Source organism: Arthrobacter sp. SD76 (assembly GCF_049726125.1).
Classification (GTDB): Bacteria; Actinomycetota; Actinomycetes; order Actinomycetales; family Micrococcaceae; genus Arthrobacter; species Arthrobacter nitrophenolicus.
The window spans coordinates 1-115343 of record NZ_JBNBLR010000001.1 but is presented as its reverse complement, the minus strand read 5'-3'; the positions used below and the strand labels follow the sequence as shown (position 1 = coordinate 115343).

The 115343-nt window shown below is 65.2% G+C and carries 77 protein-coding genes, 1 tRNA gene, 6 rRNA genes, 21 pseudogenes and 2 riboswitches; of the genes and pseudogenes, 53 read left to right on the top strand and 52 right to left on the bottom strand.

Going from position 1 to position 115343, the window contains the following annotated elements:
- Positions 1–96 precede the first annotated feature (96 nt).
- The 3 genes and pseudogenes from ACPEE0_RS00525 to ACPEE0_RS00515 all read left to right on the top strand — a co-directional run.
- Positions 97–1602, top strand: coding sequence for an NAD-dependent succinate-semialdehyde dehydrogenase (locus ACPEE0_RS00525; RefSeq protein WP_407710203.1), 1506 nt, complete (start codon positions 97–99; stop codon positions 1600–1602).
- Between the two features lie 61 nt (positions 1603–1663).
- Positions 1664–1993, top strand: coding sequence for an endonuclease/exonuclease/phosphatase family protein (locus ACPEE0_RS00520; protein WP_424573743.1), 330 nt, complete (start codon positions 1664–1666; stop codon positions 1991–1993).
- Positions 1882–2265 (top strand): annotated as a pseudogene (locus ACPEE0_RS00515) (endonuclease/exonuclease/phosphatase family protein); the annotation flags it as partial. The gene ACPEE0_RS00520 and the pseudogene ACPEE0_RS00515, both read left to right, overlap by 112 nt.
- On the opposite strand, the gene ACPEE0_RS00510 reads toward ACPEE0_RS00515, so the two are convergent.
- Positions 2259–2462, bottom strand: a complete 204-nt coding sequence (locus ACPEE0_RS00510; protein ID WP_424575324.1) for a hypothetical protein — start codon at positions 2460–2462, stop codon at positions 2259–2261. The pseudogene ACPEE0_RS00515 and the gene ACPEE0_RS00510 overlap by 7 nt on opposite strands.
- A gap of 73 nt (positions 2463–2535) precedes the next feature.
- On the opposite strand from ACPEE0_RS00510, the pseudogene ACPEE0_RS00505 reads away from it, so the two are divergent.
- The 7 genes and pseudogenes from ACPEE0_RS00505 to ACPEE0_RS00475 all read left to right on the top strand — a co-directional run bounded on the left by ACPEE0_RS00505 (position 2536) and on the right by ACPEE0_RS00475 (position 9601).
- Positions 2536–3587: pseudogene (locus ACPEE0_RS00505) on the top strand (D-2-hydroxyacid dehydrogenase).
- A gap of 31 nt (positions 3588–3618) precedes the next feature.
- Positions 3619–4356 (top strand): fumarylacetoacetate hydrolase family protein, encoded by a 738-nt coding sequence (locus tag ACPEE0_RS00500; protein WP_407710204.1) that lies wholly within the window; start codon positions 3619–3621, stop codon positions 4354–4356.
- 120 nt (positions 4357–4476) lie between these two features.
- Positions 4477–5274 carry an IclR family transcriptional regulator gene (locus tag ACPEE0_RS00495; protein WP_407710205.1) on the top strand — a complete coding sequence of 266 codons (798 nt, stop codon included), beginning with the start codon at positions 4477–4479 and terminating at the stop codon, positions 5272–5274.
- Between the two features lie 160 nt (positions 5275–5434).
- Positions 5435–6783, top strand: a pseudogene (locus ACPEE0_RS00490) (MFS transporter).
- Positions 6784–7764 carry an NAD(P)-dependent oxidoreductase gene (locus tag ACPEE0_RS00485; RefSeq protein ID WP_407710206.1) on the top strand — a complete coding sequence of 327 codons (981 nt, stop codon included), beginning with the start codon at positions 6784–6786 and terminating at the stop codon, positions 7762–7764.
- A complete protein-coding gene (locus ACPEE0_RS00480) occupies positions 7761–8531 on the top strand; it encodes an SDR family oxidoreductase (RefSeq protein ID WP_009357374.1) in 771 nt (256 codons plus the stop codon). Before ACPEE0_RS00485 ends, ACPEE0_RS00480 begins: the two co-directional genes overlap by 4 nt.
- Positions 8531–9601 (top strand): L-idonate 5-dehydrogenase, encoded by a 1071-nt coding sequence (locus ACPEE0_RS00475; protein WP_407710207.1) that lies wholly within the window; start codon positions 8531–8533, stop codon positions 9599–9601. The genes ACPEE0_RS00480 and ACPEE0_RS00475 overlap by 1 nt, the downstream gene beginning before the upstream one ends.
- Before the next feature lie 28 nt (positions 9602–9629).
- Here ACPEE0_RS00475 and ACPEE0_RS00470 read toward each other — a convergent pair whose 3' ends face one another.
- The 7 genes from ACPEE0_RS00470 to ACPEE0_RS00440 form a co-directional block, all read right to left on the bottom strand.
- On the bottom strand, positions 9630–9914 hold the full coding sequence (locus ACPEE0_RS00470) for an NAD-binding protein (RefSeq protein ID WP_424575212.1): 285 nt from the start codon (positions 9912–9914) through the stop codon (positions 9630–9632).
- On the bottom strand, positions 9914–10540 hold the full coding sequence (locus ACPEE0_RS00465) for an NAD(P)-dependent oxidoreductase (RefSeq protein WP_424573742.1): 627 nt from the start codon (positions 10538–10540) through the stop codon (positions 9914–9916). Before ACPEE0_RS00465 ends, ACPEE0_RS00470 begins: the two co-directional genes overlap by 1 nt.
- 43 nt (positions 10541–10583) lie before the next feature.
- Positions 10584–11861, bottom strand: a complete 1278-nt coding sequence (locus ACPEE0_RS00460) for a TRAP transporter large permease (RefSeq protein ID WP_009357377.1) — start codon at positions 11859–11861, stop codon at positions 10584–10586.
- The gene (locus ACPEE0_RS00455; RefSeq protein ID WP_424573741.1) at positions 11858–12100 is read right to left on the bottom strand and encodes a hypothetical protein; all 243 of its coding nucleotides are present in this window, start codon (positions 12098–12100) and stop codon (positions 11858–11860) included. The genes ACPEE0_RS00460 and ACPEE0_RS00455 overlap by 4 nt, the downstream gene beginning before the upstream one ends.
- Positions 12055–12441, bottom strand: coding sequence for a TRAP transporter small permease (locus tag ACPEE0_RS00450; protein WP_424573740.1), 387 nt, complete (start codon positions 12439–12441; stop codon positions 12055–12057). Before ACPEE0_RS00450 ends, ACPEE0_RS00455 begins: the two co-directional genes overlap by 46 nt.
- 31 nt (positions 12442–12472) lie before the next feature.
- Entirely contained in the window at positions 12473–13495 is a 1023-nt protein-coding gene (locus ACPEE0_RS00445; protein WP_009357379.1) for a DctP family TRAP transporter solute-binding subunit, read from the bottom strand.
- A gap of 281 nt (positions 13496–13776) precedes the next feature.
- A complete protein-coding gene (locus ACPEE0_RS00440; protein WP_009357380.1) occupies positions 13777–14805 on the bottom strand; it encodes a LacI family DNA-binding transcriptional regulator in 1029 nt (342 codons plus the stop codon).
- A gap of 255 nt (positions 14806–15060) precedes the next feature.
- Here ACPEE0_RS00440 and ACPEE0_RS00435 point away from each other — a divergent pair, with 255 nt between their 5' ends.
- From ACPEE0_RS00435 to ACPEE0_RS00420, 4 genes and pseudogenes are all read left to right on the top strand, one after another.
- A complete protein-coding gene (locus ACPEE0_RS00435; protein ID WP_009357381.1) occupies positions 15061–16416 on the top strand; it encodes an NAD(P)H-dependent oxidoreductase in 1356 nt (451 codons plus the stop codon).
- A 114-nt stretch (positions 16417–16530) separates the two neighbouring features.
- Entirely contained in the window at positions 16531–16842 is a 312-nt protein-coding gene (locus ACPEE0_RS00430) for a putative quinol monooxygenase (protein ID WP_009357382.1), read from the top strand.
- Complete coding sequence (locus tag ACPEE0_RS00425; RefSeq protein WP_009357383.1) at positions 16842–17378, top strand: gluconokinase; 537 nt, start codon at positions 16842–16844, stop codon at positions 17376–17378. Before ACPEE0_RS00430 ends, ACPEE0_RS00425 begins: the two co-directional genes overlap by 1 nt.
- A gap of 129 nt (positions 17379–17507) precedes the next feature.
- A pseudogene (locus tag ACPEE0_RS00420) lies at positions 17508–18916 on the top strand (aldehyde dehydrogenase family protein).
- Between the two features lie 71 nt (positions 18917–18987).
- Here the strand turns inward: ACPEE0_RS00420 and ACPEE0_RS00415 are convergent.
- From ACPEE0_RS00415 to ACPEE0_RS00385, 7 genes and pseudogenes are all read right to left on the bottom strand, one after another.
- A complete protein-coding gene (locus ACPEE0_RS00415) occupies positions 18988–19374 on the bottom strand; it encodes a hypothetical protein (protein ID WP_407710475.1) in 387 nt (128 codons plus the stop codon).
- 164 nt (positions 19375–19538) lie between these two features.
- On the bottom strand, positions 19539–19964 hold the full coding sequence (locus tag ACPEE0_RS00410) for a heat shock protein transcriptional repressor HspR (protein WP_407710210.1): 426 nt from the start codon (positions 19962–19964) through the stop codon (positions 19539–19541).
- Positions 19965–19979: 15 nt separating this feature from the next.
- Positions 19980–20951 carry a DnaJ C-terminal domain-containing protein gene (locus tag ACPEE0_RS00405; RefSeq protein ID WP_205753931.1) on the bottom strand — a complete coding sequence of 324 codons (972 nt, stop codon included), beginning with the start codon at positions 20949–20951 and terminating at the stop codon, positions 19980–19982.
- Positions 20952–21041: 90 nt separating this feature from the next.
- Positions 21042–21725 carry a nucleotide exchange factor GrpE gene (locus ACPEE0_RS00400; protein WP_407710211.1) on the bottom strand — a complete coding sequence of 228 codons (684 nt, stop codon included), beginning with the start codon at positions 21723–21725 and terminating at the stop codon, positions 21042–21044.
- Positions 21726–21728: 3 nt separating this feature from the next.
- Positions 21729–23600, bottom strand: coding sequence for a molecular chaperone DnaK (gene dnaK, locus ACPEE0_RS00395; RefSeq protein ID WP_354175746.1), 1872 nt, complete (start codon positions 23598–23600; stop codon positions 21729–21731).
- Positions 23601–23852: 252 nt separating this feature from the next.
- On the bottom strand, positions 23853–24077 hold the full coding sequence (locus tag ACPEE0_RS00390; RefSeq protein ID WP_407710212.1) for a hypothetical protein: 225 nt from the start codon (positions 24075–24077) through the stop codon (positions 23853–23855).
- A gap of 48 nt (positions 24078–24125) precedes the next feature.
- Positions 24126–26322 (bottom strand): annotated as a pseudogene (locus ACPEE0_RS00385) (MMPL family transporter).
- A 192-nt stretch (positions 26323–26514) separates the two neighbouring features.
- Here ACPEE0_RS00385 and ACPEE0_RS00380 point away from each other — a divergent pair.
- The 8 genes from ACPEE0_RS00380 (at position 26515) to pabB (ending at position 33162) form a co-directional block, all read left to right on the top strand.
- The gene (locus ACPEE0_RS00380) at positions 26515–27027 is read left to right on the top strand and encodes a MarR family winged helix-turn-helix transcriptional regulator (protein WP_009357390.1); all 513 of its coding nucleotides are present in this window, start codon (positions 26515–26517) and stop codon (positions 27025–27027) included.
- A gap of 47 nt (positions 27028–27074) precedes the next feature.
- Positions 27075–27893 (top strand): methyltransferase domain-containing protein, encoded by an 819-nt coding sequence (locus ACPEE0_RS00375; protein WP_009357391.1) that lies wholly within the window; start codon positions 27075–27077, stop codon positions 27891–27893.
- A 200-nt stretch (positions 27894–28093) separates the two neighbouring features.
- On the top strand, positions 28094–28486 hold the full coding sequence (locus ACPEE0_RS00370) for a type II toxin-antitoxin system VapC family toxin (protein WP_354175750.1): 393 nt from the start codon (positions 28094–28096) through the stop codon (positions 28484–28486).
- A gap of 37 nt (positions 28487–28523) precedes the next feature.
- Positions 28524–29147 (top strand): LysE family transporter, encoded by a 624-nt coding sequence (locus tag ACPEE0_RS00365; RefSeq protein WP_009357393.1) that lies wholly within the window; start codon positions 28524–28526, stop codon positions 29145–29147.
- A 145-nt stretch (positions 29148–29292) separates the two neighbouring features.
- Positions 29293–29832, top strand: coding sequence for a low molecular weight protein-tyrosine-phosphatase (locus tag ACPEE0_RS00360; RefSeq protein ID WP_035752316.1), 540 nt, complete (start codon positions 29293–29295; stop codon positions 29830–29832).
- A 56-nt stretch (positions 29833–29888) separates the two neighbouring features.
- A complete protein-coding gene (locus ACPEE0_RS00355; protein ID WP_009357395.1) occupies positions 29889–30908 on the top strand; it encodes a GTP-binding protein in 1020 nt (339 codons plus the stop codon).
- A gap of 42 nt (positions 30909–30950) precedes the next feature.
- Positions 30951–31073 carry a type B 50S ribosomal protein L36 gene (ykgO, locus tag ACPEE0_RS00350; RefSeq protein WP_009357396.1) on the top strand — a complete coding sequence of 41 codons (123 nt, stop codon included), beginning with the start codon at positions 30951–30953 and terminating at the stop codon, positions 31071–31073.
- 16 nt (positions 31074–31089) lie between these two features.
- The gene (pabB, locus tag ACPEE0_RS00345; RefSeq protein ID WP_009357397.1) at positions 31090–33162 is read left to right on the top strand and encodes an aminodeoxychorismate synthase component I; all 2073 of its coding nucleotides are present in this window, start codon (positions 31090–31092) and stop codon (positions 33160–33162) included.
- A gap of 3 nt (positions 33163–33165) precedes the next feature.
- On the opposite strand, the pseudogene cls reads toward pabB, so the two are convergent.
- Positions 33166–34604, bottom strand: a pseudogene (gene cls / locus ACPEE0_RS00340) (cardiolipin synthase).
- 131 nt (positions 34605–34735) lie between these two features.
- Between cls and ACPEE0_RS00335 the strand changes: the two are divergent.
- Complete coding sequence (locus tag ACPEE0_RS00335) at positions 34736–35665, top strand: aminodeoxychorismate lyase (RefSeq protein ID WP_009357398.1); 930 nt, start codon at positions 34736–34738, stop codon at positions 35663–35665.
- 41 nt (positions 35666–35706) lie between these two features.
- Positions 35707–36174 carry a pyridoxamine 5'-phosphate oxidase family protein gene (locus tag ACPEE0_RS00330; RefSeq protein WP_009357399.1) on the top strand — a complete coding sequence of 156 codons (468 nt, stop codon included), beginning with the start codon at positions 35707–35709 and terminating at the stop codon, positions 36172–36174.
- A gap of 31 nt (positions 36175–36205) precedes the next feature.
- On the opposite strand, the gene ACPEE0_RS00325 is transcribed toward ACPEE0_RS00330, so the two are convergent.
- Positions 36206–36901: a TetR/AcrR family transcriptional regulator C-terminal domain-containing protein gene (locus tag ACPEE0_RS00325; protein WP_009357400.1), complete on the bottom strand. Its 696-nt coding sequence runs from the start codon at positions 36899–36901 to the stop codon at positions 36206–36208.
- A 227-nt stretch (positions 36902–37128) separates the two neighbouring features.
- Between ACPEE0_RS00325 and ACPEE0_RS00320 the strand changes: the two genes are divergently transcribed.
- Positions 37129–37383 (top strand): hypothetical protein, encoded by a 255-nt coding sequence (locus tag ACPEE0_RS00320; protein ID WP_133347579.1) that lies wholly within the window; start codon positions 37129–37131, stop codon positions 37381–37383.
- A 107-nt stretch (positions 37384–37490) separates the two neighbouring features.
- Here ACPEE0_RS00320 and opgC read toward each other — a convergent pair.
- A pseudogene (opgC, locus tag ACPEE0_RS00315) lies at positions 37491–39937 on the bottom strand (OpgC domain-containing protein).
- Between the two features lie 237 nt (positions 39938–40174).
- A riboswitch (SAM riboswitch) is annotated at positions 40175–40290 on the top strand.
- A 13-nt stretch (positions 40291–40303) separates the two neighbouring features.
- On the opposite strand from opgC, the gene ACPEE0_RS00310 reads away from it, so the two are divergent.
- From ACPEE0_RS00310 to ACPEE0_RS00300, 3 genes are read left to right on the top strand one after another with little or no spacing between them, the layout of a single operon-like run.
- Positions 40304–40576 (top strand): DUF1737 domain-containing protein, encoded by a 273-nt coding sequence (locus ACPEE0_RS00310; protein WP_009357403.1) that lies wholly within the window; start codon positions 40304–40306, stop codon positions 40574–40576.
- Positions 40573–40983: a rhodanese-like domain-containing protein gene (locus ACPEE0_RS00305; protein ID WP_009357404.1), complete on the top strand. Its 411-nt coding sequence runs from the start codon at positions 40573–40575 to the stop codon at positions 40981–40983. The genes ACPEE0_RS00310 and ACPEE0_RS00305 overlap by 4 nt, the downstream gene beginning before the upstream one ends.
- Complete coding sequence (locus ACPEE0_RS00300) at positions 40984–42192, top strand: O-succinylhomoserine sulfhydrylase (protein WP_424573739.1); 1209 nt, start codon at positions 40984–40986, stop codon at positions 42190–42192.
- On the opposite strand, the gene ACPEE0_RS00295 is transcribed toward ACPEE0_RS00300, so the two are convergent.
- From ACPEE0_RS00295 to ACPEE0_RS00285, 3 genes and pseudogenes are all read right to left on the bottom strand, one after another.
- Positions 42189–42512, bottom strand: a complete 324-nt coding sequence (locus ACPEE0_RS00295; RefSeq protein ID WP_354175756.1) for a DUF1905 domain-containing protein — start codon at positions 42510–42512, stop codon at positions 42189–42191. The genes ACPEE0_RS00300 and ACPEE0_RS00295 overlap by 4 nt on opposite strands.
- A gap of 49 nt (positions 42513–42561) precedes the next feature.
- On the bottom strand, positions 42562–43791 hold the full coding sequence (locus ACPEE0_RS00290; protein ID WP_009357405.1) for a glutamate--cysteine ligase 2: 1230 nt from the start codon (positions 43789–43791) through the stop codon (positions 42562–42564).
- A gap of 67 nt (positions 43792–43858) precedes the next feature.
- A pseudogene (locus tag ACPEE0_RS00285) lies at positions 43859–45380 on the bottom strand (UDP-N-acetylglucosamine 1-carboxyvinyltransferase).
- Between the two features lie 200 nt (positions 45381–45580).
- Here ACPEE0_RS00285 and ACPEE0_RS00280 point away from each other — a divergent pair.
- Positions 45581–46414, top strand: coding sequence for a hypothetical protein (locus ACPEE0_RS00280; protein ID WP_009357407.1), 834 nt, complete (start codon positions 45581–45583; stop codon positions 46412–46414).
- On the opposite strand, the gene ACPEE0_RS00275 is transcribed toward ACPEE0_RS00280, so the two are convergent.
- From ACPEE0_RS00275 to ACPEE0_RS00265, 3 genes and pseudogenes are all read right to left on the bottom strand, one after another.
- Positions 46411–47211, bottom strand: coding sequence for an energy-coupling factor transporter transmembrane component T family protein (locus ACPEE0_RS00275; RefSeq protein WP_407710214.1), 801 nt, complete (start codon positions 47209–47211; stop codon positions 46411–46413). The two genes, ACPEE0_RS00280 and ACPEE0_RS00275, sit on opposite strands and share 4 nt — an antisense overlap.
- A gap of 31 nt (positions 47212–47242) precedes the next feature.
- Positions 47243–48796 (bottom strand): ABC transporter ATP-binding protein, encoded by a 1554-nt coding sequence (locus ACPEE0_RS00270; RefSeq protein WP_407710215.1) that lies wholly within the window; start codon positions 48794–48796, stop codon positions 47243–47245.
- Positions 48796–49418: pseudogene (locus ACPEE0_RS00265) on the bottom strand (ECF transporter S component). The gene ACPEE0_RS00270 and the pseudogene ACPEE0_RS00265 overlap by 1 nt, the downstream one beginning before the upstream one ends.
- Positions 49419–49476: 58 nt before the next feature.
- A riboswitch (TPP riboswitch) is annotated at positions 49477–49613 on the bottom strand.
- Between the two features lie 80 nt (positions 49614–49693).
- Between ACPEE0_RS00265 and ACPEE0_RS00260 the strand changes: the two are divergent.
- From ACPEE0_RS00260 to ACPEE0_RS00230, 7 genes and pseudogenes are all read left to right on the top strand, one after another.
- Positions 49694–50245 (top strand): heme-degrading domain-containing protein, encoded by a 552-nt coding sequence (locus tag ACPEE0_RS00260; RefSeq protein ID WP_407710216.1) that lies wholly within the window; start codon positions 49694–49696, stop codon positions 50243–50245.
- Complete coding sequence (locus tag ACPEE0_RS00255; protein WP_407710217.1) at positions 50242–50448, top strand: hypothetical protein; 207 nt, start codon at positions 50242–50244, stop codon at positions 50446–50448. The genes ACPEE0_RS00260 and ACPEE0_RS00255 overlap by 4 nt, the downstream gene beginning before the upstream one ends.
- A gap of 111 nt (positions 50449–50559) precedes the next feature.
- Positions 50560–51018: a DUF4383 domain-containing protein gene (locus ACPEE0_RS00250; RefSeq protein WP_407710218.1), complete on the top strand. Its 459-nt coding sequence runs from the start codon at positions 50560–50562 to the stop codon at positions 51016–51018.
- 61 nt (positions 51019–51079) lie between these two features.
- Entirely contained in the window at positions 51080–52135 is a 1056-nt protein-coding gene (locus ACPEE0_RS00245; RefSeq protein WP_407710219.1) for an iron-containing redox enzyme family protein, read from the top strand.
- 26 nt (positions 52136–52161) lie between these two features.
- Entirely contained in the window at positions 52162–52374 is a 213-nt protein-coding gene (locus ACPEE0_RS00240; protein WP_407710220.1) for a CDGSH iron-sulfur domain-containing protein, read from the top strand.
- A 67-nt stretch (positions 52375–52441) separates the two neighbouring features.
- A pseudogene (locus tag ACPEE0_RS00235) lies at positions 52442–54628 on the top strand (hypothetical protein).
- Between the two features lie 66 nt (positions 54629–54694).
- The gene (locus ACPEE0_RS00230; RefSeq protein WP_009358215.1) at positions 54695–54958 is read left to right on the top strand and encodes a DUF4235 domain-containing protein; all 264 of its coding nucleotides are present in this window, start codon (positions 54695–54697) and stop codon (positions 54956–54958) included.
- Between the two features lie 16 nt (positions 54959–54974).
- Here ACPEE0_RS00230 and mnhG read toward each other — a convergent pair whose 3' ends face one another.
- The 6 genes and pseudogenes from mnhG to ACPEE0_RS00200 form a co-directional block, all read right to left on the bottom strand.
- Positions 54975–55394: a monovalent cation/H(+) antiporter subunit G gene (gene mnhG, locus ACPEE0_RS00225; RefSeq protein WP_424573738.1), complete on the bottom strand. Its 420-nt coding sequence runs from the start codon at positions 55392–55394 to the stop codon at positions 54975–54977.
- Positions 55384–55662 carry a monovalent cation/H+ antiporter complex subunit F gene (locus ACPEE0_RS00220; RefSeq protein ID WP_407710221.1) on the bottom strand — a complete coding sequence of 93 codons (279 nt, stop codon included), beginning with the start codon at positions 55660–55662 and terminating at the stop codon, positions 55384–55386. Before ACPEE0_RS00220 ends, mnhG begins: the two co-directional genes overlap by 11 nt.
- Positions 55659–56204 (bottom strand): Na+/H+ antiporter subunit E, encoded by a 546-nt coding sequence (locus tag ACPEE0_RS00215; RefSeq protein WP_009358218.1) that lies wholly within the window; start codon positions 56202–56204, stop codon positions 55659–55661. The genes ACPEE0_RS00220 and ACPEE0_RS00215 overlap by 4 nt, the downstream gene beginning before the upstream one ends.
- Positions 56201–57874 (bottom strand): Na+/H+ antiporter subunit D, encoded by a 1674-nt coding sequence (locus ACPEE0_RS00210; protein ID WP_407710222.1) that lies wholly within the window; start codon positions 57872–57874, stop codon positions 56201–56203. The genes ACPEE0_RS00215 and ACPEE0_RS00210 overlap by 4 nt, the downstream gene beginning before the upstream one ends.
- A pseudogene (locus ACPEE0_RS00205) lies at positions 57871–58466 on the bottom strand (Na(+)/H(+) antiporter subunit C). The gene ACPEE0_RS00210 and the pseudogene ACPEE0_RS00205 overlap by 4 nt, the downstream one beginning before the upstream one ends.
- Positions 58463–61474, bottom strand: a pseudogene (locus tag ACPEE0_RS00200) (Na+/H+ antiporter subunit A). Before ACPEE0_RS00200 ends, ACPEE0_RS00205 begins: the two co-directional pseudogenes overlap by 4 nt.
- Before the next feature lie 191 nt (positions 61475–61665).
- On the opposite strand from ACPEE0_RS00200, the pseudogene ACPEE0_RS00195 reads away from it, so the two are divergent.
- The 3 genes and pseudogenes from ACPEE0_RS00195 to ACPEE0_RS00185 all read left to right on the top strand — a co-directional run bounded on the left by ACPEE0_RS00195 (position 61666) and on the right by ACPEE0_RS00185 (position 64812).
- Positions 61666–63070 (top strand): annotated as a pseudogene (locus tag ACPEE0_RS00195) (MFS transporter).
- 69 nt (positions 63071–63139) lie between these two features.
- Positions 63140–63622 (top strand): cation:proton antiporter regulatory subunit, encoded by a 483-nt coding sequence (locus tag ACPEE0_RS00190; RefSeq protein WP_009358222.1) that lies wholly within the window; start codon positions 63140–63142, stop codon positions 63620–63622.
- Between the two features lie 5 nt (positions 63623–63627).
- Positions 63628–64812, top strand: a complete 1185-nt coding sequence (locus ACPEE0_RS00185) for a cation:proton antiporter (RefSeq protein WP_009358223.1) — start codon at positions 63628–63630, stop codon at positions 64810–64812.
- Positions 64813–64856: 44 nt separating this feature from the next.
- On the opposite strand, the gene dcd is transcribed toward ACPEE0_RS00185, so the two are convergent.
- On the bottom strand, positions 64857–65432 hold the full coding sequence (dcd, locus tag ACPEE0_RS00180) for a dCTP deaminase (protein WP_009358224.1): 576 nt from the start codon (positions 65430–65432) through the stop codon (positions 64857–64859).
- 133 nt (positions 65433–65565) lie between these two features.
- Here dcd and ACPEE0_RS00175 point away from each other — a divergent pair, with 133 nt between their 5' ends.
- Positions 65566–67287, top strand: coding sequence for a CAP domain-containing protein (locus ACPEE0_RS00175; RefSeq protein ID WP_152419574.1), 1722 nt, complete (start codon positions 65566–65568; stop codon positions 67285–67287).
- Positions 67288–67330: 43 nt separating this feature from the next.
- Here ACPEE0_RS00175 and ACPEE0_RS00170 read toward each other — a convergent pair whose 3' ends face one another.
- Positions 67331–67792 carry an SRPBCC family protein gene (locus ACPEE0_RS00170; RefSeq protein ID WP_009358226.1) on the bottom strand — a complete coding sequence of 154 codons (462 nt, stop codon included), beginning with the start codon at positions 67790–67792 and terminating at the stop codon, positions 67331–67333.
- Between the two features lie 240 nt (positions 67793–68032).
- On the opposite strand from ACPEE0_RS00170, the gene ACPEE0_RS00165 reads away from it, so the two are divergent.
- Together ACPEE0_RS00165 and ACPEE0_RS00160 are read left to right on the top strand one after the other, a co-directional pair.
- Positions 68033–68106 (top strand) — tRNA-Gly (locus ACPEE0_RS00165).
- Between the two features lie 98 nt (positions 68107–68204).
- Entirely contained in the window at positions 68205–68348 is a 144-nt protein-coding gene (locus ACPEE0_RS00160; RefSeq protein ID WP_009358227.1) for a hypothetical protein, read from the top strand.
- Between the two features lie 68 nt (positions 68349–68416).
- Here ACPEE0_RS00160 and ACPEE0_RS00155 read toward each other — a convergent pair whose 3' ends face one another.
- The gene (locus ACPEE0_RS00155; RefSeq protein ID WP_354175766.1) at positions 68417–69811 is read right to left on the bottom strand and encodes an MFS transporter; all 1395 of its coding nucleotides are present in this window, start codon (positions 69809–69811) and stop codon (positions 68417–68419) included.
- Between the two features lie 132 nt (positions 69812–69943).
- On the opposite strand from ACPEE0_RS00155, the pseudogene ACPEE0_RS00150 reads away from it, so the two are divergent.
- A pseudogene (locus tag ACPEE0_RS00150) lies at positions 69944–70797 on the top strand (LysR substrate-binding domain-containing protein).
- Between the two features lie 179 nt (positions 70798–70976).
- Positions 70977–71291: a hypothetical protein gene (locus ACPEE0_RS00145; RefSeq protein WP_009358229.1), complete on the top strand. Its 315-nt coding sequence runs from the start codon at positions 70977–70979 to the stop codon at positions 71289–71291.
- 127 nt (positions 71292–71418) lie between these two features.
- Here ACPEE0_RS00145 and ACPEE0_RS00140 read toward each other — a convergent pair.
- Positions 71419–74948: pseudogene (locus tag ACPEE0_RS00140) on the bottom strand (bifunctional proline dehydrogenase/L-glutamate gamma-semialdehyde dehydrogenase).
- A gap of 254 nt (positions 74949–75202) precedes the next feature.
- Positions 75203–76667, bottom strand: a pseudogene (locus ACPEE0_RS00135) (amino acid permease).
- Positions 76668–76820: 153 nt separating this feature from the next.
- Between ACPEE0_RS00135 and ACPEE0_RS00130 the strand changes: the two are divergent.
- The 4 genes from ACPEE0_RS00130 to ACPEE0_RS00115 are packed head-to-tail and all read left to right on the top strand — an operon-like array spanning position 76821 to position 80332.
- Positions 76821–77729 (top strand): LysR substrate-binding domain-containing protein, encoded by a 909-nt coding sequence (locus tag ACPEE0_RS00130; RefSeq protein ID WP_009358231.1) that lies wholly within the window; start codon positions 76821–76823, stop codon positions 77727–77729.
- A gap of 55 nt (positions 77730–77784) precedes the next feature.
- A complete protein-coding gene (panD, locus tag ACPEE0_RS00125; protein WP_009358232.1) occupies positions 77785–78210 on the top strand; it encodes an aspartate 1-decarboxylase in 426 nt (141 codons plus the stop codon).
- Between the two features lie 51 nt (positions 78211–78261).
- Entirely contained in the window at positions 78262–79188 is a 927-nt protein-coding gene (locus ACPEE0_RS00120) for an AEC family transporter (RefSeq protein WP_035752904.1), read from the top strand.
- 13 nt (positions 79189–79201) lie between these two features.
- Positions 79202–80332: an FAD-dependent oxidoreductase gene (locus ACPEE0_RS00115; RefSeq protein ID WP_354175771.1), complete on the top strand. Its 1131-nt coding sequence runs from the start codon at positions 79202–79204 to the stop codon at positions 80330–80332.
- A 15-nt stretch (positions 80333–80347) separates the two neighbouring features.
- Here ACPEE0_RS00115 and ACPEE0_RS00110 read toward each other — a convergent pair whose 3' ends face one another.
- The gene (locus ACPEE0_RS00110) at positions 80348–82978 is read right to left on the bottom strand and encodes a trehalase-like domain-containing protein (protein WP_354175773.1); all 2631 of its coding nucleotides are present in this window, start codon (positions 82976–82978) and stop codon (positions 80348–80350) included.
- Between the two features lie 196 nt (positions 82979–83174).
- Positions 83175–84162, bottom strand: a pseudogene (locus tag ACPEE0_RS00105) (LLM class flavin-dependent oxidoreductase).
- A 171-nt stretch (positions 84163–84333) separates the two neighbouring features.
- Between ACPEE0_RS00105 and ACPEE0_RS00100 the strand changes: the two are divergent.
- On the top strand, positions 84334–85032 hold the full coding sequence (locus ACPEE0_RS00100; protein WP_009358235.1) for a type 1 glutamine amidotransferase domain-containing protein: 699 nt from the start codon (positions 84334–84336) through the stop codon (positions 85030–85032).
- Positions 85033–85116: 84 nt separating this feature from the next.
- Here the strand turns inward: ACPEE0_RS00100 and ACPEE0_RS00095 are convergent, their stop codons facing one another.
- Complete coding sequence (locus ACPEE0_RS00095; RefSeq protein ID WP_009358236.1) at positions 85117–87453, bottom strand: hypothetical protein; 2337 nt, start codon at positions 87451–87453, stop codon at positions 85117–85119.
- Positions 87454–87874: 421 nt separating this feature from the next.
- Between ACPEE0_RS00095 and ACPEE0_RS00090 the strand changes: the two are divergent.
- Positions 87875–88108 (top strand): annotated as a pseudogene (locus ACPEE0_RS00090) (ABC transporter substrate-binding protein); the annotation flags it as partial.
- A gap of 89 nt (positions 88109–88197) precedes the next feature.
- Positions 88198–88593: a hypothetical protein gene (locus ACPEE0_RS00085; RefSeq protein ID WP_354175776.1), complete on the top strand. Its 396-nt coding sequence runs from the start codon at positions 88198–88200 to the stop codon at positions 88591–88593.
- Here the strand turns inward: ACPEE0_RS00085 and ACPEE0_RS00080 are convergent, their stop codons facing one another.
- On the bottom strand, positions 88594–90111 hold the full coding sequence (locus ACPEE0_RS00080) for a DUF222 domain-containing protein (protein WP_424573737.1): 1518 nt from the start codon (positions 90109–90111) through the stop codon (positions 88594–88596). It lies immediately after the preceding gene.
- Positions 90112–90360: 249 nt separating this feature from the next.
- Here ACPEE0_RS00080 and ACPEE0_RS00075 point away from each other — a divergent pair, with 249 nt between their 5' ends.
- Complete coding sequence (locus tag ACPEE0_RS00075; RefSeq protein WP_009358239.1) at positions 90361–92040, top strand: helicase HerA-like domain-containing protein; 1680 nt, start codon at positions 90361–90363, stop codon at positions 92038–92040.
- Between the two features lie 137 nt (positions 92041–92177).
- Complete coding sequence (locus tag ACPEE0_RS00070; RefSeq protein ID WP_200859161.1) at positions 92178–93170, top strand: hypothetical protein; 993 nt, start codon at positions 92178–92180, stop codon at positions 93168–93170.
- Here the strand turns inward: ACPEE0_RS00070 and ACPEE0_RS00065 are convergent.
- From ACPEE0_RS00065 to ACPEE0_RS00005, 13 genes and pseudogenes are all read right to left on the bottom strand, one after another.
- Entirely contained in the window at positions 93148–93798 is a 651-nt protein-coding gene (locus ACPEE0_RS00065; protein ID WP_009358241.1) for an endonuclease domain-containing protein, read from the bottom strand. The two genes, ACPEE0_RS00070 and ACPEE0_RS00065, sit on opposite strands and share 23 nt — an antisense overlap.
- Positions 93799–94102: 304 nt before the next feature.
- Positions 94103–96123: pseudogene (locus ACPEE0_RS00060) on the bottom strand (NHL domain-containing thioredoxin family protein).
- A pseudogene (locus ACPEE0_RS00055) lies at positions 96123–98277 on the bottom strand (cytochrome c oxidase assembly protein). Before ACPEE0_RS00055 ends, ACPEE0_RS00060 begins: the two co-directional pseudogenes overlap by 1 nt.
- 138 nt (positions 98278–98415) lie before the next feature.
- Entirely contained in the window at positions 98416–98703 is a 288-nt protein-coding gene (locus tag ACPEE0_RS00050; RefSeq protein WP_009358243.1) for an HU family DNA-binding protein, read from the bottom strand.
- A 348-nt stretch (positions 98704–99051) separates the two neighbouring features.
- A 5S ribosomal RNA gene (rrf, locus tag ACPEE0_RS00045) occupies positions 99052–99168 on the bottom strand.
- Positions 99169–99348: 180 nt separating this feature from the next.
- A 23S ribosomal RNA gene (locus ACPEE0_RS00040) occupies positions 99349–102488 on the bottom strand.
- Between the two features lie 561 nt (positions 102489–103049).
- Positions 103050–104573 (bottom strand): 16S ribosomal RNA (locus ACPEE0_RS00035).
- Together the 16S, 23S and 5S rRNA genes form the textbook arrangement of a ribosomal RNA operon.
- A 572-nt stretch (positions 104574–105145) precedes the next feature.
- Positions 105146–105943 carry a beta-galactosidase small subunit gene (locus tag ACPEE0_RS00030; protein WP_424575211.1) on the bottom strand — a complete coding sequence of 266 codons (798 nt, stop codon included), beginning with the start codon at positions 105941–105943 and terminating at the stop codon, positions 105146–105148.
- 159 nt (positions 105944–106102) lie between these two features.
- Positions 106103–108171: pseudogene (locus ACPEE0_RS00025) on the bottom strand (glycoside hydrolase family 2 TIM barrel-domain containing protein); the annotation flags it as partial.
- Between the two features lie 90 nt (positions 108172–108261).
- On the bottom strand, positions 108262–109266 hold the full coding sequence (locus tag ACPEE0_RS00020) for a LacI family DNA-binding transcriptional regulator (RefSeq protein WP_009359651.1): 1005 nt from the start codon (positions 109264–109266) through the stop codon (positions 108262–108264).
- 124 nt (positions 109267–109390) lie between these two features.
- Positions 109391–109507 (bottom strand): 5S ribosomal RNA (rrf, locus tag ACPEE0_RS00015).
- 179 nt (positions 109508–109686) lie between these two features.
- Positions 109687–112825, bottom strand: a 23S ribosomal RNA gene (locus ACPEE0_RS00010).
- A gap of 561 nt (positions 112826–113386) precedes the next feature.
- Positions 113387–114909 (bottom strand): 16S ribosomal RNA (locus ACPEE0_RS00005).
- Positions 114910–115343: the final 434 nt, after the last annotated feature.

Sequence of the window (115343 nt, the reverse complement as noted above, 5' to 3'; positions counted from 1 at the left end):
CACTCCGGTGGTTGAGCCTGTCGAAACCCCCGCTTGTCGAAACCGGGTTTCGACAAGCTCAACCACCGCTCTTTTCCTCTTCCTTTTAGGAGCACCATGACGATTGCCCCTGCACACACCCCTGCCGTCTCGCCGGAGCGCGAGGCCGCGCTGCTCGCGTCGGTCCCGACCGGTCTGCTGATCAATGGGGAGTGGGTGGACGCGTCCGACGGCGGCACGTTCGACGTGCACGACCCCGCCACCGGGGAAGTGATTGCCTCCCTCGCCTCCGCCACCAGCGACGACGCCATCGCCGCGCTCGACGCTGCCGACGCCGTCCAGGCGTCCTGGGCGCGCACCGCACCCCGGGTGCGGGCGGAGATCCTGCGCCGCGCCTTCGACCTGGTGACCGAACGCGCCGAAGACTTTGCCCTGCTCATGACCCTGGAAATGGGCAAACCCCTGGCCGAGGCCCGCGGCGAAGTCACCTACGGGGCGGAGTTCCTGCGCTGGTTCTCCGAAGAGACCGTCCGCGACTACGGCCGCTACCTCACTTCCCCCGAGGGCAAGAATAAGATCCTGGTCCAGCACAAACCCGTCGGCCCGTGCCTGCTCATCACCCCTTGGAACTTCCCACTCGCGATGGCCACCCGCAAAGTCGCCCCCGCCGTCGCCGCCGGATGCACCATGGTCCTCAAGCCCGCCAAACTCACACCCCTCACCGCCCAGTACTTCGCGCAGACCATGCTCGACGCCGGCCTCCCGCCCGGAGTCCTCAACGTCGTTGCGTCGTCTTCTGCGTCGGGGATTTCCGGGCCGCTGCTCAAAGACTCGCGGCTGCGGAAGGTCTCCTTCACCGGGTCCACCCCGGTCGGCAAACGCCTGATGGCAGACGCCGCCCAGAACGTCCTGCGCACCTCGATGGAGCTCGGCGGCAACGCACCGTTCATCGTCTTCGAGGACGCCGACCTCGACAAAGCCGTCGAAGGGGCCATGGCGGCCAAGATGCGGAACATGGGCGAAGCCTGTACCGCCGCCAACCGCTTCCTCGTCCACGAAACCGTGGCCCAGGAATTCACCCGGAAGTTCGCCGCGGCGATGGCCGCCCTGGCAACCGGCCGCGGCACCGACCCCGCCACCCAGGTCGGCCCGCTCATCGACGCCGGCGCCCGCGACGACGTCCACGCCCTGGTGAGTGCCGCCGTCGACGCCGGAGCTGTTGCCGTGACCGGCGGGGCCCCCGTGGACGGGCCCGGCTACTTCTACCAGCCCACCGTCCTCGCCAACGTCCCCAACAACGCCGCCATCCTCGGCCAGGAAATCTTCGGGCCCGTCGCCCCCGTCACCACCTTCACCACGGAACAGGAAGCCATTCGCCTGGCCAACGCCAGTGAGTACGGGCTCGCGTCCTACCTTTACAGCAAGGACTTCAACCGGCTGTTGCGGGTCGCGGAGCAGATCGAATTCGGAATGGTCGGCTTCAACGCCGGCGTCATCTCCAACGCCGCCGCACCCTTCGGCGGCGTCAAACAATCCGGCCTCGGCCGCGAAGGCGGCACCGAAGGCATCACCGAATACACCACCACCCAATACATCGGCATCAACGACCCCTACGCCGGCTGAGTCCCCGTGGCGCGCGCCCGGGGCTCTGGCGATCCCCGGGGTGTGCGGGCAGGATGGACGGATGGCGCAGCACCTGGACATTCCGCCGTACTTTTACGGCGAGCTGATCAGGACCACGGCCCGTGTGGTCACCTGGAACGTGTGGGGGCTGTACGGCCCCTGGCAGGAACGGGAAGCGGCGATAACTTCCACGCTGCTGGAGGCAAGGCCTGATCTTCTTGTGCTGGCGGAGTCCTGGTCAAAGGGTGACGACAGCCAGTCCGCGAGGCTGGCCGGCCCCTGGGGCTGCCGTACCACGCCTTCAGCGGGGTTCCGGCGCAGGAGGACGAGTCAGCACTCTCAGGGGTTGCGGTCCTGTCCCGGTGGCCGGTTGCCGATGCTGCGAGCTTAAGCTTTGGCGCGTTGCGGGTGCAGTACGTCCGTGTGGACGGCCCGCGTGGACCCCTCCAGGTGTACGGAGTGGTGATGGATGCCTGGTGGCTGGACGAAAGCCAGGCACGGCAGGATGCGGTCCGCGGACTGATCGCCCACCTGCACGCGGCACAGGATGAGCGGACTCCCCTGGTCGTCTGCGGGGACTTTAACGCCGATCCCGACAGCGATGAAATGCGCCTCATGACGGGCCGTGCGGCAGCACCGGTTCCCGGATTGTCCTTCTACGACGCATGGGACGTGGCGGCACCGGGCATGACCGGCAGCACGTGGTCCAATGCCAATCCCTGGGCAGCCCAGCTCTTGTGGCCGGACCGGCGGATCGCCACATCTTCACCGCCGCCCCACGGCGAGGCGGAGCCGGACATCCGCGGGCAGCAGCCCTGCTCGGCACCACCCCGGTGGCCGGCAGCTATCCGTCGGACCACTACGGGCTCCAGGCTGACATACGGTATTAGAAATCCGTTCAGCATATTAGCCATCAGCCAGTATAGTGAACGAATGACTTCCTCTCTTACAGTCGCGATCGCTGTACCCCTCGAAGCCGAGCTGGTGGAGCAGATCCGCGCCGTCGACCCTTCCGTTACTGTCCGGTACGAGCCGGACCTCCTGCCCCCGGAGCGGTTCCCCGCCGACCACTCCGGCGACCCCGCGTTCAAGCGAACCCCCGGCCAGGAAGAAAGCTACTGGGCCATGCTCAACAGCGCGCAGGTGCTCTACGGCTTCCCCAACGAAAGCCCTGCCGGCCTTGCCCGCATCGCCCGCGAAAATCCCCACCTGCAGTGGATCCACGCGATGGCAGCAGGGGCGGGCGGGGCCGTCAAGGCATCAGGCCTGGACAGGAGACCCTGCAGAAGTTCAGGATCACCACATCGGCAGGCGTCCATGCCCTGCCGCTCGCCGAATTCGCAGCGCTGGGGATCCTCAATGGCTTCAAGCGGAGCGCGGAACTGGCCCAGGACCAGGCCGCCAAGACTTGGCCGGAACTCCGGATTCCCACCCGCCTCGTCAACGGCTCCACCCTGGTGGTCACGGGACTGGGCGAGATCGGACTGGAGACGGCACGGATTGCCAGGGCGCTGGGAATGAAGGTCAGCGGGACTAAACGCTCAGTGGAACCCATCGACGGAATCGACCACGTGGTGGACAACGCCGGCCTGCCGGGCCTCCTGGCCACGGCCGATGCGGTGGTCAATACGCTGCCCGGCACGGCATTCACCGAGAAGCTCTTCAACCGGGAAGTCTTCGCCGCCATGAAGCCCGGGACGGTCTTCGTCAACGTGGGCCGCGGCACCGTCGTTGACGAGGAGGCACTGCTGGAAGCCCTGGACAACGGCCAGGTCAGTTACGCCTGCCTGGACGTTTTCGCCGTCGAACCCCTCCCCCAGGACAGCCCCCTGTGGGAGCACCCCAGGGTGATGGTTTCCCCGCATACCTCCGCCCTCAGCGCCGCGGAGAACCGCCTCATTACCGAACGCTTCTGCAGCAACCTGCGGACCTTCCTCGACGGCGGCGACCTCCCCCACCTCGTGGACACGGTCCACTTCTACTAAACCCGCCGGCCGAAGCACGATCAGGAGATCCATGCGCATCGCACGCATCAAGACAGCAGAAGGCGCCCGGCATGCAGTGGAGCGGGACGGGACATGGCACCACATTGTTGACCCGTTCGCGGAGCCCCTCAGCTACACGGGGCGCACCACCCCGCACGCCGACGCCGTATTCCTCGCCCCGGTCCGGCCCGCGGTGGTGCTTGGAATCGGGCACAACCGGACACTGAACGACCATCCGCTGCCCATCCAGGCCTGGCATAAGTCCGTGCACACCCTCGCGGATCCCAACGATCCGGTCGTCGCGGCCCGGGACCGCGGCACGGTCAATGTGGAAGGCGAACTCGCGATGGTCATCGGGAAACAGGCGAAGGACCTGACGCCCGGCAACGCGCTGGAGCACGTCCTCGGCTATACCTGCGTCAATGACGTGACCAACGTGGACCAGGGCCTGGTGGATGAACGGAATTTCCAGGGCAAGGCCGGCGTGAACTACACGCCCCTTGGCCCGTGGATAGAAACAGACATCCCGGATCCGGACAGCGTGGGCATCAATGTGATTGTCAACGGGACGGCACGGGCCAACTCCGGGACGCACAACCTGCCCTCCTCAGTGGTGGAGTGCCTTGTGTACGTCACGTCCTGGCTGACCCTGGAACCCGGCGACGTGCTCATGACAGGTGCTCCCGGGACGGCAGTGGCCGTTCAACCGGGCGACCACGTGGAGATTATGGTGGAGCGGATCGGGATCCTGTCCAACAGGATCTCCTGACCCCGCCTGTCCTTCGGGGTTAATGCCGGGCTTCGGCGCGACGAGAAGCGCCCTCTATGATGGATGGTGTTCAGTCACATGAACACCGCTCGTCCTGCCGCGGCAACCCTAAGGAGAATCATGGCCGATTCCCGCAACTCCGGTCCATCAGACAACCAGGGCACCGCTTCCCCCGCCCCCGCCGTGACACGGGCGGCTGCCGTGCTGGATGCGCTGGCCTCCTCCGCCACCGGGCGCCTCACGCTCAGCGACCTTTCGCGTGAAGTAGGCATTCCCAAGTCGTCGACCTCCAACCTGCTGCTGGCGCTGGAGGAAGCCAGGCTCATCAGCCGCCAGGGCAGCGAGTTCACCCTGGGCCGCAAGCTGGTTGAGCTTGGCGCGGCCTACCTTGGCCGCCTGGATGAGGTGCAGGAGTTCTACCGCTACTGCGAGCAGGCCCCGGTCCTCTCCGGCGAAACCGTTCGCATCGCCATGCTCGATGGCTTGAACGTCATCTACCTCGCCCGCTACGAGGGGCACCCCGCGGTGCGCCTGACGTCGAATATCGGCGACAAAATGCCCGTCTCGCTCTGCGCGGTGGGCAAGGCGCTGATCGCACGGCTGCACGACCATGACATCGAGGAGCTCTTCCCCGACGACGCCGAACTGCCCGTGCTGACGCCAAAGTCGCTGCGCACGGGAGCCGAATTCAAGGCACAGCTGAGGACCATCCGCGAACAGGGCTACGCCTTCGAGGACGAGGAGTCCACCACGGGCGTGGTCTGCCTTGCCGTTGCCGTCCCCACCCGGGGAGCCCACGGCCCCAGCCTTGGCCTGTCCGTGACGGCCCTCAAGGCCACCTACACCCCGGAGCAGGGCGCCCAGATGGTCAAGGAACTCCAGGAACTGGCCCACTCGCTGGGCAATCCCATGGGCTGACCCCGCCCGCCACGGGGATTTTCCCGTCACAAAGTCCACACCCTTGCCGTTCGTTCAACTTGCTGTATTGTGTTCAGCATAGTGATCGACGCAACAGGGTGTCGTTGCTATCCCCACCACCAGGCCAACGTGGGCCTGGAGTGCGTTTAAGGGAGTTACTGTGACAACTCGTACTAAATCACCGCAGATTGAGGCGGGCGGCGCCGTCGTCGAACCGGAACAGCTGCGAAGGGCAACTCTTGCCAGCTCCGTGGGGTCAGCCCTCGAATACTACGATTTCTACATCTACGGCCTGGCGTCAGCGCTGATCTTCGGCCCCCTGTTCTTCTCCCCCTGGGTGAGAGCGGCGCCGTCATCGCCTCCTTCGCCACCTACGGCGTCGGCTTTGCCGCAAGGCCGTTCGGCGGCGTGGTTTTTGGCTACATCGGGGACCGTTTCGGCCGCAAGATGGTGCTGATCCTCACCATCGGCCTGATGGGCATGGCGAGCTTCGCCATTGGCCTCCTGCCCACGTTTGAACAGGCGGGAATGCTCGGTGCCGTCCTGCTGGTGGCCCTGCGCATCCTCCAGGGCCTGGGAGCCGGCGCCGAGCAGGCGGGCGCCACCACGCTGATCTCCGAGGTGGCCCCGCCCCGCCGTCGTGGTTTCTTCGCTTCGCTGCCTTTCGTGGGCATCCAGCTCGGCACCCTGCTCGGTGCCGGCACGTTCGCCCTGATGGCCCTCGCGGACAAGGAGGTCCTGCAGGGCTGGCTCTGGCGGGTGCCGTTCCTGGCCAGCGTTATCCTGATCGTCATCGCCGTCTTCATCCGGCTCCGGCTCAAGGAAACCCCGGTGTTCCAGGAGCTTGAAAAGCACAAGGCCGTGGTCAAGAACCCCGTGGGCCAGATCTGGAAGCACTCCAAGAAGAACGTGCTTGTCGGCATCGGCCTGCGGATGGGCGAGAACGGCAACTCATCGGTCTACTCGGCGCTGCTGGTCTCGTTCATCAGCCTTCCGGCAGGTGTCTTCCCGGGAGACAAGTTCATTGGTCCCACCGGCCTGCTGATCGCCGCCGGCTGCGCGGCCGTCATGGTGGTCGCTTTCGGTGCCCTGTCCGACCGGTTCGGCCGGGTGCCCGTCTACCGCTACGGCGCCCTCTTCCAGGCCCTCATTGCACTGCCGGCCTTCTACCTGGTCACGCTGGGCAACCCCGCCCTGGTATGGGCAGTCATGGTGGTGGGCATCGCCCTGGGCGTGCAGTCCATGCTCGGCCCGCAGTGCGCCATGCTGCCTGAGCTTTTCGGTTCCCAGCACCGGTTCACCGGCGTGGCCCTGAGCCGTGAACTTTCGGCGGTCCTGGCCGGCGGCTTCGCCCCGATGATCGGCGTTGCGCTGCTCGCCGCCACCAACCACTCCTGGCTGGTTCCCGCGCTGTACTCGCTGGTTCTGGCAACAATCTCCTTCATCACCACGTTCTTCACACCCGAAACGAACGGGCGCGACCTGGTGGTCGTGGAGGACGCCAGGTAGATGAACAACGCCAGCACCTCCCCCGCTCCCCCTGCCCCAGCCGATCCACTGCACCGGCGCGCAGGCTTCGTCGGGCTGGGGCTGATGGGCGCCCCGATGGCTGCGAACCTGCTCACAGCGGGATGGGCCGTCACCGGATGGAACCGCTCGCCGTCGGCAGTTGAGGACCTCGTCCGCCTGGGCGGGTCCGCCGCCGCAACAGTGGAAGACCTTCGAAACGACCCGGTGATCATCTTCATGCTCCCGGATCTTCCCTATATCGAAGAGGCTGCGGGCGGGCTCCTCGACGCGTGGCGGGCTTCGCCGCCCGCGCCGGGAACCCTGGTGGTGGTGATGAGCAGCGTTTCGCCGGTGGGCGTCCAGGCCTTCGGCCGCGCCGTGAGCGAAGCAAGCGCCGGCAACGCCGCAGTGCTTGATGCCCCCGTCAGCGGCGGCACGCAGGGCGCGCAGCAGGGGACGCTGGCGATCATGGCCGGCGGCTCCGAGGAGGACTTTGCGCGGGCACTGCCCGCGCTGCAGGCCATGGGCACAACAGTGCGCCGGCTCGGCGGGCTGGGCGCCGGGTCCCTGGCGAAGGCATGCAACCAGCTGATCGTGGGCACCACGACGGCGGCCCTCGCCGAAGCTGCCGGGCTTGCGGAACGCTCCGGGCTCGACGTCGAAGCACTCTTCGACGTCTTGTCCGGCGGGCTCGCAGCCAGCCGGGTGCTGGAGGTGGTGGGCCCGCGGCTGGCAGCGGAGGATTACACGCCAACCGGACCGGCCAAGTTCATGCACAAGGACCTGTCCTTCGTGCTGGAAAGTGCCCGCAGCGTTGGTGCCGCGGTACCGATGGCATCTGCCGGCGTCGAACTCTATGCCCACCTCATCAGGCAGGGCCTGGGAGACTTCGACCTGGCCGTAGTGCGGCAGGCCATTGCCAACCTCGGCACCGCTTCCCCGGGGAACGCTCCGGCGACTATCAAGGAGACTTTGTCATGACCGCCCTTTTCGACCTGACCGGACGTACAGCCCTGGTCACGGGATCAAGCCGTGGAATCGGCAATGCCCTTGCCCGGGCCCTGGCGGACGCCGGCGCCACGGTGGTGCTGAACGGCGTCAACCCGGAACGGCTCAAGGCCGCCGAAGCCGCAATGGCCGCCGATTTCGCGCCGGGCCGGATCCACAGCTGCGCCTTCGACGTCACCAATGACACTGAAGTTGCTGACGCTATGGCGTGGGTGGAAGAAAATGTGGGTCCGCTGGAGATCCTGGTCAACAACGCCGGCATCCAGCACCGTGTGGCCATGCTTGACCTGGACGTCAAGGACTGGGAGCGGGTCATCAGCACCGACCTCACCAGCGCGTTCCTGGTGGGCAGGGCGGCGGCCCGTTTCATGATCCCCCGGGGCCGCGGCAAGATCATCAACATCTGTTCGGTCCAGACGGACCTGGCCCGGCCCACCATCGCACCGTACATCGCCGCCAAGGGCGGGTTGCGGAACCTCACCCGCGCCATGACGGCGGAATGGGCGGCCGCCGGTTTGCAGATCAACGCGCTGGCACCCGGCTACATCCACACCGAGATGACCCAGAACCTGGTGGATGACGAGCAGTTCAACTCCTGGATCCTCGGGCGGACCCCTGCGCACCGCTGGGGCACGCCGGAGGACCTGGCCGGCCCGGCAGTCTGGCTGGCTTCCAGCGGTTCGGACTTCGTGAACGGCCAAACCATCTTCATCGACGGCGGAATGACGGTGGTGGTCTGATGCGTACCGTGGCCGAACTTCCGGCGGCGGGTCCCGCCGTCGTCGCCCATGCTGCAGGCGACCTGCGCATTGAAAGCATCCCGCTGCCGGCGGCCCGTCCCGACCAGGCAGTGGTGGAGATCGCCTACGGCGGCATCTGCGGCTCCGATCTGCACTACTGGCTGCACGGCGCGGCCGGGGAATCGGTCCTGAAGGCCCCGATGGTGCTGGGGCACGAGATCGTGGGGACGGTCATCCGTGCGGCAGCGGACGGATCCGGACCGGCGGAGGGCGCACCGGTCGCCGTGCATCCGGCCACGCCCGGGCCGGGAGAGGGGCCGGACTTCGCCAGGTATCCGGAAGACCGGCCCAACTTGTCCCCCGGCTGCACCTATCTTGGGAGTGCCGCGCGGTTCCCGCATACGGACGGGGCCTTCAGCAGGTACGTCAACCTGCCGTCGCGGATGCTGCGGGTCCTGCCGGCGGGACTGGACCTGAAGACGGCGGCGCTGGTCGAGCCGGCCAGCGTGGCCTGGCATGCCGTGGCGCGCGCCGGTGACGTCAGGGGCAAGACTGCTCTGGTGGTTGGCTGCGGCCCGATCGGTACACTGACCGTCGCCGTCCTCAAGCGCGCGGGCGCGGCCCGGATCGTGGCGACGGACCTGCACCGGAAACCCCTCGAAATCGCCCGGGCAGTGGGTGCGGACGAGGTGCTGGAAGCAAGCGACGCTGAAGCGCTGGCTGCGGTTGAGGCCGACGTCGTCATCGAGTCCTCCGGCTCCCACCACGGACTGGCGACGGCCATCAAGGCAGCGGTCCGCGGCGGAAAGGTGGTGATGGTCGGCCTGCTGCCGTCCGGACCGCAGCCTGTCCTGATTTCACTGGCCATCACGCGGGAACTGGAACTGCTGGGCTCGTTCAGGTTCAATGACGAGATCGACCAGGTCATCACTGCGCTGGCCGACGGGTCCCTGTTCGTGGATCCGGTGGTCACCCACGTCTTCCCGCTGGAACGCGGCCTCGAAGCTTTCGAAACGGCCAGGAACTCGGCCGAGTCCGGGAAGGTCCTGCTCGACTTTGCCGGCGCGTAGGGGTATCCCCTCGCTTGCGTGGAGGTTCTCAGGTCTCAGTGAAAGCGCCGTTGCGCTGAGCAAGGGTCCGGAAGATTCCTGTGTGGTCAAGGGCGCCGTCGCCCCGCTCGACCATATCCTCGAAAAGATCCTGGATTACCGAGCTCAGCGGTAGCTCCAGGTGTGCTGTTCTGGCCGCTCCGAGCACGAAGTTGAGGTCCTTCAGCTGGTTTCGGGCGCTGCCGCCACCTGTGAAGTCGCCGTCAATCCATCTGTGCCCTTTTTGGCGCAGTACTTCGGAGTCGGCCAGCCCACCCCGAAGCAGTTCAAGCATCACCGATGGATCCAGTCCCCGCCGCGCGCGAGAAGCATAGCTTCGGAAACTGCCGTGACCGTGCCGGCGACCACGACCTGGTTGCAGGCCTTGGCCAGTGCGCCCGAACCCCCGGAACCCATGTGCCGGATGGTGCTGCCCACCAACTCGAACACCGGGACGACCGAGCTGAACGTGTCCGCGTCCCCGCCCACCATGATGCTCAGGGTGCCGTTTTCGGCGCCCACGGTGCCGCCACTGACGGGGGCGTCAAGGACTCGGACCCCATGTTCGCGAAGCATCCGTTCGCCAAATGCCGCCACTGCCCCCGGCGAGACTGTCCCGTGCACGACGAGTATGGGCCGGGAAATGCCCCTTGCTGTCCATCCGGCTATCAGGCCCTCTTCTCCCGGAAGCAGCGATTCGACGTGGTTTAGGTCCGGCAGCACGGTGAGAACTATGTCGGCAGCCGCCTCACGAGGTGAGGCCGCAACGCGGACGCCCAGGCCAACCAAGGCCTCCGCCTTTGAAGCTGTCCGGTTCCAGACTGTCAACTCGCCGTAGCCCTTCAGCAGCCGCCGCGCCATGGGTTCGCCCATCGGCCCTAGTCCCATCAGGGCAAGTGCTGGGCGGTCAGGTTCAGGCATTGGGATCCTTTAGTGAATGGGGTTAGCGAACTGAGGGAAGGCGTTACTGGTTGGCCAGGAGATTGGATGGCCACAGGATAAGTTGCGGGAAGATGGCCAGCATGACGACGGCAACCACCATGACCACGTAGAGCGGCACCGCGGCCTTCACAATCTTTTCCATCGGCAGCCCGCTGACATAGGACGCCGCGAACAGGCAGACGCCGACAGGCGGCACGACCAGTCCGACGGCAAGGGCGGCAACGAGGAAGACGACGAAGTGGATGGGATCCACACCGGAAGACACAGCCGCGGGCATGAGCACCGGTGTGCACAGCAGGATGGCTGCGACTTTGTCCATCACAGTTCCGATGATGATCAGGATCATGCCGATCAGCAGCATGACGATGGTGGGGTCAGTACTGACGCTCAACAGCCAGCTGCTGACCTTCGCCGGCAGCCCGTCAATGGTGAAGATGTAAGAGGCGACGCCGGCGATCATGGCGATGAGCAGGATAGTGCCGGTGGTGAGGCCGGCGTCCACGATCATCTTGGGCATCTGGCGCCACTTCATGTCCCGGTAGACGTAGATGCCGACCAACAGGCTGTAGAAGACGGCGACGGCGGCCGCCTCCGTGGGGGTGACGAGCCCGCTGAACATGCCTACCAGGATGATCACTGGGCCGCCCATGGCAGGGATTCCCTCGAGGACGATCCTAAGGCCCTTCTTGAAAGGCGTCCTTGAGACCTCGCCGTAACCGTGACGTGCTGACAGGAAGAAGTTCACAAGCATCAGGACGATGATCAGGACAACGGACGGGCCAAATCCTCCTGCCAGGGCGGCGCCTACCGAGACGTTCGCTGTGGAAGCGGCGATGATCATAAGGATGCTCGGCGGTATCAGTGAGGACAGGGTGGCCGTGACCATGGTCATCGCTGCCGCGTAAGGCCTCGGGTATTTATGGTCAGTCATGGCTTTGATCTCGATCTTGCCAAGGCTGACGATGTCGGCGACTGAGGAACCGGAGATGCCGCCGAAGACCGCGCTCGATGCGATGTTCACCTGGCCAAGGCCGCCACGGAAGCGGCCGAAGATGACTTCGGCGCCACGGAAGATGCGATCCGAAATACCCCCTCCGGACATGAGGTTGCCGGCCAGGACGAACAAGGGGACAGCAACCAGCAGGAAGCTGTTCATGGAGCTCATCATGGACTGCGGCAACAGTTCGAGGGGAATATCGAAGATCAGCAGCGTGGCGATGACGCCGATGCCGAGTGAGACTGAGAGCGGAACGCCCAGCAGCAGCAGGAGGAGGAAAATCCCCAGCAGGGTCAGGCTCATGATGCGATCATCTCTCCTTTGAGGATCCTCTTACGCATATACGGGGAGAAGTAGACGGTCGTGATGTGGGCGACGATGGCGAGTGCCGCGCTGATCACAAGGGGCAGGGTTACCAGGAACATCTTGAGTCCCAGGGCAGGACTGGACTCTCCAGCGGAGTATTGCTGCAGCATCAGTTCCCACGTCTTGTAGATCAGGACACTGAAGAAGACGGTCCCGCAGACGGCGTAGAGATGCATGCTGACCTTTTAAGCCAGGCTGGTCCCCACGCCACAACGAAGTTCACCCGCGGGTGCACGGCAGCCCGGAAGCCTGCTGCCATCCCCAGGAAGGTGGTGTCCATGAACAGGAAACGGGTCAGTTCCTCGGTCCACGACAGCGAGGCTCCCATCTGCCGGCTGACCATTTGGGCAGCAAGGCTGAGCAGCATCGCGCAGATGCCGACGAAGAGGAGAGCATCCACGGCCTTCCAGATCAGACCATGAGGTTCCGAGACGTCGCTGACCGGAACCACCTGGATGCTATCTTCGGCCGCCTGGTGTTCGGCCCCCCGGACTGGGGTGGTCCCATCATCATGCACTGAACTTGTCTCCTGCACTGGACCCGTCATCTTAACGTCCGAGGAATTCGAGGCTTGACTGGACGAATTCCTTGCCAACCTTGCCCTCAAGCTCGGGGTAAACCTTCTGTGCCGCCGCCTGGAACTCTTCCCGTGCTTCGGGCGTCAGCTCGTTGATCTTCACGCCTTCGCCCTTCAGCTTGTCGAGGGTCTTGGTGGCTTCGTCGTTGTCGTACTTTGTCTTGAAATCAGCGGTCTCGTCTGCAGCTTCCTGCAGGACCTTCCGGGTGTCCTCATCGAAGGAGTCCCACTTTTTCTTGCTGAACCCGAGGACGAGCCCGTCGGAGATGTGGCCCGTCAAGGAGAGGTAGTCCTGGACTTCGAAGAACTTGTTGTTGACTGGTACTTCCAGAGGGTTTTCCTGGCCGTCGATAGTGCCGAGCTGCAGGGCGGTGTAAACCTCTTTGAAGTCCATCGGCGTCGGGTTGGCGCCCAGTGAGCCAAAGAACTTAACCCAGAGGTCATTCTGCGGTACGCGGAGCTTCAGGTCCTTGAAGTCCTCGGGCTGGGTGATGGGGCGCATCGAGTTGGTGGTGTGCCGGGGGGTACGGGTCAGCATGGACACGCCCTTGATGCCCAGCTTGTCCAGTGAGCCCAGCAGTTCCTTGCCCGGCTCGCCTTCAAAGTACTTGGTGACCTCCTCCGAGTCCTTGAAGAGATAGGGAAGGCTGACGGCGTTCATCTTCGGCTCGAAGGACGCGTACACCGAGGTCGACATGATGGTGGAGTCCAGCGTGCCGTTTCCAAGCAGGTTGACGGCGGCGTTCTGGTCTCCGCCGAAGAGGGTGCCGTCGGGGAACGTCTCGACCTTGACCTTGCCGTCGCTCAGCTCGGCAACCTTGTCGGCGAAGTGCTTTGCGCTCACGCCCATGGAAGAGGTTGCTGGGTCGCCGATGCCGAGGCGGATCGTGGTGCTGGCCGCGCCGGCACCCGGGGCCCCGCCGCAACCGGTGAGGGCAGTAGTAACGGTGAGTGCAACGGCCGCAGCTGCGGCGGCCAGGATGCGCTTTGGCATCTGATTCTCCTTTGAATACTTGCTGGTTCCTGACCTATGGGGACAGGGTACTGATGCTTTGACGGCGGTAATTGCGGCGTACTGGGCTGTGCAGATATGGCCGAGAACTGCTCTTGCTGCTCTCTCGTCCCGCGTGCCCAGCGCCTTCCAGATAGAAGTCAGGCGTGCAGGTGCACGCTTGCAGACCAGGATGGAAGATCGTGGTACCAGTGGAACCGGTACACTTTTTTACCATAGGCCCGGCGCTGCTGTAAACCATTCAGGAGCGGATGCCCGTTTGGTTACTTCGATAACTGCAGCCGGGCAACGCTGGACCGCTCAACCAGTTCGGCGGCTACGCGGATGACGTTGCGTTTTTCCGACGTCTTGCCCTGCGTGTTGGACAACGCGAGCTGCACGGAATGACGGGCGAGCAGATCTATGGGCTGTTTGACGATCGTCAGGGCCGGGGTCATGAGTTCGGTCCAGGGTGAATCTTCGAAGACGATGACGGACAGCCTCCCGGGAATGTCGATCCCGGCATGGGAAAGGCGCCGCAGAACTTCGGTTACCTGGGCAGTGTTTGCCACCACCAAAGCGGTGGGCGGCTCTTCGATATTGAGCAGCGCCGACGCGGCGTCTCCCCCGGCAGGGCCGCGGAACGCGGCATGCCGTATCAGGAGCTCATCCGGCTCCAAGCCGGCCGTCTCCAGGGCTTGCCGATAGCCGGCAATCCGGTCCCTTCCGGTAGTGGAGGAAGCCGGCCCGGAGATGATTCCGATGCGCCGGTGGCCGTGGGCTGCAAGAAGGGCCGTTGCAGCCCGGGCGGATTCGAAGTTATCGATGCTGACAACGTCAACCTCGGGAAGCGACGGAATTGACCGGTCGACAAAGACCACCTCAGTTCCCAGATCCTGGAGCTGCTTCCAGGTGGCAAGGTTGTTGCCGGTCGGGGTCGCAATAATCCCACTGACCCTGCGTTCGATTAATGTCGCCAGACGTTCTGACTCCAGCTGGTCATCCTCCTGCGTGGTCATCAGCAGCACCTGGATTCCGCGGGAGTGCGCCTCCTGCACCACCCGGTCGGCGAGCCGGGCAAAAAAGGGGTTGGAGACATCGGCGAGCAGCAGCCCCAGCGTTGTGGGCGGGCCGTACTTGAGCTCCCTGGCTGCCGTGCGGGGGTGATAACCAAGGTTCTTCATCACCTCGTTTACTCTCCCGCGCGTGGCCGCGGCGACCGGGCCCGAACCCGGATTCAGCACCCGGGAGACGACCGCAACGGACACCCCGGCCGCCTGGGCAACATCGCGGATGGTCGGTTGTTTCTGCACGCCTACTCCTTGCCTGGCACTTCCTGGACACCTGGAACCTTTTCAGCCTAGGGCTTGACGGTGAGCCCGCGCCTGTGACATAAAAGTGTACCGGTTCCACTTATTTTACCTTAGTTCGGTCCCGCTTAGTTCTGCAGCCCATTACCCAATGGCGGCGAGGCGCAAGGTGAAAAGCAGAGCCCCCACAGCTGCGGTTGATCACAGACCAGCCCGCATCCCTTCCGGAACAGCGCCGTATCCCTTGAAAGGCAACCCATGAACCTGCACCACCTCCTGACCCAGCGCGAAGCCGACGGAGAGCCCATCCGGGTCGGCCTGATCGGCGCCGGACGCTACGGGACGATGTACCTGGCCCAGGCAAACAACATTCCGGGTATCCACGTCGTCGCCATCGCCGACATCAACGTCAAGCGCGCCGAAGGTGCTTTCGAACTCGTTGGATGGCCCAAAGACCAGATCGCCCCGGACATCGCAACCGCCCTCAGGGACCGCTCAACCGCGATTGTGGCCAACGCCGACGAGCTTTTCGACGTCGACATCGACATCATCGTCGAAGCCACCGGTAACCCCATCGTTGGCGTCAAGCACGCGCTGCGCGCCATCGACACGAAAAAGCACATCATCATGGTCACCGTCGAAGCCGACGCCCTGGCAGGGCCCGCACTTGCCAAGCGGGCAGAAGCAGCCGGCGTTGTCTACTCAATGGCATACGGCGACCAGCCGGCGCTCATCATGGAACTCGTCGACTGGGCCCGCACCAGCGGATTCGACGTCGTCTGCGCCGGCAAGGGCGCCAAATTCCTCGAGCACTACCACGAGATGAACCCCGACAACGTCTGGGAAAACTGGGAATTCTCCAAGGAACTCACCGACTCCGGGCAGCTGAACCCCAACATGCACACCTCCTTCCGCGACGGCACCAAGGCCGCCATCGAAATGGCCGCCGTCGCCAACGCGGCAGGACTGGTGCCCTCTGACACCGGCCTGACGTTCACACCAGGAGACGTTGAGGAAATTGCCACGATCTGCCGCCCCGCCGACGTCGGAGGAGCCCTCGCGCACGAAGGGACCGTCGACGTCATGTCCAGCGTCAACCGCGACGGCACCTGGATCCCCCACAACACCCAGGAAGGCGTCTTCGTCGTCGTGAAGGCAACGAACGCCTACGTCTCCGGCTGCTTCAACGAATACCCCTGGCACCCGGACCCCACCGGCCAGTACGCCGCCCTGTACCGCCCCTACCACTATGTCGGCCTGGAACTGAACGTATCAATAGCCAACGCCGTCCTCCGCGGGATCCCCACGGGTTCGCCCACCGGCTTCTTCGGCGACGTTGTCGCCACCGCCAAGAAAGACCTCAAAGCCGGTGAATTCCTTGACGGCGAAGGCGGATACACCGTCTGGGGCCAACTCGTTTCCGCGAAGCACTCCGTCACCACCGGCGCCCTGCCGGTTGCGCTGGCCCACCACGTGGAACTTCGCAATGACGTACCCAAGGGCGGCATCGTCCGCTGGGAAGACGTCATCATGGACGACTCGCTCGCCCAGGCCCTCGAACTGCGTCGCGAAACCGAGGCCCTTGCCCTCGAGGAAAACCTCGCCCGCAGCTAAGTCCGAAACACTCTGCAGACGTTCGGCGCGGACCCACGGACTTCAGCCGCCGGTCCGCGCCGCGTCCGCAAGCACCCTCCCGCGCCCACACCCTCCTACTAGGAGACACCTCATATGACCATCGTCGTCACCGCTGCTTTCAGCCCGAAGGAAGGCGCCTTCGACCAGGTCGTCGCCGCCCTCTCTCCAGCAATCAGTGAAGTGCACCAGGAACCCGGCTGCCTGCTCTATGCGATACACGAAGCCCCAAACAACCAGATATTCATGATCGAAAAATGGGAATCAGCTGAGCTGCTCGACGCCCACGGCCAAGGTGAACCGGTCAAACGCCTGAACGCCTCCCTCGAAGGCCTGCTGGAAAAACCCGTCGTCGTGACCAGGCTCGTGCCAATCCCCGCAGGAACAGCACAACAGGGAGCGCTGTAGTGAATAGCCCTATTGTTGTCATGGGCGTGTCGGGCGCGGGCAAGACTGAGGTAGGCACTGCCCTGGCAGCCCGGCTCGGGGCAACCTTCAAGGACGCTGACGACCTGCACCCCTTGCCGAACGTTCAAAAGATGGCAGCCGGCGTACCGCTCACCGATGAAGACAGATGGCCGTGGCTTCGCCTGGTCGGCGCAGAACTCGCGGGCGAACACGCTAACGGGATCGTGGTTGCCTGTTCGGCCCTCAAACGCGCCTACCGTGACGCTATCCGCGCAGCCGCCCCTTCCACCAGGTTCATCCTGTTAAAGGTCGAGCCTTCGGTATTGCAGCAGCGGTTGGTCCAGCGTCCAGGACACTTCATGCCTGCATCCCTTCTCACCTCACAGCTGGAGACACTTGAGGCCCTGGAAACGGCCGAAGCCGGAATGACCTTGATATCCGAAGGCGGCATTGAAGCGGTCACCGATCAGATTCTCGCAAATCTCCGCCGAGGACATCTCGCAGTAAAGGCCGGTATCAATCAGAACGGAACATAAGACCGTTCCTTCCACGCCAAGGGCCTTGCGCCAAAAGACAAGAGCGGAGCCGGGGCGGTAAACCACACTGGGGGGTAACCCGCTACGCCGCCCGGCTGGCGTCCTTGCCTACTCGAAGTGGAGTATCCCTTGGAAACCTATGATGCGCTCCTCGCGTCCATCACGCCCACGTCCGGTCCCAGCCGGACCATCCTGAACCCTGCCACGGGCGAAGCCGTGGGCGAGGCCCCCATCCATGACCTTGAGTTCCTGGAGGACGCCGTCGCCACCGCCGTCGAAACCCAGCCCGCGTGGGCGGCGCTGGGCCGCGAGGCAAGGTCCGCCGCGCTCCTGAAAGCAGCCGACGCCGTCGAACGCTCCGCCGAGGAACTCGCCCAGCTGCTCTCCCGCGAACAGGGAAAACCCCTCAACGGCCCCAACGCCCGCTTCGAAGTGGGCGCCTGCGTGGCCTGGCTCGCGCCACCGCCGGCCTGCCGCTGGAACCGGAAACGATCGTGGACGACGGCGAGACCCGCGCCGAACTGCACTACAAGCCCATCGGCGTCGTCGCCGCCATCGGCCCCTGGAACTGGCCCATGATGATCGCCATCTGGCAGATCGCCCCCGCCCTGCGCATGGGCAACACCGTCGTCGTCAAACCCTCCGGCAACACCCCGCTCTCCGTCCTGGCCCTGGTCAAAGTCCTCAACGAAGAACTCCCCGAAGGCATCCTCACCACAGTCTCCTGCGGCCGCGAAGTCGGCGCCCGCCTCACCAACCACCCCGCGATCGGCAAAATCATGTTCACCGGCTCCACCGCCGCCGGCCGCGCCATCATCAAATCCTCCGCAGACACCGTCAAACGCCTCACCCTCGAACTCGGCGGCAACGACGCCGGCATCGTCCTGCCCGACGCCGACCCCAAGGCCATCGCCGAAGACATCTTCTGGGGCGCCTTCCTCAACACCGGCCAAACCTGCGCCGCCCTCAAACGCCTCTACGTCCACGACGACATCTACGACGCCGTCTGCGAGGAACTCACCACCTTCGCCAAAGCCATGCCCATGGGCAACGGCCTGGACGAAACCAACGTCCTGGGCCCACTGCAGAACAAAGCCCAATACGACGTCGTCGCCAACCTCGTCCAGGCAGCCAAAGACTCCGGCGCCCGCATCCTCCTCGGCGGCAACCCGGACCCCGACCAGCCCGGCTACTTCTACCCCACCACCCTGGTCGCCGACATCGACAACAACAACCCGCTCGTCGCCGAAGAACAGTTCGGGCCGGCCCTGCCGATCATCCGCTACAGCACCATCGACGAAGCAGTGGAAAAAGCCAACGCCCTCGACGTCGGCCTCGGCGCCTCCGTCTGGTCCTCCAACCCCGCCGCCGCCCGCGACGTCGCCACCCGCATCCAGGCCGGCACCGTCTGGATCAACCGCCACGGCGCCGTGGACCCCCGCATCCCCTTCGGCGGCGCCAAACAATCCGGCTACGGCCTCGAATTCGGCGTCGAAGGCCTCAAGCACCTCGGCGTCCCCCAGGTGATCAACGGCTAGGAAAGCGTTGGAGACGGGAGCCCCGCATGCCGGCCGGTGTGCGGGGCTCCCGGGCTTTTAAGGTGCTGCCGCTACCCCATGGCCGGCGCGGCGGAAGTGCGGCCGGCCAACTGCCGGCGGGCCCAGCGGGCCAGCTTCTTGCCCTTGCCCTTCCACCAGTTGTCCTCGTCCTTGTCATGGTGCAGGCGGAAAATGATGGCCACCAGGACGAACATGCCCATGACCACGTCAACCCAGGACGCCACCACCAGGGCGATCAGCACGGTGAGTCCGTTGGCGATGATGGACGGGACGGCCAGGGTCCGGAACACGGTGCTGGCCACGTACCGCCGGTGCGACCGCGGAACGGACAGGGCACGCACCATGTCGAAACACACGCAGACCACCACGATGGTCTGCCCGATGGCCAGCAGGATCTGGCCGGGAACCGAGCCGCTGAACGCGGCCACGGACTCCATCCCCGGGCTCATGGCCGGGCCTTATGCTGAGAACCACACATCAAAAACCCCAGAAACTGATGGAACCACCGCTGATCCAGCGGTGGTTCCATTCAAGTTTCCGGGGGCGGACGGGGCACGAGTAGTGTGTACTCGAATTTCCCGGGGCGCCTGAAGCCAGGTACTTACTGGCCGATGGCCCTGGGCCGCCACAGCACCACGGCCTGCGACCGGGGCCGGGGGCGCTGGCCGCGGGCCAGGCTCACCACGTCGCCCGCCGCGCCGGCGGCGAAAATGCGGGAATCGAACGGCTGTGGCCTGCGGCCAAGTTCCTCCGTGAGTTCAGCGACCCGCCGCTGCAGGGCGGCCACCTGGTTTTCGAGCTCCAGGATGCGCTTGATCCCCTCCAGCGAAACGCCCTCCTGGGACAGCCGCTGCACCTCGCGCAGCATGTTGACGTCCCGCTGCGAGTACCGGCGGGACTTCCCCGGCGCGCGGCTGGGCTTGACGATGCCCAGCCGGTCGTACTGCCGCAGGGTCTGCGGGTGCATGTCCGCCAGCTCGGCCGCCACCGAAATCACGAAGATGGGCTGGTCAACGTTGATGTCCACCGAACACCTCCGCTGCTAGAGCCGGGCCTTGGCGGCCAGGCCCTCTCGGACGTCCGAACCGGCTGTGGCCTCGGCAAACGCCTTGACCGCCGCTTCGGCTTCCTTGTTCAGGTTCTTCGGGACCGCGACGTCGATGGTCACCAGCAGGTCGCCGGTCGCCTTCGAGGTCTTCACGCCCTTGCCCTTCACCCGCAGGGTACGGCCCGACGGCGTCCCCGCCGGAACGCGGACCCGCACCTTATCGCCGTCGATGGTGGGCACCTCGATGTCGGCACCCAGCGCAGCCTCCGGGAAGGTGACGGGGACGTGGATCCGCAGGTTGTCGCCGTCGCGCGTGTAAAACGGATGGGGCTGGACCGAGACGGACACCACCAGGTCGCCGTTTCCGGCGGGGCTCGGCTGGCCCTTGCCGCGGACACGCACCTTCTGGCCGTCCTTGATGCCGGCCGGAACCCGGACGTCGATCACTTCACCGCTGGGTTCCCGCAGGCCGATGGTGGTGCCGCGGATGGAACCGGCAAAGGAAATGCTGGTGGAGGCGGTACGGTCCGCCCCCTTCTGCGGGGCCCGCTGGAAGCCGGTCTGGCCGAAGCCGCCGCCGAACAGGTCGGCGAACTCGGGCGGGATCCCGCCCGCGGCAGGGTTGAACCCGCCCGCATGCCGGCCCGTATTGCCGGTGAAGAGGCCGCCGAACAGGTCCTCGAACCCGCCGTTGCCGGCGCCGGCGCTGCCGGGGGCGAACCGGGCACCGCCACCCATGGCACGGATGGCGTCGTACTGCTGGCGTTCCTCGGGATCGGACAGCACCGAGTAGGCCTCGGAGATGTCCTTGAACTTCTTCTCGGAGGCAGTGTTTCCCGCGTTGGTATCAGGGTGGTGCTCGCGGGCCAGCTTCCGGTAAGCCTTCTTGATATCGGCGTCGGAAGCGTCCTTGGCAACACCAAGGATCTTATAAAAGTCCTTGTCCACCCAATCCTGGCTAGCCAATGGCGTTTCCTTTCAAAAGTTATGGGTCGGTGGTTGAGCCTCAGGGTTTCGACAGGCTCAACCACCGAGACTCAACCACCGAAGGTAATGCTACGCAGGGACCGCCACAATCACCTGGGCTGCGCGGAGGACGCGTTCTCCTGACTTGTAGCCGGAGCGGAGCACCTGGCTGACGGTGTCAACCTCGATGTCCTCACCGGGCTGCTGGATCAGGGCCTCGTGAATCGTGGGGTCAAACTCCACGCCGGTTTCGTCGATGCGGACCAGGCCGTAGGTCTTCAGCGCGTTCTCCAGCTTGGTGGCGATCGCGGCGAAGGGACCGTCGGTCAGGTCGCCGTGCTGCCGCGCGGCGTCGACGTCGTCCAGGACCGGAAGCAGGGAGTTAAGGACGCCGATGACGGCCATCTCCCCTGCCACGGCGCGGTCGCGTTCGACGCGCTTGCGGTAGTTGACGTACTCGGCCTGCAGGCGGAGGAGATCGTTCTTCAGTTCGACCGCCTCTGCATTGCCGGAGCCAGCCGGAACCCCCTGGGCCACGGACTCCTCGGCGGGCACCTCGATGCCGTTGAGGATCTCCTCGGCCTGGGCCAGTGCGTCGCCGTCCGAATCCTGGGCGTCGGCTCCGGATTCGGGGGCGGACTGGCTGCCCTCGGGGTGCCGTGCCTGGCCGGTCACCGGGTCAACCTTGCGGTTGTCCCGGATGACCGGTTCGGAGGCGCCGCCCTGCTGGCCCGCGGATGAGTTGTGCTCTTCCTCGTTACCGTGGTGCGGCATGGTTTACTTCTTCGCTTCGTCTTCGTCGATGATCTCGGCGTCGACGATGTCCTCGTCGGCCTTGGACCCCTCCGGCCCTGCTGCGCCTTCGGCACCTGCGGCACCGGTGGCGCCGTCGGGCGAACCGGCCTGGGAGTAGATGGCCTCGCCGAGCTTCGTCTGGGAAGCCTGCAGCTTCTCGAACGCAGCCTTCACAGCGGCATCGTCGGTGCCTTCGAGGGCCTTCTTGAGGCTGTCGACGTCGGCCTGGACCTCGGTCTTGACCTCTTCCGGCAGCTTGTCCGCGTTGTCGGCGATGAGCTTGTCCACGGAGTAGGCGAGCTGCTCGGCCGTGTTGCGGGTGTCGGTGGCCTCGCGGCGGGCCTTGTCCTCGGCTGCGTGCTCCTCGGCGTCACGGACCATGCGGTCGATGTCTTCCTTGGAGAGCGCGGTGCCGCCGGTGATGGTCATGGACTGTTCCTTGCCGGTGCCCTTGTCCTTCGCGGAGACGTGGACGATGCCGTTCGCGTCGATGTCGAAGGTGACCTCAATCTGCGGGATGCCGCGGGGTGCCGGGGCGATGCCGGTGAGCTCGAAGGTGCCCAGCGGCTTGTTGTCGCGGGTGAACTCACGCTCGCCCTGGAAGACCTGGATGGCCACGGACGGCTGGTTGTCATCTGCCGTGGTGAAGGTCTCGGACCGCTTGGTGGGGATGGCGGTGTTGCGCTCGATCAGGTGCGTCATCACGCCACCCTTGGTCTCGATGCCGAGGGACAGCGGGGTGACGTCGATCAGGAGGACGTCCTTGCGCTCACCCTTCAGCACACCGGCCTGCAGGGCGGCACCAACGGCAACGACCTCGTCCGGGTTGACGCCCTTGTTCGGTTCCTTGCCGCCGGCCAGTTCCTTGACCAGGTCGTAGACGGCAGGCATACGGGTGGAGCCACCGACCAGCACGATGTGGTTGATGTCCGTCAGCTTGATGCCGGCTTCCTTGATGACGTCGTGGAACGGCTTCTTGGTGCGCTCCAGCAGGTCCTTGGTGAGGTCCTGGAACTTGGCGCGGGTCAGCTGCTCGTCCAGGTGGACCGGGCCGTCGGGGGTGACGGACAGGTACTGGAGCGAGACGTTGGTGCTGGTGGAGGAGGACAGTTCCTTCTTGGCCTGCTCGGCAGCTTCGCGGAGGCGCTGCAGGGCGATCTTGTCCTTGGAGAGGTCGATGCCCTTGACCTTGAGCTGGTTCAGCAGGTAGTCAACCACGCGCTGGTCCCAGTCGTCGCCGCCGAGGCGGTTGTCACCGGCGGTGGCGCGCACCTGGATGGTGGAGAAGTTGTCTTCGTCCTTGCCGACTTCCAGCAGGGAGACGTCGAACGTACCGCCACCGAGGTCGAAGACCAGGATGAGTTCGTCTTCCTTGCCCTTGTCCAGGCCGTAGGCGAGGGCTGCGGCGGTGGGCTCGTTGACGATACGCAGGACATTGAGGCCCGCGATCTCGCCGGCTTCCTTGGTTGCCTGGCGCTCGGCGTCGTTGAAGTAGGCGGGAACGGTGATCACAGCGTCGGTGACCTTCTCGCCCAGGTAGGACTCGGCGTCGTTCTTCAGCTTCATGAGGATACGCGCGGAGATTTCCTGCGGGGTGTACTTCTTTTCGTCGATCGCCTTGGTCCAGTCAGTGCCCATGTGGCGCTTGACGGACGAGATGGTGCGTTCGATGTTGTTGACTGCCTGGCGCTTTGCGATTTCGCCAACCAGGACTTCGCCGGACTTGGAGAATGCAACCACGGACGGCGTGGTGCGGCCACCCTCGGCGTTGGCAATAACGGTGGGCTCGCCACCTTCGAGAACGGAGACGACGGAGTTGGTGGTTCCGAGGTCGATACCTACTGCACGTGACATTGTGTTGCTTCCTTCTTTCCTTGGAAACTTGCTGGCGCCCGCTAATTGAGCGTTCTGCACTCAACTTTACTCAGGGCCTCGACGATGTCAAGCAAAGTTGAGTCGACCACGCTCAACTCTTTGCTAGGCATCTCTCCGGCCTGAGGCTGCCCTCCCCGTGTTGGCGCGGATTCCGGGACACGGTAAAGCCCGACGGCGGCTCACCCTTTCGCTAGGGGTGAACCTGCCGCCGGGCTAATTCCGCCGTGGCGCCTACCGCTCGGCGTCCGGATCGCCGTGCAGCGGACCGCGCTCCTCTGAGGTGGACATGACCTGCCCGTCAGTCAGGCCTTCACGGACGGCATCCTCGTTCCGGAAGTCCTCGGCGGGGTTCTCGAGGTCGCCCTCCCCGTACTGGCCGCCTTCGCCTTCCAGCCCCGGCTCCGTGCTGCCGCGGCGGGGGTGCTCATCAAAGGCTGCTTCGTGGCTTTCAGTCATGGCGACGTCTCTCCTTCGAGTCCGCGTCCGTGCGGGCGCATTGGCAGTCTACCCAGCAGGAGTTTTAGCCAACAGGGCTTCGTCCCGGTCCGGCCGTTCTTCAGTCTCCGGCCGGGAGAGCTTGCCGGGCCACCAGATTTTCGGGCCGATGTCGTAAGCCAGCGCAGGCACCAGCAGCGAGCGCACCAGCACCGTGTCCAGCAGGACGCCGAACGCAACAATGAAGGCCAGCTGCACCAGGAACATGATGGGAATGACGCCCAGCGCCGCGAACGTGGCCGCGAGCACCACGCCCGCGGACGTGATCACCCCGCCGGTCACGCCCAGGCCGCGGAGGATGCCCGGGCGGGTGCCGTGCTTCAGGGACTCCTCCCGGACCCGGCTCATCAGGAAGATGTTGTAGTCCACGCCCAGGGCCACCAGGAACACGAAGCCGAACAGCGGCACGGTGGCGTCGGCACCCGGGAAGCCAAGGATGTTGTTGAACACCAGCGCGGACACACCCATGGCTGCAGCGTAGGAGAGCACCACGGAGAGCACCAGCAGGACCGGTGCCAACACGGACCTCAGCAGCAGCATCAGGATAAAGAGGATCACCACCAGGACCACCGGGATGATGATCACCAGGTCACGCTGGGCCGTGGTGTTGGTGTCCAGCGCGGTGGCGGTGACGCCGCCCACCAGGGCACCCGGGTCCACGGCCTTGACGTCCACGCGCAGGGCCTTGACAGCTTCTTCGGCCTCGAGGGAGTCCGCCGCGGAGTTCAGCGTGGCATTGATCAGGACCTTGCCCTCGCGGACGTCGGGCTCGCTGGGGGTTCCGGGGGCGCCGGTGATGGGCACGCTGCCTTCAGCCAGCAGGTAGGCCTCGCCCACGCCGTCGGCCGCTTTCACCGCATCCAGCACTTCCTGTGCCTTGCCTTCGTCCGCAACCACGACGGCGGGGCTGCCGCTGCCGGCGTCGAAGTGGCGGGCCAGCGCGTCCTGGCCGTCCACCGCATTGGACGCGGTGAGGATGACGTCGGTCTGCGGAACACCATTGGCCTTGAGCTGGAGGACGCCGGCGGAGGCCGCGGCCAGCAGCAGGACCGACGCGATCCAGATGGTCCGCGGACGCCGCTGCACCAATGCACCGGTTGCCCGCCACAGCCCTTTTTTGACCCTCCAGCCCCGTAACCAGCTCGGGCTCGCGCTCGTCAGCCGAGGCCAGCTTGGGACGGAACGGCCAGAAAGCGGCACGGCCCAGGAGCGCCATCAGGGCGGGCAGCAGCGTGAGTGCGGCGAACAGCGAGCAGATGATGCCTGCCGCTGCCACCGGCCCCAGTGCCTTGTTGGAGTTGAGGTCCGAGAAGAGCAGGCAGAGCAGGGCGATGATGACCGTGGCACCGGACGCCAGGATGGGTTCGAAAGAGGTCCGCCAGGCCGTCAGCGCCGCGGCCGTCCGGTTGGTGGTGTGGGTCAGCGCCTCACGGAAGCGCGCCACGTAGAGCAGTGCGTAGTCGGTGGCCGCGCCGATCACCAGAATGGAGAGGATCCCCTGGCTCTGGCCATTCAACTGGATCCAGCCCGCCTGCGCCATGCCGAAGACCAGCAGGATGGCGGCACACAGGGCGAACACCGAGGTCAGGAGCACCATGAAAGGCAGGAGCAGCGAGCGGTACACCACCAGCAGGATGACGAACACAGCGGCGAGCGCCACGAGCAGGAGGATGCCGTCAATCCCGGCGAAAGCGGCCACCAGGTCGGCCGCGAGGCCGGCGGGCCCGGTCACGAATGTCCGCATCCCCTCAGGGGCAGCTTCAGCTACGAGGTCGCGGAGTTCCTTCACCGCCTCCTGCACTTCCACCTCGGACTCGCTGATGGGTGCGATGAACTGGACCGCCTTGCCGTCCTCCGACGGAATGGGCCCAATCACCGCGCTGCCCAGCTTCAGCTCTTCCAGGTCAGTCCGAAGGGCAGCCACTTCACCCAGCTGGGCGGGAGTGAACGGCTCATCGCTTTCGATGACGATGACGCCCGGCACCTCGTCGGAGTCCCGGAACTTGGCCTGCCAGTCCTGCGCGGCAGTGGCCTCGGCACTTGCCGGAAGGAAGGAGGCCTGGTCGTTGGAGGAAACCTCCTCCAGGCGCCCGAAGGTGGGGCCGCCCACGCCGGCGAGCGCCAGCCACGTGAGCACCAGGATGACGGGGACCAGCCAGCGCAGCCAGAACGGAACGCGCTCTCTGCTTACGGTTTTGTGTTTCATGATGCCTTCCGGACGTACCTCACACGAACATTAGTTCCAGAGTAGACTATCTCCATAGTAGAGATAAGTGTCCATCAAGGTTTTTCTTAGAGCTCGCCATCAAGGCACGCACGGCGGGGCTGAAGTAGTATCCGTCAGTACGGCTGGGCAAACCCGGCGGTGATGCCCACCAGAAGGAAAGAGGAGGCGGCCATGGCAGCAAGCGGCCCCGCGGACACGCCGCGCCCTCCGGCAGTCCCTGGGCAGAATGGCGGCCCCCATCCCCTCGTCCGGCTCCTGCAGGAATTCACGCTGGAGGCCAACCGGTACGTGGACACGGCCGGCGGCAGGAAGGACATGCACCGCACGGACCTGAATGCTCTGGCCGTGATCATGCGGCACACGGCCAAGGGAAATCCGGTCACGCCGGGACTCCTCCGCAAGGAGTTGCACCTTAGCTCCCCCGCTACCACGGCGCTGATTGACCGGCTGGACAGCTCCGGCCACGTGGTCCGTGAGCGCGGCAGTTCCGACCGGCGGCAGGTGCAGCTGAAGATGACGCCCAAGGCCTTCCAGGAGGGAGGGGCCATTTTCGAGCCCCTCTCGCGCCGCATGGGTACTGCCATGGCGGACTTCTCCGAGGAGGAGCTGGAAACCGTCTCGCGGTTCATGACCGCGATGGTGGAAGCCACGGTGGCGGCGCGCGAAGAATCCGCGGCGGATTAGGCTGGCGAAATCCTTCCGCGCCGCGGCGTGAGGGGTAGCGTTTGGTTATGAGTGCCCAGCAGCCCGAAGAAGACGTCTACACGCACGGCCACCACGAGTCAGTGGTCCGCGCCCATGCCGCCAGGACCGCCGAGAATTCCGCCGCCTTTGTCCTGCCCCACCTGACCCCCGGCTCGGACCTGCTCGACGTCGGCTGCGGACCGGGCACCATCACCTGCGACTTCGCCGCCCTCGTCTCGCCCGGCAAGGTCACCGGCCTGGACCGCTCACCGGACATCATCGTCCAGGCCCAGGCGCTCGCCGTCGAACGCCAGGTGCCGAACGTGGAATTCGTGGCCGGCAACATCTACGACCTCGAGTTCGAGGACGAGACGTTCGACGTCGTCCACGCCCACCAGGTGCTGCAGCACCTCACCGACCCGGTGGAGGCCCTCCGCGAAATGCGCCGCGTGGCCAAGCCGGGCGGCATCGTTGCCGTGCGCGACGCCGATTTCCACGGCATGAGCTGGTACCCGGCCATCCCGGAACTCGACGAATGGATGGACCTGTACCAGCGCATTGCGCGCCGCAACGGGGCAGAGCCCGACGCCGGACGGCGGCTGGTCAGCTGGGCGCAGTCGGCGGGGTTCACGGACGTTGCCCCCTCCAGCAGCAACTGGCTGTACGCCACAGGACAGCAGCGCCGGTGGCAGGCCCGCGTCTGGGGCGAGCGGGTGCTGCACTCAGCATTCGCGGAGCAGGCGCTGGAGTACGGCTTCGCCAACCCCGCGGACCTGGCACGGATCTCCGCCGGATGGCACCGATGGGGTTCAACCGACGACGGCTGGTTCCTCATCCCCAATGGGGAGGTCATCGCCCGGGCTTAGGCCTGCGGGGACAACGAATTCTGGGCCGAAGCTTATGCCGTGCGCGGCGAGGACGTTGTCATTGCCAAGGCCGGAAGGCCGGTTGCACGGCTGGTCAAGATCGAACGGCCCCACAAGCGCGAACTGGGCTTCCTCGGCCCCCTCCACATCCCCGATGACTTCTATGAGCCGTGGACGGATGACGAGATGGGAATTGACGGGTGCTGCAGCTGCTGCTGGACACCCATGTGTTCCTCTGGGCACTCGCCGAGCCCAAGAGGCTCTCAATCAAAGCCAAAAATGCGATCACCAAACTTGAAAACCAGGTCTTCGTTTCGCCGGTCACCGCCTATGAGCTCTCCTACAAGCACCGGCAGGGAAGACTGCCGGCCGGAGCGGCGATCGTCTCCAGTTTTGGCCGGCAGCTTTCACACCTCTACGCCGCTGAAATCGGCATCAGCGCCGACCATGCCCTTGCCGCCGGCCAGCTCGACTGGGACCACAAAGACCCCTTTGACCGGATGCTGGCTGCACAAGCCATGGTGGAAGGCTTCACCCTCGTCACAGCAGACGAAAACATCCAGGCGTACGGCCCCGTAGCCACCCTGTGGTGACCCCCGCCACCGGCCCCCTGCCGCGTAGGATTGACAGGTGCAATTTTCCCTTTGGCTGGCCCTGGCCGGCGCCGGTGCCCTGATCAGCTTCACCCCGGGCGCCGGAGCCATCAACACCATGAGCAACTCGTTGAATGCCGGCTTCCGGCGGTCCATCTGGGGAATCCTCGGGCAGCAGGCCGCACTGGTGGTGCACGTGGTGATCGTGGCACTCGGCGTCGGCGTGCTGGTTGCCAGCTCGCCGGTGGCCTTCAACGTAATCCGCTACGCGGGCGCCGCCTACCTCATCTATCTGGGCGTCCGGCAGTTCCTTAGCAAGCCGAGCCTTGAAGAGGAGCAGGCAGCGGCACTGCGGAACGAGTCCGCCTGGTCGATCTTCCGGCGCGGGTTCTGGGTCAACCTGCTGAATCCGAAGGCCATCGTCTTCTTCCTCGCCTTCACTCCCCAGTTCATCCGGCCTGAACAGCCACTGCTGACGCAGTACGCTGTGCTGACCGCAACCATCGTGGCGATCGACATCCTGGTGATGTGGTTCTTCTTCGCCGCAGCGGCCAGGTCTTTCCAGCGCTTCACCCAGACGCCACGGGGACAGCTGGTCCTGAGCAAGGTGTTCGGCGTGCTGTTTGTCGCCGTCGGGATCCTCCTCGCCCTGATTCACTGATCCCGGGCCCACCAATCCCCGGCATCGCAGCACCCAACCTCACTACATACCCCTTCGGCGGGTTCGTCATGCATCTTTACAAACCGGTCAATTTTTATGAACCACCCGCTAGCCATAGGGCCGGAAAGCGCGCATGCTTAGCATCATGAACTCAGCGTCGAGCCCATACCGCGTCATCGCCGTCTGCACCGGCAACATCTGCCGCTCCCCCATGGCGGAACTTATGCTGAAGGCCGCGCTGGAACGCGAAGGGCTGGACGGACTGGTGGCGGTGGACTCGGCCGGCACCACGGGCTACGAGGCAGGGCGCCCCATCGACCCCCGTGCCGCCCGCCGGCTCGCGGCCACGCAACTCGCGTCCGAGCTTCACATCGCACGGGAATGGCTCCCGGAATGGTTCCGCGAGCGGGATCTCATCCTGGCGCTCGATATCGACCACTACGCCTGGCTGAGCGAGGCGGCGCCGGACCAGGAGTCGCTGGGCAAGATCCGCATGCTCCGAAGCTTCGATCCAGCAATGGCCGGCAAGGACCTGCTGGACCAGGGCATCGAGGACCCGTGGTACGGGGGGCATGCTGACTTCGACGCCGTCTGGCACCAGATCCACGCGGCGCTCCCGGGGATCGTGGAGCACGTCAAGGCGGCCGTTTCCTCGGACGCGGAGCTGCAGCGGCAGGGCAGTTGAGGACCCACCCGGCTTTATCTTGCAATTGAGAACGGTTCTCAATTAGGCTCTTCGCCATGCACCTCATCGTTGTGAGTTCCCTTGATGCCCTCTGCCGCCGCGAAGCCTGCGGGGACCTGGCAGCTGAACATCCCGGGAGCCTCGTGGTCTTCCATGACCTGCTGGAGAACGGGCTGGTCATCCGGCGGGTCTTTGACGCCGCAGGTCCCGTCGAATACGAGGAAACCATCCTCGAACACGGCGGCCTCAGCTGCGCGGTACGCCTGGACCTGGTGCCGGCGATCGACCGCCTGGCTGCATCAGCACAAGGCCCGATCATCATCGGCCTTCCGCCTGCGGTTCCAGCATCAGTGGCAGTCACGGCACTCAACCGCGGGCTCAGCCGGCCGGCAACGGTTTCCTCGGCCATCATTGCCCTCGCGCCGGACGCCCTGGAGGACCACATCTGGGACCCGCACACCCTGTTCGAGTCCGGCTTCACCCCCGTGGCAGACGACGAGAGGACACCGGGCGAGTTCCTGCTGGGCGAACTGGCCTTCGCGGATACCGTCCTCGTGGCGGAGCCCGACATCGTTCCGGCCGATCCCGCAGGCCGCGAGCGCGGCCTGCACCTGCTGCGGGAACTCGCACCGCATGCCCACCGTGCAGCAGGAACGATCCAGGTCCGCCGCTCGGCAGCAAATGCCGCGGCCTCACCCTTTGTCACTGTGGTCCAGCGCATGGACCGGCCCCTGCATCCGGGACGGTTCCGCCAGGTCCTGGGCACGCTCGCCGAGGGCTGCTGCGTCCTGCAAGGCCACTTGTGGGTTGCGTCCGCGCCCGAGTGCCGCATCGCCATCCAGGGCATCGGCCCCCGCGTCTGGCTCGAAAACACCGGGAAGTGGCCGGAAGAACCTGCCGCGACGGAGCAGGCGGGACGTGCGCCGGGTCCCGCCGCCACGGTCCTGGCAGCGACCGGGGAGGGCCTGGACCCGGCGGAGTTCGAGCGGCTGCTGCGGGACTGCGAGCTCACCGACGACGAACTGGCGGCCGGCGCGGTCCTGTCCGACCCCTTCGCCCTGCGGCCCGCGAGCTGACCTGCCGACCACCACCCAACCCCACCAACCAAGGAGGACACCATGAAAGTACGGAATTCACTGCGGGCACTGAAGAAGATCCCCGGCGCACAAATCGTCAGGCGCCGCGGCAGGACGTTCGTGATTAACAAGAAGGACCCGCGGATGAAAGCCCGGCAGGGATAAAGGTACGCTCTACTCCATGAGCCCAGCCCCCGTCATCATCGCCATCGACGGGCGCTCGGGCGCTGGGAAGACCACCCTCGCCGTCGAACTGGCTGCCCGGCTGCGCGCCCACCACAAGGTCTCGCTGTTCCATCTTGAGGACATCTACCCCGGCTGGAACGGCCTGGCCGCCGGCGTGGAACGCTACGTCGCCACCGTCCTCACCCCGCTGCACAGGGGCGAAGCGGCGACGTGGGTGGGCTGGGACTGGGAAAACCATGACGACGGCGGCCCCCGGGTCACGCTTCCCGCCGAGATCGTCATCGTCGAAGGCGTGGGTGCCGCCGCGGCAGAAGCCCGGCCGCTCCTGGACGCCGTGATCTGGGCCGAATCCCCTGACGACGTCCGCCGGACCAGGGCCCTGGACCGCGACGGCGCAACCTACGAACCCTACTGGGACCAGTGGGCCGCGCAGGAAGACGCATGGCTGGCCCGGGATGACGTGCCGGCGCTTGCCGACGTCCGCGTGCAGAACCTGGCCGACGGCTCCGCCGTCGTCGACCTCCTGCGGCTCCTCCCCTACCTTCCGGCGCTGGCCCCGGTCCTGGCCCCGGAGCTCTCCGCCCGCCGCGGGCTCCGCCTTCGCGCCGAGCGGCTGGACGAGCGCCCTGATTCCGCGGCGCTCTTCCATTCCCTCTACGGCGGCTCAGCCAATGCGGTCTGGCTGGACTCCTCCAACGCCGGAACGGCAGCAGCGGGTGTGGCACACACGGACGATGCTTCCGCACGAACCGCAGCGGAGCGCAGCCGGTTCAGCATCATGGCGGACGACGGCGGCACGTTCGGGCAATCGGTAACCCACCGGTCCGGCGAAAGCCTGATCAGCGCCGGTTCCGCAACCGTCAGGGTCACCGGGCAGTTCTTCCGCTGGCTGGACACGGTGTGGGGCCGCCGCGCGGTCCGCGCGCCGGAAGGCTACCCGGGACAGTTCACCCTGGGCTGGCTGGGCTGCCTGGGCTACGAACTCAAGCGTGAAACGGGCGGCACCGACCTGCCCGCCGCTACACCGGACGCCGCCCTGATCTTTGCCGGCCGTGCCGTGGTCCTGGACCACGCCGAAGGCACCGCCTGGCTCCTGGCCCTTGACGCACCTGACGCGGAGGACTGGCTGGGGACTGCGGCCGCCGCGGTTCACCAGGCTGCCGCGCCGGACCACGGCGGCAGCACCGCCGTCGTACTTCCCCAGGCCCCCGCCTTCCGCAGCCGTGACACCGGCGAGGCCTACCGGAAGAAGATCGCCGCCGCGCAGCACGAGATCGCCGAGGGCAACACCTACGAGGTGTGCCTGACCACCACGCTTGAGGCCCGCGTTCCCGCCGCTGCCGTGGACCCGTGGCGCATTTACCTTGCCCTCCGCGGCCGGAACCCTGCACCCTTCGCAAGTTTCCTCCGGCTGGACGGGGTGACGGTGGCAAGCACCTCGCCGGAGCGGTTCCTGAAGATCGCGTCCGACGGCAGCATGCGCGCCGAACCCATCAAGGGGACCCGCCGCCGGGCTGCCGATGCGCAGGAGGACGCGCGGCTGCGGACGGACCTCGCCACCTCACTGAAGGACCGTGCCGAGAACATCATGATCGTGGACCTGCTGCGGAACGACCTCAGCCACTTCGCGGTCCCCGGCTCGGTCACGGTCAGCAGGCTGTGCGCTATCGAAAGCTATGCCACCGTGCACCAGATGGTCAGCACCATAGACGCCCGCCTGCTGCCCGGCTCCTCGCGGGCGGAGGCAGTGGCCGCCTGCTTCCCCGCCGGCTCCATGACCGGGGCGCCCAAGATCAGCACCATGGCCATCCTCGACCGGCTGGAGGAAGGCCCGCGGGGGCTGTATTCCGGCGCCATTGGCTACTTCTCGCTGAACGGCGCCACCGATCTCGCCGTCGCCATCCGCACCCTGGTGGTCAATGCCCCGGGTGACGGAACGGCGGAACTCACGCTCGGCGTCGGCGGTGCCATCACCGCGGATTCCGTGCCGGACGAGGAGTACGAGGAGATCCGGACCAAGGCCTACGGGGTCCTGTCCACGCTGGGCGCGGAGTTCCCCGGGGATTGAGTGCTACTGAACCGTCGCGGTCAGCCGGGCCACGTTATCCACGTAACGGGCCGCGAACGGACGGTTGCGCCAGACGGGAAGCTTAAGCTCGTGCGAGATGTCCCGGTAGGTGTCCTCCACCGCGCGCATCTTGGTGACGATGTCCTCGCCCAGCAGCATCACGGACACCTCGAGGTTCAGCGAGAAGGAGCGCATGTCCATGTTGCTGGAACCCAGAACGGCCACCTCGTCGTCGATGGTGAAGTGCTTGGCATGGAGGACGAACGGGGCCTTGTAGAGGTAGATCCGGACGCCCGCCTCCAGCAGTGCCTCGTAGTAGGACTGCTGGGCGTGGTGGACAGGAACTGGTCGCCCTTCTCGGAGACGAAGAGTTCCACGTCCACGCCGCGCTGGGCGGCAGTGGTGATGGCGTACAGCAGCGAATCGTCCGGCACGAAGTACGGGCTGCAGATGGAGATGCGGTGCTGCGCGGAATAGATGAGCGTGTTGAAGAGGCGCAGGTTGTTCTCGGTGATGAAGCCCGGGCCGCTGGGCACCACCTGCGCGGTGACGTTGCCCGGGTGCGGGTTCGCCGGCAGCTGCAGCTGGTGCTCCAGCGACTCGTCGGTTTCGCTCAGCCAGTCGGTGGCGAAAACGACATTCAGGGTGGTGACGATCGGTCCACGCAGGCACGCCATCAACTCCACCCACTCCCGTCCGGCCTTGCGGTGGCGGGGGTTGTTGTAGGAGGGCTCGATCAGGTTCTGGGAACCGGTGAAGGCGATTTCGCCGTCGACCACCATGATCTTGCGGTGGTTCCGGAGGTCCGGCCGGCGCCACTGGCCATGGATGGGCATGAGCGGCAGCATCCGCTTCCACTGGATCTTGCCCGCCCTGAGGCGCTTGAGGAGCTTCCTGTAGCCCTGGACCCGGAGGGTGCCGATGTGGTCGAACAGCACGCGCACTTCCACGCCGCGTTCGGCCGCCTCCTCCAGCGCGGTGAGCAGGTCGTCCGTGATGTGGTCGGTGCTCATGATGTAGAACTCCGCGTTGACGAACTTCTTCGCCTTCCGCACGGCTTCGGTCATGGCGAGGATGGAGTCCGGGTACCCGGGGATGAGGTCAACCGAGTTGCCGTCCACCATGGGCAGGGATCCCAGCCGGCGGTTCAGCTCCGCTGCGGAGGTCACCCATTCGGGCCCCGGATAGTGGCTTTCGACGTCGGCGAGCGAGGAGATGCCGGCCCGGACCCTCTCGTTGACCTGCTGCTGCTGCTCGCGGCGCCGGCTGGAAAGCCTGAAGTTTCCGAACAGCAGGAACAGGACAATTCCCACGAAAGGCACAAAGAAGATACCCAGAAGCCACGCCATCGCCGTGGTGGGGCGGCGGTTTCCGGGAATGATGCCCACGGCGAGCACCCTGATCACCAGGTCGGCGACGCCGAGCAGCACCACCACCCACATCGGTGCGGTGCCGGCAAGCGAAAATGGCCACAACAACTGACAAACCCCCGGCTCATCGGCTCCCGGCGGACGGTTTCCTGCCGGGGCACTCAGCCCAGCTTATCGGCGCGGCGCCGCACTAAGCTGGAGCCATGACGTCACCTGCTTCCGTGGTTCTTGTTTTCCTTGACTCTGCCTTCCCGGACGGCCGTCTGGCCGATGCGTCCCAGCCGCAACTGCTGGTCACGGACCAGGGAGCCACCCGCGGTGACGGGGCGTTCGAAACCATGCTCGCCGTCGGGGGCAACGTCCGGAAGATCCAGGCGCACCTGGACCGCCTGGACGGTTCCGGGAAAGCGCTGGACCTCGCCATCCCCGGCCAGGACCAGTGGCGCCGGGCCATTGCCGCCGCCATTGCAGAACACCGGTCCCAGCACCCTCCTGTTTCGGATGCCGACGATGAACTGGTGGTCAAGCTGGTGGTGACCCGCGGGGCTGAGGGCGCCGCCGCCCCCACCGCATGGGTCCAGGTATCCCCGGTGGGAGCGGGCGCCCGCCGCCAGCGTGAGACCGGCATCGACGTCATCCTCCTCGACCGCGGCTATGACAGTGATGCGGCAGAGCGGGCCCCGTGGCTGCTGCTCGGCGCCAAGACCCTCTCCTACGCCGTCAATATGGCCGCGCTCCGGCACGCCCATAAGCAGGGCGCGGATGACGTCATTTTCTTCTCCTCCGACGGCCGGGTCCTCGAGGGCCCCACGTCCACGGTGCTTTTGGCCCACGTGGACAAGTCCGACGACGGCACGCCGGTCAAGCGCCTCATCACACCGCAGCTGGACAGCGGAATCCTGGCCGGCACTTCCCAGGGAGCGCTCTTCAAGGCCGCCAAGGAGGCAGGCTGGGAACTGGGGTACGGGCCGCTGGTGCCGCAGGACCTGCTGGACGCCGACGCCGTCTGGCTGATCTCGAGCGTGCGCCTGCTCGCCCCCGTCAACCGGATTGACGGGCAGGAGATCGGGACGCCGTCGCTGCAGAAGGAGCTGACCGCGGAGCTGAATGAACTTTTCGCCGGCATTCAGTAAAGTCCTGTTCCCCCGGCCGGCTGGCCCGTAGGGTGTGGTTCATGGATTCACGCGCGCCGCAGCCAGCTGACAACCTGACCTTCGACGAGTGCTGGGAGCTCCTGGCCGACGACACTCTGGGCCGCCTGGCCCTGGTGGTGGACGGGCATCCGGAGATCTTCCCCATCAATTACGTGGTGTACCGCCGCAGCATTGCCTTCCGCACGTCCGGGGTGACCAAGCTGTGGGGCGCCGCCCAGGAGCGCCCGGCCGCCCTGGAAATCGACGGCTACGACCCGCGCACGGAGGAGGCCTGGAGCGTGGTGCTGCGCGGGGACACCGAGATCATGGAGGACCAGGACGAAAAGGACGCCGTGGACGCGCTGGGGCTGGAGCCCTGGCAGCCCGGAGAGAAGAGCCACTACATCCGAATTTCCCCGCGCGCCCTGACCGGCCGCCGCTTCAGGGTGGCCCGTCCGGATATCTGGAACACCCGTCTGCAGGACCGGCGGCGGGCCTCGTTCGAGTAGCCTGTTTCGCTAGCCCCCAGGCTTGGGGACCCTAGCCTGCATGCACCGACAGCTGGGATTCGAGCCCCGACAGCAGGATGCTCAGTCCCTGGTCAAGTTCCGCAGACCCGTCATAGGTCGCCAGGTCCGGTCCGAGGGACCGAAGGCGGGGAAATTCCCTCGGCGGCAGGCGGTGCAGCCCCAGCCGCAGAAGGGCCTCGTTCTCTTCCGGGTCCACCACGAATTCCTGAAGCTCGTTGAGGATGTGGCCGTAGAGGAAGCCGTAGTAGGCGCGGTACACATGCAGCGCGTCCGGCGGCGCGAATCCTGCCTCGATCAGCAATGAGAGGATCTGTTCCAGCGGGCGGAGCGTCCCCAGTGGCCGCATGCCCAAGGGGGTGGACAGCGGCCTGGTCACCAGCAGCGGCACCACATTGGGGTGCTGGAGCGCCAGGCTCCGAAGGCTGTGGGCGATGTGCCGGAGCTGGGCCTTCCAGTCAGGATCCTTGGGCTGGATGGAGAGCTGGTTGAGCACAAGCTCGGTTACTCCGTCCAGGAGGGCCGCGCGGTTTTCCGCGTAGCGGTAGAGGCTCATCGGGTCCCGGCCGAGTTCCTGGCCCAGGCGGCGCATGGTCAGGGCGTCCAGCCCCTCGGCGTCCACCAGTTCCAGGGCTTTGGCCAGGACCAGTTCCCTGCTGAGCCTGCCCTTGCGCGCGGCCGTACTGCCGGGCGTTCTCGCGGGGGCCATCTTTTCCATCCTGGGCATTGAAAGCGGTGTTCCGGCGAGTTAATCAAGACGCTTGCCGGATGTGTAGTCTACGCGTACAGTCTACACTGTAGATAGGCGTCAATCCCGCTTGGGGTCCTCCTTTCTTGAAGGATCCTCGTTACACTCCATTGCCGCGTGCACGGCATGTGAGGTCTGCTGCTGTAGCCGAACGGCGGCGCCACCGCACTTAGCGAAGGGAAGCCGTCATGGCACATTCGCAGTTCGATATTTTTCTCCAAGAAGCCACCTACCTGGACCAAACCTCCGAACACGTCCTCGATCGCGACCGCCTGTACGGGCTCTACACCAGCTGGTGCTTCATCAACCAGCAGCCGCTCAGTCCGGAGGACAGCTTCTGGGCCGCCATGCGCGACAGGATCAGTCCGGATCGCAGCGGCCTTCACATGAAGGGCCCCGCAGCCACCGACTACATCATGGCCAGCTACCCCGGGCTGGTCTGAGCAGGACCAGCCCCAGGGACATCAAGGGCGGCGTGAACCAAGGGCTGCGGCCCCGGTTCACGCCGCTTTTCCATGCCTCGAAAAGCCTTCGACGCCGGGCCCGTCTCCTAGGTGGGAATGATCCGGAAGAGGAACTTCGTCCGGACCATGACCCACAGCAGCCCCAGCACCGCCGCATAGGCTGCCGTGTTCAGCAGGACGTTCTCCTGCTGCAGGGCCGGGATGTTCGCCACCACGGCAATCAGCACCACGTGCATGATGAACACGTAGAGCGTGGCGCGGCCCAGCGGAATCAGGAACCAGCCCAGGGCCCGCTGCACGGGCTTCCAGTACGCGGTGAGGAAGGCATAGGCCGCGACCACCAGGACCAGGACGTTGAGCAGCCGGCCGGGCGCCAGGTACGTCCTCGCAAAGAGCGCGTCGTAGACCGTCCGGTACACGGTGTCCGCGACGAGCGCCAGCCGGACGTCGAAGCCGTTGGCCAGGTAGGGATTTCCCCAGGACAGGAAGGCCAACAGGAAAGCGAGCGCCGTGCAGGCGGCCACCACCCAGGTCCGCGCCGAGAGCCAGGCGACGATGCTGCGCCGGTGGAATCCGGCAACCAGGCCGAGCACGAACAATACCTGCCACACGAGCAGCGGGAACGAGTCCTCGAACTGCGACGGCAGGAGCCGGAAGCGCGTAGTGGCGCCGACGGCGTAGACCGCCAGGGTGCCGGCCAGCACCCACACGGCCTTGCCCCGGTTGAGGGCAGCAAGAATGAAGGGGCTGGCCAGCAGCAGCACCACGTACAACCCCATCACATTGAACTGCCACGGGCCGAACTGCAGCAGCAGGATGGCGGGAAGCACCTGGGGCGGCACCGGGAACTGGAAGAGCGACTCCATTCCTGCATAGAGGTCGTAGGTGCGTCCGGCGCCGTCGTGCCCTGCCCCGCCGGTCCCTTGGTCCACGAAGGTGGTGAGCGCGTCGGTACGGAACACCGGCAGCAGGGAAGCCAGGAAGACACCCACCAGGACGATCAGCGCCGTCAGGTAGAGCTTGCCGGCGCGCCGTGACGTCAGGTCCACGACCGTTCCAAAATCGTCCTTCACCCGTGGCCCGTACACCATGCCCACCACCAGGCCGGAGAAGAGGACAAACAGCTCGGCACCCGAAACGAAGCCCACCGCCTCCTGGGTGAGCAGCTGGAACAGGGACGTCATGCCCAGATGGTTGACCACCACGAACACAATGGCCAGTCCGCGCAGCAGGTCCACGCGGGAATCCCTGCCGGACGGGTCCGTATAGCTCCAGGCCGTTGCGGCGTTGACGCGGCGCGGAATCTGCCACAGAGCCACAAGGAGGATGACGAGCGCGGCCCCCACGGTCCAGGCTGCAGGCCCGGCCAGCGTGTTGGCCCGGACATAACCGCTGCCGCCGGCGGACACTTCCGTGACGGGACCGGTCACCAGGGCGAGGCCTCCAGCCGTTCCAGCGCCGCCCGGGCAACCTCCGGGCTGCCGGTCAGCAGCCAGTCGATGCTGGCCACGCCGGTGTCCCTGGTGCTGGTGCGCTCGTCCCAGACCACCGCGGCCGTCCTGCCAAACTCCGCCGAGGTGGCTGTGCCTACCACCTGGTCCCACCAGCCGGTCTTGATCTCAGCTTCGGATGCGCCGCCGGAGGCCGGGCTGTAGAAAGCGGCGGTCTGCAGCAGGAACGGTTTGTTCCGCCCTTGGGCATAGGTGGCGTAGAAGTTCTCGCCTCCTGAAGCCGTCAGCATCTCCGCCAGCTCGCCGGCGCGCGGAAGGGTATTGACGGCCGCGCCGCCGGCAGTGTCGTCGTGGAAGGCCGTCAGGCCAACCCAGTCCACGGCGTCATCACCGGGATAGTACGGTTCGTAGGCGCTGTCGGACCCGTCCCAGGCGCCGTCGCCGTTTGTATCCAGCAGTTCGAACCCGTCGCTGCCGGGAGCCGGGGCGTTCCGGTTCCGGTCAAAGGGGTAATCCTTGCCCAGGAACGGCTCCCAGACCATGACTGTCCGGCCGTCGCCGGAATCCTTGAACGCCGCGGACACTGTCCGGAACGCCTCCCGGTACGCGGCCGGCTGCTGGCCCCACTCCACCCAGCCGGCGTTCATGTCCGGGGCAAACCGCACCAGCACCTGGCCCTGGAACTGTGCGGTCAACCGGCGGATTTCCCGAGCGAATGATCCGGCAGCCGCGGCGTCGATCTGGTCCAGCGGCACGGTGGGCTTGACCGTGAGCATGGCGTGGGACCCCTGAAGCGATGACTGTTCAAGGAAGCCCTTGATGTCGTTCTGCTCGGAGGACCGGTACGGAAAGGCGATGTCGTGTCCAAAGACAGCCGGCGACGCTCCCAGCCGCTCGGCAAACCCCGCGGCAGTGTCCTCGCCCCATTCCAGGACGACGCCGAGCATCGGCTCCCCTGCATCCGGGGCGGGTTCGGCCGCCCGGGCCGGCCCCGCCGACAGGACCGCTGCCACACATGCAACAACAAGTGCGGCAAGGAACGCCCAGGCCAGGCGGAGGCGGCAGGGCGCGGCTGTTCGCATGTTCAAAGGGACCCCCAGTGCTGATCTTCGACGGCGGGGCGCTGCCCCCTAAGAACTGTATCGGGCCGCCCCTCCCGCGATGGGATAGAAAAAGCCCTCCCACCTGCTGTAATGCCGCCGTCGGCCGTCCCCGGGAAGGGCACCGCGACCGCATCCCCGGCAGCGTTTCCGCTTCAGTTACGCAACATGACGACAACGGCGATGCGGCCGCCGGTGCCAGATGTTACGTTTTTGGGGAGTAATCGAGTACCGGCGCCAAGCCCTGACTGGCCGGTCGGCAACCCTCCTTCCGCGGCGGGGTGCCTCAGGTGAATACTCGGCATATCGACCGATTCGAGCTGCAAGCGTGAGAGAAGGAGATCCGTCGTGTCCGACGCCCCCGAAGAAAAGCTGTCCTACCGCCTCATCAGCGGCCCGGACAACCGTGAATTCTGTGAGCGGATCTCCACCGCGCTCGCCGAAGGCTACGTCCTGCACGGAAGCCCGGCGGCAGCCTTCAACGGCACCAGCGTCATCGTGGCCCAGGCCGTCGTCCTGCCCGCCGCCATCGCCTCGGCGGACGCCGCCGTCGCCACCGCTGTTGACGACCTGGAAGCAGCCAACGAGGACCTCGAGTTCGACGGCGAGGGCCACGCATGAGCTACGCAGGAGACCTGACGCCGGAGGAAGCCTGGGCCAAGCTTGAGCAGGGTGCCATCCTGGTGGACGTGCGCACCGAAGGCGAATGGGCCCACATCGGCATCCCGGACACCAAGGCCACGGACAACGATCCGCTGTTCATCCAGTGGACCTTCCCCGGCGGCATTCCCAACCCGGATTTCCTCAAGGACCTGAGCCAGCAGGCGCCGGAAGACTCCAGTACCGAATTGGTGTTCATCTGCCGCTCCGGCCAGCGTTCCATCTCCGCCGCCATCGCCGCGACGCAGGCCGGTTTCACCTCCTACAACGTCCTGGAGGGCTTCGAAGGCGATCCGGACCGCTACGGCGAACGGACCGTCAATGGCTGGAAGAACCGCGGCCTGCCGACCAACCTCGGAAAGAACTAAGTGACCTTCAATAACGACGCCGCCGGCTGGAACCCCGACACCCAGGCCGTCCGCGGCGGGCTGGATCGCACCAACTTCCAGGAAACCTCCGAAGCGGTCTTCCTGAACTCGGGCTTCGTGTACGAATCCGCCGCCGCTGCGGAACGCGCCTTCACCGGCGAGGACGAGCGCTTCGTCTACTCCCGGTACGGCAACCCCTCCGTGGCAACCTTCCAGGAGCGGCTCCGGCTGCTCGAGGGCACGGAGGCATGCTTCGCCACTGCGTCCGGCATGTCCGCCGTCTTCACCGCCCTGGGCGCCCTGCTGGCTGCCGGGGACCGCGTGGTGGCCGCCCGTTCGCTCTTCGGTTCCTGCTTCGTCATCCTGAATGAGATCCTGCCGCGGTGGGGCGTGGAGACGGTGTTCGTGGACGGCCCGGACCTGGAGCAGTGGCGCGCCGCCCTGTCCCAGCCCACCACCGCCGTCTTCTTCGAGTCCCCGTCCAACCCGATGCAGGAGATCGTGGACATCGCCGCGGTCAGCGAACTCGCGCACGCCGCCGGGGCCACCGTCGTCGTCGACAACGTCTTTGCCACTCCCCTGCTCCAGCGCTGCGGCCAGCTGGGCGCGGACGTCATTGTCTACTCGGGCACCAAGCACATCGACGGCCAGGGCCGGGTGATGGGCGGTGCCATCCTGGGCACCAAGGAGTACATCGAGGGCCCGGTCAAGCAGCTGATGCGCCACACCGGCCCGTCGCTGTCGCCGTTCAACGCGTGGGTGCTGACCAAGGGCCTGGAGACCATGGCGCTGCGTGTCAACCACTCTTCCGCCACCGCCCTCCGGCTCGCTGAATGGCTGGAGCAGCAGCCTGCCGTGAGCTGGGTGAAGTACCCGCTGCTGAAGTCCCACCCGCAGTACGACCTCGCAGCGAAGCAGATGCGTGCCGGCGGCACGGTGCTCACCCTGGAACTGCCCCCCTCCGGCGGCCGCTCGGGCAAGGAAGCCGCCTTCGCGCTGCTGGACGGGCTGCGGATCATCGACATCTCCAACAACCTGGGCGACTCGAAGTCCCTGATCACGCACCCGGCCACCACCACGCACCGCGCGATGGGGCCGGAGGGGCGGGCTGCCATCGGGCTCAGCGACGGCGTGGTGCGCCTGTCCGTCGGGCTCGAGGATGCCGACGACCTGATCCGCGACCTCGAACAGGCCCTGAAGCAGATCTAGCTTTTATCCCGCGGTACATCGTCCGGCTGGAGCTCCAGCCGGACGTCCACGGCGTCGCCCGCCCTGATCCGCGCTTTGTCCCGGACAGCCTTCTTGACGGGCAGCAGGTATGAGCCCATCTTGTTGTCCGGGAAGATGGACGTCTCCCAGCGGTGGCCGCCGATCTCCACCGCGACCTTGACCGAGCCGAAGGCCTTGTTCCCGGCTTCGCTTTGCTCCGCAATGTCGTCCGCCACGTCCGGCGGCAGCGTGAGGAAGTGCCATCCCGCTTCGCCGGGATAGAGCCAAAGCTCGGCATGGAAAGAGTACGACGGCGCCACGCGCCGAGTATGGCACGTGGCCTTCCCTAACGCCACGGCTGCCGTCCGGCTAGGCCTGCCGCACCCGCAGCAGGTCGGGAACGGCATCGACTTCGGAGAGGTCAAGGTTGCCGCGCATGGTGACGTTCACGGCGTGCCTCACTACGGCACCGAACCCCATGTCCTCAGGCGGCGGTCCCGCCAGCTCCTGGTCATGGACCCGGCGTTGTTCCGCTGCCCCTGTGCCGCGCGCGATGATCGCCTCTACGCCCTGCCGCGCCAGGTCGAGCTCACCCTGCTCCTCGAGCACCGGCGCGAGGTAGTCCACCAGGGCGCGCGCCACGTCAGGCGCGGGCGCGGGCCGGAAGCTTCCGAAGTCCAGCAGTTCCCCGCCGAGCCCTCCACTGCTCGCCTGCCAGGACGCCATCCTCAGCAGCGCGGTCGGAACCGGTGCAGGGTCGACGCCTTCGCGCCACTCCCGGCCGGCGGTCTCCACGAGGGCACGGACCAGGACGGCAAGGAGGGCGGCGTCGTCGGCGCGCAGGCAGACGTCCGCAACCCGCACCTCCACGGTGGGATGGTTGCGGGACAGCCGGGCATCAAAATAGATCATCCCTTCGTCCAGCATCACGCCCGTGTCCAGCAGCCTCGTGACCAGCCGGCGGTAGGCGGGGTAGGTGCCGTAGATGCCGGCCGGCCCCGCGGTTGGCCAGCGGTTCCAGGCCTGGGTCCGGTAGCTTTCAAAACCTGTCTCCAGCCCGTTCCAGAACGGCGAGTTGGCGCTCAGCGCCGTGAGCACGGCGAGTTTGTCGCGGATGCGGTCCAGGACCGCCACGCCTTCGTCGGGTGACTCCACGAAGGTGTGGACGTGGAAGCCGCAGGTCAGCTGCTCCTGGGCGGTCAGCCCGAAGCGTTCCAGCATCCTGGCGTAGCGCGGATCAGGAGTGGTGTGGCTGTTCAGGCCCAGCGGCGACGTGGCAAGCGCGGCAACGCGGGCGTTGTGTTTCTTCGCGGCCTCGTCCGCGAGCATCCTTCCGGCCCTGATCTGCTCCAGCAGGCTGCCGTACTCCAGGCAGGGCCGGGTCTGGGTCTCAATCTGCTCAAGCTTCAGCTCGGCACTCAGGCCCATCTCGTCGTCGTCGTAAACCGTCTTGTCCTCGGTCTCGAGCAGGCGCGGATCCTGGGCGGAATCGTCGGCAGCCACCCGGCGGCCGGACAGCAGGGCGTCAGCCAGCGCCAGCGGCTCCCCGGTCTCCGGATCAACAATCAGGAGCTCTTCCTCCACGCCGAATGTACGCATAGTGACATTCTGCGGCAATGGGATCGTATTTGGAGGGGCCCCGCCGTTCATGACGAAGCGTTAATGCTCAGTCCTGGAAGTACTCCACCTTGGCGCCGATGGTATTCAGCCTCTCCGCCAGGTCCTCGTACCCGCGCTCGATAACGTAGATGTTCCGCAGTTCGGACACCCCGCGGGCCGCCAGCATGGCCAGCAGCAGGCACGCCGCCGGCCGCAGCGCGGGCGGGCAGCCCACTTCCGCGGCGCGCCACTTGGTGGGGCCGTTGACGTAGATGCGGTGCGGATCCAGCAGCTGCACCTGGGCACCCAGCCGGTTCAGTTCGGTCAGGTAGATGGCACGGTTTTCGTAGACCCAGTCGTGGATCATGGTCTGGCCCGAGGCGTTGGCTGCTATGACGGCGAAGAACGGCAGGTTGTCGATGTTGAGGCCGGGGAACGGCATGGGTGGATTTGTCCTCGGGTGCACGCAGCTCCGACGGCTTGGTGGTGACATCCACCAGGCGGGTGCGGCCGTTGCGCGCCATGTACTCGCCGGAAATTTCCAGCTGCTGCCCCATCTGGCCAAGGGTGGCGAGCTCGATCTCCATGAACTCGATGGGCACGCGGCGGACCGTGACCTCGGAATTTGTGACGATCCCGGCGGTGATGAGGCTCATGGCCTCAATCGGGTCCTCCGACGGGTAGTACTCAATGTCCGCGTTGATGACTGGCCGGCCCGTAATGCTGAGGGTGGTGGTACCCACGCCGTCGATAACCACACCCAGCATCTGCAGGTAGAAGCAAAGGTCCTGGACCATGTAGTTGGGGCTGGCATTGCGGATGACAGTGGTGCCCTCACGGTGGGCGGCGGCCATGATGGCATTTTCGGTGACGGTATCGCCGCGCTCGGTGAGGACGAAGGAACGGTCCTGCGTGTCAGCCGGCGGTGCCTGGATGGTGTAGAAGCCCGCCGTGGCCTCCACCGAAAGACCGAACTGGCGCAGGGCCTGCATGTGCGGCTCAACAGTGCGGGTGCCCAGATCGCACCCTCCGGCATAGGGAAGCCGGTACTCCTCCGTCTCGTCCAGCAACGGTCCCAGCAGCATGATCACGCTGCGGGTGCGGCGGGCGGCATCCACATCCATCGCGTCAAGGTCCAGGACGGCCGGCCGGCGGAGCCTCAGGTCAGTGTCATTCAGCCAGGTGCACTCCACGCCAATGCTGGTCAGGACCTCAACGATCCGGTTGACTTCCTCGATCCTGGCCAGGCGGCGGAGCACGGTAGTGCCGCGGTTGATCAGGCTGGCACAGAGCAGGGCGACGCCGGCGTTCTTGCTGCTGTTCACGTCGACGGCGCCGGACAGGGTCCGTCCGCCCTCCACGCGCAGGTGCGTCATCTGCGGCTTGCCAACGTTGACGATGCTCCGGTCGAAGATGCTTTCCAGGCGCTGGATCATTTTCAGGCTCAGGTTTTGCTTTCCCTGCTCCATCCGGGCCACCGCGCTCTGGCTGGTTCCCAGTTCGGCGGCCAACTGGCCCTGGGTCCAGCCCTTCTCATTCCGGGCGTCCCTCAGCATGGCGGCAACGTGCTCAGCGGTTTCCTGCGTCATGGCAAAAATATATCATAAATGAGTTATTCCCCCTCATTACAGGCACGTAACGGCCCTCACAAGCGCTTTAGTACCCGATATATGCGATAGAGATCTTGATGGATCAGCCTTCATTCTTGAGCATCCGATGCTTGTTCCGCCGCCGCCACGGCGGGAGACTTGGAGGGAACATTCCTTCTCTGGCAATAACGAAAGGCGCAATGTTCCGGCCCCATGCCCGTCCGTTCCCGCTCAGGCTTGCCTGGCTGCTGGCGGCAGCCGTGCTGCTGGCTGTAGCGGGTCCTGTTTCTGCGGCGCCCTCGCCGGGCGAGGGCGGCCAGGCGCTGCTCGGCAATGATGTGTCCTGGCCGCAATGCGACAGGGAGCTGCCGAAGGGGCAGGCGTTCGGCATCGTCGGCGTCAACAACGGCCTCGCGAACAACACCAACCCCTGCCTGGCGGAACAGCTTGAGTGGGCAGCCTCCTCCCCCGGTTTGCCCGGCCAGCCGGCTGTGTCGCTGTACGTCAATACCGCGAACCCGGGCAGCTCCGGGTCCTGGTGGCCGGACAGCGACGAATACCCCATCGGCCGGCAGGTCCACAACCCCTACGGCCCCTGCAGGGAGGGCAACTACGGCAAGGCCTGCGCCTACATGTACGGCTGGGCCAAGGCCTACGACGACGCCTACATCCGCGGCATCAGCAACCCCGCCGACTATGTGTGGTGGCTGGATGTGGAGACCGAAAACAGCTGGTCCGGCGACAAGGACGCCAACCGCGCGGTCCTGGAGGGCATGACGGACTTCTTCCACAGCATCAATGTCAAGGGAGTAGGCATCTACTCCACGTCCCTGCAGTGGGGCCGGATCGTGGGCAGCGTCAGCAGCACCAGTAACCTGTACCCGTTGCCGAGCTGGCTGGCTGGCGCCCGCAACGCGTACCGGGCCGCCGGGGCATGCCTCAAGGAACCGCTAACGGGCGGCGGCAAGGTGGTCCTCACCCAGTTCGTGGCGCGGGGCTTCGACTACAACCACTCGTGCACCCAGGAACCCTAGCCTCCCAGCCACACCATGTTCCAGGTGCCGGCAGACACGGCGGCCACCACGGCGAGTCCTGCCATGAGCAGCCCGCCCGCCAGCACCCACGCATCCAGCACGCTGTACGTTGAGGCGCGGGCCCAGGTGCGGGTCCCGCCGCCGAATCCGCGCGCCTCCATGGTGACTGCCAGCCTCGACGCCCGCCGGATGGCCTGCACCAGGAGGCCGAAGCTTTGCCCCAGCGTGGCTTTCACCCGTTGCAGGACGCTGCCCCGTGACCCCACGCCCCGTGCGCGCCGCGCCATGCCAATGGTCTGCCACTCCTCAGCCAGCATGCCCACCAGGCGCATGGCGGCCAGCGTGCCGAGCACGAACCGGTGCGGCAGGCGCGCCTTCTGGGCCAGCGCGTCTGCCAGGTCCGTCGGATCGGTGCAGCTCATCAGCAGCACCGCCGGCAGCGCGATGGCCAGGCCGCGGAGCATGAACCCGAGTCCCGTCTCCAGGGACCCTTCGCTCATGGTCCAGATGCCGACGTCGATCAGCGTCCGTCCGCTGTCCGGCGCCAGGATAGAGGTGCTCCAGCCGCCCACGGCGGCGGCAAGGATCAGCGGCCAGCCGCGCTGCCAGAGCAGCGTGGGCGTGAGCCCTGCAAGCGGGAACAGCAGGACTTCGAAGGCCAGCGCCACCGTGGCGGACACCCAGTCGATGGAGAGTGCCAGGACCACAGTGATCAGGATGACGGCGGCCAGCTTGCTGAGCGGGTTGGCGCGGGTCAGCAGGGCGTTGTTGCCGCGCAGGTGCAGTTCCTGCCTCACAGGTCAGCCTTTCTCACAGCGCCACCTTTTCTCACAGGGCCACCTTCTCCGCCGCCGCCAGCTTCAGTTCGGTTCCGCCCAGGGCGGCGGTGAACTCGGCATCGTGGGTCACTGATACCACGGCCGTTCCGGAGTCCAGGAGCTCCGAGAGGAAGGACGCCAGTTCGGCCCAGGTGTTGGCGTCCTGGCCGAACGTGGGCTCGTCCAGGACCAGGACCTGCGGGCTGGCCGCCAGGACGGTGGCCACCGAGAGCCGCCGCTTTTCCCCGCCGGAAAGGGTGTAGGGATTGGCGTCCACCAGCGGCGTGAGCCTCAGCCGTTCCAGCAGCTCGTCAACGCGGTCCTCGCCATGTCCCAGGTGGCGCGGGCCAAACAGCAGTTCATCGCGCACCCTGCCGGTGACGAACTGGTGCTCCGGTTCCTGGAACACCGTACCGATCCGCTCGATCAGCTGCTCGGCCTTCCAGCGGAAGGGGTCGATTCCGGCGTCCCGGCTGAGGTTTGTTGTTGCGGAGATTTTGCCCGTGACCGGCTCCAGCAGGCCCGCGAGGGTCAGGGCAAAGGTGGACTTTCCGGCGCCGTTGGGCCCGGTGATGGCAAGCGCCTGCCCGGCCCGCACCTGCGCGGTGATGTCTTCCTGCACCGGAACCGGCGGGATTTTCCGGAACCCGCTGCGGCGCGGGCGTTCCCGGGACACAGCCGTTTTTTCCGCTGCCAGCAGCAGGTCTCCGGCGCCCGGCCGGGCGTCGCCCGCGCGGGGACGGGTGGCCGGAACGTAGCCGGGCACCCATACGCCGGCGGCCGCCAGCATGGTGCGGGCCTCGTCCAGGACCCGGTCCGGCGGACCGTCGAGGAGGACAGCGGGGTCGGCGGCAGAGCCCGGCCGCAGGACTACGATCCGGTCCACCAGGTCCTTCCATACCGACACCCGGTGCTCCACCACCACCAGCGTGGCCCCGGTTTTGTCCAGGCAGCGTGCCACGGCGTCCCGGACCTCCAGCACACCTGCCGGGTCAAGGTTGGCCGTGGGTTCGTCCAGCAGGATCAGCCCGGGCCGCATCGCCAGGATGCCTGCCAGCGCAAGCCGCTGTTTCTGCCCGCCGGACAGCGCCGACGTCGGATGGTCCAGCGGCAGGTGGGACAGCCCGACGTCGGCAAGCGCCTCGTGCACGCGAGTCCAGATGGCGTCGCGGGGCACGGCGAGGTTCTCGGCGCCGAAGGCGACGTCGTCCCCGACCCTGGAGAGGACCACCTGGGTTTCGGGGTCCTGCTGCATCAGGCCGGCACGGCCGCGCTGGCCGCGGGGGGACCCGCCGTCGACCAGGAGCGAACCGGACTCGTCGGAATCGCCGGCCTCGCCGTCGTCGTTCACGTCGCCCAGGACCCCCGCGAGGGCATGCAGGAGCGTGGACTTGCCTGCGCCCGAGGGTCCGAGCAGCAGGACGCGCTCCCCCGGCAGAATGTCCAGGTCAAGGGCGTGGACGGCGGGCTTGGCGCGCCCGGCGTGCCGCCAGCCCCAGCCACGCGCCGTGACTGCGGCCGGCCGCACCGCCCCGGCCGCGCCGTGGTGGTTGGGTGCCTGCATCAGGAGAAGACGGGCTCCGTTGCCGCCTTGCGGGAAGCGAAGGAGCTCAGGACGCCGGTCCTGGCCAGGCCGCGGGTGGCGATCCAGGACAGGGCACCGGCGATGATCGCGCCGGAGATGGCGGTAAAGATGATGTAGGCCAGCTTGTCGCCGCCGGCGTACGCGATGTTCCATCCCCACGGGGCGAAGGAGTCGTTCAGGCCGCAGAACAGGCCTGCGGCAGCACCTGCCAGCAGCGCCACCGGCAGGTTGAACTTCTTGTAGACAAAGATCGCGAAGATGATTTCGGCGCCAAGGCCCTGGACGAAGCCGGAGAACAGCACGGACGCGCCGTACTGCGAGCCCATAAGGAGCTCACCGGTGGCTGCGACCGTCTCGCAGAACAGGGCTGCGCCGGGCTTGCGGATGATCAGCATGCCCAGCACGGCCGGGATCATCCAGCCGCCGGCGATCAGGCCGGTCAGGGGCGGGTAGACGGCGTTCATGGGGCCGGACACCGCGGCCGCGCCCTGGACCAGGCCCAGAAGATGACGCCGCCGGCGATGGCGATCAGGGCCGCCACCACGATGTCCACGACGCGCCAGGACTTGCTGGTGGTCTTCTTGATTGCTGCAGTGCTCATGGAATCCTCCTGGGAAACAGGAGGGGAAAGCACGGCAGTCGGCACTTCGCCGCTGCCGGACTTCGAGAACTCGACTCCCTTGCGCCGGTACTAACCGGATCAGGTTCGAGGGTCTGCGGCTGTCCGCACTCTCAGCGCCCACCTGCGGTTCCCGGCCTTGCCAGGTCCGACGGCGGCGCTCCCCTGTCGTTATGTGTTGCTTGCTTGGATGATGCGTTGGATTGCCCTGTTGGGCGTGGTCCAGTTTACACCTGGACAGGGGTAGATTGTGGGCCATGACCGCCAATGAGCCGCATGTGACCGAGTTCGACCCGGACTCCGAGGACGCCCAGCCGGAGGGATCCCTGCAGGCCCTCATCGGCCGCATCGAGGGTGAAATCCACGAACTCCAGTTCCCGGGCTTCTCGATGGATGACGCGCTCAACCTTGGCCTCCTCCTGGTGGAGCTGGGCAAGGAGCGCAGCCTGCCCATCGCGATCGACATCACCAAGGGTGAACAGGTGCTGTTCCATGTGGCACTGCCGGGCGCCACGCCGGACAACGAGCACTGGATCCGGGCGAAGCAACGGACCGCTGCGCGGTACGAGGTGCCCTCCCTGCTGGTAGGGCTTCGCGGGCGCCTGCGCGGAGGCCGGATCGAGGACGAAGGCTGGTTCGACCAGAGCCGCTATGCGGCCCACGGCGGCTCTATCCCCGTTTACGTAACGGGGGTGGGGGCAGTTGCCACCGTCACCGTATCCGGACTGCCGCAGGTGCAGGACCATGACCTGGTGGTGGAGGCCATGCGTGAGGTGTTGCGGTCCGCCGGGGCTGACGGGGCACCATGACCGGCAATCCCGCTGACAACCCCGTCCGGGCGGCGGTGGACAGGGCGGAGGACGAGATGATCTTTATCGGCCCGGACCATCCCTACTATCCCCTGCTGGCCGAGCTGGTGTCCGCCGTCGGCAAGGCATGGCAGCAGGGGTACGACCAGGCCCGCAGCGGCGGGCACCACCCGAACCCCTACACCTGGACCGGACCGGCCTGACGGGAACATCCTGACCGGCCTTAGCTCCGGGCGCGGAAACCAAGCTTGCTTAGCTTTTATTAGTAATCATGCTTACTATGTTGTTTCCACCGCGTACGAGGAGTCCAGGACATGGCAGTCAGCACCCGTCCACCCGGCGTCCGGACCGCACTGCAGTGGTCCGCGCTGGGCGTTGCCGGCGTCTTCCTGTTCGCCGGCACCCTTGGGTTCGTTCCGGGCATTACCAGCAACTATGGCTCCCTTGGCTTCGCCGGACCCGGCTCGGGGGCCCTGCTGCTGGGCATATTCCAGGTGTCCGTCCTCCACAACCTTGTCCACCTCCTGTTCGGCGCCGCCGGACTGTTCATGGCACGCACCCACCGGCAGGCCCGGAACTTCCTCACGTACGGCGGCGTCATCTACCTGGTCCTGTGGCTGTACGGCCTGCTCATCGGGGACGAGACCCCCGCCAACTTCATCCCCGAAAACTATGCGGACAACTGGCTCCACCTCATTCTGGGGCTGGCCATGATCGTCATTGCCGTCCTCCTCTCGCCACGGACCACCCCGGCGGGCAGCCGGAAATCCTGACCTGACCCACCTGCCGCCAGCGCAGACGGCACCGCCACAACCCGAAACCAAGGAGCATCCCATGCGAATCCCGGAACCCCGAGGCCCCATCAGCGGCATGCTGCTCGACGTCCTGGCGGGTGCGCCGGCGGGCCCGGCCGAAGCCCTGGCCGGGCTGCGGGAGCTCACCTTGAACCGGCTGGCGGAAACTGCGGACATCATCGGCGACGACGATGCCCAGCTGGCCCTCTTCTGCCTGTACGAACTGCACTACTCCGGCCTCGACGGCGTCACGGACGAGTGGGAATGGGATGCCGGGCTGATCCAGGTCCGTCAGGCCCTGGAAAAGCCGTTTGAGGCGGCCCTTCGCGCGGCAGCCGGCGACGCCGCCGGAGAGCTGGACCTTCCGGCTGCCGCCGACCTCACCAGCGACGCAGTGGCAGATGTGCTGTTCGGCCTTGCCGGCAGGGACACCGGCCCCAGCGTCTCCCGCTATGTGGCCAGGAAGGCCAGCCTTGACCAGCTCAAGGAGTTCCTGATCCATAAGTCCGTGTACCAGCTGAAGGAGGCGGATCCGCACACGTGGGCGATCCCCCGCCTCAGCGGCCGGGCCAAGGCGGCGCTGGTGGAAATCCAGGCGGACGAGTACGGCGGCGGACGTCCGGACCGGATGCACAGCGCCCTGTTCGCCCGGACCATGCGGGGGCTGGGGATGGATGACTCCTACGGCGCGTACGTCGATACCGTTCCGGCGGTTTCCCTGGCGGCCGTCAACCTGATGTCCCTGTGCGGGCTGAACCGGCGCCTCCGCGGCGCCATCATCGGGCACCTGGCCATTTATGAGATGACGTCTTCGCAGCCCAACCGGTTCTACGGCAACGGCTTCCGCCGCCACGGCTTCGATGCCGGCGTCACCCACTACTTCGACGAACATGTGGAAGCCGATGCGGTCCACGAGCAGATCGCGGGCCGCGACCTTGCCGGCGGGCTGGTGGAAGCCGAGCCGGAACTGCTGGATGACGTCCTGTTCGGGGCAACGGCGGTCATGGCCATTGACATCAGGCTTTCCGCCCACCTTCTTGAGTCCTGGGAAAACGGCCGCTCCTCGCTCAGGGCGGCAATGCCCGTGGCAGCATGACCGCCCCTGCAGGCGGAGGAGCCGCCATGGACCAGGACCAGCCCGAGAGTTCCATCGTGGTGTGCCCGGACGGGCCACTCATCGTGCGGGGGGACTTCGAGATCGTCACGCCCTCAGGAGAGCCGGTCCCCCGCGAACGGAAGACGGTGGCCCTGTGCCGGTGCGGGGCTTCAGCGATCAAGCCTTACTGCGACGGCACCCACAAAATGATCAAGTTCCGGACGGACCCACGTGGTTGACACCCACGGGGCAGCGCACAAGGATGGATTCTCGGAAAGCGTTTTCTGATCCGAGGAGCGTGCGCACTTGCACAGCCAACAGGCAGTCATCGACCGCGAAACCCTGGTGCGCCGCCACAACGTGGAGCAGCGCACCATTGATCCCCGCAGCCCCATTTCCGTAGGCAACGGGGAATTCTGCTTCACCATGGACCTGACAGGCCTGCAGTCCCTGCCCGCCCGGTACCCGGTGGCCGCACGGGACGGGCTTCCGCCAGGCACCCTGCTCGGTACCCAGTCGCAGTGGGGCTGGCATTCCATTCCGCCCGGGCAGGACTACACGCTGGCCGGATCCACCGTCCTTTACGATTCGCCCCGGGGCCCGGTGCCGTACGTGGACATGGTGGGCGGCATCGTGGACGGGCGGGACACCGGTGCGTCGGACAGCGAGGCCTGGCTGCGGGCCAACCCGCACCGGCTGGACCTGGGGCGGATCGGCTTCGTCCTGCCGGCGCGCGGAAACCCGGAGCTGGCAGCGGACGACATCTCCAACACCAGCCAGGTCCTTGACCTCTGGACCGGCACGGCCACCAGCAATTTCAGGCTGCAGGGGCATCCGGTGACAGTGTGCACCGCCTGCCACCCCGGCAGGGACGAACTCGGCTTCAAGATCGAATCTGCCGCCCTGCAGCACGGCCTGGCCGTCTCACTGGCCTTCCCGTACGGCTCCGGTGCCTGGCACAACGCTGCCGACTGGTCCCGCCCCGACGCCCACACCACCACGCTGGCGGAGCGGCAGGCTGCCGGCGGCGGGCGGAACTGGGTCATCACCCGGGACCTGGACGGGTCGGCCTACCGGGTGCAGGTCATGGGCAGCGGCATGGAGCTGGAGCAGACCGGCCCGCACACCGTCCTGGTCCGGGCTGCGGCCGGACAGCAGGTCCTGGATTTCAGTGTCCACTTCACCAGCACCGGTACGGGTGACTGCCAGCCCCGCGGCACCGGGGGCATCGGAAGCGCCAGGCGTACCGGAAACACCGGCGGCGGGGATGGCGCACCGCAGAAGTCCGGGGCCGGCACCGCCGTCATCCGGGCCTCCCGCACGGCGTGGCCGGAATTCTGGAAGTCCGGCGCCGCCGTCGAACTTTCCGCACCGGACGATCCACGCGCGGCGGAGATCGAACGCCGGGCGGTCCTTTCCCAGTACCTCACCGCCATCAACTGCTCCGGCTCATTGCCGCCCCAGGAAACAGGACTGGTCTGCAATTCCTGGCGCGGACGATTCCACCTGGAGATGCACTGGTGGCATGCAGCCCACTTCGCGGCCTGGGACCGGACCGAACTCCTGCTGCCCGCGCTGCGCTGGTACGCCTCCATCCTGGAGCCCGCCCGGCAGACAGCGAAGGCCCAGGGGTTCGACGGCGTCCGCTGGCCCAAGCAGGTGGGCCCGGACGGGCGCGAGAGCCCCAGCCCCATCGGCACGTTCCTCATCTGGCAGCAGCCGCACCCCATCCACCTCGCGGAACTGGCGTACCGGGCGGAGCCATCGCGGGACCTGCTGGAGGAGTTCGCGGAGATTGTGTAAGCGCCGAGTTCATGGCCGGCTTCGCGCACCCGACCGCCCGCGGTTATGAGCTGGGCCCGCCCTTGGTGCCCGCCCAGGAGAGCTACGAATCCACCAGGACCACCGCAAGCAACCCCACCTTCGAGCTCGCCTACTGGCAGTGGGCCCTGCGGGTGGCCAACACCTGGCGGGAGCGGCTGGGGCTGCCGCCCCGGAAGAAGTGGGCGGAGGTGGCGGACGGGATGGTGCGCCCCACGGTGGTGGACGGGGTATACGCGGCCATCGGTGTGGAGCCGTACAACCATCCGCACGGACCATCCCTCCATGCTCTACGCGCTGGGGGTGCTGCCGCGGACGGACCTCATCGATCCCGCCATCATGCGCGCAACCCTGGCCAGCGTCCTGGCCGACTGGGACTGGGACAGCACCTGGGGCTGGGACTATCCGGTGATGGCCATGACCGCCGCCAGGCTCGAAGACCCGGAAACCGCCGTCGACGCGCTCCTGCTGGACGCAGCGAAGAACCTGGTGCTGCCCAACGGCCACAACCGGCAGACGGAATCACTGCCGCTGTACCTGCCGGGCAACGGCGGGCTGCTGGCGGCCGTTGCCCTGATGGCTGCCGGCTGGGACGGCGGCCCGGACCGGGATGCGCCCGGTTTTCCGCCGCACTGGACCGTGAACTGGGAAGGCCTGGTGAGGGCGCCCTGACGTGGGGCGGCCACCCTGACGTTAGGCTAGGGGAAGTCCTGATTTCACGACGCTAGGAGGCACGGAATGAACTTCTTCATCAAGCTGCTGGGCACGGGCATCAGCCTGCTGGCCGGATTCGCCGGAACCAAGGCAGTGGACGTGATCTGGGAAAAGACCACGGGCCGGAAGCCGCCCAAGGGCGACAAGGAGGATGTCCCCACCACGCTCCGCACCGCCCTCACGTTCGCGCTCGTGTCCGCGTCGGTGAGTGCCGTGATCCAGGTGCTGACCAACCGCGGGACCCAGCGTGCCATCACCCGGTTCGCGAAGAGCCAGGACGTCGTCTAGCCTCTAAGGCTGGCGTTCAGGGCCGTCGCCGGAGCCGTCCTCGCGGGCGGCCTTGGCGGCGGCTTTTTCGCACCACTGCCTCCAGCTCGTCCGAGGTGAGCAGCTCGCGGTGCAGGTGCTTGGTCCGGTAGCCTGCCCGGCCCACCATGTGCGCCGAGACGGGAACCGTGAGGAGCTGGAAGATCCAGGCCACCAGCAGCACCGGCCACACCCACCAGGTCCGCATTTGCAGCCCGATGGACGCCAGCAGCAGGAACAGGCCCAGAACCTGCGGTTTGGTGGCGGCGTGCATGCGGCTCAGCAGGTCCGGGAAGCGCAGCAGGCCAATGGCCGCGCCGAGGGACATCACCGCGCCCACCACCATGAACACGGCGGACACCAGGTTGATCCAGCCGTCCGCGCTTGCCAGGTCGAAGGTCCAGGTATCAGGGCTCACTGGGCTGCTCCCTCCGGTCGGCCACGAACCGGGCCACCGTCACCGATCCGATGAAGCCGATGACGGAGATGGCCACCACCAGCATCAGGTTGTTAAGGTGCCGGTTCACCGCCATGTCCACGCACAGCGCCCCGCCCAGGATGGCAAGCAGCACATCGGAGGCCAGGACGCGGTCCAGCAGCGAGGGCCCGCGCGCTATGCGGATGATGGCCCCGGCGGCGGCCAGGGAGAAGATGACGGCCGTGACGGCCAGGACGGCCTGCATCATGCGGCTGCCTCCATCCGGACTGCTTCCAGTTCTTCGCGCGTGCCCATGATCCGGATCAGTCCGGCCTCGATGGACCTCACTTCGTTGCGCAGGTTTTCCACGTCCTCCGGGGTGCTGATGTTGATGGCGTGCAGGTAGAGGGTGGACGTTGACCGGTCCACTTCCACCACCAGGGAACCGGGAATCAGGGATATGACGTGCCCGGTGGCGGTGACCATCAGGTCCTGGTGGCTCCGCAGGGTAACCGCGACGACGGCGTTGGTCACCTTGGGTCCCCTGGTGATAGCGAGGTGCAGGACCTGGGCGCTGGCAACAACCACCTTCGCCAGGAACGCCAGGGCGAACGGGATGGCGTAGAGGATGTTGAAGCGGCCGCTGAGCTCCACCGGCGGAAGGTAGAAGAGCCGGGCGACGGCGACTGCCAGCAGCGCGCCGAACAGCAGGTTGCCGGGGCTGAAGTCCTGCCAGAGAGCACCCCACACGATCACCAGCCACACCAGGAGCGGCAGTTCCTGGCGCAGTGAAATGCGGCGGCGGCTCATTGACCTCCTCCCGCGGTCCGGACGGGTGGCACCACGGTGTCCCCGCCCATGACGGCCTGAATGTACGGCGTCCGGTCCAGCATGTCTTCAGCCGCCCGGTCGGACAGTCCGAAGAGCGGCCCGGCGAAGACGGTAAGGGACACGCCCAGCGCCACCAGGCCCAGCGTGGAGCCCACCATGGTCCGCGGCAGCAGCGTTGCGGAGCGGGTGGCGCTGGTGCGGGAGGTCAGCAGCATGCCGGTCCGGCGGGCACCGCCATCCTGGCGCCCTTCCCCCTGGACCTGCCCGTCCGCCTGTGCGTCCTCGTCCGGCCCTGCCAGCAGCACCGGGTCCGGGTGCTCGGCGTCGGAGGGCCGGCGCCAGAACGCGCGGTTCCAGACCCTGGCCACTGCCAGCAGCGTCAGCAGGCTGGTGAGGACGCCGCCGATCACCAGTGCGTAGGCAAGGGGCGTTCCCAGTTCGATGCCGGCCTGCATTAGTCCCACCTTGCCCAGGAACCCGGAGAACGGCGGGATGCCGGCAAGGTTCATGCCGGGGATGAAGAACAGCAGCGCCAGGAGCGGCGAGAGCTTGGCCAGCCCGCCCAGGCGGTCCACGGAGGAGCTTCCGCCGCGGCGTTCGATCAGCCCGGTGACCAGGAACAGGCTGGTCTGGATGGTGATGTGGTGGGCAACGTAGAAGACCGCCGCGCCCAGTCCCGCCACCGAGGACATGGCCAGCCCGAACACCATGTAGCCGATGTGGCTGACCAGGGTGAAGGAGAGGAGACGCTTGATGTCGCTCTGCGCCAGGGCACCCAGGATTCCCACCACCATCGTCAGCAGCGCCGCCACCATCAGGGGCGTGTTCAGCGAGTCCCCGGGGAACAGCAGGGTTTCCGTGCGGACCATGGCGTAGACGCCCACTTTGGTCAGCAGGCCGGCGAACACCGCGGTGACGGGGGCCGGGGCCGTGGGGTAGGAGTCGGGCAGCCAGAAGGACAGCGGGAAAACGGCCGCCTTGATGCCGAACGCCACCAGCAGCATCACGTGCAGGAGGGTCCTGGTGCCCTGGTCCAGTTCCCCCAGCTTGAGCGCAAGGTCCGCCATGGTCACGGTTCCGGTGGCCCCGTACACCATGGCAATGGAGATCAGGAACAGCACCGAGGACACCACAGACACCACCACGTAGGTGACGCCTGCGCGGATCCGGGGGCCCGTCCCGCCGAGGGTCATCAGCACGTAGCTTGCGGTCAGCAGGATCTCGAAGCCGACGTACAGGTTGAAGAGGTCCCCGGAGAGGAAGGCGTTGGACACCCCTGCCACCAGGATCAGGTAGGTGGGGTGGAAGATCGAGACAGGCGCGTCGTGGTCGCCGTCGGCCATGCCCTGGCCGGTGGCGTACACCAGCACGGCCAGGCTCACCGCGGACGAGACCACCAGCATCAGCGAGGAGAACTGGTCTACCACCATCACGATGCCCCACGGCGGCAGCCAGCCTCCGATGGTCACCGCCACGGTGCCGCCCTCCCACACGTGGGCCAGCAGGAGGCATTCGAGCAGCAGGGTCAGGGACAGCAAACCGATGCTGACGGCCTGCTGCGCCCGGGAATGCCGGATCAGCATGAAGGTCAGGGCAGCGCCCAGGATGGGAAGTACGACGGCGAGCGGGGCAAAGCTTGCGATGTTCACTTTCCGCCTTCTTCCGGGCCGGGCTCCACGTTCCGGGAGCCGGGTTTTTCTTCGGCGGCGGCGTCCTCGGCCGGCATTTCGCGGCCGCCGGCCACGAGGGTGGCCGTGCCGGCGGCACGCCCGCCGTCACCGGACGGGCGGTGGTCGGAGATGTCCCGGCCGTCACCGCCCAGCATGGTGAGGGGAAACTCGGAGGTCTCCGCCGGGATTTCGGCGTCGTCCTCGGCATCGAAGCTGGGGGTCTCGGCGACGCGAAGGTCTTCCACGTCATCCTGGATCTCATCGCGCCGGGCAAGCACCCAGGTCCGGTAGATGATGCCGAGCATAAAGGCTGTGACCGCGAAGGAGATCACGATGGAGGTCAGGATCAGCGCCTGCGGCAGGGGTCGTTGTAGTCCTCGGCCGCGATGTCCTTGGAGTACAGCGGAGCCAGTCCGGCGTATCCGCCGGTGGCGAGGATCAGCAGGTTGGTGGCATTGGCGAGCAGCATCAGCCCCAGCAGTACCCGGGTGAGGCTGCGTTCGAGGATGAGGTAGATCCCGCAGGCGTACAGGGCACCCATGATGATCAGCAGGGTCAGGTTGACGCTCATGCTTTGCCCTTCGCCGTGGTTTCCGCCGGAATGCCGTCCGGCTCCTGGTCCTCGGCGGGAGCAGCTGCGCGTTCCTCGAAGTGCTCGTCGATTTCGGCGCCGAGGCTGCGCAGGACGTCGAGCACCAGCCCCACCACCACGATGTAGACACCGATATCGAAGATGGTGGAGGTGACGAACTTGATGTCGCCGAAGACGGGCAGCCAGAACTGGATGATGGCGGTCTGGAACACCTGGCCGCCCAGCAGGAGCGGGACCACGCCCGAGGCCGCGGCGATGGCCAGCCCGATGCCCAGCAGTGCCCCGGCGCTGACGGGGGTCGCCTCCCGCAGTTCAAACCGCCCGCCGGCGAGGTAGCGGATGGTGAGGGCAAGTCCGGCCGTCAGGCCGCCCGCGAATCCGCCGCCGGGAAGGTTGTGGCCTGCCAGCAGCAGGTACAGCGAGAAGATCACCAGGGAGTGGAAGACCAGGCGGGTGACCACCTCGAAGATGATGGACCGGCGCTCCGGCGCGAGGGGCCGCCCGGCCACCAGCCAGGCGTCCCGGGTGGCGGAAGCGAATTTCCTGCTGATGGCCAGGGCCGCGCCGTCCCGGCTCCCGGGATCGACGCCATGGTGGCGCCCCACGGATCCCTCGGCCACCGACGCGGACATCAGGATCCGGTCGCCCCGGCCGCGGACGAAGATCAGGCTTGCCACACCAGTGGCGGCGAGCGCCAGGACGGTGATCTCCCCGAAGGTGTCCCACGCCCGGATGTCCACGAGCGTCACGTTCACGATGTTCAGCCCGCCGCCGCCTTCATAGGCCAGTTGCGGGAACTCCAGCGAGACGGGAGTGGCGATGCGCGCTCCCATGGCGAAGATCGCGGCGAACACCATGGTGGTACCGATCCCAGGCCGATCAGGACGCGGACCACCCGGTACTTTCCGCCGGTGCGGTCACGGAGTTCGGCCGGCAGGCTGCGCATGGCCAGCACGAAGGCCACCAGGATGATGGTCTCCACCAGCATCTGGGTAAGGGCCAGGTCCGGGGCGCCCTGCAGGGCGAACATCAGGGCAATGCCGTAACCGGTGACGGACACCATCAGGACTGCCAGGAAGCGCTTGTTCGCCTTGACCGCGGCCAGGGCGCCGATCACGATGCCGGCTCCCACCACGAGCTGGAGCGGCGAGCCGGGATCCACCAGGTAGAGGCCCTCGGGAAGCGGTTTGCGGGCGGCGAGGATGGCGGCCAGGGGCAGCACGAACGCCACGCTGAGGATGACGGCCAGGTAGTAGTAGAGCGAACCGCGCTGGGTGCGGCCGGTAACCCAGACGGCAATGTCGTCCAGGGCGCCGATGGTCAGCTGGTAGGCGCGGTCGGCGTCCACCCACGCCGGCACCTTGGACTGCAGCCGCACGACGGCATTCCGGCCGAAGTACATTGCCAGGCCCAGCGCGAAGGTCAGCGCTGTCAGGCCCAGCGCGGGGGTGAAGCCGTGCCACAGCGCCAGGTGCCCTGCCTGCTCAGCCGGGGTGCCGGCGTCGGGCGCCGTGGATGCGAACAGTGCAGCGTAGGGCTGGAGCCAGGCGTCGACGGGGACCGGCCAGAGCCCGTACACGACGGTGAGGAGGCTCAGGATGGCGGGGGCGGCCAGGAAGGACGGCCGGATTGCCTTGAACGGGGTGGGCTCCACGCCCGGCTTGGTGGCGAACGCCCCCCACATGAAGCGCGCGCTGTAGGCGAACGTGAGGATGGATCCCAGCACGATTCCGCCAAGGACCACCGCTCCCCACGGCCCGGCGGCAGGGTCTTCGGCGTGGTGCACGAAGGCCTCCAGCACCGATTCCTTCGCCACGAACCCGGCCAGCAGCGGGACGCCCGCCATGGACGCGGCACCGACGCCCGCCACGATGCCCAGGGCGCGGGAGGACCGGAAGACGCCGGAAAGCTTTCCGACGTCACGGGTGCCGGACTGGTGGTCGATGATGCCCACCACCAGGAAGAGGGTGGCTTTGAACAGGCCGTGGGCCAGCAGCATCGCCAGTCCGGCCAGGGCGGCATCGGGCGTGCCCAGCCCCACCACCATAGTGAGGAAGCCCAGCTGGCTGACGGTCCCGTACGCGAGGATGAGCTTGATGTCTGTCTGGCGGAGCGCGCGGTAGCCGCCCACCAGCATGGTGGCCAGGCCCAGCCCCAGCACCACCGGCTGCCAGTAGGCCGTTTCGGAGAAGCCCGGCGCGAGCCGCGCCACCAGGTAGATGCCGGCTTTCACCATGGCCGCGGCGTGCAGGTACGCGCTGACGGGAGTGGGGGCTGCCATGGCTCCGGGGAGCCAGAAGTGGAAGGGAACCAGCGCCGACTTGGTGATGGCACCGACGAGGACAAGCACGACGGCGGCGCTCACCATGGGGCCGGACGCTCCGCCCGCCAGGGCGGAGCCTGGCCGAGGATCGCGGAGATGCGGTACGTTCCGGCGGCATGCCCCAGCATGATCAGGCCCACCAGCATGGCCAGGCCGCCTGCCGTGGTGACCATCAGGGCCTGCAGGGCAGACCGGCGCGCTGCCAGCCTGGTCCGGGCGAACCCGATCAGGAGGTAGGACAGGATGGTGGTGAGTTCCCAGAAGATGAAAAGCAGCAGCAGGTCATCCGCCACCACCAGGCCGAACATGGCGCCGGCGAAGGCCAGGAGCTGGGCTCCGAATGCTCCGAGGTCCTGGTCCTTCCGCTTGAAGTACCGCCCGCAGTAGGCCAGCACCAGGGAACCGACGCCCAGCACCAGCAGCGACATCACCCAGGCCAGCGCATCCAGGCGGAAGGCGAATTCGAGGTGCAGGCCGGGAATCCACGGAAAGACCTCGGCCACAGCACCGGCTGCCGAGTAGACGGGTGCGTGCTGGAAAAGGAGCCAGGCGAAGGAACCTGCAGGGACAACAGCCAGGGCGTAGAACGCATTGCGGCCCCAGGCCGGAAGAGAAGCGGCGCCAGGACAGCCACCGAAAAGTGCACGGCAAGGACTGTTACCACTGGATTCTCCGCAACGTCAGGGATTCGATTGTCAAAAGTAAAGCAGGCGGCAAAAAGTAAGGTTCGGGAACAGGCAGTTTATCAAGTCTCTTTTGCCTCCGCCCCGCATCGGGTAACATGACCGCCGCCTCCCCCGGCATTCCGGGGCAGGGTCCGCGCCGTGTTCGCCCTCGGCGGATACGATGCATCGTATGAACAGCGCCAGCGCTCCGGGGGCCATGCAGCCGGCCTCGGACCTTGAATCAGGCCAGCACGCCTCCAATAAGGGCAGAATCCTGGCCCTGGGCTTCCTGGGACTGGGGCTCCGCGGCCTTCAACGCCGTGATGACAACCTTCGTCTTCACCGTCTACCTGACCTCCAGCGCCTTTGGCGGGGAAGATCAGGCGTCCGCCGTGCTCGGCGCTGCCCTTACCGTGGCGGGCTTGGCCATCGCCCTGCTGGCCCCCGTGACCGGGCAGCGTTCCGATGCGGGCGGCCGGCGGAAGCTCTGGTTGGGTGTGAACACCGCGGCCGTCGCCGTCCTGACCGCCTTGTGCTTCTTCGTGTTTCCGCGGCCCGAATTCCTGCTCCTGGGCGTGTCCCTGATCGCGCTGGGAAACATCTTCTTCGAGTTCGCCGGCGTCAACTACAACGCCATGCTCGCCCAGATATCCACGCCCCGGAACATCGGCAGGGTCAGCGGTTTTGGCTGGGGTGCGGGATACCTGGGCGGAATCGTGGCCCTGCTGGCCGTCCTGCAGTTGTTCGTCCAGCCCAGTTTCGAGTGGTTCGGCGCGTCCACGGAGGACAGCCTGAACATTCGCCTGGTGGCCGTTTTCTCCGCCTTGTGGTTCTTCGTATTCGCCCTGCCCGTGCTGTTCGCCGTCCCCGAACTGCCCCGCACAGGCAAGGGCAGGCAACTGGGCTTCCTGGCCAGCTACGGTCTGCTGGTGCGGCGGATCAAGGCGATCTATGCCACCAGCCCGCACACCATCTACTTCCTGCTGGCAAGCGCCGTATTCCGTGACGGGCTTGCCGCGGTCTTCACGTTTGGCGGGATCATCGCGGCCGGAACCTTCGGCTTCGAGCTCTCCCAGGTCATCTTCTTCGCCATTTTCGGGAATGTGGTGGCGGCGGTGGGGGCCGTGATCGGCGGATTCCTGGATGACCGGGTGGGACCGAAGGCCGTCATCATCGGTTCCCTGCTCGGCCTGCTGGCCGCGGGCACCGTGATCCTGGTCCTTGGCAACGGCGAGTACGTCTTCTTTGGCATGGCCTGGGCAGGCAGCACCACGTTCTGGGTGTTCGGCCTTTTCCTCTGCCTGTTCGTGGGTCCCGCCCAGTCCTCGTCGCGCGCGTACCTGGCGCGGCTGGCACCACACGGCGAGTCGGGTGAACTTTTCGGCCTGTATGCCACCACCGGCCGTGCCGTCAGCTTCCTTGCTCCAGCCTTGTTCACCCTCTGCATTGCCGTTGCCACGCCGCTGGTTCCTGCCGGCGAGGCCCAGCGCTGGGGGATCCTGGGCATCATGGTGGTCCTCCTGGCCGGCCTGCTGGTCCTGCTCCCGGTGAAAGCGCCGGACGAGGCGCCGATCGCGGTTGTTCCGGCGGCCTGAATCCGGGCAGGACTTCCGGGCTCACTCGACCGCACCCCACGGGCGCCCCCGGAAGACTAGGCTTGAAGCATGAACGTGGATGAGACCAACCTTCCGGGCCTTGGCCTGCGGAAGGATTTCATGACAGCCTCCGGCCGCCGAATCGGCGTGGTGGAGCTGCGCGAGGGTCAGACGGAACTCATCATCTCCACCTGGGATGATCCCGATACCTGCCAGGCGTCCATTCCGCTGACCAGCGACGAAGCAGCCACCCTGGGCAACCTCCTGGGCGGGCAGCACCTGGCCATGAAGCTGACCGAAGAGCACAAGGACTACCCCGGAATTGTCACCCGGCAGTTCTCGATCGCTCCCGACTCCCCGTTCCAGAACCAGCCCATGGGTAAGGCATGCATCCGCACCCGGTGCGGCGTGTCCATCGTGGCCATCATGCGTGAAGGTGAGGTGCTCCCCTCGCCGGGCCCCGACGCCGTCCTCCACACCGGGGACCTGCTGGTGGCAGTCGGAACGCAGGAAGGTCTCGACGCGGCAGCCGATATCCTGCGCCACGGCTGAGTCCTATGGACCCGCTGGCCCTGACCCTCATTGAACTGGGGGCCGTTGTGTTCTGCCTCGGCCTGTTGGCCAGGCTGGCCGGACGGATCGCAATGTCACCCATCCCGCTCTACCTCCTGGGCGGGCTCGCTTTCGGCGCAGGCGGCATCGTCAAGCTTGAGGGGATGCACGAATTCGCCCACATCAGCAGCGAAATCGGGGTAATCCTGCTGCTGCTTATGCTCGGGCTGGAATATACGGCAACCGAGCTCTTCACGGGCCTGCGCCGGTCCTGGCAGGGCGGTGTGCTCGACTTGGTACTGAACTTCCTGCCCGGTGCCGCGCTGGCCTACCTGCTGGGCTGGGGCGGTGTGGGGGCCATGGTGCTGGGCGGCGTCACGTACATCTCCTCATCGGGAATTGCGGCCAAGGTCATCACCGACCTCGGCCGGCTGGGAAACCGGGAAACGCCCGTGGTGCTGTCCATCCTGGTGTTCGAAGACCTGGCCATGGCCGTCTACCTGCCTGTCTTGACCACCATCCTGGCCGGGGTCAGTTTCCTCGGCGGGCTCACCAGCGTGGGCATCGCGCTTGCAGTCGTGAGTGTGGTCCTGATGGTTGCGCTGCGGCACGGGCATCACGTGTCCAGGGCCGTCCACAGCGAGAACTCGGAAGTGTTCCTCCTGAACGTCCTTGGTGCCGCGCTGCTCGTGGCCGGACTCGCTTCAGCCATGCAGGTATCCGCCGCGGTGGGGGCGTTCCTGCTCGGCATCGCCATTTCCGGCGCCACAGCCCACAACGCCACCCGCATCCTTGAACCGCTGCGGGACCTGTTCGCGGCAATCTTCTTTGTGGCGTTCGGGCTCAACACCGATCCTTCGTCCATCCCTCCGGTACTGGGATGGGCCCTGGTGCTGGCCGTCATCACCGCCGCCACCAAGATGGTCACGGGCGTCTGGGCCGCGAAGCGTGCTGGCATTGCCCGGCGCGGCCGCTTCCGTGCCGGAGCAGCGCTGATCGCCCGCGGCGAGTTCTCGATCGTGATCGCCGGCCTGGCAGTGGCGTCGGGAGCGGTACCAAATGAACTTGCAGCCCTGGCAACGGCCTACGTGCTGATCATGGCCGTGCTGGGCCCGCTGGCGGCGCGCTACGTCGAACCTCTGGTCGGCGCAGCCGGCGGCGGCAGGCAGGGAGTTCCGGCGAAGGCGTAAGCGCGGTGCCTGCGGAATGAGGTGGCTGCCGGATCCGGAGCCGGCTAGATGCTGGTGCGGTGGAAGTTCAGGTGGCTGCGGCTTGCGGTGGGCCCGCGCTGGCCCTGGTAGCGGTTTCCGTACTCGCCCTGGCCGTAGGGGTACTCCGCGGACGATGTCAGCCGGAAGAAGCACAACTGGCCGATCTTCATGCCCGGCCACAGTTTGATGGGTAACGTGGCCATGTTGGACAGCTCAAGGGTGACGTGCCCTGAGAAGCCGGGGTCGATGAATCCGGCGGTGGAGTGCGTCAGCAGGCCCAGCCGGCCCAGCGAGGACTTGCCCTCCAGCCGGGCAGCGATATCGTCCGGCAGCGTGACGGTTTCGTAGGTGGAGCCCAGGACAAACTCCCCCGGGTGCAGGATGAAGGCTTCGTCCTCTTCGACTTCCACCAGCCGCGTCAACTCAGGCTGCTCCTGCGCGGGGTCGATGTGCGCGTACTTATGGTTGTCGAACAACCGGAAGAACTTGTCGATCCGCACATCCACGGACGACGGCTGCACCATCGCGGGATCGTAGGGTTCCAGGACGATCCGCTGGGAATCAATTTCGGCACGAATATCGCGGTCAGAGATCAGCACCGTCCCAAATTACCGTATGGCTTATCCACACCAATATTTTTCCGTTGTTGCTGTGGCCTCATGGGGCTAATGTTGCCTCAGATACTCAGGCGCCGGATGGTCTCCCGGATGGCCCAACAGAGCTGGGGATGTTGTGAATAGATTGGTAGCGCCCTCTTTCATTGGCGTGCTCTGCGCCCTGGCGCTGGCCTCCTCGTCAGCGGGCACCCACCCTGCTACGCTGCCGGCCAGCGACCCGGCAGTCGCCGCCGGTCCGCGGAGTGTCCTGCTGGAGCCCGCATTGCGCGGCGGCGGCGCGGGCGGTGCAGGGGACCCGTCAGCAGGATCACCGCTCACCCCTGCCGTGGAACCGGAGATCCGTCCGGCGTCGCCGGCCACAGCATCTCCCGCCCCGGAGGCGCCCGCCCCCACAACCTCGGGGACGGCCCCGGCCCCCGAGCCCGTGACGTCCGAGGCCACTGCCGCCGGCACGGCTGATGCCGCTCCGGAAGTTCCGTGGATCCCGCCGCTGTGGGCGCCGGATGAGGAACTGGGAAAGTCCGCACCGGCGCTGCCCGCCCCCGAATCCATGCTTGCCGTACCGAGTCCCGAAGCCCTGGTGCGGGATGACAACTCGGCCGCAATCCTCACGGTTTTCAACCGGATCAATGAATACCGGGTGTCCAAAGGCCTGGCGCCCGTGAAGTACCACCCCACAGTGGCGGGATTGGCGCAGGAGTGGTCGGACAACATTGCCTCACGCGAGGTCATCGAGCACCGTGCCAACTTCTGGACTGATCCCCGCGCCCTGAACCCCAACAATGGCGCCGGCGAAGTGATCGCCATCCGCACCGACCGGGATGCGGCATTGCTGGTGGAGTGGTGGAAGGGCTCGCCCGGCCACAACGCCATGCTGCTCGACCCCAGGTTCAACGTGATGGGCGCCGGCATCTCCTACACCGACCGCACCTACAAGATCTGGGGCGTGGTGAACTTCTTCGGCTACACCACGCTTCCGGCGGGCACCGTCAATTCGCCCGGCGGCGCCAGCAGCGGCGGCGGAGCCGCCCTGCCGCCTCCCGCTCCCACCATGTGCGATGCCACGGTGCGGCACATGCCGCCCACGCTGGACCTGTCCGCCGCAGCCATCACGGGCCCCGGAGACCTGGTCACTGTAGATGCCACGGGCCAACTCCTTGCCCGCACCTCGCTCGGCGCACGCTCCTACGGGTCTATAAGGTTGATCGGTTCGGGCTTCTACGGCGTCAAGGAAGTCTTCGTTACGGACTGGGACCGCGACGGGGCCTATGACCTGCTCACCCAATGGACCAACGGCAACCTGACTCTGCACCGCGGCATTGCCGCAGGCGGGTTCCAGGCACCGGTCACCCTCGGCGCCGGAGGGTGGGACACCCTGACCTTGGCCGTGGGCGGCTGGTGTGCCAATAACCGGATGCCCCAAATCCTTGCCCGGGATGCCGCCGGCAACCTCTACCTGTATCCCAACAAGGGAACCGGTGACCTCGCCGCACGGACCCTGGTCGCCAGCGGGCTGCCAGGCGGCAGGCTGGCCATGGTGGACTACGATGCCGACGGCTTCCAGGACCTGCTGGCCATCCGCACCGACGGAGCGGTTGTGCTGTACCGCGGCTGGGGAACCACGGCGCTGCGCGCCGAAGCCCGGCCCACCGTTGCCACCGGCTGGCAGGATGCCACGGGCGTGAAGGCCCTGCGGGACGTCACCGGGCTGAACTCAACCGGCGTGGCCCTCCGCCGTGCGGGTGACGTTGTCCAGTACTGGGACCTGACCGGTGGAAGCCTTGCCTCGGCGTCGAACATCGCAGGGCCGTGGACCGGCCAGCGGCTGGCCCAGTAAGCGGGCCCGGTAGGCGGACCCGGCAGACGCGACCAGCCGGGACCTAGACGGCGGGCTGGAGCTCCAAGACGTCCTTGAGCCGCTCCAGCTGGGCCACTTCTGCCCGGACGCTTCGCTGGACCATCTTGTTCAGCAGGCCCAGCCGGTCAAGGAACGCGAACCGGCCCTCGGCCTGCGCTTCAACCGCGAACCGGACCCGGGTTCCCGCCTCTTCCGTGCTGAGGTAGTAGCCGCCGCTGCGGTTTGCGGGGCCGGACAGGACCCGGAACTCGATTTCTGCGCCCGGACGGGCCTGGGTGATTTCTAGGTCAGCCGGGATGCTCAGCCCGGACCGGCCCGCGACCATCTGCCGGTAGACGGCGCCCTTGGCCTCAGCCGGGCCCTGCAGCAGCTTCACGCTGCGGACGCCCTCGCGCCAGAGCGGAAGATTGGTGGCGTCCAGCAGGTAGAGGTACACAGCCATGGCGTCACGCCGGATGAGGACCTCGTGTTCTGCGAATGCCATGTAAATCTTCCCGTGGTTGCCGTCGGCCTGCCGCGCTGGCCGCCTCCCCCTGACGCCGCAGCCTTCCGGTTCAGGTTAACCAGCGCTCCGGACCCGCACCTAGCCAGGGCCTGCGACGTTATTGAAGAGTTACTGGATGACGCCGGGGCCCACGGGACACGGCCAACAGCGCTCAGGGTTGGGCGGATTGAAGCTACATCTGCGCTAAGCTAAGTTCTGCCCCGCGCGAGCGGCGGCAGTGCGGCTGTAGCTCAATGGTAGAGCGCTAGCTTCCCAAGCTTGATACGCGGGTTCGATTCCCGTCAGCCGCTCCAGTTTCCCCTGTATTGCCGTGGCCGCGCACGGACCGTATTAGGTGCCGGGGTGTAGGGTCTGTAGTCAGGAACCTTTCGGTTCCGCTACAGGAGCAATCATGGCTGATAAGTCCCCGCGTCAAACGGCATCAAAAAAGTCCGGCAAATCCATCAAGGAAAAACGCGCAGACAAGAGGGCCGCTTCCGCGCCGGCCAGTTCCCTGGATATCCCCTCCGGCAAGAGCGCTGCCAAGAAGAAGTAGCCGGGAAACCGCCGGCTGGAAGCCGACCGACGGCCTGGAGCAGCTACCAAAGAATGCTGGCGTTTGCTTCAGGCTGCCGCTGTCCGGTCCACGATCTGCAGCGGCCGGCGCCGGTCCTTCAGGTCCACCCGGAGCGTGAGCGCTGCTTTCCGGGCCAGCAGGACTGACACTGTCAGCGCCGCGAGCGCAGGGGCCCCGCCCGAGACCAGGAGTGCGGCGTGCGGATCCGCGTGTTCGGCGATCCAGCCCAGCATCGGCCCGCCCAAAGCCTGGCCGCCGATAAGCACCATGATGTAGAGACTCATCACCCGCCCCCGGATCCCCATGTTCGAACTGACCTGGACCAGCTGGTTGGAGCCGGTGAGGAACATCAGGCACCAGAATCCTGACAGGACTATCGCGGCGCCGAACCAGGCCATGGATGGTGCCAGCGAGGCCAGGCAGAGCATCGCCCCGTACATGCCGGCGCAGAACACCACGGACCGCAGCCGCAAGCGCCGGCGGCGGGTGGACGCCACTGCCCCGGCCAAGGCGCCGAGAGCCACCAGGGCGTTGAGCAGCCCGTAGCCACCTGCACCCACCGCGAAGACGTTGTCGGCGAACGCTGCAAGCAGCACGGGCAGGCTCATGGCGAACACTGCAATGAAGCCAGCCATCAGCCAAGGCCAGAAGATGGTGGGCTTGCCCAGTGCGTAACGAAGGCCTGCCCGCAACATCCCCTTGCTCTTGGGCGCAGGGGCGCTGACAAACAGCTTGTCCTTGCGGAGGACCAGAAGCATCGCCACCGTGGAGCAGCAGGCGGCGGCGTTGGCAGCGAAAGCCCAGCCCGCACCGACGGCGGTCAGGAGCAGGCCGGCCAAAGCCGGGCCGATCAGGCCGCCCAGCTGGAAAGTTGTGGAATTCACGCTGATGGCATTCCGCAGGTACTTCGGACCTACCAGTTCGTGCACGAACACCTGCCGGGCCGGCTGGTCCAGGACGGTGACCAGGCCCAGCACCAGGGCGATCACGTAGACATGCCATACCTCGATGGTTCCGGTGAGTGCGAGGACAGCCAGCGTCGCGGCCAGGACCGCTGCCAGGCTCTGGCACAGAATGAGGATCCGGCGCTTGGCGAACCGGTCAGCCACCATCCCGCCCCACGGCCCGAAGAGGAGGGACGGCAGGAACTGCAGGGCAACGGTGATTCCCACGGCCGTTACGGAGCCTGAAAGCTGCAGCACCAGCCAGTCCTGCGCGATGCGCTGCATCCACAGCGCGATGACGGCCACGAAATGCCCCATAGCGAAAATCCGGAAGTTGGGCACTTTCAGGGAGATGAAGGTGTGCCGCCAAGGGAGGTGTTCGGCCACAACCGGGAGCGGCTGGGTGTGGATGTCCTCCATGGGAGGGGCAGATGCAGAACCTGCAGAATCGATGACGGGCTGGGTGACGGTTGCCGACGACGGCGGTGGGGGTGCCACAGTGGTGTCCTCAAATTGCGGGCGGGCTGGGATGTCCTTAACGCTAGGCTGGGCAGGAAGATTATGGAGGCGTATCGTGCCTATAACTCCCATTGCAGTACGTAATGCCAGTCAAGACTGATGGAGTCCGCCGTGTTTGAACCCGCCCAGCTGCGCTCCTTCCTGGCAGTGGCCGAAACGCTCAGCTTCACCAAGGCCGCCGAGCGCCTGGGCCTCGCGCAGCCCACCATCAGCCAGCACATCCGGAAGCTGGAGGCGGCAGCCAAGCGCGTGCTGATCGCAAGGGACACCCGTGACGTCCGGCTGACAGACAACGGGGATGCGATGGCAGGGTTCGCCCGCAACATCCTGTCCGCCCATGACGCCGCGGCGCGCGATTTTTCCGGTTCGGCGATGCGCGGCCGCCTCCGGTTCGGCACGGCGGACGATCTTGCCATTACCGGCCTGCCCCGGATCCTCCGCGAGTTCCGGCAGATCTACCCGCAGATCAACCTGGAGCTGACGGTGGGCCAAAGCGACCAGCTGTACCGAAAGCTCAACGCAGGCCAGCTGGACCTGGTGTTCGTGAAGTGGGTGGCCGGCGCCAAGGACGGCACGGTGGTGCAGCACGATTCGTTCTCCTGGGTGGGCTTGGAGCAGACCAGCCTGGAACCGGGCAACCCGGTCCCGCTGATCGCCTATCCCTCGCCCAGCCTGAGCAGGAAACTGGCCATTGATGCCCTCGAAGCACACGGCAGGACCTGGCGCATCACATGCACCACCCGCCAGATCAGTGGAGTCCTGGCTGCCGTCCGGGCCGGAATCGGCGTGGCAGTCATGCCGACGTCGCTGGTCCCGGAAGACCTGAAGATCATCACGCGGCGCTTCGACCTGCCCGCCGTGGGGACGTGGACTTCACCCTGATCCGCAATCCGCTGGCCAACTCGGAAGTCATCGATGCGCTCACGCAGTCCATCGTGGGCAGGACTATCAACCGCCAGGCCTAGGAACGGTACTCCCGCGGGGCCAAACGGCAACCGGAGCAATACGCCACCCCGTGAAATCTATCCATTGATGTCAGAACGTTACCTAATCTATGCTGGTCTCCCAGGGTCAAGCAGCTGGCCGGTTCTCTTACACGGGCGTGCCCTGAACAACAGAGCTTTCCGCCCGGGACAGGCAGCCAATGAAGACAGCCAAGAACACCCATTTCAGTGCGGCCCATGCACACCCGCACACTCCTGCGCGGCCCGCAACCCGCCAATCAATCCTCGGCGCGGGAGTAGCAACCACGGATTCCGGCTACGTGGGCAAGCCAACCTGCGACAAGTGCCGTACCGACGAATTCATCTACCTTGAGTCCTATATACCGCCCACCTACCGGCGCGACGGTGCAGTAGCCACCCTTGGGGAAGTGGCCTACACCTGCACCCGCTGCGAGGACTTCTCAGCACACAGCGTTCCCGTGACGTGGACGCCGCCCGGGTGGTACCTGGGCTGACGCCCGAAGGTCTCCTGCCGCGCAGCCAGCGCGGACACTGACAGCAAACAAGGCCGGGCGGCCACCCGGGAAGGTGGCCGCCCGGCCTTGTGTTTGCCTGCGCCTGGTTAGAGTTGCCTGCGCCTGGTCAGATCAGCGCATCCGAGAGGTGGTTCGGGGTGCCGAAGCGGTGTGCCGTGATGCTGACGGCCTGCTCGTGCAGGAACGGCAGCAGTTCCACGCGGCCCGCCTCCGTGACCGGGTGGGCGTACACCGCCAGGTCGGGGCGACCGCCGGTTGCCTCGGCGAGCGCGGACGCGTCCCCGCCGATCAGCCGGATGCGCGCTCCGGAAAGCTTGCCGGCGGAGGCAAGGCGTCCCGCGGAAGCCAGCCAGCCGGCGTCGGACTCTACAGTCACGTCGATGTCGAGCGCGGTAAGCACCGGGCGCAGCTGGGCGGGAAGTTCGACGGCGGTGGACACCGTGAGCTCCGATCCGGCCAGGACGCCGGCTGCCACGGTCCGGACCAGGTCCGCGAGCGCCGCCCCTTCGGACAGGCGGACGGTGACGGGCAGGCTGCGGTAGCGGAAGATATTGCGTTCCGCGCCCAGGCCGGACACGTCCTTGGCGGTGCCGAACTCCTCTGCCCAGGCCTCGGCGTCGGACGCCAGGGCACGCTGGACGGATTCAAGCCCGGCCGGCTCCAGGGCGGCGCCGGCGGCGTTGATGATGCGGCGGACACCCGGGTGGGTAACGGAGGCAGTCGCCGTGCTGCGTGCTGCAGCCCAGTCGCCCAGGCCGGCCAGGTAGTTGGGGCCGCCTGCCTTGGTGCCGGCACCCACTGCGGACTTCTTCCAGCCGCCAAACGGCTGGCGCTGCACGATGGCACCGGTGATGCCACGGTTGACGTAGAGGTTGCCGGCCTGGATGGAGTCCAGCCAGATGCTGAGTTCCTCCGAGTTGAGGGAGTGCAGCCCGGCGGTGAGGCCGTACTCGATCTGGTTCTGGATGGCGATGGCCTCCTCCAGGGTGTCCGCTGTCATCACGCCCAGCACCGGGCCGAAGAACTCGGTCAGGTGGAAGTAGGAACCGCGCTTGACGCCGTAGCGCACACCCGGGCTCCACAGCTTTCCGGTCCCGTCCAGCTTCTTTGGCTCCACCGCCCAGTTCTCGCCTTCGCCGAGGGTGGTCAGGGCGTTCAGGAGCTTGCCGTTGGCAGGCTCGATGATGGGGCCCATCTGGCTGGTGGGATCCTGCGGGTAGCCCACCTTGAGTGAGGTGACGGCGTCGATCAGCTGGTTGTGGAAGCGCTTGGACTTGGCCACCGAGCCCACCAGGATGACCAGGGATGCGGCGGAGCACTTCTGGCCGGCGTGGCCGAACGCGGAGTAGGCCACGTCCTTGGCTGCCAGGTCCAGGTCCGCGCTGGGGGTGACGATGATGGCGTTCTTGCCGCTCGTCTCGGCCAGCAGCGGCAGGTCCTTGCGGAAGGAGCGGAACAGCTCGGCGGTCTCGTAGCCGCCGGTGAGGATGACGCGGTCAACGGCCGGGTGGGAGATGAGCTGCTTGCCGAGCTCACGCTCGCCCAGCTGCACCATGGTCAGGACGTCACGGGGCACGCCGGCTTCCCAGAGGGCTTCGACCATCACGGCGCCACTGCGGGCGGCCTGCTTGGCCGGTTTGATGACGACGGCGGAGCCGGCGGCGAGTGCCGCCAGGGTGGAGCCGGCCGGGATGGCGACCGGGAAGTTCCACGGCGGGGTCACCACGGTGAGCTTGGCAGGGACGAACGTGGCGCCGTCGACCTTGTCCAGCTTGCGTGCGGACTCGGCGTAGTAGTGGGCGAAGTCCACTGCCTCGCTGACCTCGGGGTCACCCTGGTCGATGGTCTTGCCGGTTTCGCTGGCCATGACCTCGAGCAGGTCAGCGCGGCGGGCCTCAAGGACGTCGCCGGCGCGGTGCAGGATTTCGGCGCGCTCGTCACCGGAGAGCCCGCCCAGGCCTTGCCCTTTTCGACGGCGGTGGCGATCACCGTGTTGAGGGTGGCCTCGTCCTTGATGGATGCGGCGGCCACGGAGGCGTGGCCGAGGGTGGAGGACGGGATGCGGTCCAGGATGGCCCGGCCCCAGTCGCGGTTCGCGGGCAGGGACGGGTCGGTGTCCGGGGTGTTGCGGAAGCCGGTGTGCGGCATGGGAACGGGCGGAAGGCTGCGGTTCTGCTGGCGGTTGGCCGGCGGCACGCTGTTGTCCAGGGCTTCCAGGGAGGACAGGAAGCGCTGCTTTTCGCGTTCGAACAGGGCCTCGTTTTCGCTCAGTTCGAACACTGCGGACATAAAGTTGTCCTGGCTGGCGCCCTCTTCGAGGCGGCGGATCAGGTAGGCGATGGCGACGTCGAACTCGGACGGGTGCACCACGGGCGTGTAGAGCAGCAGCGAGCCGACGTCCTTCTTGACGGCCTCCGCCTGGCCCTGGGCCATGCCCAGGAGCATTTCGAATTCGATACTCCGCTGTGCGGTATCCGCGATGCCGCGCTGCTTGGCCAGCAGCCAGGCGAAGGCGATGTCGAACAGGTTGTGACCGGCCACGCCGATCCGGATGTTCTTGATCCGCTCCGGGTGCAGCGCGTAGTTGATGACGCTCTTGTAGCTGGTGTCGGAGTCCTGCTTGGTGCCCCAGGTGGCCAGCGGCCAGTCATGCAGGGAGGCTTCCACCTGCTCCATGGGCAGGTTGGCGCCCTTGACCACGCGCACCTTGATGGCAGCGCCGCCGTTGGCACGGCGTTCGGCTGCCCAGTCCTGGAGCCGGATCATCGCGGAGAGTGCGTCCGGGAGGTAGGCCTGGAGCACGATGCCGGCCTCGAGGTTCTTGAACTCGGGTTTGTCCAGGATCCGGGTGAAGACCGCGATGGTCATGTCCAGGTCCTTGTACTCCTCCATGTCCAGGTTGATGAACTTGGCTTTCCCGCCGGTGCTGCTTCCGGGGGCGGCGAAGGAGTTGGCGAGCTGGAACAGCGGGGTGAGCTTGTCGACGACGTGCTCCACGGCTTCGTCGAAGGCCCAGGCGGAGTGCGGGGCAACGGTGGAGGAAACCTTGATGGACACGTAGTCCACGTCCGGGCGGGCCAGCAGGGTGTGGGTGCCTTCGAGCCGGCGCGATGCCTCGTGTTCGCCGAGGACTGCCTCGCCAAGGAGGTTGACGTTGAGCTTGATGCCGTCCTTCCTGATCTTGGCGATGGCCGGGCCCAGCTTGGCGTCCGTGGCATCCACGATCAGGTGGCCCACCATCTCGCGGAGGACCTTGCGGGCGATGGGGATGACAACCTGCGGCATTACCGGGGCCATGGTGCCGCCCAGCGCGACGGCGCTGCGCATGTACCAGGGCAGGAAAGCCGGAACCTTGGGGGCAAGCTTGGCCAGGTTGCGGGCGGCGACGTTCAGGTCCTCGGGGCGGACCACACCGTCCACGAAGCCCACCGTGAACTCCAGGCCATTCGGGTCCTTGAGAACTCCGGCAAGCTGCTCGGCGGAAGCGTCCACCGGAACCTTTGCGGCCTCGGTCAGCCAGCGGCGGACCAGGGCCACTGCGTCGTCTGCCAGGGCCTTGGCCTGCGGGACATCGACGTCGACGGTCTGCGGCGCAATACGTGCGGCAACTGCCGGCTCCATTGCTACGTGGGTCATGGCTTTTCCCGTTCTTTCCTGGGGGTTTGGAGTGGTCTTATCCACCAGTATGGGCCTGCGTTCACATAAGATAAAGCGATGTTTTCCAACCAATACAGGTTAGAAAAGATGAAGCATTAAACCCCCGCCGAACTCCACCCTCCCGCACTTAATGCGGGAAAAACGGAAACGCCCTATCACCCTCCGCATGAAGGTGATAGAGCGTCCGTGTTTGAGCGGCAGTAAGTGAGAGAGGGAGCGTCCCCCGGGGCAGGTCAGCGGAGCGGGCGGTGCATCTCCACGAGCTCCTCGTGCCGCGGGCTGTCCGGGTTCATGAGGGAGTGCCGGCGGCCGTAGAAGAAGTAGATGGCCAGGCCGATGACCAGCCAGACGCCGAACCGCAGCCAGGTTTCCCAGTGCAGCTGGAACATCAGGAACGCGGACGCCAGCACGCCGAAGGCGGGAATTACCGGCATGAACGGCAGGCGGAAGGTCCGCGGCGCATCCGGACGCTTGTAACGGAAGATGATCACCGAAAGGCAGACGACGACGAACGCGGCCAGGATGCCGATGTTGGTGAGGTCCGCGACCTCCTTGATCGGGAACACGCCAGCCAGGAAGGCCGAGGCGACGCCGGCGATCCAGGTAACGCGCTGCGGCGTGCCGTGCCTGTCCGTCTTGGCGAACCAGCCGGGCAGCAGGCCGTCGCGGCTCATGGCGAACCACACGCGGGTGACGCCCAGGAGGAAGGTCAGCATCACGGTCAGGATGGACAGCACCGCGAACACCGAAATGATGGTGGCGATGACGGGCAGGCCAACCCCGGTGAAAGCCGAGGCGAATCCGGCCTTGGGGTCAATGTCCTTGTAGTTCTGCATGCCGGTCAGGACCAGGGTGGCGGCCACATAGAGCAGCATGGCGATGATAAGGGACAGGATGATGGCCTTGGGCATGTGCTTTTTGCCGTCGGTGGCCTCCTCGGCCGCGGTGCTCATGGCGTCATAGCCGAAGACGGCGAAGAAGACCGTGGCCGCGCCGGCCAGGACCGGGCCGAAACCGCTGGGCATGAACGGGTTGTAGTTGTTGGTGTCGATATAGAAAACGCCCAGGCCGATGATGAAGAGGATCAGGATCACCTTGATGGCCACGGCGACGAGCTCGAACCGCCCGAAGGCCTTAGTGCCGCGGGAGAGGATCCAGGTGACCAGGAGGCAGACGCAGGATGGCCGGGATGTTGACGATGCCGCCCTTGCCCTCGTCCGCCGTCGACGTCATCCAGACGGGCATGTTGATGCCGATGCCGGAGAGGAAGGCGTCAAAGTAACCGGAGATGCCGATGGCCACCACGGCCACAATGGCAATGTATTCCAGCAGCAGGTCCCAACCGATGAACCAGCCGATAATCTCACCCAGCGCCACGTAGCCGTAGGTATAGGCGGAGCCTGCGCGCGGGATCATGCCCGCGAATTCGGCGTAGGACAGCGCCGCGGCCGCCGAGGCCAGGCCGGCAATCAGGAACGAGAACAGCACCGCGGGCCCCACTCCGGGCGTGCCTTCGCTTCCTGCCGCCACCAGTCCCGCGAGGGAAAAGATGCCGACGCCGATAATGCCACCTACGCCAATCGCGGTGAGCTGCCACAGTCCGAGTGACTTGAACAGGCCACTGTGCTTGTTTTCTTCCTCAATGTCGTCAATCGGCTTGCGCCGCATGACTGACTGGCTCATATCTCTAGTGCTCATCAGGAACTCCTGCTTGGGGTGCGACCCCGCCGCGGCACGCCACGAAATGGCTGTGACGGGGGTAACTCGGTCCCAACAGTATGCAAGCCTCCTTGCATTAGATAAAGTGACTACTTCTAACCTATATTCGTTAGTTTCGGTAAGGATTCCCTCATGCTCGACGTCCGCAGGCTCCGGCTGCTCCGCGAATTGAGCATCCGCGGGACGCTGGCGGAGGTGGCGGACGCACTCCAGTACAGCCCGTCGTCGGTGTCCCAGCAGCTGGCCCTGCTGGAAAAGGAAGTGGGCGTCGAACTGCTCCGCAAGACAGGCCGGCGGGTGCAGCTGACGCCGCAGGCGGAGGTGCTGGTGGCGCACACGGCCCAGCTGCTGCAGACCATGGAGCAGGCGGAGGCGGACCTGGCTGCCTCCCTCACCACGGTCACAGGAACGGTCCGGATCGCCGTGTTCCAGTCTGCGGCACTGGCGCTCATGCCGGACACGCTCACCCGGATGTCCGCAGCCTACCCCGAGGTCCGGATCGAGATGATCCAGCGCGAGCCGGAAACCGCACTCCATGAGACCTGGGCGCGGGACTTCGACCTTGTCATCGCCGAGCAGTACCCGGGACACGCCGCGCCGCGCTACCCGGAACTGGACCGCATCAAACTGACCACGGACGCCATCCGGCTTGCCGTACCGCCGGAGTCCGACGGCGTCCCCGCCATCCGCGGGATCGAGGACACCGCGGAACTCGCCTGGGTCATGGAGCCGCGGGGGGCAGCGTCGCGCCACTGGGCGGAACAGGCCTGCCGCAGCGCAGGCTTTGAACCGGACGTGCGCTTTGAAACCGCAGACCTGCAGGCGCAGATCCGGCTTATCGAGTCCGGCAACGCCGTGGCCCTGATGCCGGACCTGGTGTGGACAGGCCGGGGCACCACCGCCAAGCTGCTGGAGCTGCCCGGCAAGCCGCACCGCACGGTGTTCACCTCGGTGCGCCGTTCCAGCGCCAAGCGTCCCGCGATCCTCGCCGCACGGGAAACCCTCGCGGCCGCCGCGGAGGCTGTGGCACGGCAGGCCTGACAGTGTTCCCTGCGTCACTGCGCCCGACCAGGCCCGGCGCTAGACTGGTCCCGTTATGAATCGAACAATGTTCAAGTCCAAAATCCACCGGGCCACCGTCACGCACGCTGACCTGCACTACGTAGGTTCGGTCACCGTTGACCTGGACCTGCTGGAGGCTGCCGACATCCTCCCCGGCGAGCTTGTCTCGATTGTGGACATCACCAACGGTTCACGGCTGGAGACGTACACCATCGCCGGCGAGCGCGGTTCCGGTGTCATCGGCATCAACGGCGCTGCGGCGCACCTGATGCACGAAAACGACCTCGTCATCCTGATCACCTATGCGCAGATGACCACCGAAGAGGCAAAGGCGTACGAGCCCAGGGTGGTCCACGTGGACGAAAACAATAAGGTGGTCCAGCTCGGCAATGACCCCGCCGAGGGCATCACACCCGGCCTCCTGCGCCCGCCGTTCGCACTGAACAACGCCGACTTCTAACCGGAGCGTGGTCTCCGGTACGCTGCCCCGCCGCACCCTGCAGGTTCTTCATTGCTAGGCGTGCTGGCGGGGTTCTTTGTGGTGTGGTGCATCATCCTGGTGGGCTGGTTCGTGGGCCGGCAGAAGGTGCTGGGGGACAACGCCCGGCCGGTGCTGAGTTCCCTCACCTTCTTCGTGGCCAGCCCCGCGCTGCTCTTCGAAACGCTGAGCAAGGCCCGCCTGCAGGAAGTGTTCGCCGCTCCCCTGCTGGTCACGGCGGTGGCTGCCATCGCCACGGCATTACTCTTCTTCACCATCGCCAAATTCTGGCTCAAACGTTCACTGCCGGAATCCCTGATGTCCTCCATGGCTGCCTCGCTGGCCAACTCCGCGAACCTCGGCATCCCCATCGCCGTCTACGTCCTGGGGGACGCGAGCTATGTGGCCCCGCTGCTGATCTTCCAGCTCGCCTTCTTCACCCCGCTGTTCCTGCTGATCCTGGATTCGAGCACCAGTTCGCACCGCACCACTTTCCTGAGCTTCATCTTCATGATCCTGCGGAACCCGATGATCGTGGGCTCCGCGCTCGGCCTGGTGGTTGCCGGCACCGGCTTCAAGGTCCCGGAACTGGTGATGGAACCCATCCACCTGATTGGCGGGGCCGCCATCCCTGCCATGCTGATCGCGTTCGGCATGAGCCTCAACGGGACCCGGCCGCTCCAGGCATCGTCGGAACGCCGGACGGACACACTGCTTGCCAGCGGTTTTAAGCTGGCCGTGCAGCCCGCCCTGGCCTATGTCTTTGCCCGCTTCGCCGTGGGGATGGAAGGGCACGCGCTGTTCGCCGTCGTCGTCACCTCCGCGCTGCCCACCGCCCAGAACGTTTTCGTCGCCGCCAGCCGGTACAAGACGGGACTTACGGTGGCAAAGGACACCGTGCTGATTACCACCGTGGTGGCCGTGCCTGCGATGATCGGCGTCGCGCTGCTGCTCACATGATGGGAGAAAACTGATGGGAAGCATCCTCGACACCGTGGTGATCGGAGGCGGGGCCATGGGCTCGGCCGCCGCGTGGGCATTGTCCCGCCGCGGCCGCCAGGTGACGCTGGTGGAGCAGTTCGGGCCGGGGCACGCCATCGGGGCGTCGCACGGCAGCACCCGGAACCTCAACCCCGGCTACCACCGGCCCGAGTATGTGGCGATGCTGGCCGAAAGCCTCGCGCTGTGGGACGACCTTGAGCAGGAAAGCGGCGACCAGCTGCTGTCACGCACCGGCATCGTCACCCACGGCCCGGAGCCGCTGCTGCCAGGGATTGCCGGCGCCCTCACGCAGGCGGGCATCCGCGCCGAATTCCTCCCCCTCGAGGAAGCGGCAGAGCGGTGGCGCGGGATCCGGTTCGACCAGCAGGTCCTGCACATGCCCGACGGCGGCCAGCTCAACCCCGAAGCCGCGCTTCCCGCCTTCCAGCGGCTGGCGGTTGCACGGGGCGCCGACATCCGGCACCACATCAAGGTGGTCGACTTCCAGGTGATGGACGACGGCGTCCGGCTGGTCCTCGAGTCGGCGTCCGGCACCGAGACGGTCACCGCCGCGCAGGCTGTAGTAACTGCAGGCGGGTGGACCGGGAAACTGCTGGCCGCTGCCGGCGGCGGGGCGCTTCGGATTCCGCGGCTCACCGTCACCCAGGAACAGCCGCTGCACTTCCGGGTTGCGGATGAGGGCGCCGTGTGGCCCGGCTTCAACCACTACCCCGGCACCGGTGCGGAGTACCAGGGCTGGTACTCCCCCGTGTACGGTATGCTGACGCCCGGCGAGGGAGTCAAGGCCGGCTGGCACGGCACGGGACCGGTGGTGGATCCGGACCGCCGGTCCTTCCAGCCGGAACCGGTTCAGCTCGCGGCGCTGCAGGACTACGCCCGGACCTGGCTGCCGGGGGTGGACGCGGATTCCTTCGAGGCGGTCAGCTGCACCTACACCACCACCCCTGACGAGGACTTCATCCTGGACCGGATCGGCCCCGTGGTCATCGGCGCCGGCTTCTCCGGGCACGGCTTCAAGTTCACGCCCGTAATCGGGCGGATCCTGGCGGACCTGGCCACCGGAACCCGGCCCGCGCCGGAGATCTTCCGCGCGTCCCGGTAGCCCGTCGGGCCACTGCTACTTCCTGCCTCCCACCGCATCCAGCAGGCGGGCGCAGCGGATAAAGCCCAAGTGGGAGTAGGCCTGCGGGTGGTTTCCCAGATGGGTCTCGGTGCCGGGATCGTACTCTTCGGGCAGCAGGCCGGTGGGGCCGAACAGGTTCACGAGCTGGTCGAAGAGGTCCCAGGCCTCCTCGATCCGCCCCACTGCCACGTAGGCCTCAATCAGCCACGTGGTGCAAATGTGGAAGCCCCCTTCGAGGCCCGGCAGCCCGTCGTCGTACCTGTAACGGAACACCGTGGGGCCCACCCGCAGCTCGCGCTCGACGGCGGTGACGGTGTCCAGGAAGCGCTGGTCCGCCACGTCCAGCAGCCCGGACAGGCCGATATGGAGGACGGCGGCGTCCAGGTCCGGGCTGTCATAGGACACCGTGTAGGACGAGGCGGACTCGTCCCAGCCTTCCCGGAGGACTTCCTCCCGGATGGCCGTTGCTGTGGGTTCCCACTCGGGAACGGGCACCCTGCCGTGCCGGGCGGCGGTGCGCAGGGCACGGTCAAGGGTCACCCAGCACATGACCTTGGTGTAGACGTGGTGGCGGGGCGCACGACGGGCCTCCCAGATGCCGTGGTCAGGTTCGTGCCAACGCGCCAGCACAGCCGAGGCCATCTGCACCATCAGGTCCCAGTGGCTGTCCGCAAGGTCCCCGTCCCGCTCACTCAGGGCGGAGATCAGTTCGGCGATCGGGCCAAAGACGTCCAGCTGCACCTGGTGGTCGGCGGCGTTTCCGATCCGCACCGGCCGGGACCCCGCATACCCGGGAAGGCTGTCAATCACGGCTTCCGTGGAGAGCGGCGCCCCGGTCACCGAGTACAGCGGATGCAGCCACTCGGGGCCGGGCGCGTGCTCCAGGATCCGCCCCAGCCAGTCCAGGAATCCCGCCGCCTCCCGGGTGGAGCCGAGGTCCACCAGGGCGTTCACGGTCATGGAGCCGTCCCGCAGCCAGCAGTAGCGGTAGTCCCAGTTCCTGGTGCCGCCGATGCCCTCGGGCAGTGAGGTGGTGGGGGCGGCGAGCACGGCGCCGGTGGGTTCGTGGACCAGGGCACGCAGCACCAGCGCGGAGCGGCGGACCAGCGAGGGTTTGACGGACGGCAGGTCCAGTTCCTGCACCCAGCTGCGGGAGTGAAGGGCAACGATGGCACGCCGGTCGATCTCGCCGTCGGAATCCGCCGGCTGCGGCTCGGTGTCACCGCAGCGCAGGTTCAGCACCACCGGCCCGTCCTGCAGGTTGACCACCGCGGTGGCCGTGGCGTGCCGCCCGTCGGACGTGACGGCAAACTGCACGCCCGGCGCGAAAAGGACGATGGGATCCGAGGTGCCCATCACGTGCAGTTCATCACCGCGGGCCTCCATGCTGAAAGGGGCGTTGGCATAGTCCGGCCGAGGGGCGAACACAATCCTGGCGGCACCGCTTCCGGACAGCACCCGGACCAGGCTGGTGATGCCCTCCGGCGCAGGCTCCAGGTAGTCCGTGACCGTCACGTCCGCCCACCGCGTCTCTACGATCATGGTGCTGTCCACGTAGCGTTGGCCCAGCACCTGGGAGGCCTTGACCGGCTCCACCGAAAAGTGGCCGGCCGCGTCTCCGCCGAGGATGTGGGCGAAGAGCGAGCCGGAGTCCGGGAGCGGATGGCTCATCCAGCAGATCTTTGCATCCGGGGTCACCAGGGCCGTGGACGATCCGTTGCCGATCATGGAATGCCGTTCCAGCCCCACGGCATCCTCGCCGAAGAGCCACGCCCGCCGAAGCTCGAACAGGATGGCAAGGACGCGCGCGAAGGACTCGGGATCGCGCAGGCGGTGTGCCGCGCGTGTCTCCCCCGGCCCGACCCGCACTCCCATGTCCGGGCCGCGGAGGGTGGCGATGGCCAGTTCGTCGCTGTAGGCGTCCCCCGCGTACAGGGCGGCGCTCGCTCCCAGCCTGGACCGCAGCGCCTCCAGCGCCTCGGCCTTGGACGGCTCCACCACGGACAGATCCAGGACCGAGCCGTCCACGATGAAGAACAGCCCGTGCGCGCGGGCCACTTCCCGCGCCGTCTCGGTGACGGCCTGCACCACGTCAGCCGTGGCGGGGCGGGTGTGGATGGAAACCGCCACCGGTTTCCGCTCCACCCAGATTCCCTTATGGAATCCCACTGCCTCGTTGACCGCGGTGGTGGCTTTTTGCAGGAGGGCTTCCGTGGCAAGGGGCTGGGCATGCGCAAACCCCATGTCCGCCTCAGCCCCGTGGGAGCCGATGAGGTGCACTTCCGCAGGCAGCCTGGACACGGCGGCCAGGTCGCGGAGGGAGCGGCCGGAAATGACGGCGGCGTGGGTGTTGGGCAGCGCCGCCAGCGCGCGCAGTGCTATCGCCGCGCTGCCCAGCGGAAGGGTCTCGGTGGAAATGCCCTCCGCATCGCACAGGGTTCCGCCGTAGTTGCAGGCCACCAGAAGGCCAGGCACCCGGGCCAGGATCTTGAGTTCGGCCAGCAGCGTGGGGGTCAGCCCGTCGTCGGCGGCCTCTGACTGCACAAAGGACCGGAGCAGCCCCAGCGGCAGGGACCGGGTGAGCAGGGCGGTATCGGCCACGGTCTGGTTCAACGGCGTCGGCATGGTGGCACCCCTTCGGCAGGACACCCGGAAAGGCAGCCGCCGGATGGCCGGAGGTTACCGGGTGGTGCCCCGCTCCGGAGCTGGAAGGATTCCGGAGGGGGCACTCCCCATGGTCCGCCCGGCCGGTTTCACCCGAAAGTCCCCACCATTGCGTATGTGTAAAAGTCCGACGGCGGCGCGGTGCCCCCCCCCCCGATCAGACCCGGGCCAGTCCCGCAGCCTGTGCCAGCAGCTCGACGGAGCGCAGCCGCTCCGCGGTGCCGGGGCTCTGGTGGGCCACGATGAGCTCATCGGCGTCGGCGTGCCGGCCGAAGCTGTCCAGGTAATCCAGGACGACGTCGGGCGTGCCCACCGCTGAATAGGTCATCATCTGCGAGAGGTGCTGGCCCTGGGGCGAGTCGAGGATCATGTCCGCCTCGTCGTCGGTGAACTCGCGTCCGCCGCCGAAGAAGAGGGAAACCCTGGCGCGCTTGGTGGCCTGCAGCATGGCCTGCGCGTCCGATGCGGAGTCGGCGGCGATGACGTTCACGCCTGCGATGACGTGCGGCGCGTCCAGCTGGGCCGACGGCTTGAACTCCCGCCGGTAGATGGCGACGGCGTCCTGCAGCGCGTTCGGGGCGAAGTGTGACGCGAAGGCGTACGGCAGCCCGAGTTGTGCCGCCAGCCGCGCACCGAACAGGGAGGAGCCCAGGATGTACAGCGGAACGTTGGTGCCCTTGCCGGGTGTGGCTTCCACGCCCTGGATGCGGGTGGGGCCGGTGAGGTAGCCCTGCAGTTCCAGGACGTCCTGGGGAAGCTGTCCGCGGACATGGGATCCCGGCGCAGGGCCCGCATGGTGTTCTGGTCGCTCCCGGGAGCCCGTCCAGGCCGAGGTCGATCCGGCCGGGGTGGAGGGTTTCGAGGGTTCCGAACTGCTCGGCAATGGTCAGCGGCGAATGGTTGGGCAGCATGACGCCGCCGGCACCGAGCCTGATGCTCTCGGTGTGGGCGGCTACGTGGGCGATCAGGACACTGGTGGCCGATGAGGCGATGGAGGACATGTTGTGGTGCTCGGCGTACCAGACGCGCCGGTATCCCAGCCGTTCCGCGCTCTGTGCCATGGCCACGCTGCCTGCGAAACTCTCCGCCGCCGTCTGGCCTTTGCCGATGGTTGCCAGGTCGAGGATGGAGAGCGGGAGAGTCACGTGGGGGCCGGCCTTTCGAAGCGTTGCGTAGTTTTGCCCGTCGGGTCGCGGCGGGCACCTTTGGCATAACGACGGCGGGCCCCAGCTTATTTCTGTGACTTGCGGAATACTCAGCAAACTTATGATGTTGCCGCCCTAAAGCAAGCAAGTGGAACAGACAGGAGAAACACCATGGCAAACATCCTGATGGTCGTCTCGGCAGCCGACTCGCTCACCATGAAGGACGGCAGCGAACACCCCACCGGTTTCTGGGCGGAGGAGCTGGTGGTGGCGCACCAGACCCTGCTCGACGCGGGGCACACCGTGCACATCGCCACGCCCGGTGGCCGCAAACCCACCGTGGACCAGGTCAGCCTGGCAGCGGAATCCGCCGGCGGAGAGGAGCGCGCGAAAGGCTTCCGGGACTACCTCGAGTCGATCGACGGCGAGCTGTCGCAGCCGCTGGCGCTGGCCGGCGTCGACCCAACCGCCTATGACGCCGTGGTGATGCCCGGCGGGCACGGGCCCATGGCGGACCTGTACAAGGACCCTGACCTGGGCAGGCTCCTGGCTGCCGCGGACAGGGACGGCAAGATCATCGCGCCGTTCTGCCACGGTCCGGCAGGGCTGCTGAGTGCGACGGGTGACGGCGGCGCGTTCACGTTCAAGGGCCGCCGCCTCACGGTGTTCAGCAACGAGGAGGAGCTGGGCGGCGGCACCGGAGAGAACACTCCATGGCTGGTGGAGGATGCGCTGAAGGAGAAGGGCGCCGTGATTGAGAACGGTCCGGCCTGGAGCTCCAACGTGGTCCGCGACGGCAACCTCATCACGGGGCAGAACCCGCAGTCCAGCGAGGACGTGGCCAAGGAAGTGATCAAGGCTTTGGGCTAGGTCTTCAGGCAAGGAAGTGGCCCGGTCCTAGGACCGGGCCACTTCCGTTCGGCGCACGTCGTTGGGCGCCGGCCTCCCCACCACTTAGACGGCGCAGCCTCCCAGCGCGATCGTTCCGTCGACGGCAGCAATCTGCTTCTGGACGTCACCCAGCTTGGCTGTCAGGGAGTTGACGACCAGCTTTTGGGCAGCAACTGCATCCTTGTTCGCCTTCTTTTGGCCTTCCAGAGTCCGCAGCGTGGTCTGCGCCTCCGTCACCTGCTGGTCCAGGCTGGTCAACTGGTTCTGCAGAGTTTTCAGGTTGGCTTCCACCGCACTGATCTCCCCGTTGAGCTGGTTGAGCTGGTCCGCGAGCGGTGCCACCCGACTTTGCAGGGACAGGATCTCGTTTTCCTTGGCGGTGATCTGGCCATTGAGGTCAGAGACCTGCGCGGCAAGGCTTTCGGCCAGCTTATTGAGGGATTCGACCTGCGTCTCCTGCGCGGCCACGGCACCGTTCGCTGCCGCCAAGAGGCCCTGCAGCTCTGCCAGCTCGGCCTGCAACGCTGACAGCTCCTCTTTCTTGGCATCAACGGCGTTATCCGCTGTGGTGAGCTCGCTCTGTGCTTTCGCCAGGACCTCCTCCTTCTCCGCCAGCAGGGCCCTCTGGTCGGTGGCAGCCTCCTGAGCCTGCTGCGCGTCGGTCACCAGCCCTGGAAGTTCCGCTTCCAGGTCGGCGACCACCTTTTGCTGGGCCGCGACGGCGGCGGCAGCGTCGGAGGCCGCTTGCTCGAGCGTTACAAGTTGGCCGTGAAGGGTGGAAAGTTCGTCCTGCTTGAGCGTCACCGCAGCATTGGCCTGGTCAACTTCTTCCTGCAGGGCCGGAACCTGTCCCTTGAGGTTGGCGATCTCGATCTCTTTGGCGGCCAGCCCTGCGTTAGCTGCATCGAGTGCTGCCTGCAGCGGCGCCGCCTGCTGTTGCAGTGAGCTGCTCTCCGTCTGCTTGGCCAGCAGCTGGGTGTTAAGGGTGTTCACCTGGGTCTGCAGAGTTGTCAGGTCGCCCTGCAGTCCGGAGATCTGTGCGGTCTTGTCTGAGATGAGGCCGTTGACGACGGCCAGCTCGTCCTGCTTAGCCTTGCGCTGATCAAGCAGAGCCTGCTTCTCATCGTTATTGCCCTTGATGGCGGCCATGCGCTTGGTGAGATCGTCAATTTGCAGGTCAAGCGTGGTCTTCCTGGCCTGAAGCGCTGCAAGCTCGTTCTGGGCCGTGGTCAGTTCAGCCTGCTTTGCCGTGACGCTTGCACTCAGCGTGGTGATCTGACCCTGAAGGGTAGCGATCTCCGCGCTGAGGGTGCTGATCCCGGCCGTATTGTCCTCCACTGCTTTCGCGGCTTCCGCGGCAGTGTCTTGCAGGGTTGCCAGCTCAGCCTCAGCCGCTGCTATGGCGTCGTTTTGAGCGCGGAGGGCATCCGTCGCATGGGTAGCCGTCAACTGGAGGGACGCCAGTTGACCCTCGGCCTCGGTTATCTGTGCCTCTTTATCATCAACTGCTGCATCTGCGGCTGTCGCCGTTGCGGCGAGGTCGGCCAGCGTCTGCTCCTCCTCCGCCAACCGCTCCCTCGCAGCGTTCAGCGTCTCACTTGCGGTAGCGCTGTCCGCTTCGAGGACCTCCAGATCCTCCTGGGCCTTGGTGACTTCCAGCTGCGCCGCGTAGACAGCGGCTGACGCCTCTGCCACCGCCGTGGAAAGCGCAGCCAGTTCACCCTCGGCCTGCTGGATCTGGGTTTCCTTGGCGGTCACGGCACTGACGGCATCAGCCGCAGCTTTCTGCAGTCTTTCGAGCTCGGCCCGAGCCGCGGTGAGCTCCTCGCTGTTGGCGGCCTGTTCTGTAACGATTTTGGCTAACTCGGCTTCCAGGCCTTTGACTGAAGCCTCGGCTGCTGCCAGCTCTGCTTGGAGCGGCGAAAGCTCGCTGACAACGCCAGCCCGCTCACTCTGAAGACCAGCGAGGGCAGCTTCGGCTTCCGTAACCTGCGCCGCTGTGTCGGCTTGCTCGGCAAGCAACCGTTCCAGTTCCTGTTTTGCTTCAGCCTCGGCATCAGTGAGTTGCTGCTCCTCGGCTGCAAGCTCAGCCAGCGCCTTGTCAGCAGCGTCAATGCCAGCCGCCAGCTCGGCTTCCTGGGCCGTGAGTTGCGCCTTCTCAGCCTCCAATTTGGCGATGACATCCGCGTTCTTCTTTGCCGCTGCCTTCAGCAGGTTCTCCTGGACCGTCCCGCGGTGGGCGAATTGGTTAACAACGCCGTTGCAGATGCTGGTATTTGACGTGGTTCCTGCAGCAAAGGCCGGCTGGACCAAAACCAGGCCGCTGGTGAGTAGACCCGGCAAGACAACTGCTGCAGCAAGACGGCGGGAGAGGACAGATTTGCTGGGGGAAGTGCGCATGCGAGCTCCTGAGACCATCGGGCGGCCCACGTTGGCCGCTGCCTGCACTAAAGGTAAGTTCCAGCCCCACCGGAGAACACGCGTAATTGGCCACCTGACTTTGACCTTCAAGTACTCGTTTTCCGAAGCGGCCGGGCCGCGCGACTACTTGGTCAAGGCCCAGCCAGGGCACGGAATATGACCGCGCCGGTCTCCCGGTTAACCGCGGTTACTTCCTGCATCCCCGCATTGCGGCGGCCTTTGATTCACCTTCCGGGGCTGCCGGATAGTTGCTCCAACGCATCCGTTTCGTTGCATCACCTACCGACTTTCCAGGGAAAATCATGACCATTAAGGCCAAGCCCACCGCTGTCGCGGCTCTGACAGCAGCAGCGCTGCTGGGACTGGCAGCCTGCGCAGACCCGGGCGCGACGGCGGCGACGGCACCGAGTCCGGCAAGTACGAGGCCGTACTTGCCAACGTGACCGTGACCGAGGCCCGTAGGGAAAAGTTCGGCTTCGCGACCTACCGCAACGACCTCCTGAGCTTCTATGCGTAGAGCGGGTCCGATATCGGTGAGATCAAGGAAGCTAAGAACGTGGCGGGCAAGCGCAACGTCGTGGGCTCGGGCACCTACCAGGAAGCAATCCTGGTGCGCTGGTACGAGGAGAACAGGCCCAAGAAGTAGGCAGCCTGACGACGAAGGAAACCGGAACATAAGCTGTTAGAGGAGCTGATCCAGTTTCGGCGGAGAAGGGACAGGCGATGGCGGAGACGGATACCACTGACAGCCGCCTGGCGCAGCTGCTGGCCGCGACCGTTCGGCGTGACCCGAACGCCACTATCGAGCTGACGGTGGTCGTTGACGGCACCATCATCTCGGGATCGGCCGTCTCCGAGCAGGCCTGGGAGCGACGGCAGAACGACCAGGTCCGGGCCGGAAGCCCGGAAGTGGCGGACGCTCTTGAGTCTGGGGCGCCGGCATCGGACGAACGTAAGCTGAGCCAGGATCCGTACCTTCACTTTCTCGGCCCTGTGCTTGTTACAGGCGGCCGGAAGGTTTGCCTGCAGGCAACGAGGGTCGATCTTCGGAAAGTCTCCGCCTGGAGTATCGGCCGGATGCCCGCCGACCAGGAATGGCACCGGCCTTCCTACGACTGATCAGGCCTCGACTGATCGCTTCACATGCAACACGATGTGATTTCTAGAATGGCGGAGGTACCGGAGGCTTTGCGGCTGAGGCCGGTTCAGCGGTTTCGGCGCGGCCCGCATCCCTGTCCACTGCGCCGGCGTCTGCGGCACCGGTGCTGTAGGTCCTGCCCAGCGCAGAGCGCCATCGAAGATCGCCGCCATGGGACAAATGCTCATAGCTCCAGGCACCGATGGACTTGAGGGCATGGTGCCTTCGGCACAGCAGTGCCAGGTTCCCCGGCTCGGTGTGCCCACCGTCCTGCCATTCGATGGTGTGGTCCACTTCGCATCCTCGCGCCGGGCGGGCACAACCCGGAAACCGGCACGTGCCGTCCCGGCTGTGCAGGTATCGGAGCAAGGCCTGGGCGGACGGTAAGCCGTTCGGCCAACTCCCAGGGCCTGGCCCGTGCTGAAGTCGGTAAAAAGACGGTGCCAGTTAGGAGCCAAGGCCGCCAACCTGAGTGCCGTGTCCGCATCAATGGGTCCGTACCCCTGGAGCTCAGCGGTGCGCAGCCCGGTCGCGCCGGCCTCGTGTGCGAAGGGCGCCGCAGCAGGTACGCCGGCGAGAACCTGTCCTACCGGGATGGTTACCACGACTTCGGGGCGGAAGGGCCCGATTCCCTCACTGGATCCGCCCAGAAGCCGGTAGGCCAGTGCATCTGCACGGTACTCCGGCAAGGTTCGTGGTGGTGTGCGGCTTCCGGGAGCGGCGGCAGTACCCGGCACTTGATACGTGTCCGCTTCCGCAGCCCGGGCGCTGGCCAGCCGGGCGTCGCGGTCAAGCCCGTTGAAAATGGGGAGGCCGGCCTCTGCCGGCAGATAGGCGGTAATAGTGCACATGCCGTCCCGCTCAGGCGTGAACCATACACCCCGTTCACGCCGGGCCGATGCCTTCCGGGACGAGAGGCTTTCGGGATGGAGCCGCTCGCGCAGCCGACGCAGGCTGGTCCGCAGTTCGACGGCGGTGCGGAGCCGGCCCTGGCGCGTCCGCGTGCGCAGCAGGGCTATCCGCGAGAATTCGCCATGGTGGGCTGCGGGCAAAGAGCGCGCCTGTTCGAGGATGACTCGTGCATGCGCGGGGGAGATTTTTCCTTCCTCAACCGCTTCGAGGACCTCCCATTGACACGTGGTGAGCTCCACAGCGTCATTCACGGACTGGGCTGCTGATCCTTCCGAAACAGCACAGGCTGTTGCCACCTCCGTAACCGCGAGGGCGTGGGCCTCTTCTCCGCCAAAACGCATGGGCTGGCTGCCATCGCGGGGCGGCATCTCCTCAGCAACCGCTTCTTCGACCCGGGCAACGGCCCGCATCTTCATGGCAGTGGCCCAGGCAATAAGCCGGTCGGCTGACTGTGCCAACCCAAGAGCTTCATCAGCAGTCAGGAAGGAGGGCAGCGGATAGCTGACTTCACCGCCGAGAAGCGGCCCGCCGTCCGCAAACCGGACAGCAGGAAACCAGACGTCGTCAGCTGCCAGTTCCGTCTGCACGTGCGCCCCTTCCCCTTAATGTCCTTGGTGTCCTTTTCCGCTGACTACAGCTTAGGAAGGGGGTCTGACAATTTCGGAGGGACCTACAGAACCTGCTCCCACACCGTGAGTGCAGCCTGATCTTCCCCCGTCAGGGTCGACGACGGTCGCATCCACCCAGGCCGTACGGGCAAGGACACTGCTGCGCCAGGCCAGGACTGACCTCGCCGGTACAGCGGCTCCGGCACTGGCCGCCGCTAAGCTTGCGCCATGGCCAGGAAAACCACAGCAGAGAAGCTTGCCACCATCCAGAAGGGCTACGCCCTGGAAGGCGCCACCATCGAACTGGGGGCTGCCATCATCGACGGCGAGCTGCACAAGGATGCTCCGGTGCGGCTGCCGCTGGCCATGATGAACCGGCACGGGCTGGTTGCAGGGGCGACCGGCACCGGCAAGACCGTCACGCTGCACATGATGGCCGAGCAGCTGTCCACGGCCGGCGTCCCCGTTTTCCTGGCGGATATCAAGGGCGACCTTTCCGGGCTGGCCACGGCGGCAACAGGCAGCGAAAAGCTCAGCGTCCGCACCGAAAGCATCGGCCAGCCCTGGCAGGGCCGGACGTTCCCTGTCGAATTCCTGGCGCTCGGCGGCGACGGCAACGGCGTCCCGGTCCGCGCCACAGTCTCGTCCTTCGGCCCCATCCTGCTCTCGCGCATCATGGAATTGAACGACACGCAGGAGTCCAGCCTGCAGCTGGTGTTCTACTTTGCGGACAAGAACGGCCTGGAACTGGTCGACCTCAAGGACCTGCGGGCCGTCATCCAGTTCCTGACCTCCGCCGAGGGCAAGGACCAGCTGGAGGAACTCGGCGGGCTCTCCAAAGCCACTGCCGGCGTGATCCTGCGGGAACTCGTCAACCTGGAAGCACAAGGGCTGGAGAAGTTCTTCGGCGAACCGGAGTTCGATACCGCCGAGCTGCTGCGCACCGCCCCCGACGGCCGGGGCGTGATCACCTGTCTGGAGCTGCCCACCCTGCAGACCAAGCCCATGCTGTTCTCCACGTTCCTGATGTGGCTGCTGGCCGATCTCTTTGAGGACCTGCCGGAGGCCGGCGACCTGGACAAGCCAAAGCTCGTGTTCTTCCTGGACGAGGCGCACCTGCTGTTCAACGGGGCGTCCAAAGCCTTCCTCGAGGCGATCACCACCACCGTCCGGCTCATCCGGTCCAAGGGCGTGGGCATCTTCTTCGTCACCCAGACCCCCAAGGATGTTCCCGCCGACGTTTTGGGCCAGCTGGCCAACCGGGTGCAGCACGCCTTACGGGCTTTTACCCCGGAGGACGCCAAGGCCCTGAAGGCCACCGTGTCCACGTTCCCGGTCAGCGACTACGACCTTGAGAAGACCCTGACATCAGCCGGCATCGGCGAAGCGGTCATCACCGTCATGAATGACAAAGGCGCCCCTACGCCGGTGGCACATACCCGCCTGCGTGCGCCGGAATCCGTGATGGGTCCCAGCGAGGAAGCCCTGGTCCGGAGCACCGTGGCCGGCTCGGCACTCCTGCCCAAATACGGAACCGCGGTGGACAACCCGTCCGCCTACGAGAAGCTGGCCGGCAAGACCGCCGCACCCACGGGTCCGGCAGCGGAAGTTCCGGGCCCGCTGGACGTGGATGAGGAGGCCCGCCGCATCGAGGAGGAAATCCTGGGCAGGCCGAGCAGCAGGACAAGCAGCAAACCCGCGTCGCGCCGTGACGAGACACCTGTTGAGGCTCCCCGCAGGCAGTCACAGCCCCAGCCCGGTGGCGGGATGATGGACGACCTCGGCGCGGTCCTTGGCGGCGCACTCGGCGGCGGCCTGAAGAGCATGGCCAGGTCCGTCGGTACCCAGCTGGGCCGTGAATTGTTGCGCGGCGTGTTTGGCACGTCGTCCCGGCGCCGCCGCCGCTGACCAAAGCGCTGTCTACGGCGCCCTGACCGGCTGCGCCGTACGCCGCCGTCGGACGTTTTCCCACGTTTCTGCCCCGGGTAGGGGAGACACCAACTTTAGTGTGCGATCGCACTAACGTTACTGTAAGGAACGTGCAGATGAGTCAAGCGTTGGTGAGGATAGCGGCCGGATGGCTGCTCGGCCTCATGCTTGCCGTGGCCGGAGCCGTCGTTGCAGTGAACCTGGTGAACAACACCGTGGCGAGCCCGCAGCAGCCGGTCCGCGAATATCTGGACGCCCTGCAGGACGGCGACGGCGGCAGGGCGCTGGGGCTGCTGCGCGCCACCGTGCCGCCCAGCAACGCCGCAATGCTGGACGGGACCGGGCTGCAGACCGCGGCGTCCCGCCTCACCAACGTGGAGATCGGCGACCCGCAGGACCGCCCGGGCGACCAGGTGGTGGTGCCGATGGAATACACGATTGACGGCAGCCGCCTCAGCACCGAATTCCTGCTGGAGAAAACCGGCACGGAGTGGATCTTCTTCAACACCTGGGCATTCGTCCCCTCCCGGCTGCCCACGCTGGACATCACCGTAGTCAACGGCAACCAGGCCAACGTCAACGGCGTCCCGGTGAACATGCCCAACGGCCGGAACTCGTTCGCCGTGTTCTACCCCGGCGAGTACGAGGCCGCCCTGAACGGCCAGTACTTCTCCGCCCCCGCCACCCGGGCCACCGTGACGGCCCGCGATGTTCCCGTGGCACCGCTCAACCTGCTGACGCAGGCAACGGGCAGGCTGAAGGAAGACGTGGCGGACAAGGTCAAGGAGTTCCTGGACGGCTGTGCTGCGGAAGCGGGCAAGGAGCAGAAGCTGCAGCCGGACTGCCCGTTCTATTACGCCAGCAACAACCGGGTGCAGGACGGCAGCATCAAGTGGACCGTCACGGAGTATCCCAACGTCTCCATCGAGCCGTTCGACGGACGCTGGGTGGTGGCTCCTCTGGACGGCAAGGCCAAGGTGGAAGCGCTCCAGCAGAACTCCTTCACCGGCATCTGGTACCCCCTCGAGGCAGAGGTGGACTTCAGCTTTACCACCCGCCTGGACGTCTCCGGCGACGCGGTCAAAGTCACCCCGATGCTGAGCTTCTAGCTCGCCTCGCAAGCACCGCCAGCACTTGGGCCACCATGGCATCCGGGTGGTATACAACGTCGGAGTAGTAGTACCGAAGGGCCGTGTAGCCCTGGACCACGGACTCGTTGTTCCGCCGGTGATCCTTCTGGACCTGGTTCCACTCGGCATGGTGCCGGCCATCAAGCTCCACCACCAGCCAGCCGTCCAGCAACAGGTCGACGTAGCCCACCCGCGCCAGGTAGAACTGCGTCTGCACAGAGATGCCTGCCTGCCGAAAATATGTGCGCGCCAGTGTTTCGAGGAGTGAGTCGGATCCCCGGTCCACCCAGTCCAGCACCGCCCTTGCTTTCCCGTTCCGTTTCCCGGGCAGCCGATGGCGCAGGAAGCCGACGGTCATGTCTCCCCTCGATACCGCGCACTCCACCATGACCAGCGACTCCGGGAAGGGCAGACACCGCAGAGCGTGGACCAGCACATCGGCGAGCGCAGCGACCGGACGAAGCCTGGAAGGTGGCAGCAGCAGCCCTGCGTGGTGGACGGCAGGGTCACCCACTGCTGCCTGCCGCTGGTGGTAGACGTGCCGAAGAACCGGAGGCTTCACGCACCAGAGGTTGTAGTACGGCGCGGCGCTGGAACAGGTCAGCAATTCCCGGTTCCGCAGTACGGCAACCAGGTCCGGGGACGCCGTCGGGAGGGCGTAAAGTCCCCGGTCCGGTTGCAGGATGCCTCTACGTACAGCCCGTCTTGCCAGTGGGGGTGCAGCACCCGGAGTCGGCCCTATGTGAAGAACTGGAGGTATCCATCAACGTCACGTCAGGCACGCTTTTGGCTCCACTGCGCACGGCAGGCCGCGCGCAGTCGCGGTTCTTGCGGGGTACGGCCGCAAAAGGCTGCCTGCCGTGACATCAAGAGACACAGCAGGCAGCCTTTAGCATTACGACGGCGGGGCGTCAGTCCATGCCGCGGAGGTCCAGGACGAGCTCGGTGTCGCCGTCGGCCTGCAGGACCACGGGGATGCCCCAGTCCTGCTGGTACAGGTGGCAGGCGGCGTGGTCCGGGATCTCGCCGTCCTCGGTCTCCGGGCCGTCACAAGCGGCAGCGCGGGCGGTAATGTGCAGCACGCCCTCCGGAATCCCGGACGAGAGCTCCACGGTGCGGAGCAGCCCCACGGAGGTTCCGCCGCCGGACACCAGGAGCTCCGGCGGGGTGGAAGAGATCTTGAGCTGCGTGGGGTCGCCCCAGCGGTCGTCCAGTTTCTGCCCGGTGGGGGCGGTGAACCGGACAGTGAGCTCCAGCGGGCCGGGCGCCACAGGGCTCTTGGGCCGGTGCGTCTGGGACGCGCCCTCGTCCACCTGCTGCGCTTCCTTGGGGATGGGGACGTACACCAGCTGGTGCTGGTTGGCCTCCACTACTACCAGCAGCGGCTCGGAACCGGCCGAATGGGTGTGGTCCACGATGACGTCTGAGGGTTCCAGGAGTCCCCGCGCCAGGGTTGAGACGGTTCCCGCCGAGGGGTCGTAGCGGCGCACGGCGCCGTTGTAGGTGTCCGCAATCGCCACGGAGCCGTCGGGGAGGACTGTCACGCCCAGCGGGTGCTGCAGGCGCGCTTCAACGGCAGGACCGTCGCGGAAGCCGAAATCGAACAGGCCCTTGCCCAACGCAGACTCCACGGTGATGCTGCCGGCATCGTCGATCACGAGCTTCCGGAGCGCCGACGTCTCGGAATCGGCCACCCAGATGTTGCCGTCGCCGTCCTCGGCCAGGCCGGAGGGCTGCGCGAACCAGGCTTCGTGGGCGGGGCCGTCCAGGAGGCCCTCCAGGCCGTTGCCGGCGATGATGTCCACTTCGCCGGAGACGGGGTCGAAGCTGAAGATCTGGTGGGTGCCGGCCATGGCGATCACCACGGCGTTGAGCTTGCGCGACCAGACCAGGTCCACGGCGAGCTCAGCGACACCTCGAGGGGGTGCCCGCTCAGCCGGCCGGTGAATCCGGCGGCGTCCTCGTCCACGCGTGCGGGGCCCGTCTCCAGCAGGCGCTGGACACCGTTGCCGGCGAGCGTGGAGGCCTTGCCGTCCGTGAGGGACAGTCCGCGCAGGCGGTGGTTGACGGAGTCTGCAATTACGACGTCGTAGCCGACCTTGGCTGCCACATCCTCCGGCAGCAGGACCAGGCCCTGGGGTTCGTTGAACTGCGCCGTTGCGGTATCGCCGGCCGCCGGGCCGTCCGCATAGCCCTTGGTGCCGGAACCGAAGGTGGCCAGGACCGTCGTGAAGTCGGTGCCGAGTTCCACCACCCGGTGGTGCCCGGTATCGGTGACCAGCCAGGAACCCTTCTCCGCAGCATCCTTCACTGCGGCACCTGCTGCGGGGCCGCCGTCGGACGCTTCATCTGCGCCCGAGCCGCGGCCGGCGGGCAGGAAGAGCGCCTTGCCGGGGAACCGCAGGGTGCCCGACGTCGGTTCGGGCGCCACATAGGGGCCGGAACCGCGGTGGAGGGTGCCCTTGGCCTCGTGTTCGGCGATGAGCTCGGGGATCAGCACTGCCAGGCCGTCCGCGTGGCCCTCGCCCGACAGGTGCGCAACGATGTAGCCTTCGGGGTCGATGACCACCAGGGTGGGCCAGGCGCGGGCGGTGTAGGCCTTCCAGGTGTCCAGCTCCGGATCGTCGAGGACCGGGTGGTGGATCTCGTAGCGTTCCACGGCGGCGGCCAGGGCCACCGGGTCGGCCTCGTGCTCGAACTTGGGTGAGTGGACGCCGACGGTCACCAGGACGTCCGAGTACTCCTCCTCCAGGGGACGCAGCTCGTCCAGGACATGGAGGCAGTTGATGCAGCAGAACGTCCAGAAGTCGAGCAGCACGATCTTGCCGCGGAGGGCCTCAAGGTCCAGGGTCTTGCCGCCGGTGTTCAACCAGTTGCGGCCCACCAGTTCAGAGGCGCGGACCCGGGCGTGGGTGCGTACGGTTTCGCTCATCAGCGTCCTTCCAGCTTGTTGCGTTCAGCCAGCTTGGCGTCGCGTTCGGCCAATTTGGCAAACATATCGTTGTAAGCGGTGAGATCGGCGTCGTTATTCCTGTCCGCGGCCCGGTCCACCCGCTTGGTTTCCCGTGCGTCGGAACGGGACCACATGATGGCGACGCCGATCGCCACCAGGAGGGTGGGCACTTCGCCGATGCCCCAGGCCACTGCGCCGCCCTTCTGCTGGTCCACCAGCGCGGAGTCTCCCCACGCCCGGCCCAGGTTGCCGAAGTAGTCGGCGGCCAGGAGGTTGTCCCCGCCCATGATGGCGACGCCGAAGAAGGCGTGGAAGCCCATGGTCGCCAGCAGGAGGAGCAGCCGCAGCGGATAGGGCGCGCGGCGGGGCAGCGGGTCAGTGCCGATCATGGTCAGGATGAAGATGTAGCCGGTCAGCAGGAAGTGCACGATCATCAGCTCATGGCCCACGTGCTCACGCATGGCGAAGCCGAACAGGTCCGAGTAGTAGAACAGGACGATCGAGCCGGCGAAGTTGGCCGCCGCGAAGAGCGGGTGCGTCACTACCTGCGAGAACTTCGAGTGCACGAAGACCAGGATCCACTCGCGTGGCCCGCGCGAGCCGTCACCGCGGGGCTGCAGGGCGCGCAGCGCAAGCGTGACCGGGGCGCCCAGCACCAGGAAGATGGGGGCAACCATGGTCAGTGCCATGTGGTCCACCATGTGTGCGGAGAACAGTATGCGGCCGTAGACCGACGGCGGCCCGGAGGTGATGTAGGTCAGCACCAGCAGGCCGATGACCCAGTTGATGGACCGGAACCACTGCCAGGAGTCGCCGCGGCGGCGGATTTTGGCAACGCCCAGGAAGTCAGGACACCAGGCCAAACAGCGCGAACGCGATCCACAGCCAGTCCAGGCGCCATTCCGTCAGCCACCGTTCCGCGGTCAGCTCCGGGGGAAGTTCGTAGCCGGTGAGGATGAAAGCGGGCGAGGCGTCCGGCGCGTAAGTGGTGGGCTGCGGCGGGGCTGAACGGCCCAGTGCGACGGCGATGCCGGACGTTCCGGCCATTACCAGGAGCTCCGCGAGGATCAGCTGCCAGAGCACCCGGCGCGACGACATCGTGTTGCCTTGGCGGCCCAGCTGCGGGATGACCCACTGGCGGTGCATAAAGCCGATTCCGCCCAGCACCAGCGTGGCGGCGGTCTTGGCCAGGATCAGCTGGCCGTACGCGGAGCCAAAGAGGTCGGCCCAGCTGGTGATGCGGATGCTCGCGTTGATGACGCCGGAGGCGAGGACCAGCACGAACGCGAACCCGGCGAGGCTGGAGAACCTCTTGAGCGTGGCCTCGGTGATGTCGCCCGCAGCCCCTGCCTTGGCACCGGTCAGGATGCCGGAGAGCAGGGCCAGCATGATGATGCCGCCCACCCAGGTGCTGACGCCCACCAGGTGCAGGCCCAGGGAGTTGATGGCGCCCTCGTGGTCGGATGAGCTGGAGGAGTGTCCGATCAGGGCTGTGGGCACGAGCCCTATCAGTGCCAGCATGAGCGTGAGCGCCAAGCCCCCAAGCGACCTGACGCCGAACAGCGCTGTGGTCACCACGGCAGCGATGATGGTGACGGCCAGCCAGGCACGGCCGGTTTCGATGTCGGTCATGAAGTACACGAGGGCCTGGGTGAACTCGGCGTCACCTGACAGGCCTTGGCCGGCCACGTCCGCGTAGGTGAGGACCAGGACTGCGATGGCCGAGAGGGTCCAGGCTGCGCCGGCGGCCGCCGCTGCCGCCAGGGCCCTGCTGAAGGCGGGGTGTTCCGGACCTTCACTCCCCTCGGCCCTGTCCCTGCTGCGGGGGGCCAGGCTCCTGGGCAGGATGCCGACGGCGAAGACCAGGCCGCCGATGACCGTGGCCAGTGAAATGTTGTGGAGGGCCTTGCTGACGGGGAGTCCCCATCGCACCAAGGCACCCGGATCAGCAACGCCCCGGGTGGCGGCCGCACCTGAAAAGATCAGGGCCACTGTCAGGCCGAGGAACAGGGTTGCCAGTCCCGCGAGCTGCCAGGGCAGGGAGACACCCAGGGCATCACCGCCCGGCCCCCGTCCGCCTTTGCCGGCGGGCAGGGGTGTGGTGGATTGGGATTTTGCGGCAGAAGACACCACTCCATTGTCCGCTACGCCTGCCCGGGCCGCGAATCTGCTGATCAAGGGGCAGGGCCCATGCAAAAGGGCGGCAACCGGATGGTTGCCGCCCTTTTCTGTCCGGTCCGCCGCTAGGATGGCGGACCGGGAAGAAGTTGCTTACTTCTTGTTGGAGACCGCAGCCTTCAGCTTGGAGCCGGCGGTCAGCTTGACGCTGTGGCCTGCTGCGATCTGGATGGTCTCACCCGTCTGCGGGTTGCGGCCGGTGCGTGCTGCACGGTCGGTACGCTCGACGGCGAGCCAGCCCGGGATGGTGATCTTCTCGCCCGCGGCGACGGAAGTCTCGAAAACCTCGAACAGTGCGTCGAGGACGGAGTTGACGGCTGCCTGGCTGGTGCCGGCCTTGCCCGCTACCTCTGCAACAAGTTCACTACGGTTCTTAGCCATTTATGTCCTCCTGGACGATCATGATTCTGGAGCCTATACGCGGCATGCGCACAAGCCACTGTTCGAAAACTTACCAGCTTGGACGGTCGAGGGCGGCAAATTCCGCGTGTTTCCGCGACTTTTTGAGGTTAATCACCGGATTTTGGGGGGTTTGCGGGCCTTCAGGCGGCCGATCCTCCATCAAATTCCACGCCCCGTACCCCTTCGGGCACGCTCTCTCACCTCCTGCAAGGCCTGGCGGGATGCTCTCTCATTTGTGGCGGGTTTCAAAACCTACTCGCCGGGGGTTTGGTGGTTTTAATGCGGGAGGCCCCAACCTGGTGGTTGGGGCCTCGACCGTGATGTGTTGTCCGGCGGTGTCCTACTCTCCCACACCCTCCCGGGTGCAGTACCATCGGCGCTGTGGGTCTTAGCTTCCGGGTTCGGAATGGGACCGGGCGTTTCCCCCACGCTATGACCGCCGTAACCCTTCGACCCGTCACCACCGGTGACGGTGGTGTGGGAAATCTTTTGTGGTTACAACGTGCTCCGGTTAGGGAGCTGTGGTGTTGTATTCAATTATTGGTTGGTTCCTTCAACCGTTTCCCGTTGTGTTGGGTTGTTGGTTGGGAACCACATAGTGGACGCAAGCAGTTGTGCTGTTTTGTGGTGTAAGTTGTTGGCCTATTAGTACCGGTCAGCTTCACGAGTCGTTAGTCCTCGCTTCCACATCCGGCCTATCAACCCAGTGGTCTGGCTGGGGGCCTCTCACACCCGAGGGTGTATGGAAATCTCATCTTGAAGCGAGCTTCCCGCTTAGATGCTTTCAGCGGTTATCCCATCCGAACGTAGCTAATCAGCGGTGCACTTGGCAGTACAACTGACACACCAGAGGTTCGTCCGTCCCGGTCCTCTCGTACTAAGGACAGCCCTTCTCAAATTTCCTGCGCGCGCAGCGGATAGGGACCGAACTGTCTCACGACGTTCTAAACCCAGCTCGCGTACCGCTTTAATGGGCGAACAGCCCAACCCTTGGGACCTACTCCAGCCCCAGGATGCGACGAGCCGACATCGAGGTGCCAAACCATGCCGTCGATATGGACTCTTGGGCAAGATCAGCCTGTTATCCCCGAGGTACCTTTTATCCGTTGAGCGACGGCCATTCCACAATGTACCGCCGGATCACTAGTCCCGACTTTCGTCCCTGCTCGAGATGTCTCTCTCACAGTCAAGCTCCCTTGTGCACTTACACTCGACACCTGATTGCCAACCAGGCTGAGGGAACCTTTGGGCGCCTCCGTTACTTTTTAGGAGGCAACCGCCCCAGTTAAACTACCCATCAGGCACTGTCCCTGACCCGGATTACGGGCCGAAGTTAGATGTCCAAAGTGACCAGAGTGGTATTTCAACGATGACTCCACCCGAACTGGCGTCCGGGCTTCAACGTCTCCCACCTATCCTACACAAGCCACTCCGAACACCAATACCAAACTATAGTAAAGGTCTCGGGGTCTTTCCGTCCTGCTGCGCGTAACGAGCATCTTTACTCGTACTGCAATTTCGCCGAGTTTATGGTTGAGACAGCGGGGAAGTCGTTACTCCATTCGTGCAGGTCGGAACTTACCCGACAAGGAATTTCGCTACCTTAGGATGGTTATAGTTACCACCGCCGTTTACTGGGGCTTAAATTCTCAGCTTCGCCTTGCGGCTAACCGGTCCTGTTAACCTTCCAGCACCGGGCAGGAGTCAGTCCGTATACATCGTCTTGCGACTTCGCACGGACCTGTGTTTTTAGTAAACAGTCGCTTCCCCCTGGTCTCTGCGGCCCCGATCCCCCTCCCGGACGCATGGTCCGTTCAAGGTTGGGGCCCCCCTTCTCCCGAAGTTACGGGGGCATTTTGCCGAGTTCCTTAACCATAATTCTCTCGATCGCCTTAGTATTCTCTACCTGATCACCTGTGTCGGTTTGGGGTACGGGCGGCTAAAACCTCGCGTCGATGCTTTTCTCGGCAGCATAGGATCACCAAATCCCCCCAACGGGGGTCCCATCAGATCTCAGGCACTATGAGTGGCGGATTTGCCTACCACTCGCCCTACATCCTTAGACCGGGACAACCATCGCCCGGCTCGGCTACCTTCCTGCGTCACACCTGTTAATACGCTTGCCTCCCAGGATCAGGTCCTGCGCTCCACCAAAACCCTTCACCCACAAGGGGTGTCGGGCAGGTCTCGGGCAGTTAGTATCCCCTGTTCAACATGGGCGGTTTTTCGCCGGTACGGGAATATCAACCCGTTGTCCATCGACTACGCCTGTCGGCCTCGCCTTAGGTCCCGACTTACCCAGGGCAGATTAGCTTGACCCTGGAACCCTTGATCATCCGGCGGACGGGTTTCTCACCCGTCTTTCGCTACTCATGCCTGCATTCTCACTCGTGTAGGCTCCACCGCTGGTTTCCACCGCGACTTCACTGCCCACACGACGCTCCCCTACCCATCCACACTCCTGAACCACAAAGGCTTAGAACACGTGTGAATGCCACAACTTCGGCGGTGTACTTGAGCCCCGCTACATTGTCGGCGCGGAATCACTTGACCAGTGAGCTATTACGCACTCTTTTAAGGATGGCTGCTTCTAAGCCAACCTCCTGGTTGTCTGAGCAACTCCACATCCTTTCCCACTTAGCACACGCTTAGGGGCCTTAGTTGGTGGTCTGGGCTGTTTCCCTCTCGACTATGAAGCTTATCCCCCACAGTCTCACTGCTGCGCTCTCACTTACCGGCATTCGGAGTTTGGCTGACGTCAGTAACCTTGTAGGCCCATTAGCCATCCAGTAGCTCTACCTCCAGCAAGAAACACGCAACGCTGCACCTAAATGCATTTCGGGGAGAACCAGCTATCACGAAGTTTGATTGGCCTTTCACCCCTACCCACAGCTCATCCCCTCCATTTTCAACTGAAGTGGGTTCGGTCCTCCACGACGTCTTACCGTCGCTTCAACCTGGCCATGGGTAGATCACTTCGCTTCGGGTCTAGATCACGCCACTCACACGCCCTATTCAGACTCGCTTTCGCTACGGCTGCCCCACACGGGTTAACCTCGCGACGTAACACTAACTCGCAGGCTCATTCTTCAAAAGGCACGCCGTCACAGTTACTATGCGATTACTCGCGACTGCTCCGACGGATTGTAAGCACACGGTTTCAGGTACTGTTTCACTCCCCTCCCGGGGTACTTTTCACCTTTCCCTCACGGTACTGGTCCGCTATCGGTCATTAGGGAGTATTTAGGCTTATCAGGTGGTCCTGACAGATTCGCACGGGATTTCTCGGGCCCCGTACTACTTGGGATACTCTCACAGGCGGCACAAACGCATTACGGTTACGGGACTAACACCCTCTCTGGCCGGCCTTTCAAAACCGTTCACCTATGCGCGCACATCACACCCCACCAGCCCGGCAGAACTGGTATGGAAAGTCCCACAACCCCGACCATGCAACGCCCGCCGGCTATCACACATGGAACGGTTTAGCCTGATCCGCGTTCGCTCGCCACTACTAACGGAATCACTATTGTTTTCTCTTCCTGCGGGTACTGAGATGTTTCACTTCCCCGCGTTCCCTCCACGCACCCTATGTGTTCAGGTACGGGTCACCAAGTCACTCGCGCGCTTGGCGGGGTTTCCCCATTCGGACACCCTGGGATCACAGTCCGGTTATCGACTCCCCCAGGCTTATCGCAGATTCCTACGTCCTTCTTCGGCTCCTAATGCCAAGGCATCCACCGTGTGCTCTTAAAAACTTGACCACAAAAGATCAACAACAAAAACACTCGAGAGAACCACAGAAACCGTCCACACCCCATCAACCCCCGAAAGAGTCTCAAACAATGCGGCCAGATCCAGGTTCCAATTCTTGGAAATTGCTTATCCACGAAAAACCCCAAAGGGCTCCTCATGGAAGATGCTCGCGTCCACTATGTAGTTCTCAAACAACAACCCCACACCACACACCCCACACACCAACCCCCCACAAAAAGAGAGGCCAACAGCGCATGAAACGACGTGGCAGGGAAACCAGAAACAAACAAACCCCGGGGAACCAAACCCCCCGGCCCTGTTGCCTCAGGACCCAACAGTGTGCCAAACACTACCCGCCAGCAACCAGACCACCAGCGTTCCAGGACACACACCCCAAAAGGAGGAGTGCGTCCGTACTAGCAAAACGGTCCGTGCCACCAGGCACCTATTCGTTGATATTCCACCCATGAGCACCCGCCGCAGAACTAGCGTCTGCGCAACGGGCGTACTCCTGACAACACCACACCCCGCCATACAGCAGAGAATGATAATTGTGAGGCGCTCCTTAGAAAGGAGGTGATCCAGCCGCACCTTCCGGTACGGCTACCTTGTTACGACTTAGTCCCAATCGCCAGTCCCACCTTCGACGGCTCCCTCCCACAAGGGGTTAGGCCACCGGCTTCGGGTGTTACCAACTTTCGTGACTTGACGGGCGGTGTGTACAAGGCCCGGGAACGTATTCACCGCAGCGTTGCTGATCTGCGATTACTAGCGACTCCGACTTCATGGGGTCGAGTTGCAGACCCCAATCCGAACTGAGACCGGCTTTTTGGGATTAGCTCCACCTCACAGTATCGCAACCCTTTGTACCGGCCATTGTAGCATGCGTGAAGCCCAAGACATAAGGGGCATGATGATTTGACGTCGTCCCCACCTTCCTCCGAGTTGACCCGGCAGTCTCCTATGAGTCCCCACCATCACGTGCTGGCAACATAGAACGAGGGTTGCGCTCGTTGCGGGACTTAACCCAACATCTCACGACACGAGCTGACGACAACCATGCACCACCTGTAAACCAGCCCCAAAGGGGAAACCACATTTCTGCGGCGGTCCGGTCCATGTCAAGCCTTGGTAAGGTTCTTCGCGTTGCATCGAATTAATCCGCATGCTCCGCCGCTTGTGCGGGCCCCCGTCAATTCCTTTGAGTTTTAGCCTTGCGGCCGTACTCCCCAGGCGGGGCACTTAATGCGTTAGCTACGGCGCGGAAAACGTGGAATGTCCCCCACACCTAGTGCCCAACGTTTACGGCATGGACTACCAGGGTATCTAATCCTGTTCGCTCCCCATGCTTTCGCTCCTCAGCGTCAGTTAATGCCCAGAGACCTGCCTTCGCCATCGGTGTTCCTCCTGATATCTGCGCATTTCACCGCTACACCAGGAATTCCAGTCTCCCCTACATCACTCTAGTCTGCCCGTACCCACCGCAGATCCGGAGTTGAGCCCCGGACTTTCACGGCAGACGCGACAAACCGCCTACGAGCTCTTTACGCCCAATAATTCCGGATAACGCTTGCGCCCTACGTATTACCGCGGCTGCTGGCACGTAGTTAGCCGGCGCTTCTTCTGCAGGTACCGTCACTTTCGCTTCTTCCCTACTGAAAGAGGTTTACAACCCGAAGGCCGTCATCCCTCACGCGGCGTCGCTGCATCAGGCTTGCGCCCATTGTGCAATATTCCCCACTGCTGCCTCCCGTAGGAGTCTGGGCCGTGTCTCAGTCCCAGTGTGGCCGGTCACCCTCTCAGGCCGGCTACCCGTCGTCGCCTTGGTAAGCCATTACCTCACCAACAAGCTGATAGGCCGCGAGTCCATCCAAAACCACAAAAGCTTTCCACCAACCACCATGCGATGGAAGGTCATATCCGGTATTAGACCCAGTTTCCCAGGCTTATCCCAGAGTCAAGGGCAGGTTACTCACGTGTTACTCACCCGTTCGCCACTAATCACCGGTGCAAGCACCGGATCATCGTTCGACTTGCATGTGTTAAGCACGCCGCCAGCGTTCATCCTGAGCCAGGATCAAACTCTCCGTTGAAGTAAAACAAAAACAGACACAACCAAAACCAGTGGAAATAACACCAGCAAAGGCTGCACAAAATTTGAAACCAGCTGTAAAACCAAACCAATGCCACAGGGGCGGCACGATCCGGCAATTCAACCAATCACATTACATAATCGGTATCAACAAACTTGGCACACTATTGAGTTCTCAAACAACAGACACACCCGGCACCACCACCAGCATCACAGCCAGCGGATCGCTCCGGAGCAACTTTTCAAACTTACCCGACCGCCGAATACTTTGCAAATCCGCTTTTCAGCAGCTGCAGCATTCGTGATCAGCCCCCACCGGGTCAAGGCACGCTAGCGAGCGGGCCATTTTCCAGGCTGTTTTGAAGGGGTTTGGCCGCTATTTTTCCGCTTCAGCGGCGGCGACTCAGAAAACAATACACGTCGCCGGACCCCACTGCAAATCGCCCCTGTTTGAGGGTTCGGGCCCCCCCGGAATCCCCGTAATGGCGGGGATCCCGGGGTCAAGCAGAAGGGCAAGCCGTACTGAACCGTGGGCGGTGGGCAATTATGGGGTGGCTCACATCGGGGGTCCCCTCACATCCGGAAGACGAGGGTGAACTCTGCCGGCCGGGGCTTCAACCGGTACGGCTCCAAGACCCCTGGCCCGCAGGCCGCGGTGCCCACGCCCCGTTGCACATGGTCGAGGTACACGTATGACCTGCCATCCGCCGCAAGCTCTGGCCGGTGGGCCGCCGCGTCAAGGACTGCCATGCTGTAGGGCCGGACTGTGAGGGCAAAAGGCTCGCCCGTAATCTCCAGCGGGCTTCCGGCAACGTCCAGGGAGGCAGTACGCACCCCTGAGCGCGCCCCTGATTCCTGGGGGCGGACATAGTCCACGTCCAAGTCGGCGAGCGGAAGGGAGAACCATCCGGTACGGGCCCCTTGGCCGGTGTCCGGATAACTCTGGTGCGGGCCCTTCCCGAACCAGCTCACTGCTGACGTCTCTCCAGCGAGGACAAGCTCCAGTCCGATGCGGGCCCATTCCACCTCAAAGCCGGCGTTGTCCCAGGTCCCTTCCGGGCGGACGTGCGTGTGGAGAGCCAGGGAGGCGCCGTCGCTGGTCCAGCAGTACTCCACCTGGACTCCGAACTGCTTGTCCGCGGCACCCACCCGGGTACGGACCGTGAGCCGCTCACCGCCGTCGGACGTAACCTCGGATCTGATGCCGACGAGCCTGGTGTGCAGCCGGTTCAGCCCGGCGTCCTTCCACTGGGTGGCGAGCGGGCGCGGGTCCGCGCCGCCCCATTCCCTGCCCAGGTCGTTGTCGGTGGGCGCCCACCACAGCACCAGCCCCAGCTTTTCCACCGGCACGTCTCCCAGGAAGGTGGGCATTCCGGTCATCCGGCTGAACCGTGCCGGCCCCAGCCGCAGCTCATCGTCCGAAACCAGCACACGTTCGGTCGTTGCAGTCTCAACAGCACTGGGAAGCAGGACGGACTGGCCCCATGCGATTTCGTGGCCGGCGGCAGCCCAGGAAGAATCGGCCGCAAGAACGGCGCGAACCGTCAGTACCGCCGCCTGTCCGGCACGTGCAAGCTCAGCGGCGCTGTCCGCGACGGCGGTGGGCAGGGGAACCGCCGTTTCGGACTGTGGCGGCAACGGCGCGAACTGCACCGGTCCGGCGTCCAGCAGGCCGCCGTCGGACTCCACCGTGTAGCGGAACTCATACGCGGAGGTGTCGGCGAAGTCCTGCAGGTTGCGGATCCGGAACCCGGACCAGTCATCGGCCACCTCAAGCCTGAGCGGCTCGATGACCTTCTTGAAGTCCAGTAGTCCCGGCCGTGGTTTGCGGTCCGCGTCCACCAGGCCATCCGTGACGAAGTTGCCGTCGTGAATTTCCTCACCGAAATCACCGCCGTAGCCGAAGTACTCACTGCCGTCAGCAGAGTTCAAGGTGATGCCGTGCTCCAGCCACTCCCACACGAAACCACCCATCAAGCGCGGATACCGCTCGAAGAGCTCCTGGTACTCGCTCATGCCGCCGGGGCCGTTCCCCATGGCGTGCACGTATTCGCACAGCACAAAGGGCATAGCCCGGCGCCGGGCGTCCAAGACCGCGTCCTCGAGGGGCGGTTCGATACCCTGTCCGATCAGCGCCGTTTCATCCTGGCTTGCGTACATGCGCGAGTAGACGTCCACGTAGGGCGAGGACCAGTCCCCCTCGTAGTGGATGGGGCGGGAGGGGTCGCGGTCCTTGGTCCAGCGCGACATGGCGGCAAGGTTCCTGCCGGTTCCGGCCTCGTTGCCGAGGGACCACATGATGACGGACGGATGGTTCTTGTCCCGTTCCACCGTTCGCTGCATCCTGTCCAGCAGCGCGGGTTCCCATTGCGGATCGTCACTCGGGTTCTGCGCCCAGCCTGCACTCTCGAACCCGTGCGTTTCCAGGTCGCATTCAAGGACTACATAGAAGCCCAGTCGGTCGGCAAGCGCCAGGAATTCGGGGTGCGGCGGGTAGTGGGACGTGCGGATGGCGTTGATATTGTGCTGCTTCATCAACCGCAGCTCGGCCTCCACCACATCCTGGGGAACAACGCGGCCCAGGCGGGGGTGATGTTCGTGGCGGTTGACACCCCGCAGGAGGATGCGCCGGCCGTTGACCTTGAACTGGGCATCCTCAATAGCGATGCTGCGGAAGCCCAGCTGCAGGCGGACAGTTTCGCCCGGAGTGCTGACCGATGCTTCGTAGAGTTTGGGCAGCTCAGCCGACCAGGGTTCGACTCCGGGTATACGCACATCCGTTCCAGCCGGCAGTTCCAGACCCAATTCGGGAACGCGTACGACGGCGTCAATCCCCTGATCGCCCCGGCTCGCCTCGACGCGAAACACGCCTTCGCGGTTTTCGTGGTCGTAGCCGGCATGGACGAACACGTCATCGATGCCATCCGCGGGCCGGGCCTGGAGTGTGACATCACGGAAGATTCCCGGGAGCCACCACATGTCCTGGTCTTCGACGTAGCTGGCGGCCGAGAACTGGGCCACCCTGACGGCAAGCGTGTTGGTCCCTTCCACCAGGATGCCCGAGACATCGAACTCGTGGGGCAGCCTGCTCCGCGGGTGGTTCCCAGCTCTATCCCATTCAGCCAGATGGTTGCGGCTGACTCTATCCCGTCGAACCGCAGCACAGCATGGGGCATGAACGCGGGTCCGGCCTCGAAGGTCCGTAGGTGGTCCCCGATGGGGTTTGCCTCAGGAACGTGCGGCGGTTCGACGGCGAAGGGGAACTGGACGTTGGTGTAGGCGGGCGCACCATGGCCATGCATCGGCCAGCTGGACGGGACGGGCAGGGTGGTGAAGCCGCCAAGGTCTTCGCCCAACTGCCAGCCGGCGGCCGGCGCAGAGCGGATTCCGGGGCTCAACCGGAAGTGCCATTCACCATTCAGGGAGAGCTTGGGCGCGCTGCTGGAAAGGTAGGCGCGTGCCGGGAGCGAACCCCGCCCGGGTTTCACCGACGACAGCTCCCGTACGGCCGCTGCCCCCACGTCGAGACTTTCCGACCCCTGCGCGGTGCCGAACGTCAGGGTATTTCCTGCTGTTGTGAAGGGGGGCTGGGCTGGCATGGTATTCCTTGCGTGATAGGCGGGCCGTACTACGTGAACGTTCACGAATCTCAACAAGCGTAACCGTTGCCGCGCCCCTTGAATAGGCTCTCAGGCAGATTGACGGACGATGAGTTCGTGCCGGAGGGTCAGCGAAGCAGCGGGACTGCCGGGCTCCACCGCACCGGAGAGCAGGGCTTCCACGAGGTCGACGGCGGCCCGTCCCACCGCACGCAGGTCAAGGGCGAGGGTGGTCAGCTCGGGAGTGAGGAGTTCGCCCAGCGGAATGCCATCCATGCCGATCACGGCACAGTCTCCAGGGACAGACCTTCCTGCACTGTGAAGAGCCTTCAGTACACCCGCCGCCATGACGTCATTGAACGCCAGCAGCGCATCCAGTCCGGGCTCTTTCTCCAGCAGACCCCCAATTGCGTCCCGCGCGGCCGTTGCGGACGGGGAAGCATGGATCCTTGCCAGCGGGATACCCGCTGCTGCAGCAGCCGCGGCAACAGCAGCCCCACGGCTCCCGGCCGGACCGCCCTGGTCCGAGTCGAGGAAGGCCACCTTGTGTCGGCCAGTGCTGGCCAGATGGTCCAGGGCGAGCCCGGCCGCGTAGGGGTAGTCGAATCCGATACTGCCGGCGGAACTGCCGCCCGGGCAGTCCAGGCCCACCACGGGCCGACTGCCCATGAGGGACTGCGCCTCGGCCGCATGTTCCCCCAAGTACCCGATCAAGGCGTCAACCTGGGGTGCCAGCCGGCTCACGGCGTCGAGGCCACTGCCTGTCCCGTGCCCGTAATCATCCACGACGACGTTCCAGCCCCGCTGCGTGGCCGCTTCCACCACGCTTGACGCGAAAGCAGGGAAGTAGGGGTTGGTCAGGTCCGGGATCGCCAGGCCTACCGAGGTCCGAGCGCCTTGGACAAGCCCTTTTGCGAACCGGCTTGGGGAGTAGCCCAACTCCACAGCGCATTTCTGCACCCGCTCACGGGTGGCCGCACTGATGCCGGGCATGTCATTCATGGCCCGGGTAACGGTCTGGCGGGAGACACCTGCAGCAGCCGCGACATCCAGGATGGTGGCGCGCCGGCCGGGAGCATCTGCTGAACGGGTCATGAACCGAGTCTAGGTGCCAGGCAGGCAGCAATCCGGCGGCGGCCCTAGGTACCAGTGCCTGGGGGTGTGTGGTGGTTAAGTCGTAGGGCCCTGACATTCGCTGTCAGGGCCCTACTAATGTTATGTCCGGCGGTGTCCTACTCTCCCACACCCTCCCGGGTGCAGTACCATCGGCGCTGTGGGTCTTAGCTTCCGGGTTCGGAATGGGACCGGGCGTTTCCCCCACGCTATGACCGCCGTAACCCTTCGACCCGTCACCACCGGTGACGGTGGTGTGGGAAATCTTTGTGGTTACAACATGCTCCGGTTAGGGAGCTGTGGTGTTGTATTCAATTATTGGTTGGTTCCTTCAACCGTTTCCCGTTGTGTTGGGTTGTTGGTTGGGAACCACATAGTGGACGCAAGCAGTTGTGCTGTTTTGTGGTGTAAGTTGTTGGCCTATTAGTACCGGTCAGCTTCACGAGTCGTTAGTCCTCGCTTCCACATCCGGCCTATCAACCCAGTGGTCTGGCTGGGGGCCTCTCACACCCGAGGGTGTATGGAAATCTCATCTTGAAGCGAGCTTCCCGCTTAGATGCTTTCAGCGGTTATCCCATCCGAACGTAGCTAATCAGCGGTGCACTTGGCAGTACAACTGACACACCAGAGGTTCGTCCGTCCCGGTCCTCTCGTACTAAGGACAGCCCTTCTCAAATTTCCTGCGCGCGCAGCGGATAGGGACCGAACTGTCTCACGACGTTCTAAACCCAGCTCGCGTACCGCTTTAATGGGCGAACAGCCCAACCCTTGGGACCTACTCCAGCCCCAGGATGCGACGAGCCGACATCGAGGTGCCAAACCATGCCGTCGATATGGACTCTTGGGCAAGATCAGCCTGTTATCCCCGAGGTACCTTTTATCCGTTGAGCGACGGCCATTCCACAATGTACCGCCGGATCACTAGTCCCGACTTTCGTCCCTGCTCGAGATGTCTCTCTCACAGTCAAGCTCCCTTGTGCACTTACACTCGACACCTGATTGCCAACCAGGCTGAGGGAACCTTTGGGCGCCTCCGTTACTTTTTAGGAGGCAACCGCCCCAGTTAAACTACCCATCAGGCACTGTCCCTGACCCGGATTACGGGCCGAAGTTAGATGTCCAAAGTGACCAGAGTGGTATTTCAACGATGACTCCACCCGAACTGGCGTCCGGGCTTCAACGTCTCCCACCTATCCTACACAAGCCACTCCGAACACCAATACCAAACTATAGTAAAGGTCTCGGGGTCTTTCCGTCCTGCTGCGCGTAACGAGCATCTTTACTCGTACTGCAATTTCGCCGAGTTTATGGTTGAGACAGCGGGGAAGTCGTTACTCCATTCGTGCAGGTCGGAACTTACCCGACAAGGAATTTCGCTACCTTAGGATGGTTATAGTTACCACCGCCGTTTACTGGGGCTTAAATTCTCAGCTTCGCCTTGCGGCTAACCGGTCCTGTTAACCTTCCAGCACCGGGCAGGAGTCAGTCCGTATACATCGTCTTGCGACTTCGCACGGACCTGTGTTTTTAGTAAACAGTCGCTTCCCCCTGGTCTCTGCGGCCCCGATCCCCTCCCGGACGCATGGTCCGTTCAAGGTTGGGGCCCCCCTTCTCCCGAAGTTACGGGGGCATTTTGCCGAGTTCCTTAACCATAATTCTCTCGATCGCCTTAGTATTCTCTACCTGATCACCTGTGTCGGTTTGGGGTACGGGCGGCTAAAACCTCGCGTCGATGCTTTTCTCGGCAGCATAGGATCACCAAATCCCCCCAAACGGGGGTCCCATCAGATCTCAGGCACTATGAGTGGCGGATTTGCCTACCACTCGCCCTACATCCTTAGACCGGGACAACCATCGCCCGGCTCGGCTACCTTCCTGCGTCACACCTGTTAATGCGCTTGCCTCCCAGGATCAGGTCCTGCGCTCCACCAAAACCCTTCACCCACAAGGGGTGTCGGGCAGGTCTCGGGCAGTTAGTATCCCCTGTTCAACATGGGCGGTTTTTCGCCGGTACGGGAATATCAACCCGTTGTCCATCGACTACGCCTGTCGGCCTCGCCTTAGGTCCCGACTTACCCAGGGCAGTTGGCTTGACCCTGGAACCCTTGATCATCCGGCGGACGGGTTTCTCACCCGTCTTTCGCTACTCATGCCTGCATTCTCACTCGTGTAGGCTCCACCGCTGGTTTCCACCGCGACTTCACTGCCCACACGACGCTCCCCTACCCATCCACACTCCTGAACCACAAAGGCTTAGAACACGTGTGAATGCCACAACTTCGGCGGTGTACTTGAGCCCCGCTACATTGTCGGCGCGGAATCACTTGACCAGTGAGCTATTACGCACTCTTTTAAGGATGGCTGCTTCTAAGCCAACCTCCTGGTTGTCTGAGCAACTCCACATCCTTTCCCACTTAGCACACGCTTAGGGGCCTTAGTTGGTGGTCTGGGCTGTTTCCCTCTCGACTATGAAGCTTATCCCCCACAGTCTCACTGCTGCGCTCTCACTTACCGGCATTCGGAGTTTGGCTGACGTCAGTAACCTTGTAGGCCCATTAGCCATCCAGTAGCTCTACCTCCAGCAAGAAACACGCAACGCTGCACCTAAATGCATTTCGGGGAGAACCAGCTATCACGAAGTTTGATTGGCCTTTCACCCCTACCCACAGCTCATCCCCTCCATTTTCAACTGAAGTGGGTTCGGTCCTCCACGACGTCTTACCGTCGCTTCAACCTGGCCATGGGTAGATCACTTCGCTTCGGGTCTAGATCACGCCACTCACACGCCCTATTCAGACTCGCTTTCGCTACGGCTGCCCCACACGGGTTAACCTCGCGACGTAACACTAACTCGCAGGCTCATTCTTCAAAAGGCACGCCGTCACAGTTACTATGCGATTACTCGCGACTGCTCCGACGGATTGTAAACACACGGTTTCAGGTACTGTTTCACTCCCCTCCCGGGGTACTTTTCACCTTTCCCTCACGGTACTGGTCCGCTATCGGTCATTAGGGAGTATTTAGGCTTATCAGGTGGTCCTGACAGATTCGCACGGGATTTCTCGGGCCCCGTACTACTTGGGATACTCTCACAGGCGGCACAAACGCATTACGGTTACGGGACTAACACCCTCTCTGGCCGGCCTTTCAAAACCGTTCACCTATGCGCGCACATCACACCCCACCAGCCCGGCAGAACTGGTATGGAAAGTCCCACAACCCCGACCATGCAACGCCCGCCGGCTATCACACATGGAACGGTTTAGCCTGATCCGCGTTCGCTCGCCACTACTAACGGAATCACTATTGTTTTCTCTTCCTGCGGGTACTGAGATGTTTCACTTCCCCGCGTTCCCTCCACGCACCCTATGTGTTCAGGTACGGGTCACCAAGTCACTCGCGCGCTTGGCGGGGTTTCCCCATTCGGACACCCTGGGATCACAGTCCGGTTATCGACTCCCCCAGGCTTATCGCAGATTCCTACGTCCTTCTTCGGCTCCTAATGCCAAGGCATCCACCGTGTGCTCTTAAAAACTTGACCACAAAAGATCAACAACAAAAACACTCGAGAGAACCACAGAAACCGTCCACACCCCATCAACCCCCAAAGAGTCTCAAACAATGCGGCCAGATCCAGGTTCCAATTCTTGGAAATTGCTTATCCACGAAAAACCCCAAAGGGCTCCTCATGGAAGATGCTCGCGTCCACTATGTAGTTCTCAAACAACAACCCCACACCACACACCCCACACACCAACCCCCCACAAAAAGAGAGGCCAACAGCGCATGAAACGACGTGGCAGGGAAACCAGAAACAAACAAACCCCGGGGAACCAAAACCCCCCGGCCCTGTTGCCTCAGGACCCAACAGTGTGCCAAACACTACCCGCCAGCAACCAGACCACCAGCGTTCCAGGACACACACCCCAAAAGGAGGAGTGCGTCCGTACTAGCAAAACGGTCCGTGCCACCAGGCACCTATTCGTTGATATTCCACCCATGAGCACCCGCCGCAGAACTAGCGTCTGCGCAACGGGCGTACTCCTGACAACACCACACCCCGCCATACAGCAGAGAATGATAATTGTGAGGCGCTCCTTAGAAAGGAGGTGATCCAGCCGCACCTTCCGGTACGGCTACCTTGTTACGACTTAGTCCCAATCGCCAGTCCCACCTTCGACGGCTCCCTCCCACAAGGGGTTAGGCCACCGGCTTCGGGTGTTACCAACTTTCGTGACTTGACGGGCGGTGTGTACAAGGCCCGGGAACGTATTCACCGCAGCGTTGCTGATCTGCGATTACTAGCGACTCCGACTTCATGGGGTCGAGTTGCAGACCCCAATCCGAACTGAGACCGGCTTTTTGGGATCAGCTCCACCTCACAGTATCGCAACCCTTTGTACCGGCCATTGTAGCATGCGTGAAGCCCAAGACATAAGGGGCATGATGATTTGACGTCGTCCCCACCTTCCTCCGAGTTGACCCCGGCAGTCTCCTATGAGTCCCCACCATCACGTGCTGGCAACATAGAACGAGGGTTGCGCTCGTTGCGGGACTTAACCCAACATCTCACGACACGAGCTGACGACAACCATGCACCACCTGTAAACCAGCCCCAAAGGGGAAACCACATTTCTGCGGCGGTCCGGTCCATGTCAAGCCTTGGTAAGGTTCTTCGCGTTGCATCGAATTAATCCGCATGCTCCGCCGCTTGTGCGGGCCCCCGTCAATTCCTTTGAGTTTTAGCCTTGCGGCCGTACTCCCCAGGCGGGGCACTTAATGCGTTAGCTACGGCGCGGAAAACGTGGAATGTCCCCCACACCTAGTGCCCAACGTTTACGGCATGGACTACCAGGGTATCTAATCCTGTTCGCTCCCCATGCTTTCGCTCCTCAGCGTCAGTTAATGCCCAGAGACCTGCCTTCGCCATCGGTGTTCCTCCTGATATCTGCGCATTTCACCGCTACACAGGAATTCCAGTCTCCCCTACATCACTCTAGTCTGCCCGTACCCACCGCAGATCCGGAGTTGAGCCCCGAACTTTCACGGCAGACGCGACAAACCGCCTACGAGCTCTTTACGCCCAATAATTCCGGATAACGCTTGCGCCCTACGTATTACCGCGGCTGCTGGCACGTAGTTAGCCGGCGCTTCTTCTGCAGGTACCGTCACTTTCGCTTCTTCCCTACTGAAAGAGGTTTACAACCCGAAGGCCGTCATCCCTCACGCGGCGTCGCTGCATCAGGCTTGCGCCCATTGTGCAATATTCCCACTGCTGCCTCCCGTAGGAGTCTGGGCCGTGTCTCAGTCCCAGTGTGGCCGGTCACCCTCTCAGGCCGGCTACCCGTCGTCGCCTTGGTAAGCCATTACCTCACCAACAAGCTGATAGGCCGCGAGTCCATCCAAAACCACAAAAGCTTTCCACCAACCACCATGCGATGGAAGGTCATATCCGGTATTAGACCCAGTTTCCCAGGCTTATCCCAGAGTCAAGGGCAGGTTACTCACGTGTTACTCACCCGTTCGCCACTAATCACCGGTGCAAGCACCGGATCATCGTTCGACTTGCATGTGTTAAGCACGCCGCCAGCGTTCATCCTGAGCCAGGATCAAACTCTCCGTTGAAGTAAAACAAAAACAGACACAACCAAAACCAGTGGAAATAACACCAGCAAAGGCTGCACAAAATTTGAAACCAGCTGTAAAACCAAACCAATGCCACAGGGGCGGCACGATCCGGCAATTCAACCAATCACATTACATAATCGGTATCAACAAACTTGGCACACTATTGAGTTCTCAAACAACAGACACACCCGGCACCACCACCAGCATCACAGCCAGCGGATCGCTCCGGAGCAACTTTTCAAAGTTACCGGCTTTCAAAGAACTTTGCAAACCAGCGTTTCCGCGATCCGCGTCCCTCTCGACCGCCCCCGACCAGTTTCCGGCGCCCTGACGAGCCACCAGTTTTGGTCTTAGTTTTCAGGGGGTTTGGCCGCCCGCGGTAACCAGCTCTTCGCTGTCTCCCTCGCGGCGACTCAGAAAAACAATACGCG

Coding starts and splice junctions, on each gene's coding strand:
- ACPEE0_RS00525 (WP_407710203.1), top strand. CDS start 97: ATGACGATTGCCCCTGCACACACCCCTGCCGTCTCGCCGGAGCGCGAG.
- ACPEE0_RS00520 (WP_424573743.1), top strand. CDS start 1,664: ATGGCGCAGCACCTGGACATTCCGCCGTACTTTTACGGCGAGCTGATC.
- ACPEE0_RS00500 (WP_407710204.1), top strand. CDS start 3,619: ATGCGCATCGCACGCATCAAGACAGCAGAAGGCGCCCGGCATGCAGTG.
- ACPEE0_RS00495 (WP_407710205.1), top strand. CDS start 4,477: ATGGCCGATTCCCGCAACTCCGGTCCATCAGACAACCAGGGCACCGCT.
- ACPEE0_RS00485 (WP_407710206.1), top strand. CDS start 6,784: ATGAACAACGCCAGCACCTCCCCCGCTCCCCCTGCCCCAGCCGATCCA.
- ACPEE0_RS00480 (WP_009357374.1), top strand. CDS start 7,761: ATGACCGCCCTTTTCGACCTGACCGGACGTACAGCCCTGGTCACGGGA.
- ACPEE0_RS00475 (WP_407710207.1), top strand. CDS start 8,531: ATGCGTACCGTGGCCGAACTTCCGGCGGCGGGTCCCGCCGTCGTCGCC.
- ACPEE0_RS00470 (WP_424575212.1), bottom strand. CDS start 9,914: ATGCTTGAACTGCTTCGGGGTGGGCTGGCCGACTCCGAAGTACTGCGC.
- ACPEE0_RS00465 (WP_424573742.1), bottom strand. CDS start 10,540: ATGCCTGAACCTGACCGCCCAGCACTTGCCCTGATGGGACTAGGGCCG.
- ACPEE0_RS00460 (WP_009357377.1), bottom strand. CDS start 11,861: ATGAGCCTGACCCTGCTGGGGATTTTCCTCCTCCTGCTGCTGCTGGGC.
- ACPEE0_RS00455 (WP_424573741.1), bottom strand. CDS start 12,100: ATGCATCTCTACGCCGTCTGCGGGACCGTCTTCTTCAGTGTCCTGATC.
- ACPEE0_RS00445 (WP_009357379.1), bottom strand. CDS start 13,495: ATGCCAAAGCGCATCCTGGCCGCCGCAGCTGCGGCCGTTGCACTCACC.
- ACPEE0_RS00435 (WP_009357381.1), top strand. CDS start 15,061: ATGAACCTGCACCACCTCCTGACCCAGCGCGAAGCCGACGGAGAGCCC.
- ACPEE0_RS00430 (WP_009357382.1), top strand. CDS start 16,531: ATGACCATCGTCGTCACCGCTGCTTTCAGCCCGAAGGAAGGCGCCTTC.
- ACPEE0_RS00415 (WP_407710475.1), bottom strand. CDS start 19,374: ATGGAGTCCGTGGCCGCGTTCAGCGGCTCGGTTCCCGGCCAGATCCTG.
- ACPEE0_RS00400 (WP_407710211.1), bottom strand. CDS start 21,725: ATGCCGCACCACGGTAACGAGGAAGAGCACAACTCATCCGCGGGCCAG.
- dnaK (WP_354175746.1), bottom strand. CDS start 23,600: ATGTCACGTGCAGTAGGTATCGACCTCGGAACCACCAACTCCGTCGTC.
- ACPEE0_RS00390 (WP_407710212.1), bottom strand. CDS start 24,077: ATGACTGAAAGCCACGAAGCAGCCTTTGATGAGCACCCCCGCCGCGGC.
- ACPEE0_RS00380 (WP_009357390.1), top strand. CDS start 26,515: ATGGCAGCAAGCGGCCCCGCGGACACGCCGCGCCCTCCGGCAGTCCCT.
- ACPEE0_RS00375 (WP_009357391.1), top strand. CDS start 27,075: ATGAGTGCCCAGCAGCCCGAAGAAGACGTCTACACGCACGGCCACCAC.
- ACPEE0_RS00360 (WP_035752316.1), top strand. CDS start 29,293: ATGAACTCAGCGTCGAGCCCATACCGCGTCATCGCCGTCTGCACCGGC.
- ACPEE0_RS00355 (WP_009357395.1), top strand. CDS start 29,889: ATGCACCTCATCGTTGTGAGTTCCCTTGATGCCCTCTGCCGCCGCGAA.
- ykgO (WP_009357396.1), top strand. CDS start 30,951: ATGAAAGTACGGAATTCACTGCGGGCACTGAAGAAGATCCCCGGCGCA.
- pabB (WP_009357397.1), top strand. CDS start 31,090: ATGAGCCCAGCCCCCGTCATCATCGCCATCGACGGGCGCTCGGGCGCT.
- ACPEE0_RS00335 (WP_009357398.1), top strand. CDS start 34,736: ATGACGTCACCTGCTTCCGTGGTTCTTGTTTTCCTTGACTCTGCCTTC.
- ACPEE0_RS00330 (WP_009357399.1), top strand. CDS start 35,707: ATGGATTCACGCGCGCCGCAGCCAGCTGACAACCTGACCTTCGACGAG.
- ACPEE0_RS00325 (WP_009357400.1), bottom strand. CDS start 36,901: ATGGCCCCCGCGAGAACGCCCGGCAGTACGGCCGCGCGCAAGGGCAGG.
- ACPEE0_RS00320 (WP_133347579.1), top strand. CDS start 37,129: ATGGCACATTCGCAGTTCGATATTTTTCTCCAAGAAGCCACCTACCTG.
- ACPEE0_RS00305 (WP_009357404.1), top strand. CDS start 40,573: ATGAGCTACGCAGGAGACCTGACGCCGGAGGAAGCCTGGGCCAAGCTT.
- ACPEE0_RS00290 (WP_009357405.1), bottom strand. CDS start 43,791: ATGCGTACATTCGGCGTGGAGGAAGAGCTCCTGATTGTTGATCCGGAG.
- ACPEE0_RS00280 (WP_009357407.1), top strand. CDS start 45,581: ATGTTCCGGCCCCATGCCCGTCCGTTCCCGCTCAGGCTTGCCTGGCTG.
- ACPEE0_RS00270 (WP_407710215.1), bottom strand. CDS start 48,796: ATGCAGGCACCCAACCACCACGGCGCGGCCGGGGCGGTGCGGCCGGCC.
- ACPEE0_RS00260 (WP_407710216.1), top strand. CDS start 49,694: ATGACCGCCAATGAGCCGCATGTGACCGAGTTCGACCCGGACTCCGAG.
- ACPEE0_RS00255 (WP_407710217.1), top strand. CDS start 50,242: ATGACCGGCAATCCCGCTGACAACCCCGTCCGGGCGGCGGTGGACAGG.
- ACPEE0_RS00250 (WP_407710218.1), top strand. CDS start 50,560: ATGGCAGTCAGCACCCGTCCACCCGGCGTCCGGACCGCACTGCAGTGG.
- ACPEE0_RS00245 (WP_407710219.1), top strand. CDS start 51,080: ATGCGAATCCCGGAACCCCGAGGCCCCATCAGCGGCATGCTGCTCGAC.
- ACPEE0_RS00240 (WP_407710220.1), top strand. CDS start 52,162: ATGGACCAGGACCAGCCCGAGAGTTCCATCGTGGTGTGCCCGGACGGG.
- ACPEE0_RS00230 (WP_009358215.1), top strand. CDS start 54,695: ATGAACTTCTTCATCAAGCTGCTGGGCACGGGCATCAGCCTGCTGGCC.
- ACPEE0_RS00220 (WP_407710221.1), bottom strand. CDS start 55,662: ATGATGCAGGCCGTCCTGGCCGTCACGGCCGTCATCTTCTCCCTGGCC.
- ACPEE0_RS00215 (WP_009358218.1), bottom strand. CDS start 56,204: ATGAGCCGCCGCCGCATTTCACTGCGCCAGGAACTGCCGCTCCTGGTG.
- ACPEE0_RS00190 (WP_009358222.1), top strand. CDS start 63,140: ATGAACGTGGATGAGACCAACCTTCCGGGCCTTGGCCTGCGGAAGGAT.
- ACPEE0_RS00185 (WP_009358223.1), top strand. CDS start 63,628: ATGGACCCGCTGGCCCTGACCCTCATTGAACTGGGGGCCGTTGTGTTC.
- ACPEE0_RS00170 (WP_009358226.1), bottom strand. CDS start 67,792: ATGGCATTCGCAGAACACGAGGTCCTCATCCGGCGTGACGCCATGGCT.
- ACPEE0_RS00160 (WP_009358227.1), top strand. CDS start 68,205: ATGGCTGATAAGTCCCCGCGTCAAACGGCATCAAAAAAGTCCGGCAAA.
- ACPEE0_RS00145 (WP_009358229.1), top strand. CDS start 70,977: ATGAAGACAGCCAAGAACACCCATTTCAGTGCGGCCCATGCACACCCG.
- ACPEE0_RS00130 (WP_009358231.1), top strand. CDS start 76,821: ATGCTCGACGTCCGCAGGCTCCGGCTGCTCCGCGAATTGAGCATCCGC.
- panD (WP_009358232.1), top strand. CDS start 77,785: ATGAATCGAACAATGTTCAAGTCCAAAATCCACCGGGCCACCGTCACG.
- ACPEE0_RS00115 (WP_354175771.1), top strand. CDS start 79,202: ATGGGAAGCATCCTCGACACCGTGGTGATCGGAGGCGGGGCCATGGGC.
- ACPEE0_RS00110 (WP_354175773.1), bottom strand. CDS start 82,978: ATGCCGACGCCGTTGAACCAGACCGTGGCCGATACCGCCCTGCTCACC.
- ACPEE0_RS00100 (WP_009358235.1), top strand. CDS start 84,334: ATGGCAAACATCCTGATGGTCGTCTCGGCAGCCGACTCGCTCACCATG.
- ACPEE0_RS00095 (WP_009358236.1), bottom strand. CDS start 87,453: ATGCGCACTTCCCCCAGCAAATCTGTCCTCTCCCGCCGTCTTGCTGCA.
- ACPEE0_RS00085 (WP_354175776.1), top strand. CDS start 88,198: ATGGCGGAGACGGATACCACTGACAGCCGCCTGGCGCAGCTGCTGGCC.
- ACPEE0_RS00075 (WP_009358239.1), top strand. CDS start 90,361: ATGGCCAGGAAAACCACAGCAGAGAAGCTTGCCACCATCCAGAAGGGC.
- ACPEE0_RS00070 (WP_200859161.1), top strand. CDS start 92,178: ATGAGTCAAGCGTTGGTGAGGATAGCGGCCGGATGGCTGCTCGGCCTC.
- ACPEE0_RS00050 (WP_009358243.1), bottom strand. CDS start 98,703: ATGGCTAAGAACCGTAGTGAACTTGTTGCAGAGGTAGCGGGCAAGGCC.
- ACPEE0_RS00030 (WP_424575211.1), bottom strand. CDS start 105,943: ATGCCCACCTTCCTGGGAGACGTGCCGGTGGAAAAGCTGGGGCTGGTG.
- ACPEE0_RS00020 (WP_009359651.1), bottom strand. CDS start 109,266: ATGACCCGTTCAGCAGATGCTCCCGGCCGGCGCGCCACCATCCTGGAT.